We start from the raw sequence: 86,277 nt of genomic DNA on the forward strand, positions 1-86,277 counted from the left end.
ACCATTGATGAAGCGCTGGCGATGATCGACCGCGCCAATAAAGAGAAACGCCCCATCTCCGTCGGTCTGCTGGGCAACGCGGCGGAAATTCTGCCGGAGCTGGTGAAACGCGCCAAAGCAGGCGGCATGAAACCCGATATCGTCACCGACCAGACCTCCGCGCACGATCCGATCAACGGCTATCTGCCCCTTGACTGGTCGCTGGCGCGCTGGGAACAAGAGCGCGCGGCCAATCCGAAAGCGGTGGAAGCAGCCGCGCGCGCCTCCATGGCGGTGCATGTGCAGGCGATGCTCGACTTCTGCCATATGGGGATCCCTACCGTCGATTACGGCAACAATATCCGTCAGGTGGCGCTGGACGAAGGGGTGAAAAACGCCTTCGACTTCCCGGGTTTTGTCCCTGCCTATATCCGCCCGCTGTTCTGCGAAGGCAAAGGCCCGTTCCGTTGGGTGGCGCTGTCTGGCGACCCGGAAGATATTTATAAAACCGATGCCAAACTGAAACAGCTCTTCCCGGACAATAAAAACCTGCATCGCTGGTTGGATATGGCGCAGGAACGTATTGCCTTCCAGGGGCTGCCGGCGCGCATCTGCTGGCTCGGCCTTGGCGAACGACATCTGGCCGGCCTGGCGTTTAACGAAATGGTGCGCAACGGCGAGTTGAAAGCACCGATAGTCATCGGCCGCGATCACCTCGACTGCGGTTCCGTCGCCTCGCCAAACCGCGAAACCGAAGCGATGCGGGATGGCTCCGACGCGGTTTCCGACTGGCCGCTGTTGAACGCGCTGCTGAATACCGCGGGCGGCGCCACCTGGGTCAGCCTGCATCACGGCGGCGGCGTCGGCATGGGATTCTCTCAGCATGCCGGCGTGGTGATTGTCGCCGACGGTACGCCGGAAGCCGACCGGCGTCTGGGCCGCGTATTATGGAACGACCCGGCCACCGGCGTCATGCGCCATGCGGATGCCGGTTACGAGCTGGCGCGGCAGTGCGCGGCAAACCACCAACTCAACCTGCCGATGGTCAAATAATACGGACGATCAAAGGGCCGGCCACGGCTGGCCCCGGATAAGCCGCGACTATGCGCGGCCGAGCAGCACAACCCCGCTGACCAGCACCAGGCAGCCGACCAGTCGCCAAATGCCAACCGGCTCACGCAGGATGAACATACCGAATAGCGCGCCGACCATCATCGACATCTCGCGGGCGGGCGCGACCACGCTAAGCGGCGCGCCAAGCCGCAACGCCAGCAGCACCAGGATATATGAAAGGGGCGAAAGAACGCCTACCGCGATCGCCAACGTCCATTTGCCTCTCATAAGACCGCTTATCTCATGGCGGTGGGTAGCCAGCCAGGGCAACAGCATCACCAGACGGATGGCTTGCGAACACCAGTCCAGCACCACGGGGTGGATCCCCAAAACCTTGACGCCATAGGCGTCAACGACGGTATAGCCGGCGATCATCGATCCTGTCGCGGCGCCCCAGCGTACGCCTTTCTGTGCGGCGGGTTGGCGAAACCTGGCGAAGCTTCCCTGACTGGAAATCAACACGATCCCCATCACGATCGCGCCGAGACCCGCAACGCCCGCCAACGTTAGCGGTTCTGAAAATAGCAGAAATGCCGCGATGCTGGACAGCATGGGCGCTGAGCCGCGAGCGACGGGATAAATAACGGAAAGATCGGCGACCTGATATCCACGTTGCAAAAACAGGCTGTACGCCAAATGCACCGCGCCGCTCATCACCACGCAGAGAATGACCGGCAGATCCCATCTCAGCGTACCGGTCGCCAACAACCAGACCACCCACGGCAGGTAAAAGAGACAGGCAATGCTACTGTAGGCAAAGACGAAAGCGACGCCAGCCGAAGCCGCGCGTTTGGCAAGCAAGTTCCAGCTAGCATGGATAAACGCGGCCAGAACGACCAGCGAAAAGGTAAGAAAAGACATAAGCGCTCCGGTTCAAAAAGTCATGGGGAAGACTCGACGTCTCCTCCTCTGGGCTTTTCTCCCTCGGGTGCAGCTGCGGCAAAAAACCGCAGTCTCTACAACGCTCGGACCAGACAACAGCGTTTGAACGCTGTCCGGAACCCTAGTTGCCACTCAGTCGATGCGGTAAATTTAGCCGAAGCCGCGGCGTCATGCAAACGGGTCGCGTCGCTGATTAGCATTCCTGCCCAAGATGCCGGGAAACAGAGCTTATCGCCCCTGCCATTACCACCGCATGGCGGGGAAAAACATCGTCATCGTTTAACGGAGTGCTTAACAATATACTTCTCGGTATTTTGGTAAGTATCTGACACATCAACTATTTTATTTTCCTGCGAAAAACTGATCGATTGCACCCGTAGCAACAGTGAATCAGGCTCTACATTCAATAAAACAGCGTGTTCTTTGGTTGCAAAAACCGGGGTGTAACTTCTATGGCTTTCAATCACCGTTACATTGCATTCGTTTTTAAAATAGTTGAATTTTGATTTTTCTAAATGCCCAATGCTCAGATAAGGAAACGCTTTGACCGGGATATAACTATTTTCTAATAAAATAGGCGTGTTTTTGATTAACCGAATGCGTTTTACAAAGTAAATTTTCTCATTCGCCTCTATTTTTAATTGATGTGCAATACTGAGCGGCGCATTAATTATATGGAAATCAACCACCTGGTTGGTGTAATCAGTCACGCCCACAATTTCCATTTGATGGTTAAACCCGTCCAGTTCCCCACCGTGATAGCTTATTTTTCTGGCGACATACGAGCCGCTACCATGTTTTTTTATAATGAGATTTTCTTCTTCCAGCGGCGCCAGCGCCTTGCGAATAGTCATTGGCGATACATTGAACTCATATGCCAACGCTTTTTCACTGGGCAACGCATCGCCAATCTCATAATTTTCGCTGTTGATTCTCATTCTTATTTCTGCGGAAATTTTTTTATATATCACTTTTATATCTCTTCTCTCAAATTAGCTCACCACAGAAGTACATACAACCAACTGATAAATATCATTATTTATTGAAAAATAAAAAATAAAACTTCGACAGCTATATAAAATCGAGAAAAAGTATATTTTGCATGCCAATAAAAATGTATGACTTTCATCACAATTACCAGACATTCAACACCAGCATCTAAAAATACCCCTTATCCTTCACTCCACACGAAGACCGCTTTTCAATATCAAAAATAAAACGTTTTCGATCGATCGCTTATTTTTAACGCTATACCCTAAATGATTCGAATCGCAGAAAGGCGGCAAGCGAAGGACAAATCGGTCTGGAACCAATTTGGACAGCGTTCGCGCTGACCCAAAAGATGAGTCTTGGGGATGAGGCTCATTAATTCTTAATCACTTACTTGGATAAGTGATTAGAGTGACTAAGCGCAGCCAACACACATACGGCTTGAAGTATGACGGGTATAGGCAACATATCTACCGGGTGGAGCTATAAATGAATATACTAAAAAAATTACAAGCATTTTCAAAAGCCATGATAGGCCCTGTACTATTTTTGCCTATTGTGGGGTTGTTAATAGCGATCGCCAGCATCATAACCAATAAGGCGTTCATCACCGAAGGCAGTTATCTTTATATCTTTGGTAAATATATATCCAGCATATTATGGGCCATTATGAATAACCTAAGCTTATTTTTTTGTTTAGGGTTAGCATTAGGGATGGCTAAAAAAAGAAAAGCAGACGCCGCCTTTGTTGCCACGATGTCCTATTTTATGTATCTGGCCGGTAATAATTCATGGCTAACGCTGACCAACAAATTAATGGAAGGTGCATCTAACGCTGAACTCTACGGCACCGGACAAATATTTACCTTCGGTTTCAAAGTTATCGATATGGGGGTTTTCTTAGGGATAATCCTCGGGGTTATTGTTGCCTATATTCATAATAAATTTATTGATAAGGAATTCAAAGGCGCCTTTTCTATCTACGGTAATAGTAAATTTGTGCTGATTGTTATGATCCCGATCATCGCAACATTCGCCATTCTGGTTGTTTACATCTGGCCGGTTATCGCCCATGGCATCTCTGCCTTAACGGAATTTATGAAAACCTTTGGAGCCGGCGGCGTTTTTTTATACGGCTTTTTAAATCGATTTTTAATCCCTACCGGGCTACACCATCTTATTTGGTCACCTTTTGTCTATACCTCTATTGGCGGACAGATGTTAATCGATGGACAAACACTGATTGGCGCCAAACCTATTTTTCTGGCTGAAATAGCTAACTCAAGCATAACAACGCTGGATGATTCCGCCCGTTTCCTCACTTATGGCATGGTGAAGATTTTCGGCATCGCCGGCCTGGCGCTGGCGTTCTATAAAACGGCCAAACCAGAAAACAAAGCAAAATTAAAAATTACGCTATTACCGTTGGTCGTGACCTCCGTGTTGGTAGGCATTACCGAACCATTCGAGTTTCTGTTTATTTTCACCGCGCCCTTATTATGGTTGGTCTATTCGCTATTGGACGGTTTTTTCCAAATGCTGGCCTATATTTTTGACATCCGAGTCTGTGTGACCAATGGGATTATTGACTTCTTTGTCTATAACATTCCCGCAGGTGTCGAAAGAACAAACTGGCCGATGTTTATTATATTAGGTCTTCTCGAAACGTTTACCATGTTCATGGTCGGAAAATTCCTGATTATAAAATTAAAAATGCTTACTCCGGGCAGAGGAGCGCTCGAAGAGAGTAAAAGTGAAACTATCGGTGAAACACAAGAACGCGGTAATCAAACCAGCCTCGGTAAAGATATCGTCGCAGGGCTGGGAGGCGCTAATAATATCCGCACGGTTGACAATTGCTTTACCCGGTTAAGAGTAGACGTTGTTGATGAAAATCTGGTTAGCGAAGCGCTGCTAAAAAATACGGGCGCATCAAGTATGGTAAGAAAAGGTAATCACGTACAGATTATTTATGGATTAAAAGTGAATAAAGTCAGAAACATTGTTGATAGTGAATTAGGTATTCAGGAATAAAGAGGATATAGCATATGAAAGAGAAATACTCAATAACTATTGCTGGCGGTGGAAGTACTTATACCCCAGGCATTATTCTTATGTTGATGGAGAACGTTGATAAATTCCCAATTAGGGAAATAAAGCTATATGATAATAATGCCGAACGTCAGTATATATTGGGCGAGGCCTGTAAAATAATGATGAAGGAGCGCCATCCGGATATACATTTTTCATATACCACCGATCCTGAAGCAGCCTTTTCCAATATTGATTTCGTGATGGCCCACATTCGTGTCGGTTTGTACGCCATGCGTGAACAGGATGAAAAAATACCTTTAAAATATGGCGTGCCGGGACAAGAAACATGCGGCCCTGGCGGCATCGCCTATGGCATGCGCTCTATCGGCGGGGTACTTGAGATCCTGGACTATATGGAGAAATACTCGCCCGACGCCTGGATGTTGAACTACTCCAACCCCGCCGCCATTGTCGCGGAAGCGACACGCCGTTTACGGCCCACATCCCGAATAATCAATATCTGCGATATGCCGGTGGCCATTGAAGGGATCTTTGCCGATATTCTGGGGTTATCATCCAGAAAAGAAATGAATGTCCGTTATTATGGGTTAAATCATTTCGGTTGGTGGACTAGCATTACCGATAAAGCCGGAAATGATCTTATGCCCCAACTTAAAGCACACGTAAGTCAATTTGGCTATTGCAGCCAGACGGAAGATTTTCAACATAAGGCGCCCAGTTGGAAAGAGACCTTTGAACAAGCGAAAAAGTTGTTCTCGTTAGATCCGGAAACCCTACCGAATACTTATCTGAAATATTACTACTACCCTGACGATGTGGTGCAACATTCCAATCCTGATTTCACTCGGGCAAACGAAGTCATGGCTGGGCGTGAAAAAGATGTTTTCGATATGGCGAAATCGATTATTGAAAAAAATACCGCTCAGAATGCGAATTTTCATGCCGGCGCTCATGCAACGTTTATTGTCGATCTGGCCTGTGCTATTGCCTTCAATACGCAAGAAAGAATGCTGTTAATCGTGGAAAATAACGGCGCCATTGCCAATTTCAGTGACGAATCGATGGTGGAGGTTCCCTGTTTAGTCGGCAAAAATGGCCCGGAACCCCTGGCGATGGGGAAAATTCCTCTTTTCCAGAAAGGATTGATGGAACAACAGGTGGCGGTTGAAAAGCTGACCGTAGATGCCTGGATTGAAGGCAGCTATCAGAAGCTGTGGCAGGCGATTACGCTCTCTAAAACCGTGCCCAGCGCGGGTGTGGCGAAAAAAATCCTCGACGATTTAATCGTTGCCAACAAAGATTTTTGGCCGCCGCTGAATTAATCGACACCTCACGGCAGTGGTCAACCCGGCGTTGGCCGCTACCGGATATCGGCACTCACGTTCGTCTGGCTGACGGCGTTATGACTGATGCGAAAGGTCACACGTTGCGGATGATTGACCGACACCAGATATTCCACCGGTTGACTCAGACGATCGTAAATAACGCCGCGATAAACCAGCGCCGGGCTGTCTGGCGGCGCCTCCAGCAGCGCTTGTTCTTCTTCGCTCATTACGCTGACGCGAATCGTCCCTTCATCGGCTATCCCCTGAATGTGATAACGCTCGGCCAACAGGCGATACAGCGAGCCGTTGGCTTCGAGCATCGGCGCGCTTAAATCCGGTACGCGCTGACGCGGCAGGTAGCTGGTTTCAAGGCAGAAGGGCCGCCCGTCCGCCAGCCGCAGGCGTTTGATCATCAGCAAGGGCGCCCCGGTTTCTATTTGCAATAAGCGGGCGATGCGTTCGCTGGCCAGCGCATCCTGAAAGTAAACCAGGCGGCTGCTGGGCACCGCGCCGTTATGCTCGATGATTTTGCTGATCCCCTGTTCAATCGCCTGGGTTAGCGGACGTTCAATGGCGGCAGCCGTCAGCCAGGTGCCCTGATTACCACGCCGTTCCAGCAGCCCCTGAGCAATCAGTTCGTCAATAATTTTTCTCAGCGTCATACGGCTGATGTGCAGACGCGCCGCCAGCTCGCGCTCGGCGGGAATTTGATCGCCCTGGTTGTATTCCGGCGTCGCCAGCAGAGCCAGCAAAGATTGCCGGGCTTGTAAATAGGCTTTGCGCGGGCGCCGTTTTGTTTCGCTAATCTCAGTCATGGTCTATTTTAACTAGCTCAACGCCGTAAAATTTTGCATTAATTATACCGCTGAATATCTGATTAGCCAGAAAAAAACCACCGCCACGATAATGGAAAGCCGATATCAATATCAGACCACCATGAATAAGCAATTATTATACAAATAAAAATATCAACAATTTCTTGTATTGCGCCAAACCGGCGAGTATATCTTTTATTGGTATATTTTATGGTATGGTTACACTAACGGAGAGAACGATGAAAAAAACACTGCCTCTTTTGTTGCTTAGCCTGGCGTTGCCCTGGCTGTCTTTTAGCGTTCATGCCGAGCAGCAAATCCGCTTCGGAACAGACCCTACTTTCCCGCCGTTTGAATCAAAAGCGGCGGATGGTTCCTTACAGGGTTTTGATATTGATATCGGTAACGCGCTATGCGCCAAACTCAATGCAAAATGCGTATGGGTGGAGAGCAGTTTTGACGGGTTGATCCCGGCGCTGCATGCGCGCAAGTTTGATGCCATTCTCTCCTCCCTGTCGATTACCGACGAGCGCAAAAAAGCCATCGACTTTACCGATAAATTATTCAACACCCCCGCTTTTCTGGTCGCCCCGCTTTCCAGCGGTTTAAAACCGACCGTCGCGTCACTGCGCGGAAAGCGTCTGGGCGTGCAGCAAGGCTCAGTATTTGAGTCTTACGCCAAAAAACACTGGCAAAGCCAGGGCGTGGAAGTGATCCCCTACCCCAGCGCCGACGACGTCTATGCCGATATGGTGGTGGGAAGACTGGATGCCACGCTGGATGATGCGACCGTAGTGACCGAGTCCCTGCTCAGCAAGCCCCATGGCAAAGGTTTTGCGCTGATTGAACCGCAAGTGAAGGATGAGGTGATTTTCGGGCCGGGCACGGGCATTGGCCTCAACAAGCAGAACGACAAACTACGCGAACAGCTCAACGGCGCAATTGCCGAAATCCGCCGCGACGGCACCTATGACCGTTTGGCGAAAAAATACTTTAATTTCAATGTGTATGGCGATTAATTTATGAATACCGCTGCAATCATCACTTCGTTAATAGAACGCCGCTTTCATCCAGAAGGCGGCCTGCGTCAGATCTTTCTTGTTGCCTGCGGCGGCTCGCTGGTGGATATGTATCCAGCGCATTATTTTCTTAACCGCGAATCCACCACGCTACACAGCTTTATGATGACGGCAAATGAATTCGTCCACGCGGCGCCGAAAACGCTGGGTAAAAATTCCCTGACCATTGTTTGCTCCCACGGTGGAAATACGCCGGAATCGGTCGCGGCGGCGAAACTGGCGCAGCAGCATGGCAGTACCACCATCACCCTGACGCACAATGCCGAGGCCGGGCTGATTGCCTGGTCTGACAGCAATATTCTGTATGCCTGGGGTAATGACAGCCAGGTGGTGGACAACCCGATGGCGCTGATCCTGAATCTGTGTGTCGACGCGTTGGCGCAGAGCGAAGGATTTGACGGCTATGCGGATTTCCACAGCGGCATGGCGCAGATTGATGGCATCATTGCCCGCGCACGCCGGCAAGTGCAACAACGTTGCGCGGCATTTGCCGACCGATATCGTGACGAATCGCTGTTCTACGTGCTTTCCAGCGGCGCTTCTTACGGCCATGCTTATGGCTTTGCCATTTGTTCGTTAATGGAAATGCAGTGGCTCAATGCCGCGTCGATTCACAGCGGTGAATTTTTCCACGGCCCGTTTGAAGTCACCAATAAAAACATCCCCTGGATTGTGATGGTGAATGAAGGCCGCACACGCCCGCTGGACGAACGCGCCGTCCACTTCCTGGCGCAATATGGCGATAAAATGGAAATCGTTGACGCCAAAGAACTGGGCCTGGGCGTTATTCCGGCGTCGGTGGCGGACTATTTCAACCCGGTGCTGTTCTATAGCGTGATGTGCGAATACCGCGCCGCACTGGCCCTGGTACGGCAACACCCGCTGGAAACACGCCGTTATATGGGAAAAGTGGCGTATTAAGGACATGATGATGAAAGTGCTCGGTATCGGCGATAACGTCGTTGATCGTTATACGCACACGCATATCCGTTATCCGGGCGGCAACGCGCTTAATTTCAGCGTCTACGCGGAAATGCTCGGCGCACAGGCCGCCTATCTCGGCGTCTTTGGCGATGACGACAATGGTTCACATGTGCAACGCGCGCTGGCCGCCCGCAACATTGATACCTCACGCTGCCGCGTGGCATCAGGTGAAAACGGTTATGCCGACCTGACCATCAACCAGGGGGAGCGGATCTTCCTTGGCTCCAACGCGGGCGGCATTCGGCAACATACCTCAATGGATTTCGCCGTAGCCGATATCGCCTGGTTGAGTCAGTTCGCTTTGCTGCACACCAGCGCTTACAGCTATCTGGATAAGCAGTTGCCTGCGCTAAGCAGGTTGCCGGGCCGCCTGTCGTATGACTTTTCCGATGATTTCAACACCGCATCGGCCCTCGCTTTATGCCCGCATCTGGATTACGCGTTTTTTTCCTGTGCCGAGCGCAGCCTGGAGGAAACACGGCAAATTCTGGCTGACGCCCATCGTCAGGGCGGGTGTTGCGCCATCGCCACTCGTGGCGCTAAAGGCGCCGTACTGTTTGACGGCCAACGCTGGCTGGATCAGCCGCCGCAACCTGTTGCGGCGCTGGACACGCTCGGCGCCGGCGATGCGTTTATCACCGCGTTTTTACTGACGCATCAGGCGGGGAAATCGTTATCGGCCAGCCTGCACGCAGGCGCCGCCTTCGCCGCGCAAATCTGTCTGCTGGACGGCGCGTTTGGCGAGGGCGAGAAATATTAATGCTATCGCCCATGACGGTTGGCGGCGGCAAATCATCACCGCCGCCAACGCCGTGTCAAATCGCCCCTTTCACCACCGTTGCCAGCGGCGTGGTGGCCCGACCGATCAGACGGCTCAATTGATGACCATCATCAAATAAACCGCCCTTCGCGGCTCCCACATCCGAATCAGCAATGATATCCGCAAACACCTCGGGTATCCCCGCCGCCGCCAACGCCGCGCTGAATTCCGCTGGCGGCAGGTTCCGGTAACCTATCGTTTTACCTGACTGGCGGCTGACTTCAGCCGCCAACTCCGCCAGCGTATAGGCTTCATCACCCGCCAGCTCATAAACCTTACCGGCCTGATTGTCCTGCGTCAGCACGGCCACCGCGGCGGCGGCATAGTCGGCGCGCGTGGCAGAGGCAATTTTCCCCTCGCCCGCGCTGCCGATAAACACGCCGTGCTGCAATGCGACCGGGATGCTGGCCGCATAGTTTTCGGTATACCAGCCGTTACGCAACAACACATAAGGCAAGCCCGATGCTTTTAGCTGCGCTTCCGTTTCCTGGTGTTCGGTCGCAAGCCGCAGCGGCGAGGTATCGGCATGCAGGATACTGGTATACGCCAGCAGCTTAACCCCGGCCCGTACCGCCGCCTCAATCACGTTGCGGTGCTGTAACGCACGCTTGCCCACCTCGCTGGAGGAGATCAGCAACACCTTATCCACCCCTTGCAATGCGGCGGCCAGAGCCGCTGGCTGGTTATAATCCGCCGCCTTTACCTGAACGCCGCGCGCGGCTAAATCAGCGACTTTGCCGGTATCGCGCACCAGCGCCACAACCTCATTCGCCGGAACCTTATCCAACAGTTGTGCAATAACCAAACGGCCCAGTTGACCGGATGCACCTGTAACAGCAATCATCATAAGCCCCTTTCGTTGACTGACATTGGCTGGCATAATACCCGCTTAACTAACTTTAAGTAAGTACGCACATAAAGGTAAGTATAGTGCCGAAAAAAGCAATACAGACCGCCGCTTCGTCCGTTGTCGCGTTGCAGGGGGATCTTTTTGCCGAAAAATGCCCTTCCCGCCAGATACTTAACCATGTGACCAGCCGCTGGGGAGTGCTGATTCTGGTCGCCTTGCTGGACGGCACGCTTCGTTTCAGTCAGCTGCGGCGCAGAATTGACGGCGTCAGCGAACGTATGCTGGCGCAAACGCTACAGTGGCTGGAAAATGATGGTTTCGTCCTGCGAACGGCTTATCCGGTGGTGCCGCCGCATGTGGAATACAGCCTGACGCCGATGGGTAAAGAGGTCAGTGAACGGGTCAAAATTCTGGCCGACTGGATAGAAGAAAATATAGGAATGATATTGGCGGCACAGCAGGAAAAAGATTCAGCTTTTTCTTAAAAACACATAGCTTATTGTATCTATGGAGTTTTTAACCATTAATGGCTTTTTATCTGTTATTTCATCCGGCATTTACCCTCCATCATGGTCTACGCTTGATCATATTGCCGTAAACCACAGGAGAAAATATGTCTATCGAAAAAGTTCTCTATGTTGCTCATGCTAAAGCCACCGGCGGGCGCGACGGCCGCGCGGTGTCCTCAGACAAACATCTTGATGTTAAGCTGGATGTGCCAAAAGAACTGGGTGGCAACGGCGGTGAAGGGACGAACCCTGAACAGCTGTTTGCCGCGGGTTACTCCGCCTGTTTTCTTGGCGCGCTGAAAAGCGTCGCCTCAAGTGAGAAAGTCTCGCTTCCGTCGGACACCTCAATTGAAGGCAGCGTCGGTATTGGTAAACTTCCGACCGGATTCGGTATTGAAGTCGAACTGAAGATCGCCATCCCGGGGTTTGACAAGGCAAAAGCGGAAGAATTGGTGAAGAAAGCGCACGTTGTTTGTCCTTACTCGAACGCCACCCGCAACAATATTGATGTCACGCTGACCGTTGTTGTCTGACCTTGCGTTCCGCTCACCGGTAATACCGCGCACTAAAGCCTGATTTCAGGCGCATCGATATGATAACGCCGCTCATCGACACAGAGCGGCGTTTACCGTTCCTCTCTAATGCTTAATAGGTTTCTTTACCATATTGTAATGAGCGTGGGCCATAGAGCATACCGCGCGGATGACCGGCAGCCAGCAGGCGCGCGCTGGTAATACCGGCGATATCATGAGCTTGATCGGTCATTGTACTGGCGATTTGTTCAATCGCCGCCTGCACCAGAATGCCAATAATGCCGCCGGAGTTTGATTGCTGCTCGTCGCTCGACGCGGTGGCGCTTCCGCTCCACAGTAACTTGCCGGTTCTTAAATCAACCAAACGCGCGTCAGCGGTCACCCGGGTTTCGCTATTGATAACGATGTATTTGGTGCCATACTCTCTTACCTCCAGATACAGAGCGGCATCAGCGCCAAAGATTTGTTGCAGCTTAGCCGCATTTACCGTCTGAATATCCTGTGCCACCGTCAGGCCATTTTGCTTGAAGGTTTCTTCAACAACCGCGACAGGAAATACATAGTATCCAGATTCAGCAAGCGGATAAGTCACCTGAGAGAGCAGGCTGTAACTTGCTTTAACATCCGGCGAGTGGTTTATCGGCGGCAGCACTAGAATTGATCTGGGCTTACTTTGTTTAAATGCCGTGTAGTCATAAGGAACGGGCCTGGCGCACCCGACTAATAACAAAGCGAACAGAATGCCGCATAATCCAAAGAGGCGATTCATTTGATATTTCCTTTATTTTTGCTCAACAGAAAGTCCATGAAAGGTGCTGACTCTGGAAATTTCACTTTTTCAGTTTCAAACTGCTGGCGCGCCTCGCCATCACGACCGGTATTCACGTAGAGCAATCCCAACTGAGCGTGGAGTCCGGGAGGAACGGGCTTATTTTTCGCTTTCGCTTTTTCGATTGATTCTGTAAGAGAGGCGATTTGCTCTTCCGGGCTAACTTTATCTTGTTGATAGTATTGATAAAGTGTTGGCTGATACTTATCCCAGCTATAGATGGTTTTAGGCTCGGAGACACAGCCCGCCATGACTGTCGCTGCCAGCAGCAGGACAATTTTTTTATGAGATAACATAGAGGTATCTTCCTATTCCATTAGTTTGTCGGACGCCATGCGCCACTTTCTATCCCGGCCACCAGATTATTTACCGCCTCGCGGATCGCCAAATCCAGCACTTTGCCGTTCAGCGTAGAGTCATAGCTGGCTGTACCGCCAAAACCGATGATCTCACGGTTTGACAGCGTATATTCACCCGCGCCCTGTACGGAATAAACCACTTCCGAGGTTTGTACGTTCACCACATTCAACGTGGTTTTTGCATAAGCGACCTGTGTTTTACCCCGTCCGAGGATCCCCCACAGTTGGTGATCCCCCACTTCTTTACGACCAAATTCCGTCACATCACCGGTAATGACGTAATTTGCCCCTTTCAGCGTCTGCGTTTGGCCTTTCATCCCCGCTTCTGCCTTCAGCTCATCCATATTGGTACGATCCAATACGTTAAAGCGGCCGCTTTGCTGTAAATGGCTGACCAAAATAGTTTTAGACTGGTTACCTAAACGGTCTACGCCATCAGAAAAAATACCATTCATATAATTGGAACGATTTTCAAATTTTCCGATGGAAATCGGGCTGCGAACACCTTGATAAGGCGTGCCGTAGGACGTGACTTTTTGTGCTTCAACAGTACGAGAGGATTCCGTTGCGCAACCGCTTAACAGGGCGGCGGACATTAAGATGGAACAAAAAAAAATCTTTTTATTCATAATTTCTATCCCTTAGTGAAACTCCATTAATGCAGAGCGATATTATTGACAGTAAATTGCCATTACGCTTTCAGGATGAAAGCTGTCAGCGGAATAACGCGGATATTATGGACAACGTAATGAAAAGTAACTAGTTATTTCACAAGTAAATATTCCAGAATAATGATTATGAATTCGACCCGACGGGATAAAAATCATCAAACCAGGGTAGACAATACGATCCCCATTATCGTTTGTTGCCCATATGTAAAATTATAATCAACTGAATCGATTCAATAATGTTGATCGGAAAATTTTATATTTAACCAGCTTTTTACATGCTCCACATCAAAGTAACAGCCGATAAAATCATTAGGATGATAAGCAATAACTGGGGGGATAGTTGTATTTTCTCCTGACGAGATCCTTGCCAACCCCTTCCAAACCATTTTCTGGGTGACCAGACAAAAAATCGAACGCCAAATATCAGAGGCTAGCGATCTGGACGTAAGTAAACACCTTACATCCAATGGATACGTGCGCAGCAAAAACAGGCCAGTCTGGCTGTTTTGAGCTGAGCCGCCTCTGGGTTCTTTTTTATAGGTAAATGAAGTCGGGGAAAAGGGTATGAATCGGTTTGTTATTGCAAATGCTCAGGACTGTATTGGTTGCCGCGCTTGTGAAATCGCCTGCGTGATTTCACACAACAACGATCGCTATCCAACCAGCGCCGAGATGTTCCAGCCCAGAATAAAAGCATTCAATACACAGGATTTGCGCTCCGCAGTGACCTGCCGTCATTGTGAAGACGCGCCCTGCGCCAGCGTTTGCCCAACGCAGGCCCTGGTGCATAAAGACAATAGTATTCAGATCGTGAAAGAAAAATGCATCGGTTGCAAAACCTGCGTACTGGCCTGTCCGTTCGGCGCGATGTCCATTGTGACGGACACAGCGAGCGCCGCGGCAATCGCCCACAAGTGCGATCTGTGCGCAGGCAGGCCGCAGGGGCAAGCCTGCGTGGAAGCCTGTCCGACCCAGGCGCTGCGCTTAATCAGCGAACACACGCTGGAAAACCGCCGCCATGAAAAACAGCAAAGTACGGCGCGTCGCTCGGCCGCGCATTGGCAACACGCCACGCCGGTGCTTAACACCATCATCACCAACCCGCTGAATAAACGAAAAAACTGGCCGCGCCTTGATGCGGAGAAAAAACCGCTGGCGCAACGGAAATCCACATTCGACGAAATTTACCACGGATTCACCCCGCAGCAGACGCAGGATCAGGCCGACCGCTGTCTGGCCTGCGGCAAACATTCGATCTGCGAATGGACCTGCCCGCTGCACAACAACATTCCGCAACTGCTCAGTCTGGCGAAGCAGGGACGTATTCTCGACGCGGTAGAACTGTCGCACCGGACCAGCAGCCTGCCGGAAATTTGCGGCCGGGTGTGTCCGCAAGATCGCCTATGCGAAGGCGCCTGTACGCTGGGCAAGGAGTACGGCGCGGTCACCGTCGGCAATATTGAACGCTACATTACCGACGCCGCGATGAAAATGGGATGGACGCCCGACATGACCCAGGTCGCGCCCACCGGCAAACGGGCCGCCGTTATTGGCGCCGGCCCGGCCGGACTGGCCTGCGCCGATGTACTGGCGCGCAATGGCGTTCAGGCCGTGGTATTCGATCGCCATCCTGAAATTGGCGGACTGCTAACCTTTGGCATCCCGCCTTTTAAGCTGGATAAACAGGTTTTAGCGCATCGCCGCCAGATCTTTCGTGAGATGGGCATTGAATTTCGGCTCAACGTCGAAGTAGGCAAGGATATCTCGCTGGCCCGGATCCTCGAAGAATTCGACACCGTCTTTCTGGGGGTCGGGACTTACCGCTCGATGAAAGCCGGCCTTGAACATGAGGATGCGCCGGGCGTATTCGATGCGCTGCCCTTCTTAATCGCCAATACCAAACACGTTATGGGATTACCTGAACGTGAAGACGAACCTTATATTTCCATGGCGGGCAAAAAAGTCGTGGTTCTGGGCGGCGGCGACACCGCGATGGACTGCCTGCGTACGTCAATCCGCCAGGGGGCCGAGTCCGTCACCTGCGCTTACCGCCGCGATGAAGCCAACATGCCGGGTTCGAAAAAAGAGGTAAAAAACTCCCGCGAAGAAGGCGTTGATTTTATGTTCAACGTACAACCGCAGAGAATTTGCCTGAACGAGCAGGGCGAAGTGTGCGGCGTCTGTCTGGTGCGCACCGAACTGGGCGCGCCCGATGCCAGCGGGCGTCGTCGTCCCCGCCCTATCCCCGGCTCGGAGTTTGTGCAACCCGCGGATGCCGTCATTACCGCGTTCGGCTTTCAGGCACACAGCATGCCGTGGCTCGAAGAAGCAGACGTCAGTCTGGATAACTGGGGACATATCACCGCGCCGGCCAGCGGCCGCTTTCCCTGTCAGACCAATCACCCGCAGATTTTTGCCGGTGGGGACGCCGTCCGGGGAGCCGATCTGGTGGTGACCGCGATTGCCGACGGCCGTAAAGCCGCCATGGGGATGATTGACATGATGGAGCTAAAAGCCTGTACCGCCGCGATACCGGCAACGTCGCTGGCCTGCGATTTCAACTCATCCCGGGAGGAAAATCTATGATGAATCAATTTGTTATCGCTGAGGCGGAAAAATGCATCGGCTGCCGGACCTGTGAAATCGCCTGCGCGGTCGCCCATGCGGGCGGCAACAGCGCAAAACTGCGGCCCACTCACTTTTTCCCCCGCTTAAAGGTGATAAAAAGTGCCAGCGTCAGCGTACCCGTGCTCTGTCATCAGTGTGAAAACGCGCCCTGTGCCAGCGTCTGCCCGCAGGATGCGCTGGTTCGCGATCGCGGCAGCGTTCAGGTTATCCAGTCGCGCTGCATTGGCTGCAAAAGTTGTGTTATCGCCTGCCCTTTTGGCGCGATTAATGTCGTCCTAAGGGAAAGCAATCAGGATGACGAACCGCCGTATACCGCGCCGAGTAGCGAAGTTCACAAATGTGATCTATGCGTCGACGTGGCGGATAGCCCTTCCTGTGTACGCGTGTGCCCGACGTCGGCGCTCAGGCTGGTCACATCAGCGGAATTACAACAACGGATCCTTGAGAAACAGCGGCGTTCAGCGCGAGGCCATGGAGACGTTCGTTTACTTTAACGCTGGTGCGGAAAGACACCGCGGTAATGTCAGGTGAGAGAGGAGATTTTGGAACATCATTGCGATTAATAAATAAAAATCGCCGATTTATCCGCTTATTTTTCTTTAGTTCATATTTTTGTCTGATAATATGCATCTGTTATACTATAAATAACGACTCGAATGAGATACGCCATTTTAATCGTCATCACGGAGTGAATAATGACCTGCCATTTCGTCAGGTGGACCAGCACGGAAGCACTTCCTGACCTACACAGACTACCCGATGAACTCATTTCATCGGCGCAGGGCTTTCCCGCTAAACGCAGCGAGCGTTATCTGAAAAGCCGGGCGTTGCTGGCCGAGATGATGTTCTATTTTTTCGGCTATCCGCGATTGCCCAAGCTGCTTGTTTCGCCGGATGGACGGCCCTATTTCGCCGATCCCAACCTGCCTAACTTCAGCCTGGGTTATGCCGGAAATACCATTGCCATTCTGCTGAGCGAAGAAGGCTGCGTCGGCATGGATATTGAGATTGTGCACGTCAGAACCCATACCCCACCCCCCGCACGTATGCAAACACAGACCCTTGCCGAAAAAGCATGGATTGAAGCGCAGCACGACCCATTGGAGGCCGCGACCCAGCTATGCACTATTCGCCAGTCGCTGATGAAAATTCCAAGATCCCATGAATGCCGGGCGGAAAATCTGAAACTTCATCCGGCATCAGGCCGGCTGCGCTCCAACTGCCATCCCACGGTGGAAGTCATGAGTGATATTGATGATTATCTGGCTTGGGCATGTGCGCATGTTCCGGCGCTGAACCGGCTGATTATGTGGACATACGACACGGGATCGGGCATGAAGAAAACCGGAGAAATCGTGCAACAGCAGCGCCAATCCCTGCGCTATATGAAACTGACCAGCCACACCGCGGAAAAAGCGGCACAGAATCACGCGTCGTCGACCCTCTCAAACTAGCGCAGCTCCGGAGCGAGCCCCGGAGCATAATGTTATTAATGCGCGTCGATAAAAATAATTTTTAACAGAAACAACAGCGCAACCACCACCACGCAGGGGCTGATTTCGCGCCAGCGGCCGGTCGCCAGCTTCATCACGCAATAAGAGATAAAGCCCAGCGCAATCCCTTCGGTGATCGAGAAGCTGAACGGCATCATCACCGCCGTAATAAAGGCCGGTACGGCTTCGGTCAGATCGTCCCATTTAACCCGCGCCAGGCTTGATGTCATCAACACGCCCACATAAATCAGCGCGCCTGCGGCGGCATAGGCCGGCACCATACTCGCCAGCGGCGACAGAAAAATCACAAACAGAAAGAGTAAACCCACCACAACCGCGGTCAGCCCGGTGCGGCCGCCGACGGACACGCCGGAAGAGCTTTCGATATACGCCGTCACCGATGAGGTGCCGATAAAAGCCCCGCCCACCGAGCTAATGCTATCCACATACAGCGCCTGTTTCATACGGGGAAACTTACCGCGTGCATCCACCAGACCGGCTTTATCCGTTACCCCAATCAGCGTACCGGAGGAGTCGAACAGGTTGACCAGCATAAAGGAAAAGATAACCCCGGACAGCCCCAGATTCAGCGCTCCCGCCAAATCAACCTGTCCAACCACCGATGTGACGCTCGGCGGCATGGAGAAAACGCCGGCAAATTTCACATCGCCGAGCAGCAGGCCAATGGAGGTCGTCACCACAATGGAAACCAATACCGCGGCGTGGATATTGCGTGAAGCCAGCGCGGCAATAATGAAAAAGCCAAGCGCGCCCAGCAATACGCCGTGTGACGTCAGATTACCGACGGCAACCAATGTTTCAGGGTTGGACACGATAATACCGGCGTTCTTCAGCCCCATCATGGCGATGAACAGACCGATACCGCTGGCGATCCCCAAGCGCAAACTGAGGGGGATATTGGCAATCATCCAGTAACGGATCTGGAAAATGGTCAGCAACAGGAAACCGATTGCGCCCCAGAAAATAGCGCCCATGGCGACCTGCCATGAAAGCCCCATCGCCCCGACGACGACAAACGCGAAGAAAGCGTTCAGTCCCATGGCCGGCGCCAGCGCAACCGGCAGGTTGGCCAGCAATCCCATCAGGATGCTGCCAAACGCGGCGATCAAACAGGTGGTGACAAAGACGGCTTTGGTATCCATACCGGCCGCGCCTAAAATCTGCGGGTTAACAAAAACGATGTAGACCATGGTCAAAAAGGTGGTGAAGCCGGCGATCGTTTCCGTCCGCGCGGTGGTGCCGTGCTGTTGCAATTTAAACAGCCGCTCCAGCAGGCCTTGCTTCGCCGCAAGGCCGGATTGCGATTTACTCATTGTCAGTGTTCCAAAGAAAGGGATAGTGGTTTTCGGGTATCCTATAACAAATTCGCGCGTATTAACCTGGATTCGCTATTTTTTTCTTCAGCAAATTAGCCTCTGCAACGGTTCACGATCTCAGCCCACAGACTGGGGCGGGAAAAGCGGCGCATCATCGAGTTCATTACCAGCCCAATCCAGCGGGCGACACAGGAAAGTTTACGGGAAAGATAAACGACGCTCCCTGTCAACCGTTTGTTTTTCATTGAAAATGAAAGCAGGGTAGTGGTTTCATCGTACATATTATACTCTGTTCGATGACAAAGGTCGGCGGACGCGCGTGCGTTCATCCGCTGGTCAACGACCCAGGCCGATTTGCTCATTGATAAGGATCCTTCATGCCCCGTATTGAATGCGTTTTCTTCGACTGTGACGGCACGCTGGTAGATAGCGAAGTCTTATGCTGCCAGGCTTACGTGAATATTTTTATCCCTTATGGCGTCGAGCTATCTCTGGAAGAGGTGATAAAAACCTACAAGGGCGTGAAGCTGTACGAGATTATTGCCCGCATCAGCCGGCAATATGGGCTACAGGTATCGATGGAAAAAGCCGAGCGTCATTTTCGACAGGAAATCAAGCGCCTGTTTGATGAATCCCTGCAACCTATCGCCGGCGCCCGCGAGCTGGTGCAATCAATTAAGGTGCCGATGGCCGTGGTGTCGAATGGCCCGGTCAGTAAGATGCACCACTCTTTAGGGCTGACGGATATGCTCGAACTCTTCGGCGACCACCTTTACAGCGGTTACGATCTGCAAAAATGGAAGCCCGACCCCGCCCTGTTATTCCATGCGGCGGAGCAAATGCAGGTTCCCATTCAAAACTGTATTCTGGTCGACGACTCCGCCTCCGGCGTTCAGGCGGGTATCGCCGCCGGCATTCCGGTGTTCTACTACTGCGCCGATGCGCACAACACGCCGATTCACCACCCGCTGGTCACCCGGTTTGACGACATGAAAGCATTGCCGCAGATATGGCGTGAAAAAGGCTGGGATATAGTGGCGTAAAAATCAGGCGGGCTTGTTGCGCCACCCAAACCATGTGCGTTTTGGCCGTTTTTCCTGCCGGCTAAAACGCTTGTTGATCCCGTTCGCCAGCAGTTCCAGCGACAGACAAAACACAAAATAGACCAGCGCGACAAACAGGAAAACCTCCATCGGATAAACCATGCTGCGGTTGTTCACCTGCGTGGCCAGGAATGTCAGTTCGCCCACCCCCACGATGTACGCCAACGAGGTATCTTTAATCAGCGAAATCCATTGGTTGATGAAAGACGGCGCCATCATCCGCAGCGCCTGGGGCAAAACGATATGCCACAGCACCGCCCAGCGATTAAACCCCAGGGATAACCCGGCCTGCCATTGACCACGACCGATAGCCACGATCCCCGCTTTCACGCCGTGCGCCAGATAGGCCGATGCAATCAGCGCCAGCGCGCACACCACGGTGGTAATTTCAGGGATCTCCACGCCGAACAGAATAGGCAGCAGGAAATAAGTCCAGAAAATCAGCATGATGACCGGAATGGCCCGAAAGAAGCCGAGGATCATCGCCAGCAGCGCCGCCCACCTTCCGCGGGACATCGCCAGCGCAACGCCCAGCAGGGTTCCCAGCACCGCGGAAGCGATACCCGCCAGCAGGCTAATCGCCAGCGTCAGCGCCGCCCCGCCCAGCGGGCCATCGGGAAAGGCGCCCCACATCAGATAGCTGAAGTTATCGTAAATAATAGTGAAATCCATTTTCAGCGCTCCCCGACCGGATGACGTTGCTGACGCCACATTCCCCAGCCTTCCATTAACGCAATGATGGCGATGTACAAAACCGTCGCCACCCCAAACGCCTGAAAGGTGCGCAACGTTTCGGTTTCCACCTGACGGGAGGCATAAGAAAGTTCGGCAACGCCAATCGCCATTGCCAATGAGGAGTTTTTAATCACATTCATGTACTGCCCCAGCAAGGGCGGCAGGGCGATGTTCAATGCCTGCGGCAACACCACGTAACGCATGGATTGCCACCCTGTTAACCCCAGCGCCAGCGCGGCGTACTTTTGCCCACGCGCCACACCGCCGATACCGGCGCGGATCTCTTCCGCAATAAACGCGCTGGAATAGAGCGTCAGCCCTAACAGCCCGGCCAGAAACTCAAACGAGGGCCACCCCACGCTCACCCCCAGCAGGGTGAAGTCATGCGGCGTGTTAAGCCATTGCATCATGGCCGAGGGGAACAACTGACCGGCGCCGAAGTACCAGAAAAAAAGCTGTATCAGCAAAGGCGTATTGCGGAATAACGAACTGTAAGCCATGACCGGCCAGCGCAACACGCGCAGTTGGCTATCCCTCGCCGCCGCCAGCAGGAACCCCAGCGACGTGGCTAAAATTACCGTACAAAGGGAGATCCACAGCGTGACCAGAAAACCCTGCCAGAGCCAGCCGAGGTATTGGGGAGCCAACAGCCACTCATCAATATAGTGCAGCGCGGTATCCGTCAGTTTCATAATTAGCCGTTTTTATATTTTATCGGGTGTTACAAACAAGAATGCCCTCTGCTTGCAGAGGGCCGAAAATGCCATGGTTAATCACCCGGTTAGCGTATCAGGCTTTTGGCTGCCGATCTAACGGTGCGAAAGTAAAGTCGCCGCGCGGCTGAGCAGATTTTGTCTCTGGCCCGAACCAGCGGTCATAAATCGTTTTTGCTTCGCCCTGTTTTTCCAGATTCGATAAGGTTTCGTTTACTTTCTCCGTCAGACGTTCTTCACCTTTGGGAATGCCCACGCCCTGATACTCTTTGGTTATGCTGAACGGCGAGATTTCAAAATCGGCTTTCTGGGCATCCGGTACGTTCGCCAGCAAACCGACCAGTTTGGCGTCATCCTGGGTGATGGCCTGAACATTCCCGTTGCGCAGCGCGGCAAACGCCAGCGGCGTATCGTCATAGGAGATCACTTTGGCGGTGGGATAGTGCTCACGCAGGGTAATTTCCTGTACCGTGCCTTTATCCGCGCCAATACGCAGCGCTTTAATATCTTCCGGGGTTTTCAGCACGCCTTTGCGGGCAATGAATTTTTGTCCGGTGGCGAAATAAGGAATGCTGAAGTTGACCTGCTTGGCGCGTTCATCGGTGATGGTGAAGTTGGCGGCGATCAGATCCACTTTTTTAGCGCTTAGTAATGGAATACGGTTGGCCGGATTGGTTGCGCGCAGTTCTACTTTCACTCCCAGCGCTTTACCAATCGCTTCGGCGATATCCACATCGTAACCCACCAGCTTTTTGCTCTGCGGATCGACAAAACCAAACGGCGGATTGCTGTCGAATACCGCGATTTTGACTACGCCCGCTTTTTGAATATCATCCAGCTTATCAGCCTGTGCAGCCCCGGAAACGGCGGCCAAACCGGCCAACAACGTCAATGCCACAATACGATTCTTCATTCTTTGCCCCTGAATGGTTTAATTATTGAATTCAGGCTATCAGCGGGATGAAAAAGCGGGAAATAACATAAATAGCTATAATATAACCTTATGTTACATGGGGTATTTAGCAGATTATACTGATAAATAAATTCGCCGAGATCGATAAGATATCGCGCGTAATGAGGAAAAATAAATGAAAGCCAAATCCCCTCTGGTGACGCCTCCCCCTGAGGAAAAGAAATCTTATGAACTGGATCGCTTCGATACGGCCATTCTGCGACTTTTGCAGGCGGATGCCTCTTTGTCCAACGTGGCGCTGGCGGAAAAAGTCAATCTCAGCCCGCCGGCCTGCCTGAGGCGCGTCGAACGCCTCAAACAGATTGGCCTGATTAAAAACGTCGTCGCGCTGCTTAACCCTGAAGCGCTTAACGCCGGGCTGGTGGTATTAATCGGGGTGGTGTTGGATCGCTCGACGCCAGGCTCGTTTGAAGATTTTGAAGCCGCGGTACAGAAAATCAGCGGCTGTATGGAATGCCATGTGGTTACCGGTGAGTTTGATTATATTTTGATGATCCGCACCCGCGACAATCAGAGTTTTAACCGGCTGCATGCCGAACAATTGCTTTTTCTACCCGGCGTGCGCCAGATCCGCTCCTTTATCGGCCTGCGGGAAGTGCTTTCCACCACGCAGTTGACGTTTTAAGGTAGAAATACGCGCACAACGGACCAAACCGCCATTCCCGCGCAGGCGGGAATCTTTTTAATCAATGAGTTATCTATAAAAAAATCCCCGCTTTCGCGAGGATGACGACCGAAAGGCTACTTGACTGTCTAGAACCCACTCGTGGGCACAATACTGTCCGTCAACCGTTACGGAAAATATAGCTATAGGCGCTCAGCGCCGGCGCGCCGCCCAGATGGGCATACAGCACTTTCGAGCCTTTTGGGAACTCCCGGTTGCGGATCATATCGATCATACCCTGCATGGATTTCCCCTCATACACCGGATCGGTCATCACGCCTTCCATTCGGGCGCACAGACGAATGGCTTCCAGCGTGCCCTCGCTCGGCAGACCGTATTCCGGGCCGCCATAGCGGGTATCCAGCACCACATCTTCCTCGGTGATTTCCCGGCCCAGCTCAACCAGATTCGCCGTGTTCTGCGCAATACGCAGGATCTGCGCCCTGGTTTTTTCCGGTTTAGCCGACGCATCAATACCGATGACATTCCGGGCGCGGCCATCGGCGGCAAAGCCGACCACCATACCAGCCTGGGTGCTGCCGGTAACGGAGCACACGACAATATAGTCAAACTTGAAGCCCAACTCTTTTTCCTGCTGGCGAACTTCTTGTGCAAAACCGACAAATCCCAGGCCGCCATAAGGGTGTTCGGAACAACCGGCAGGAATAGGGAACGGTTTACCGCCATTCTGCGACGCTTCTTCCATGGCGTTTTTCCAGCTTTCGCGGATGCCGATATCAAAACCGGCGGCATCCAGGCGCACATCCGCGCCCATAATGCGGGATAACTCAATATTCCCTACCCGGTCGTACACCGCATCGGCATAATTCACCCAATTTTCCTGCACCAGGATACACTTCATGCCCAGATGAGCGGCCACCGCGGCCACCTGACGCGTCTGATTCGACTGAATGCCGCCGATGGAAACCAGCGTATCGCACCCCTGTTCCAGCGCTTCAGGAATAAGATATTCCAGCTTACGCGTTTTATTGCCGCCAAACGCCAGACCACTATTACAATCTTCACGTTTGGCATATATTTCTACCTCGCCGCCTAAATATTCACTGAGCCTTTTCATTGGCGTAATAGGGGAAGGTCCAAAAGTTAATGGATAACGTGGAAATTTCTCCAGATTCATAATAATGCTCCGGTAAATAATAAGGAGTGGTAGCCGCAGGTTGCCAATATTCCATTGAGAAATACCGTCATCCCATAACCATAATATTACCTATAAACAGATGAATTTAAATTGCTAAATTCTTCAAAATTAATCATTTAAATTTCACAAAAAACAGTTAAAACAGCCTTTACACTAAAAAAATAACCACATCACGAAATAAAATTAATCTACTATGGCAGCACAATGCCTTCCGGCGGCAAAGGCAGGGTGGTCTTATAGCGCACCTGCTTGAGCGCAAAGCTGGATCGAATGTTGGCCACCCCGGGAATGCGCGTCAGGTGGTGGAGGATAAAATGCTCTATCTCATTGATATTTTTTACCAATACCCGCAGAAGATAGTCCGCGTCCCCGGTCATCAGATAGCACTCCATGACTTCCGGGCGCTCAGCGATGGCCTGTTCAAAACGTTGCAGAACCTCTTCCACCTGTCGGTCAAGACTGACGTGGATAAACACATTCACGTGCAGCCCAAGCCGTTCCGGCGAAAGTAACGTGACCTGCTGACGGATAAGCCCGAGCTCCTCCAGCGCTTTCACCCGGTTAAAACAAGGCGTGGTGGAAAGATTGACCGCTTTCGCCAACTCCACATGCGTGACTTTCGCATTTTCCTGCAACTTATTGAGGATACGGATATCGGTTTTATCCAGTTTACGCATAAAAGAAAACCTTGCCTGTTAATAACAAATCGGTTGGAAAAATTACCCTGCAAAAACCAACTATCCGGATTAATAAGGGAAAAAATTTCCGTTGGAAAAATAATAAACTGGATTTATCCAGCAACCGGCGAAAAGAAAATATAAAATGATTTCTCCCTCGTTAATAAATAAGAAAATAATCTGGCTGAAAGAAAAATCAGCCGGCGCATTATCGTTGCGTCAGATTGGGGGAGTGGTACTGCTTTTGCTGGCGATCGTGATTTGGGGCGCCAACTGGCCGGTCATGAAACTCGGACTGGAACATATTACGCCGCTCTGGTTCTCTGCGCTGCGTTTCGCGCTGGGCGGGCTGTGCCTGTTCTTTATCCAGATTGTCACCGGCACGCTGAAACTGCCTCAACGTCGCGATATCCCCCTGCTGTTCAGCGTCGGCCTGTTGCAGATGCTGACCTTTACCGCGCTGGGCGCCATCGCCATGATGGCGATCCCCGCCGGCCGCTCCGCCATTCTGGCCTATACCACGCCCCTGTGGGTTCTGCCGGGCGCCATTCTGCTCTTCAGACAACGCGTGACCCGTCGGGAACTGCTCGGCACGCTGATGGGCATTGCCGGCGTCGCTATTCTGTTTAACCCGCTGACGCTGGACTGGACGGACAGCGACGCGCTGCGCGCCAATGCCCTGCTGCTGATCGCATCATTCTGCTGGGCCATCTGCATCCTGCATTTGCGCCATCATCGCGGCGCGTCCAGCGCCTATCATCTGGCGCCCTGGCAAATGCTGATTGCCGCCGTGCCGCTGATTGTTATCGCCTGGTATAAAGAAGGGCCTTATACCGGGGATAACTCACCGCACCTGTGGGAAATCGCCCTGTTTGTCGGGCCGCTCGCCACCGCCTTCTGTTTCTGCGCCGTGAATACGGCCAGCCAGTGGATTTCAAGCACCAGCATGGCATCCTCCATGCTGGGCGTTCCGGTTGTCGGGTTGATTATCTCGATTCTGTTTCTGAATGAGTCTTTAACCCTCGGGCTGATTATTGGCGTCACCGCCATTATTGCCGGCATGCTGGTCGTCACCCTGAACAGACCCTGTCCTTCGCAACGCCGACGCAGGTCATGACTTCCGCACCGCATGAGCGGAGCGATGTCGCCATCAGCCTAAAACGCCGTATTCCTGGCGAAACCGCGCATCCTGTATCGCCAGCTCATCACGTAAAAACTCAACAAAACCTTTCAGCGCCGGCGTCGTCGGCTTACTGACTTCGGTCTGGATCTGTAGGGTTCGCTGGCTCAATGGCTCCATATTGACCGACTTCACCTGTAAACCATCGCGTCGGGCGCTGTACAACACGGAAAAATGGCTGCATATGGCGATAGCATCCGGCGTATTGAGCAAAAAAGCATACAGGGTGGAGAAATGATTACAGGTAAAGACCGGATCGATGAAAACGCCGTTCATGCGGCATGAAAGATCAAACAATTGACGGATGGTCGCCGCCTGATCGGGAAGCGCGACCGGAAAAGCATTCAGATCGGCCATCTGGAAATCCGTTGTCGCCAACGGGTGATCCTCTTTCATCACCGCCATAAACGGCGCGGAAAAAGAGGCGAAAACCTGAACGCCGTGTTCCGGCGCCAGGCTGTACTTTAGCGCCACATCGCATTCGCCGTTGCGAACCAGATCGGGCACCTGCCTGGCGCTGCCCACCGTCAGCACAAAGTTGACCGCCGCATGCTGCTGACGATATTTCGCCAGCAGCGTCGGCAGAAGGTTAAAGCCGAGGCCGTCGGTGCAGACCACCCGGAGGGTGGTCTGACGGGTGGATTTCAGTCCTTCGATTTCGGCAATCGCCAGTTCCATGTCGGTGATGCTGCGCCGTACATGATTTTCCAGAATATGTCCGGCATCATTCAGTATCATCCCCCGGGCATGCCGCTCGAACAAAGGGACGCCCAGACGAGCTTCCAACTGCTGGATCTGTCTGCTGATGGCTGAAACGGCGACAAACAACTGCTTGCTGGCGGCGCTCAGCGAACCGGTATTCGCCACCGCCATAAAATAACGCATTTCGTTGCTATGCATCCGACCTCCCACACTGGGTGTTGAAGCTTATAGCGCTGCCGCCGATTGAGGTTTCGTTATCTGTGAACGCATCCGTAAAATGTCCGCCCCTTGCTCAGCCAGATCCCAGAACAGACCGGTCATGATTTTAAGGGCTTCCAGCGTCATATCCGCCAGAATATGCTCATTCGGCGCGTGTTGCGAACAGGCAGGATAGGAATGCGGCACCCACAGCGTCGGCAACCCCAGCGTTTCCGAGAAGCAGGCATTGGGCAGTCCGCCGCCGAAATTGGGCAATACCGCCGCTTTGGCGCCGGCAGAGCGGGTTATCGACGCCGCCCCCCATTGCACCCACAAATCGTTGGGATCAAGCCGGGTAGCGGCATAATGGCTAACCGCATTAACCACCTCCACGTCTTCAAATCCGTTGGCATCCAGATGATGGCGGACATGCCGGCTAAAGTTCGCCACGTCGCTGCCCAACACATAACGCATATGACAATGTGCTTTGGCATGCGGCGGAATAGCGTGGGCGGGCTTATCCGGATTGCCGGTCACAAATGCCAGCACATCCAGCGTATTCCAGCCGTAAAGTTTTTCCGCCGCCGTCAGGCCCGGTTCTCCCCAGCCGGGATCGATAGCCGGGTCCGTCGCCCCGCCGCCCAGTTCAATGTCGGCGAGAATACGGCGCAGGGTCTCGGATATCGCCGGCGGCCGCAGCCCCGGCACCAGAATCTGGCCGTGGGCGTCCACCATGCTGGAGAGGGCATGCGCCAGGCGAATGCCCGGGTTGCTCAACAGTCCCCCCCAGTTGCCCGAATGGTGCGCGCCTTCGCGCAAATTCAGCCGTAGTTCAAAATTGAACACCCCGCGGGACCCGAGAAACAGGGTCGGACGGGCGGCGGAAATCCTCGGGCCGTCCGAGGCAATAAACAGATCGGCGGCCAGCCAGTCGCGGTATTGTCCGCAGATCGCGTCCAGCCCCGGCGAACCATCCTCTTCCCCCATCTCCAGAATGATTTTCACGTTGTAGCCAAGATGACCGTTGCGCGCGGTCAGCACCTGCTCCAGCGCCGACAGGTTGATGGTGTGCTGCCCTTTGTTATCGGCGGTTCCGCGTCCGTACCAGAGGTTGCCGTCCTTCACCAGCTCCCACGGCGATAATCCCTCACGCCATTGGTCGTCATAGCCCCGCACCACATCGCCATGACCATAGGTCAATAGCGTCAACGCGGCGTCAGGCTCTATGCGCCGGGCCAGCAAAAAAGGCGCTTTGCCGCCGATGGGGTTTTCCACGATCAGACATTCGAAACCCAATGCCCGCAGCGCGGGCAGCATCTCATCCGTCAGGTAGGACATCAGAACCGGCCCGCTGCCGGCATCCTGGCTTTCCGTCCGGTACGCCACCCTGCGCGCCAGGGTGGCCGTGAATTTGCCTGCATCAAAATAATCGACGGTAGCCCGGATAGTCTCTTCACGCGTCATCGTCAGTCTGTCCTCTTTTTATCCGATATTGATGAGTAAACAGCATGGCTCCCGCGGAGCCGTTGCGTGTTTGTCCGTGCGGTCTGCGCTTGGTTCGGGTTAATGCGGTTCGATATCCGGAATGCCCAGTCCCGGCTCCGGCGTCAGCACCGAAGCCAACAGCGATTTGGTATAAGGGTGCTGCGGCGAGTGGAAAATCTGCTCGCGCGTACCCTGTTCGACAATCGAACCTTTCTGCATCACCGCCACGTGATCGACCAGATGCTCCACCACCGACAGGTTGTGGCTGATCAGCAGATAGGTCAGGCCAAATTCCTGCTTGAGCGCCAGCAGCAGATTAAGGATTTGCGCCTGCACCGACACATCCAGCGCGGAGGTCGGCTCATCACAGATTAGAATGTCAGGGCGCATAATCAGCGCCCGGGCGATCGCCACCCGCTGACGCTGGCCGCCGGAAAGCTGACCGGGATACTGACTGTGCGTCCGGGCGGGCATCCCCACCACATCCAGCATTTCGGTGACCCGTTGTTTACGCTCCGCCGGCGTGCCGATTCCGTGCAGGCGCAGGGCGACCTCCACGATATCCGCCACCGTGCGGCGCGGATTGAGCGATGAGTAAGGATCCTGAAAAATAGGCTGAATGTGGGCCGACATTTCCTTGCGGTTGCCGGCATCAATTTCACGCCCTTCGATCAGCACGTTGCCGGACGTCGGCGGCAACAGGCCCAGCAGCATTTTCGCCAGCGTGCTTTTTCCGCAGCCGGACTCGCCCACCAGCCCCAGCGTTTCTCCCCGCCGGATGCGTAGCGAGACATCGTTCACCGCCCGGATTTCGCCCGCGCGGGTAAACAGGCCGCGATTGAGGCGGAAAACCCGCGATAGCGAACACAGCTCCAGCGCAATATCATCATTGCCCGGAATATGCGTCGGCAACGCCGAAGACGCGACATGAGGGTTCAGGCTATCACTCATGCGACCTCCGCGTTCCGTATCGGTAAGGCCCGAATGCAGCGCACCGCATGCTGGTCCGTTACCTTGACATAAGGCGTGTCCTGATCACAGGCCGCCGCACAGTGGCAACAACGATTGCTGAACGCACAGCCCCGCTGGGCGCCAATCAGACTGGGCACCACGCCGGGAATGGCGTTCAGCGGCTGACCGGGAATGGTTTTCCCCTGAATCGGAATACACTCGAGCAAGGCCCGGGTATACGGGTGACATGGATGGTTAAACAACGTCATCACCGGCGCGGTTTCCACGATCTGTCCGGCATACATCACCGCCACCCGATCGGCGATACGCGCCACCACCCCCAAATCATGGGTGATGAAAATCACCGCCATGCCAAACTCCTGCTGCAACTCGCGCAGCATGCGCAGGATCTGCGCCTGAATGGTGACATCCAGCGCGGTTGTCGGTTCGTCGGCGATAATCAGTTCCGGTTCGCACATCAGCGCCATGGCGATCATGATGCGCTGCCGCAGACCGCCGGAAAGCTGATGGGGATACTGATTCAGGCGATCGGCGGCCATGGGAATCCCTACCCGCTCCATCAGATAAACCGCCCGATCCCGGGCCTGTGACTGCGAAACCTTGCGGTGCGCCTGAAGCGTTTCGCACAGTTGATTACCCAGCGTGAACGAGGGATTGAGCGAGGTCATCGGTTCCTGAAAGATCATCGACATTTGATCGCCGCGCAGCGCGGTGATCTCGCGTTTTTTCAGCGATTGCAATTCGATGCCCTTAAAACGAATATGATCCGCCGTGCGCACCGCTTTACGCGGCAGCAAATCCATCAGCGCCAGCGACGTCATGGACTTGCCGCAGCCGGACTCGCCGACCAGACACAGCATTTCCCCGCGTCGTACCGAAAAATCCAGCCCGCGAACCGCATGCAGCGTACCCCGGGACGTGGGCAGGTCGACGCGCAGGTTTTTTACATCCAGCAAAATGTCGTTATTCATGGCGTGTTCCTCAGTTACGTCCGTCCAGCGCGGTAATATCACGCAGGCCGTCTCCCACCAGATTGATCCCCAGCACGAGGATAGCCAGCACAATACCGGGGATCAGGATGACCCACGGTTGAAAGAACATGTACGCCTTGCCTTCCGCCACCATTAGCCCCCATGACGGCATCGGCGGCTGTACGCCCAGCCCGAGGAAAGAGAGCGTGGCCTCCAGCAAAATGGCATGGGCGATTTCCAGCGTGGCGACCACCGTCAGCGGGCCAAGCAGGTTAGGCAGGATCTCCCGCAGCATGATGAACAGCGAAGACGCGCCCAGCGTCTTGGCGGCGGCGATAAACTCCGCCTCACGCAACTGCCGGGTAACCGAACGGGAAACAATCAGGAAGCGATCCCACAGCAGTAATCCCAACAGCAGGATCACCACTTTTACCGAGCCGCCCACCAGCGAAGCCGTCGCCAGCGCCACCAGAATGATCGGCATGGACAACCGCACCGTCAGGATATAGCTGACCAGCGCATCCACCCGGCCGCCGAAATAGCCGGCCAGCACCCCCAGCGTAATGCCGATAAATCCGGCCACCAGCACAGAAACCACACCGATGGTTAACGACACCCTGGCCCCGAACAGCAGGCGGCTCAGATAGTCACGCCCCAGCTTGTCGGTGCCGAGAATATGTTCCCAACTGCCTTTTTCATGCCATACCGGCGGAATCAGACGCCGGCTTACATCCTGCGCGTAGGGATCGTGCGGGCTGATTAACGGCGCCAGGACGGCCGCCAGGACAATAACCGCCAGAATCGTCAGACCGATCATCATGCTGTGATGCCCGAGGATGCTGCCAAGCCATTTCCGCCAGGGCGCCGGTTCCGGAATCAGCCCCGGTTCAGGCATCGACGCCTTGGCGACCAGCGTGGAAGAGAGTGATGAAGACGTTTTCATGGAGGCTCCCTATGAAGTACGCAGACGCGGATCGAGCGCCGCATTAAGCACATCGGCCAGAAACGTCAGCCCGATATAAAACACGGAGATAATCAGTACGATGGCCTGCACAACCGGAAAATCGTTGCGGGAAATGGAGTCCCATGCCAATTGCCCCAATCCCTGTAGGGCGAACACCGACTCAATGACCACCGAACCGCCCAACATAAAGCCCAGTTCGACCGTCGCCAGCGCCACCACGGGAATGATGGCGTTACGCAGCCCGTGCTTGACGATGACCCGGAAAGAACTCAACCCCTTTGCCCGTGCGGTACGGATATAGTCCGACCCCAGCACGTCCAACATGCCGGAGCGCGTCAGACGCATCAGCGACGGCATGGCGTAATAGCCCAGGGCGATGGCCGGCAACACAAAGTTCTGCCAACTGCCGTTCCCGGCCACCGGCAACCATTTCAGGCCCACGGCGAAGATGACAATCAGCAGCAGGGCAAACCAGAAATTCGGCATCGCCTGACCGATAACGGAAATGAAAATGGAACATCTGTCGATCCAGGTATCGCGAAACACGGCGGCCAGCACGCCGAGGGGGATCGCCACCACCAGCGCCAGCAGCAGGGAAACCGCTCCCAGCTTCAGGGTAATGGGCATCCTCTGGCCGACCAGCTCCATCACGGTGTTCTCAAAATAAAACGAGCGCCCGAAATCAAGATGCAAAGCCGACCACATCCAGTGAGCAAACTGCGTAATCAACGGCTGATCCAGGCCATATTGCACCCGGATACGCTCAACCACCTCGGCCGTGGCTTCCGGGCCGGCAATCGCCGCCGCCAGATCGCCGGAAAGATGCAGGAGAGAGAAACTGACGACCGCCACGGTAAACAGCACCGCCAGCGCGACGAGCAGCCGATGTAAAATATAGATAATCATGAGCTGTTCCCCATTCTCACCGGATATTGTCGGGAATCGATACCGCTACCGATCCCCGACAGCCGGTTACTTCCAACTCGCCAGCGCGAAGCGCGGCAGTTCATCCGGCCAACTGTCAAAGTTCAGATCGGAGGTAAAGGCATAATTGGTTGAATAGGAAAACAGCGGCGCCAGATACGCCTGGGAAGAAATACGCCCCAGCACATCCGCATACATGGCGCTGCGCTGCTTGGTATCGATGGTTTCATCCGCCTGGTTCAACATGCTGGTGACTTCCGCGTCTTTCCAGATATCGTCTCCCTTGCCGCCGAAATAAGGCGTGACGAAAGCGGACGCATCGTTGATGGAATAAGAGCCCCAGGTGCGTACCGCCATCGGCGCTTTACCGGAGATCAGATCGGCCGCCAGAACCGAATGCTGCACATAATGCAGCCGGGCATTGATGCCGACTTTACGCAGATCGCCAATAATGGCTTCAGCGTAGTCCCGTTCGCGATAGGCCCAGATATCGGTATCAAAACCGTTGGGGTAACCGGCCTCCGCCAGTAGCTGTTTGGCTTTTTCCGGGTTGTACTCGTACTTGATCACTTTGCTGGTGTTACAGGCGGCCTGGGCGGAGAAACAGGCGGAATAGACCGGCTGACTGCCGCCGCGCACCAGATTATCGACCATTCCCTGACGGTTAATGGCGTGGTTTACCGCCTGACGGACGCGCAGGTCTTTGAACGGTTCGCCGCCCGGCCCGCTGGCATGGGTGTTCAGCGCCAGGAAACCGATACGCATGGTTTCGCCGCTTTTCACTGAAAGATTCGGCATGGTTTCCAGCGAGGTCATCTGATCGGCCGGCACCCGCCAGATCCAGTCAACCTGACCGGTCATCAACTGCGCCAGCCGGGTTTCCGGATCGCGGATCACCACAAATTGCAGTTTGCCGATTTTAGGTTGTCCGACCGGGCTTTCCTTGAAGTAATCGGGATTTTTCTCCATCGTGACCCCCTGCGCCGGCGTCACGCCGGTGACCTTATAAGGGCCGGTGCCAATCGGGGCTTTACTGAAGCCGGCCAGCTTAACCTGCTGGTAGTATTTGGCGGGATAGATCGGCGTCGGGCCGGACAAATATTCCAGCGCCGCCGGGAAAGGTTTTTCCAGGTGCAGTTTTACCGTGTAGTCATCGACTTTTTCGGTTTCCTTAATCCAGTTAACGCTCTGCGGCATAACTGAATCGGTATTATCGCCGGCGATATTATTGAAGGTGTAAACCACATCATCAGCGGTAAAATCATCGCCGTTATGAAATTTAATGCCTTTGCGCAAATGCAGAACCAATATTTCCGGCGAATCCCATTCCCACGCGGCGGCCAACTGCGGTTCATATTCACCGGTTTTTGGATCGCGATAGACCAGTCTGTCCCACACCAGATTGGAGATAATCACGCCTTCGCGCAGGGTATTATGATAAGGGCTGATATTCTCTACCTCGTTATCCGAGGCATACACCAAAGTATCGTTCTGCTTTCCCGCATAACTATATGAGGCGCATCCAATCAATAATGCGGATAAAGCATAGTGTTGTATCCGTCTTGCCAGGGAACGAGTCATGCCATTTCTCCATGCCGTTAATGAATAAACCATGAATACTCACGGTGTAATCATTGCAAGACTGAAGCCAATAGCAGATTTATAACCTTACAGATTTTAGGTAAGAGGTTTCTAAAAATACGAAACCGTAGGCGTGGCGTGCACTATTTTTGAATACTGCGGCGGAGAAACGACACGCTATTTTTAGCATAAGCGTTTCATCTGGATGATTAGCGCGCTAATAGTGCGGAGATGTTCTTTTTTTGCACTATTTAAAAGCACGACGCCCTGCAAGCAGGGCGTCAGACCATTGACAAAACCCGTTATTAGGGAGAGCGTGGCGAGGGGCCGTAGCGGCGTAAGCCGCCGGAGCGCCCCTCGGTACGGTAGGCCCGGGTATCTCGGGCTTACCGAAGACTTTATCGGCAAGCGGAGATAAGGACTGATAGGTTTGTCAGCGGTCTGAACCGGAAAGAAAGGCTATTCCTCTTTCTTGCTCTCTTTCTCGACCAGCAGTTTTTCCAACGCATCGCCGCCAATATGGCGAAAATCCTGCCCCTTGACGAAATAGAAGATAAATTCGCAGATATTCTGGCAACGGTCGCCAATACGCTCAATTGAACGGGCGCAGAACAACGCCGTCAGCACGCTGGGGATGGTGCGGGAGTCCTCCATCATGTGCGTCATCAGCTGACGGACGATACCTTCATACTCTTTATCCACCTTTTTATCTTCACGATAGATACGCACCGCCTCATCCAGATCCATGCGGGCAAACGCATCCAGCACGTCATGCAGCATCTGCACCGTGTGTCGTCCTAACGATTCCAGGCTGACCAGCAGCGGTTGATGCTGATGGGAGAATTTTTCCAGCGCGGTGCGGCAGATCTTATCCGCCACGTCGCCAATGCGTTCCAATTCGGAAATGGTTTTGATGATCGCCATCACCAACCGCAGGTCGCTGGCGGTTGGCTGACGTTTAGCGATAATGCGCACACAGGCTTCATCGATGGTCACTTCCATCATATTGACCTTGGCGTCTCCCTCAACCACTCTCTGCGCCAGTTCGGCATCCTGATTGTGCATCGCGGTGATGGCGTCGGTCAGTTGTTGCTCAACCAGCCCGCCCATGGTCAACACCTGGGTACGAATATGTTCCAGTTCGGCGTTGAACTGCCCGGAAATGTGTTTGTTCAGATTCAAATTGTCCATGATGCTTCCCGTAATCAACCGTAGCGGCCGGTGATGTAATCTTCGGTCTGTTTCTGCCGTGGCGCAGTAAACAGGGTATCGGTATCGCTGAATTCGATGAGCTCTCCCAGATACATAAACGCCGTATGGTCTGAACAACGTGCAGCCTGCTGCATATTGTGGGTGACGATCACCACGGTGTAGTCTTTCTTCAACTCGGAAATCAGCTCTTCGATTCTGCCGGTGGAAATCGGGTCAAGGGCGGAACAAGGCTCATCCAGCAACAGCACTTCCGGACGGATCGCGATGCCCCGCGCGATGCACAGGCGCTGCTGCTGACCGCCGGACAGGCTGTATCCGCTCTGATGCAGCTTATCTTTGGTTTCATGCCACAGCGCCGCTTTGGTCAGCGCCCACTCCACCCGTTCATCCATATCCACCCGCGATAGCTTCTCAAACAGCCGCACGCCGAAGGCGATGTTGTCGTAAATGGACATCGGAAACGGCGTCGGCTTCTGGAAAACCATCCCCACCTTGGCCCTCAGCAGTGAGATATCCTGCTTATCGGTCAGGATATTATCGCCATCCAGCAAAATATCGCCCTCGGCATGCTGCTCGGGATAGAGCTGATACATTTTATTCAGGGTGCGCAGTAACGTGGATTTGCCACAGCCCGACGGGCCGATAAAAGCCGTAACCTGATTGGCGGCAATGTCCAGCGTGATATCTTTTAACGCATGGAATTTGCCGTAATAGAAATTCAGATTACGTACCTGGATTTTACTGGTGGATGTCTTTGTCGCCATACTCATCAAGACTCTCTTTTATACCGGCGCTGCCAGGCAACGCCTTAAATTTATTAATATTTCTTGCCGGAAAAAATAACGCGCGCCAGAATATTCAGCAGCAGAACACACAGGGTAATCAGCAATACCCCCGCCCAGGCCAGCTGCTGCCACTCCACAAACGGACTCATGGCAAACTTGAAGATGGTGACCGGCAGGTTGGCGATCGGATGCATCAGATCCGTACTCCAGAACTGATTGGACAGCGAGGTAAACAGCAGCGGCGCGGTTTCCCCGGCAATGCGCGCGATCGCCAGTAAAATCCCGGTCATAATGCCGGATACCGACGCTTTCAGCGTGATGGCGGAAATCATCTTCCACTTCGGCGTACCCAGCGCATACGCCGCTTCACGCAGGCTATCCGGCACCAGCTTGAGCATATTTTCTGTAGTGCGGATAACGATAGGCACCTGCAACAGCGCCAGCGCAATCACCCCGGCCCAACCAGAGAAGTGCTGCATTTTCGCCACCACCAGCGTATAGACAAACAGCCCGACCACAATCGAGGGCGCCGACAACAGGATGTCGTTAATGAAGCGGATAACTTCGGCGATCCATGACTTGCGGCCATATTCCGCCAGATAGATACCGGCCATGATGCCGAGCGGCGTACCTAAGATGGTCGCCCACAGGATCAATAAACCGCTGCCGGCGATGGCGTTCGCCAATCCCCCGCCCTCGGTGTTCGGCGGCGGCGTCATTTCGGTAAACAGCGCCAGCGACATGCCGTCAACCCCTTTGGTGATGGTCGAAAACAGGATCCACACCAGCCAGAAAAGGCCAAAAGCCATGGTGACCATCGACAAACACAGCGCAATACGGTTTTTCTGACGTCGCCAGATCTGCATATTACGTCGGGAACGCGCCAGCGCCGCGTCCTGATCTCTGCCTAACGCCGCCATCAGCGCGCCCCCTCATTCTTGGTCAGTCGCATAATCATTAATTTCGAACACGCCAGCACAATAAAGGTAATCATAAACAGGATCAGACCCAGTTCCATCAGCGCGGCGGTATGCAAACCGGATTCCGCTTCGGCAAACTCATTCGCCAGCGCCGAAGTAATACTGTTACCGGGCATATACAGCGATATGCTGTCCAATTGATAGGTATTGCCGATAATAAAGGTCACCGCCATGGTTTCGCCCAGCGCGCGCCCCAGCCCCAGCATAATGCCGCCAATCACCCCGTTCTTGGTATAAGGCAGAACGATATGCCAGATCACTTCCCAGGTGGTGCAGCCGATGCCGTAGGCCGACTCTTTCATCATCACCGGCGTTTGTTCAAACACATCGCGCATCACCGCCGCAATATAAGGAATGATCATGATGGCCAGAATCACCCCGGCGGCAAGAATCCCGATGCCAAAGGCCGGGCCGGAGAACAGCGAACCGACGATCGGAATACCGGACAGCACATTGCCTAGCGGCTCCTGAAAATATTTGGCAAACAGCGGGGCGAAAACAAACAGCCCCCACATGCCATAGACAATACTGGGGATCGCGGCCAGCAGTTCAATCGCCACGCCCAAAGGACGCCGAAGCCAGCCCGGCGCCAGTTCGGTCAAAAACAGCGCGATGCCGAAACTGATCGGTATCGCAATAACCAGCGCAATCAGCGAGGTGACGATGGTGCCGTAGATCGGCACCAGCGCGCCAAATTGTTCGGCCGGCGCATCCCAGTCCTTGGTCCACAGAAAAGCAAAACCAAACTTTTCGATGCTGGGCCAGGAGGCCACAATCAGGGAAACAATGATGCCGCCCAACAACAACAGCGTCACCAGCGCGGCCAGTTTCACCAGCGCGCCAAAAATAATATCGCCATGTTTCCCAGGGGCTTTGATAGTTGGCTTGTACTCCGCCATGCGTCTCTCTTCTTAATTTAACCGCGTTTGATAACGAAAATAACGCGGAGCGAAAGGTGTTCATCACCTCTCGCCCCATTGTACCTTGCGGCAACTCAGCTTACGGCCTTACTGCCAAACACAAGGGAAGCAGTACAATTTTAGTACAATCAGGCTTAATGCCATTATTTTTAACACTAATCATTTTTAATACTAATTATTTTTAATACAACGCATTACCGCTGCCGTCTTTTATATCGGTCTTCCAGGCGGCGCGTACCTGCTCCACCACTTCATTGGGCAGAATGGCGTAATCCAGCGCCGTTGCCTGCTCGCCGCCTTTGGTATAAGCCCAGTCAAAGAACTTCAGCACTTCCGTACCCTGTGCGGCGTTCGGCTGTACTTTTTGGATCAGGATGAAGGTCGTCGAGGTAATCGGCCAGGCATCCTCACCTTTCTGGTTGGTCAGATCCTGCGCGAAAGATTGGCTCCAGTCTGCGCCTTTGGCCGCATTACTGAAGCTTTCCTCTGTCGGGCTGACCACTTTTCCGTCAGCGGAAACCAATTTGGTGTAGGCCAGGTTATTCTGCTTGGCGTAAGCGTATTCAACATAGCCGATGGAACCCGGCAGACGCTGAACGAACGCGGCAATGCCATCGTTACCTTTTCCGCCCAGCCCGGTCGGCCAGTTAACCGTGGAGCCCGCGCCGATTTTTTCCTTCCACTCCGGGTTCACTTTCGCCAGATAGCTGGTGAACACGAAAGAAGTACCCGCTCCGTCCGCACGACGCACCACCGCAATATTCTGATCCGGCAGTTTGGCGTTCGGGTTCAGCGTGACGATGGCGGGATCGTTCCATTTTTTGATTTTTCCCAGATAGATATCACCCAGCGTCTTACCGTCCAGCGTCAGATCGCCGGATTTGATGCCCGGAATGTTAACCGCCAGCACCACGCCGCCGATCACCGTCGGGAACTGGATCAGACCGTCCTGCGCCAGCTTATCATCGGACAGCGGCGCATCCGTCGCCCCGAAATCCACGGTCTTGGCGATAATCTGCTTTACCCCGCCAGACGATCCAATACCTTGATAGTTAACTTTATTACCGGTTTCTTTATGATAGGAGTCAGCCCATTTGGCGTAGACCGGCGCGGGAAATGTCGCGCCCGCGCCGGTGAGGTTGGCGGCGGCCAAAGCGGAAAGCGATGTCAGTGAAAACGTGACCGCAGCGATATGGGTAATCGTGGTACGCATAAGTTTCATAATCCCTCCTGTGGGAGACTAAAAGTAGTGCCGACCCGGAGCCGTGATTAATCAGAGTGTAGTGTGCAGGAGGAAAAATAGAGCAGTTGAGTGACAGTAAAATGTACGAAATATGACAGTTTTATGACATACGGCAAAAATGCCGTTTCCGCTTCTTCCCGCATCGTGCCCCTGTGCCGGTGGTTCCTGCCGGCGCAGGAACGACGGGGATGATCCCATCCCCGGTTATCTCAGTCCTGCTTCCAGCGGCGGAAAATCAGCGAGGTATTGATGCCGCCAAAGGCAAAATTATTCGACTGCACATAGTCGGTATCGATATGCCGCGGTTCGCCCATAATGTAGTCCAGTTCGCCGCAATCTTCCGCCGGTTGCCGCAAATTGAGGGTCGGAGCGAACCAGCCTTCACGCATCATTTCAATGCTCATCCAGGCTTCCAGCGCGCCGCAGGCGCCCAGCGTATGGCCGAAATAGCTTTTCAGGGAAGAGATGGGCGTAGCGCGGCCAAAAACCGCGGCGGTCGCCTGACTTTCCGCCACGTCCCCGCGGTCGGTCGCCGTGCCGTGTGCATTGATATAGCCGATATCGCCGGCCTGTAAACCGGCGCAGCGCAGCGAACCTTCAATGCAAATCTGCATGGTTTCGCGCTGCGGTTGCGTAATGTGCGCCGCATCGCAATTGGTATAAAAACCCACCAGCTCGGCATAAATCGTCGCGCCACGCGCCTGCGCATGTTCCAGCTCTTCCAGAATCAGCGTGCCCGCGCCTTCGCCAATCACCAGTCCATCGCGTCCGGCGTCAAAGGGGGACGGCGTGGTCTCCGGCGCGTCGTTGCGCTGGCTGGTGGCAAACAGCGTATCAAACACCGCCGCTTCCGACGGGCAAAGTTCTTCCGCGCCGCCGGCCACCATAACCGTCTGATAACCATGACGGATCGCTTCCCAGGCATAGCCTATCGCCTGACTGCCGGAGGTACAGGCGCTGGAGGTGGGAATAACCCGGCCGCGCAAACCAAAGAACAGCCCGGCGTTGACGGCCGTGGTGTGCGGCATCATCTGTACGTAGGTGGTGCCGGTAATATTGTTGGTATGTTTTTCGGTCAGCATGGTGGCGAACTCGCTGACCGGGCCGGTGCTGCCCGTTGACGAGCCGTAGGCAATCCCGGTTTCCCCGTTGGTCAACACCGGGTGCTCCAGCAGCCCGGCTTGCTCCAGCGCCAGCTCCGTGGCGCGCGTCGCCAACAGCGAGACTCGCCCCATCGAGCGAATGCGTTTGCGCGTGTAGTGCGCGGGCAGACTGAAATGATCAATGGGCGACCCCAGTTGAGTATGCAGGCCGGCATAAATCCGCCACTCCGGCATCTTGCGTATCGCATTACGACCGGCGCGCAAACCGCTTGAAACGCTTTCCCAGCACTCGCCAAACGCGGTCACGCCGCCCATTCCCGTTACCACCACACGACGCATCACAGCATACCTCCGTTAATAGAAATAACCTGACGCGTCACGTAACCCGCGATATCGGACATCAGATAGCTCGCCAGCCCCGCCACTTCATCCGCCTGCCCCATGCGTTTCAGGGGGATCATTTTCATCGCTTCCTCAACGGCCGCCGGCTCCATCTGGATCATGCCGGTATCAATCAGCCCGGGGGCAATACAGTTGACGGTGATTTTCCGCTTCGCCAGTTCGATAGCCAGCGCTTTGGACGCGCCGATAATGCCCGCTTTCGCCGCGCTGTAGTTGACCTGCCCGCGGTTTCCCATCAGGCCGGAAACCGAGGACAACGTAATGATCCTTCCCCCTTTACGCAGGCCGATCATCGGCATCACGCAGGGGTGGATAACGTTGTAGAAACTATCAAGATTGGTGTGGATCACGCTGTCCCAAGCGTCGTTATCCAGGGCGGGAAACGCGCCGTCGCGGGTAATTCCCGCATTGTTGACCACGCCATAATAGGCGCCGTGGGCTGCAATATCCTGTTCGATAACCGCGCGGCACATTTCCCGATTAGCGATATCGAATCCGACGATGCGCCCCGAGCCATGATTCTCGATAATCTGGCTTAAGGTCTTTTCGGCCCCTTTTTCGTCGCGGTGATAATGCACCGCCACCGTAAAACCATCTGCCGCCAGACGCAGCGCGATGGCCCGACCGATCCCCTTGCTGGCGCCGGTTACTAACACGCAACGCGTCATCACTGTTTTCCCTGTTCTAAAAGCTGTTTTAATTCGTTGTCGTCAGGCTGATAGGTATTCAGCCTGCCGGTGGCGTAGGTTTCACCATCAATCACAATTTCACCGTCAAAGCTGCCGATTTTTTCATCACGCATCAGTAACGTCACATAGACGTCAAGCCGCGAGGCCGCAGGGAAAAACGCCTGCTTACAGCGGTAGCCCCGCCCGCCCAGCAACATGCCGGGACGCGGTTTTTTATGGCGGGCATCCAGCCCGCCCCCCTCCGGGCCGTCGCAAGCGACGTTTAAAATCGCTCCTGACGATTTTTTATGGCGGGCGTCCTGCCCGCCCCCCTTCGGGCCGTCGCAAGCGACGTTTAAAATCGCTCCTGACGATTTTTTATGGCGGGCGTCCCGGCTCCCATGCCACCCTGACCAGACGCCTATCGCCTGGGCGATGATTTCAATACCGAACCAGGCGGGCAGATGCCCATCGGCATTCAGGAACGGCGCCAATATACCTGCGCGGCTGACCGACACCCGGCAATGAGCATGTTCATCATCGACGTGGATAACCTCGTCCACCAATACCATCGGCGACTGGTGAGGCAGATAGTGCGCCGCCGGAAAATAGTCAGCCATCCGCTTTCCCCAAAATCAGGCAGGCATTATTGCCGCCAAAAGCAAATGAATTAGACAAAATAACCGGCCGCCGGAGCTGGCCGGGCGCAGTGAGCAAACCGCAAGGCGGCAATGTCTCGTCCCGGGCGCCGAGCGAAAAATCCTGCGGCGGCAGCGGCAGTCCGCGTGTCAACAACAGCCAGCAAATCGCGGCTTCACAGATGCCCGCCGCGCCAAGCGTATGCCCGGTAAGGTATTTGGTCGAGCTACAGGGCGTTCCGTCGCCAAATATAGCATGAATGACTTTCGCTTCGATTTGGTCGTTCAGGCGGGTTGCCGTGCCGTGCAGATTGATGTAGCCGATATCCTCAGGCCGGAGGCCGGCCTGCCGCAGGGCCATCTCAATCGCCCGGGCCGCGCCCTCGCCCTCTGGATGAGGCGCCGACATATGGTGCGCATCGGAAGATTCGCCAGCGCCCAGCAGCGCCACGCCGTCAGGCTCGCGCCCGATCAGCATCAGCGCCGCGCCTTCGCCAATGGTAATACCGTCACGCCGCTGACTGAAAGGCGCGCAGCGTTGCGATGAGAGAGACTCCAGGCTGTCAAAACCATTCAGCGGCATCCGGCTCAGCGTGTCCGCGCCGCCGACGATCGCCGCATCCGCCAGTCCGGCGTCAATCAGGCGCTGTCCGCTGATTAACGCCCGGGCGCTGGAAGAACAGGCGGTCGATAGCGTGTAGGCCGGCCCGTCCGCCCCGAGAAAAGCGGCCAGGAAACGGGAAGGGTCGCCAAGCTCCTGCTGTAGATAAAAGTAGCCGGGCAGATCGTGGCTGACGTAGCGATCGGCTTCGTCCAGACCGGAGGTGCTGGTTCCCATGATCACCGCAACGCGATCGGAACCAAACCGGGCGATCGCCTCATCCACCTGCGGCCGGATTTGCGCCAGCGCGGCCAGCAACAGTTGGTTATTACGGCTGTTATGCTCGGCCAGCGCATCAGGTATTGCCGGCAAATCCGCATCGACATTTCCGGTCCAGCACGCTTTTCCCTGCACCAGCCAGCCGTTGTCCGGCCGCATACCCGGCGCGGTGAGTCTGGCAAGGTTATCCGCCATCTGCTCCAGGTCGTTACCCAACGCATTGAGCGCCCCCACGGCGTTAATGTAGATCATGCTAGCCATCCAAATGTTGAATCACGATGTGATAACCAAACGCGAACTGTTGAACACCGATCGGCACCCGCTGGTTGTTACGGGTCATATAACGAATTTCGGTAATCAGATTGCCGCGATTATCACGCAGTTGCCTGCTGTCGCCATTATCCCGCAGCGTCCAGCCGGCGGGAAGCTGCGGCCGCCAGGCGGCTATCGGCCAGTGGCTCAGCATAACATCGGCCAGCACCTGGCTGGCGGGCGGCATCTGCGGCAGTACGATGGACTGCTCGGTATGAATGCCCTGTGCGTCATAGGTGACCAGAAACAGACGGATGCCGATGGAAGACAGCCCGACCAGCGAGAGCTGCCGGTCATCCGCGTTCAGCATGACCAGCAGCGACTGCTGCTTGCCTTTAAACGTCCCGGTCAATAACTGTTGCTCATTGACCGCCGGGGCGATGCCCGGCGCGGGCAGCGTGACCTGCACCCCCGGCTTGAGCCATGCCCGCGGACGGTTATCGTCCTGATGCGTGCTGACACAGCCCATTAGTAACAGCGCACAGGCGAGCAGCATCCCGCGTCGTGGTAATTTCATTTTCGTTTTCCTTTCGAATCGGGCAACGCCAGCGGCGCCAGCAGGAAGGCGGTAAAAATACCGCTGCACAGTACAATACCAAAGCTGCTGATCGCCTGAGTGCCGCTGAACACCAGCATCCCCAGCGTCAACAGCGCGGTGCACATCGCCAGCGTGACCGCCAGCAGCGAGGTCATCGGCGTGCCGCGCGGATTACTGAAAAACAACGTGTAGTTAATGCCGATGCCTAATACCAGAACCAGGGCCAGCAATGAGAACAGATTCAGCGAATGACCGCTCAGCGCCAGCGCCGCCAGACCGCCGCCCAGCGACAGCGCCGAAGGCACCACGCTCAGCAGTCCGCGATGCAGCCCCATGCGAACCACGTAGCTCAGGGCAATCACCGCCAGCGCGGCGACCAACAGCCAGCTCAGCATCACGCGATAGAAACCGAACAGATCGTCAAAAGTGCTTTTCCGGTCGATCCACTCAACGCCGGGCAGTTGAGTGGCCAGTTGCGCCAATTCCGCGCTGTGCGTAACGCCGCTTACCGGCACCAGCGCCCCGCTTTCCCCTGCGGGCAGGGTCAGCCACAGCAGCCGCCAACCCTCGCTTATCGGGCTGTTCAGCCAGGTTTCCGGCGTCACCGGCATGGGCTGCGCGTTCGGACCGGCGACGTCCACCCCCGCCTCGCTAAGCCGCCCGACGACGGTTGGCGCCGCCGACGCGATAAGTTGCAGATCGCGTCGCTGCTGCGCCAAAGAAGAGAGCGGCAACAAACGGTAGGTTGTCAGCCATTTCCGTTGCTGCGCATCGCGCAGTTTCGGCGCCAGGTGTTCCAGCCGTTGCAACACCTGCTCGGCGCTGTCGCCGTGAACCACAAACCAGGTTTGATCGGCGCTCTGTCCGGTCAGCGCCGTTATCTGACGCTCCTGCCGCATTAACGTTTCCGGCAACGCCTGAAGCTGCGAAATGTCATCATTCACCTCCAACCGCAGCAGCCCAACCACCGAGACAACCAGCAGCGCCAGCGGCAATCCCCAGCGCACGGCGCGATTACGCCGCCAGGCGGCCAGCCAGCGCCCCATCAGCACCATGGCGGGAACAGGCCGCACCGGCAGGCCATTAACCAGAAAAGGATACCAGCACACCACCGTCAGACAGGATGCCGTCAGCCCGGTCGCCGCAAATACCGCCAGCTGTTGTAAGCCGGGGAACGGCGCCAGCACCATCATCAGATAGGCGATCGCCGCGGTTCCCAGCGCCAGCAGCAGCGCGGGAAGCACTTTTCTCAGGCTCTCAAGCGCGGAGACATTGCCGCCGTGCACCATACGCTCGGTCAGATAGTAGAGCGTATAGTCCGCCGAAATCCCGACAATGCTGATGCTCATCACCAGCGTCATCAGATGCAGCTCGCCAAACAGCAACAGCGTAAACACCGTACCAGCCAGCGCACCAATACCGACCGACAGCGCGCACAGCAACAATGGCCGGGGGGAGCGAAAGACGGAAAAGATCAGCAGCAATACGCCCGCCACCGTCGCCACCCCCAGGGTCGACACATCCTGCTTCGCCTGCTGGCTGGCGTAGTTGCTGAACAGCACCGTACCGCGCGTTAACACCTGCGCCTCAGGGAACGAGGCTTTCAGCGTGGCCTCCAGCGCATTAAGTTTTTCGACCAGTTGCCGATTATGCGTCATATCAAACGACGCGCCGCTCAACTCGCCGTGCAGGAAATACCAGCTTCGGCCCTGCGCATCTTTGGTCGTCAACCAGCCCTGAGACAATCCCAACTGACTGGCGTTTTGTTGCAGCGCCAGCTGCGAACCGCGCACCAGCATCAGCGGATCGTGATTCAATTCCTGGCCGCTGACCCCGGCAAAGGCGGAATAAAGCTGCGCCAATACCCACTCCGCCTGTACATTTCCGCCGTTTTCCAGCCGTGCGCGCGTCGCGGAATCGACCAGCCCGTTGCGATGTTCAAACACAAACTTTCCCCACCGCTGTTGCTGTTCGGCGTCAATCGGGCCTTTCACATTTTGCAGATCGGGAAGCGATTGCAACTGTTTCAGCCACGCGTCGGCAACGGCGGGATCCGCCCGCTCGCCGGACGTTACCAGCCACACCATCTGCCGATCGAGGCGTTGCATAAAACCTTGCTGCAACGCCGGCGGGATCGCCCCCATCGATTGTTTCGGCAGCAGCGCCAGCACGCTGCTGTTGATCTGCGCCTTCGGCAGCAGCAACGCCAGCCCCGCAATCAGCATCACACAGCAGACTACCCACAACCGGGCCGCGCGGCGCACCCGCTTAGAAAACGAAACGCTGCTGCTCGTCATCACTTAACGTCCTGGGAGTGAGCCGCTGATTGCTCAGGGTAATTTGGGTCATATCGCCCTGTCGGTCATCCAGTTCAATACCCGCCAGAAATTCACCGCCGTTCAGCGTAATGGTGTTAAACAGCTTATCCAGCGGCGAGGTTTTCGGCGTCAACACCAGCCGCCATTGCCGTTCGCCAAGATCGGTAAAATCGATGGCGAAATTTTGCTCCAACACGCGGCGATCGGCCTGAAACAAGGCGCGCAGCAAATGATTGAACTGAAACATCTGCGGATTGTTTTCCGCGGTGACAATCTGCGGCGGCTGCCCGTTCATCACCTGAACCATGCGCTTATCGTCCAGCACCATCGTCAGCGGAAATGGCGCCGCCTGATGCCACCACAGCCCTTTGTCATGCGCGATTAACAGTTGCCCGCTGGATTTAAGCGGTTTCGCCATTCCCTTGATTTCCCGCAGTTGAGTAAAATCAGCCCGTACCACCGGCTGGCTGCTGAAACGCTGTTGTAAATCGTCCAGCGTCACCGCCTGCGCGATACCGCTAAATAGCATCAGTACGGCAAACCATATTTTCATCATGGCGTCACTCCAAGGCGCTCAAACAAAATGGGGGGAGAAACAAAACTCAGCTCGCGGCTATTTTCCTGTACCGCCACCTGAATCGTATAACCGGTGGTCATACGCTGGCCGCTTTCCACATCGAAAATCTGGTAGGCGATGCGCAAACGGTTTTCGACTTCGTCGATGGTGGCGCGCACCCGGATACGCTGCTCATAGGTCAGTGCGGCGCGATACTTAACGCGCGTATCCACCACCGGCCACACATAGCCAGACGCCTTCATCTCGCGGTAGCCATAGTTGAATTTACTGAGCAACGCCTCGCGGGCGACCTCGAAAAAGCGGAAATAGTTGCCATGCCAGACAACGCCCATGGGATCGCAGTCATGAAAGGAGACCGTCAGTTCCACCTCATGGCTTAAACGGGGATCGTTTAACACTGTTACTCCTTTTTCCCGGCGGCCTGATCCTCATGCGGCAGACGCCAGAAATCAAAAAAATTAAACCAGTCGAGGGGCGATTTCAGCGCATAGTGCGCCAGGCGTTCGGCATAGCGATCGACCACCTGCTGTAATGCCTGCTGACGGGTAGCGCGCGGCAACACTATCGGGTCGGCGAACGACTCGCAATAGACGCGCAGCATCTTGCGTTCGCGGATCACAAACATCAACAGCACCGGACAACGCAGCGCCGCCGCCAGAATGAATGGCCCCTGGGGAAAGGGGGCGTCACGCCCGAGAAACCGGCTCCAGACAACGCGACGAACGCCGCCGCGCTGGCGGTTTACCGCCGTGCGGTCGCCAACGATCGCCACCCACTCGCCGGCTTCCAGCTTTTGTTGCAGCATCATCGCCGTATCCGGGCCGATATCGCTGACCGGGATGAGATTCACCCCGGCCTGCGGGGCGATCTCTTCCAGCACTTGCTTAAAACGCTGCGCGTTATCGGTAAAGACCAGCGCATTGATCACCAGTCCGCTCACCTGCTGCGCCAGCGCCCGGCAGACTTCAATATCACCAAGATGAGACGCCAGGATCAACTGCCCGCGCGGCCGCCCTTGTTCGATCACCTCCCGGGCGCCGGGAGCGAAATCAATATCGGTTCCCCAGTGTAATTCGCCCCGCCAGCTGGCGACTTTATCCAGCATCGACTGACCAAAACGCAGAAAATGACGATAACTGTTCAGCGGCAGCGGCAGCGAAATCCGATGCCGCCGCGCGTAATCGATTATCTGGCGCAGCCACGCCTGAGAGGCTTTACGCTGCGAGCCGCCGGTAAGCCAGTAAAAGGCGATAACCGGCCACAGCAACAGCGTAAACACCCCGCGCCCCAGCCGTTGATAAACCGCCAGCATAAAGCGCATGCCGAGCAAGCCCTTGCGCTCTTCCACGCCTGACCAGTGCGCCTCACGGCGCTGCTTCAGCAACCAGGGAATGCGCGGCAACATGCCGAAAAACAGCCGGGTATGCATCCAGGAAATACGCAGGTTATCGCGCAGGGCATCGAAATGAGAAAGCCCGTTGTGCGGATAGACCACCTCGGTATCGATAAAACGGCTGGGCGTGCCGGCCCAGTAAAGCCGCACCATGATTTCCGTATCGAAATCCATGCGGCGGCCAACCGTATGCTGTGCGGTCAACGCCAGGGTGGCTTCAAGGGGATAAACCCGAAAGCCGCACATGCTGTCCTTCAGGGAAAACGACAGCGTTTCAATCCAGACCCAGACATGGGTGACATAGCGCCCATACAGGCGCGATTTCGGCACCGAGGCATCGTAAACCGGCCGGCCGGAAATCAGGCAATCAGGAAAGCGTTTGGCCTCCGCCAACAGGCGAGGCGCATCCTCAATCCGGTGCTGGCCGTCGGCATCCACCTGCAACCCATGGCTATACCCGGCTTGCGCCGCGGCCTCAAGGCCACAAATCACCGACGCGCCTTTGCCGCTGTTTTGCGCCAGACGCACCAGCGTGACGCGTTGGTTTTCCCGCGCCAATTGCGCCAGTACCGTTTGCGTCGGCGCATCGCTTCCGTCATCGACAATAAAAATCGGCAGGCAAAGCGCAGCCAGACGCGCCATGACATCGCGCATCATGGCGCCGTGGTTATAGCAGGGGATCACCACACAGGGTGAAAACTCACCCTTTATCGACGCGTGTTTTATCGACATAGCTTAATTTTCCCGCTGCTGGCGATTCGCTCCGCCTCATCGTCCAGAATATGGTAGCTAAAGGTCAGCCATTGCTTGTCGGCATGCCAAACCAACACCAGACGCAGGATTTTACCGGGCAGAATCGGCTGCTGGAATTTAATGTTTTCGACCGACGAAAACCGCCAGCCCGGCGCCAACAGTTCCGCCGCGTAGCGCAGCGCCCAGTCCAACTGCGCCACCCCGGGCAACAGCGGCTGTCCGGGAAAGTGGCCTTTGAACCAGAACAGATCCTCCGTCGCCCGCAGGGTAAGCTCGGCCCGCTGTTCCGCGCACTGACGTGAAAGCTCAACGGGTAGCATGAAACAACGCCTGTATTTGCGGCCAGGCGCGCTTGCTCTGGCTATTGTGGGGAATAACATCGACGACGCGCCAGAAACGCGGCATCGCCAGCGGCTCCAGCCAGTTGTGCAGTTCATGCCGCCACTGACGCTTTAAACGCGGCAGATCGGCGGCCAAATCCGCTGACGTCAGTACCAGCACCACGCCGATACCGCTGCGCTCGGTACGCGTAATTTGTAAAGCAACCGCATCGGCAATTTCCGGCAGTTCAAGTAAACGCCGTTCGATCTCGCTGAGGGAAATACGTTTATCCTCTATTTTAACCACCCGATCGTGCCGGCCGCACAGTTGGAAGTTTCCCGCGTCGTCAAACGCCAGCTTGTCATCCAGCTTCTGCCCGGCCGGATGCGGGATCAGCGCCGAACGCGCCCACCAGTTATCCTGCTCGTCGGGCAACAACGATACGCCGGCGAAAAGCCGCCACGGCGTGTTTTCAGCCTTACGGGTTCGCCAGGCAAGCACGCCGGTTTCGGTGCTACCGTAAATTTCATCAACCGGCGTGGAAAACCAACTGATTGCCGCCTCGGCGTTTACCCAGGGCAAGGCGCCGCCGGCGGAAACAATCAACCGGCAGGTCGGCGCCTTAAGCGAACGGTCGATACGACGTAAAAAAGCCGGGCTGCTGATAAAAACATAACGCCGCTGCGGATCCCGAGCGGCGAGCTGTTCGGTATAAAGCACCGCCCGGCTGTCAAAACACAAACCCAGCGCCATCGGCAACCAGATACGAAACGTCAGGCCATACAAATGCTGATGGGTAACGGACGCGATAACGCAGCATTCTTGCAGCCGATCTCCCCAGCGTTGAGCCAGCCAGCGCGATTCTTCGTCCAGACAGCGCACCGGTTTCACCACTTGTCGCGGCTTGCCGGTAGAGCCGGAGGTAAACAGCACGATACAGGCATCGTCCGCTATTTCAGGCAGCGCGGCACCTCCACATTGTTCGCTTGCGGTTACCGTAAGCACCGGACAGTTCAGATTGAGCGCCGCATCGGTCAGCAAGCCGTCAAACTCATCGGCCTGCTCTTGCAGAACAGACTGTCGGCAATGCCCGGGAACCACCGGAACTTTTCCCGCATGCAGCGCCGCCAATAGCCCGACGGTAAAAAAGTAACTGTCCTCAAAGCACAGCGCCCAGCGCAACTCGTTACGGCCAAGCAACTGCTGGCAAAGCGCGGCGACCTGCCGTTTTAACCTACCCAACGTGAACGCCTGCACGCCATTGTCGGCGACAATTCGCTGCGGGTCATCATCGTCGTTCAGCCAGTTGCCGATAGCCCGGGGGGTCATGCAACTCATGCCAGTCTTCTCAGACGCTGGCGTACTATCCATTCGCCCCCCATCAACAGCCCCATCAGCAGATAACCGATCATGCCATTCCATAACGTCCACCAATGAACATTGCCTGCCAGGCAGGTCAGTACGGCAACACCGCCGTTAAAAACGAAAAACAGACACCAGATTTGCGTGACGCGGCGCGTATAGGCGACCGCCCGCGGCGGGAGTTCCGGCTCCCGCAAACGAGCAAGGCGTTCCACCAGCGGCATTCCGCGATAAAGGGAACTGCCGAACAGCAGCAACATCACGGCATTTACCGCAACGGGATACCACAATAACCATTGCCCGTCGCTCAGCGACAAACTGGCGAGGCACAGCGCCGCACCCGCTGTCGCCAGCAGCAACCCGGTTCCCTTAAAAAGATTTTTATCGCCTCGCACGGTGGCGAAGCGCAAAAAAAACATCAGCGCCAGCGCTGCCGGCAGCCAGCGATGCTCCGGGTGAACAACGCTGAACCAGACCAGAAAAGGCCACGCCAGCGTCATCAGCCAGTTCAGGCTGTTTATCAGCGCGCGCATCCGTTGGTTCGCTCGTCAGCCTTCATTGATCAGGCTTTCCACCGCATCGGCAACGTCCTGCACAGTACGCACCGATTTAAAGGTTTCCGGCGAAATTTTGCGGCCAATGCGCTTTTGCAGATGAACAACCATATCCACCGCGTCAATACTGTCCAACTCAAGATCTTCATAAAGTCGGGACTCAGGCTTGATATCCTCCGCATCCAGCTCGAACAGCTTGACCAACAGATCGGTAATTTCCTGATAAATTTCGTTTTTATCCATTATTGACTCGTTATTTTATTATCAGGCACTCACTGCGCGCTGAGTGTTAATGAAAGCGGCCAGGGTGGCCACGGAAAAAAAGTGCTGACGCATCTCTTCGCTTTCAGAGGAAAGCACTACGCCATAGCGATTTTTTATCGCCAACCCCAGTTCAAGGGCGTCGATGGAATCCAGGCCGAGACCATCGCCAAACAGCGGCGCATCGGTCTCGATCTCATCGACGCTAACGTCTTCAAGATTCAGAGATTCAATAATCATCTCTTTAATTTCAATGAATGTATTTTCCATGCCTTTTCCCGAATAATTATAAATTTTCTGGTGTTAAAGATTGGTGTAAAAGGCGATTCAGACGGCGCGCGGCCAAAGGCAGCGCGTCTTTTTCTTCTGTCGCCATAAAAGTTTTATTACCGATCCGTTCGCGAACGCTGACGGTGAAAAAAGGTTTCTCCGGCGGGATTTGATACCAACGACTTTGTTTATCCAACATCTTCTGATTACAGCGAATGTGCACAATCCGCAAATCACAGCCACAACGCACGGCGATATTGGCGGCGCCACGCTGCAACACCATCGGCTCGCCATAACGCGTACGCGTGCCTTCGGGGAAAATAATGATCACATCCCCGGCGTCCAGTCTCTGCTGACAATCGGGAAGCAGCGTCGCGGACTGACTGTTGAGCAGGTAATTTGCCGAGCGAATGACGCCCCGAATAAAGAAATTATGCTGCAACTCGGCCTTAACCAGACAATCCACATCCGGCATCACCGAGGCCAGCAACACGTAGTCGATTAACGATGGGTGGTTGGCGACCACCAGGCAGCCTCTATCGGCTTGCAAGCTTTCAACGCCTTCAATGCGATAATCCAAGACCCCCAGCGTCCGCAAAAGCCATAAAAAGAAACGGAAACTGACCGATATGCTGCGACGAGCCAGTCGACGGCGGCGAGCGGCGTCGCGTTGAATCAGCAGCAGATTGAACCACACCAGCGACAGCAGTAAACCACCAAGCCCAAACAGCGCAAAACAGCAGCCGGTCATCGCCAGTCGCCATAAACGATTTAAACCTGATGATGCGCGTAATATTAATGAAGATTCAGACATCGCACCTATCCCATTGCCAGTTGAGCCGTTCGCCGCGAATATGAAACGCCGGTTGCCGGGCCAGAAACGCATGCAAAAAGCGCAGACTTTGCGGTAATTCCGGCTCTTCACGTTCCGCCACCGGCGTCGATCGACAGCTTATCTCTTCACCGCACCCCAACAGCACGGCAACGGCATAAGGATAACGAGGCATCCGGGCGGGAATGTGGCGATGATAAAACTCAGGGATCGCGCCGTCGAAATCCACCAGCAGCACGTTTTTGTAGCCTGCGGCCTGCAATGCGCTTACCTCGACCAACCCCTGCTGGAAAGAATCGATGCCGGCCGCCAGCGATGTCGATACCAGCGGCGCCGCGGCGGCAATGGTCAGGCTTCCTACCGCCGCATTGTGAACCGACATGGCAAAATCGGTAGGGGAAATATTTTCATTGCGTGATAACGCCTGCAAAATGCGCAGGTTGCGCTCCAGCTCACCGTGACGAGAGGTAAAAACAATCGCATCGGCCGCCTGACGACGCAGCAGCGCCAATCCACAATCCACGGCCAAACGGCTGCCGCTGTTTAAACGACGGGCCATCATCATCGGCAGTTGGCGACACTTCTCCAGCGGCCGATCGGCGTGTATTGCCGCCGGCCGCGTCGCCCAACGCAACCAGTCATCAATATTGCCAAGCCCCGGTGCGCTGGCCTGCCAGTCAAGGATTGAAAAAGCGAGTTTCATACTATTGTTCTTCTTTCAATGTTCCATAAACCAACCGGAAGCACATATGCCATACCGCCGCGGCTTTATTGTTTTTTACAGATCAGCAGCGTGTGACCAATACCAAGACCGTCAATTTGTTGCTCCACGCTAAACCCGGCTTCGCCCAACAGCGGCAAAAAGCGTCTGGCCGCATAAAAACGGCTGGTGCCGTTAGCCAGGCAGGTAAAGTAGAGCGAAGAAGCGTTAAGACTGAAAGCCCCGGCTTCCCACTGCTGACGATCCCAGAAAATCTCCAGAATACAGACGCGTGCATCCGCTTTCATCGATCGGGCGATTTTGCCTAAAATAGCCACGATCTGTTCCTCGCTAAAACAATCGAGGAACTGGCTCATCCACCAAATATCCGCATCGCCCGGCAACGGGCTGTCTGAGAGCATATCCACAGCCACACCGCAAATACGATCGGATTTACCCGTATCTGCGATATTTGCTTGCGCCAGATCGATCTGTTCAGGCAGATCGAGAATAGTGACGTGAACATCACTATCGTAGTCGCAACAGCGTATTGCCCATTTCCCGGTATTTCCCCCCACATCATACAAATGCTTCGGTTTTTGCTGAAAAATATGCGGCAATGCGGCATCAAACGCGGCGTCGGAATAGAAATGATCGAAAGCGAACCAACTTTCTTTTACCTGCGGCGGCAACTGACTCAAAGCCGGGTAAATAGTCGGCCATTCACCAAAAACCTTTAATCCCGCAGGCTTACTTTTCGACAATGCTTCATCAAGATAAAACATCCCCTGATAACAAACGTCCTGGGTGAAATCCATATTGACGCGGGTCATGCGATCGTGAAGCAGATAGTGACCGATTTTAGACAGAAAATAATCATCGCCACGCTGTATGACAATATGACCGCTCAGCCCAACATCCAGCAGCAGCTCAACCGCGTAGCGGCTTAATGAAACGTTGTTGACGATATCGTCAAGGCCGGCGCCGTTATGGCCGCATTTATCCAGAAAAGCCAGAATGCCGTAATTGCGCAGGTTGATAGCCGCCTGAAATAGCATCGGTGCAAAAGCAATACGCTGAGCTTCAGTAATCGCGTCCAGCGCGCTGACGCTATCTTTGTCATATCCGTAAGACACGATGATTTCCCTTGCGGTGGCAAATATTACCGAGTAAAAAAGCCGAATAAGCCTATATTTATTCGGCTGTTATATTTTATTTAATCTGCTGTTCTGCAAGTTTTAATTGAATATCGCGATCCAGATTATTTATCCAGCTATTATAGTTACGATGGATTTTCCCCTCGCCCGCCAACAGGTTCTGGCTGCTAACGTAATTGATTGAATAACTGGTTGTTGAATAATTAATACGAATATTGGCGACATGACTACGCTGTATTAAACGCCCTTCAATCACGCCGGAATAAATCGGCGTCATTATCCATTTACGTTGCTGGCCGGCCGCAAGAATGGCTGTTTTTATTTGATCGTTGGTGTGTTGCCCGGCGATGGGTGTCGTCACATTCGCCACCGGGACGGTACGCGTCGCACAACCGGCCAATGCAGCAATACAAATCAAGCCCGCTAAAATAAGTTGTTTTTTCATCATATCCCTGTCAATAAATCAATAAGTTAGCCGCTACCAAGCAAAACTTCCACATGGAAATAATGCACCATTCAAACTATTTTACACAAAATAAATATACGTTGACAAAAAAGCATCAAAAATACGCCGTTTACCCCGCCCGACTGAAGCCGGCGCAGCAAAGGTTTAGACAGGTTGAGCCTATGACACTTACAAAAAAATCCGCCTTGTGGATACCATCACCACAAGGCGGATTTGATCTTGACGAGCAGACGCGGTTTATTCCACCGTAACAGACTTGGCCAGATTGCGCGGCTGATCGACATCAGTGCCTTTGATCAGCGCGACATGGTAAGCCAGCAATTGCAGCGGCACCGTATAGAAAATCGGCGCGATGATTTCTTCAATGTGCGGCAACGGAATAATTTTCATATTTTCGCTACTGACGAATCCGGCATCTTGGTCGGCAAAGACATACAGCTCACCGCCGCGCGCGCGAACCTCTTCAATATTGGATTTCAGTTTTTCCAGCAGTTCATTGTTGGGCGCCACCACCACGACCGGCATATCCGCATCAATTAACGCCAGCGGGCCATGTTTCAATTCACCGGCGGCATAGGCTTCCGCATGAATATAGGAGATTTCTTTCAGCTTCAGCGCCCCTTCCATCGCGATCGGATACTGATCGCCACGGCCGAGGAACAACGCATGATGCTTGTCAGAGAACCCTTCCGCCAGCGACTCGATAAGCTTATCCTGCGACAGCATTTGTTCAATACGCGCCGGCAGCGCTTGCAGACCATGGACGATGTCATGCTCAACCTGCGCATCCATACCGCGCAGGCGGCCAATACGCGCCACCAGCATCAACAGCACGGTCAACTGGGTGGTAAACGCTTTGGTTGATGCAACGCCGATTTCAACGCCGGCTTTGGTCATCAGCGACAGATCGGACTCGCGCACCAGCGACGAACCCGCCACGTTGCATATCGCCAGCGACCCCAGATAGCCCAGCTCTTTGGACAAACGCAGCGCCGCCAGCGTATCCGCCGTTTCACCGGACTGAGACAAGGTAATCATCAGGCTATTCTGCCGCACCGCCGGTTTGCGATAACGGAACTCGGAGGCGATTTCCACATCACACGGGATCCCCGCCAACGCTTCAAACCAGTAGCGGGAAACCATACCCGAGTTGTAAGAGGTGCCGCAGGCGATGATCTGAACATGCTGCACTTGCGCCAGCAGTTCGTCCGCTTTCGGGCCTAATTCAGAGAGATTGACCTCACCGTGGCTGAAACGCCCTTCCAGCGTATTCTTGATGGCCATCGGTTGTTCATAGATCTCTTTCTGCATGTAATGACGGTAAGCGCCTTTATCACCGGCATCATAATTAACTTTTGATTCAATCTCTTCGCGTACGGCAAGGTTGCCCGTTTTATCAAAAATGCGAACGCTGCGGCGCTGAACTTCAGCTATATCGCCTTCTTCCAAAAACATGAACCGACGGGTAACCGGCAGCAACGCCAACTGGTCGGAAGCAATGAAGTTTTCCCCCACGCCGAGACCGATAACCAGCGGACTGCCCGAACGCGCGGCAACCAATACGCTTGGATCGCGACTATCCAGCACCACCATGCCATAGGCGCCGCGCAGTTGCGGAATAACCCGCTTGACCACCTCAAGCAGCGAACCGCCCTGTTTCTGTTCAAAATGAACCAGATGCGCCACCACTTCGGTGTCGGTTTCCGACACAAAGCGATAGCCGCGTTCGATCATCAGTTCGCGCAAAGGTTCGTGGTTTTCGATAATCCCGTTATGTACGATGATGATATTTTCAGAAATATGCGGATGCGCATTGGCCTCTGACGGTTCACCGTGAGTGGCCCAACGGGTATGGGCAATCCCGGTACCGCCATGCAGTTGGTGCTCTTCAGCGGCCTGAGCCAGAATCTGCACTTTACCCAGACGCCGCAGACGGGCGACCTGCCCTTCATTGTCCACCACCGCCAGACCGGCTGAGTCATAGCCGCGATACTCAAGACGGCGTAAACCTTCCAACAAAATTTCCGAAATATCACGTTGCGCAACAGCGCCTACAATTCCACACATCGATTGTATTCCTATAAAAGTGACATATTGTGTCACCTGGGATGTCTTAGACCTGATTGTTCCGGATTTTCCGGGTTCCCCGAGCCTTGTAGAGAGTTGGGGATTATTATGTTTTGCCCTGTGCTTTTTATGGCCGAACCATCAATGAAAACACAGCGCAAAACAGCCTCCGAGGTGACGAAGGCTGATAAATCCATTATTTCTTCTTCACCGGCCGCCGCCAGTCATCAATGTGCTGCTGCTTGACGCGGCTGATCACCAGTTGGTTTTCCGCCACATCGCGCGTGACGGTGGTGCCCGCGCCGATGGTCGCGCCGCTGGCAACCTTGACCGGCGCGATCAGCTGGGTATCCGACCCGACAAACACATCATCGCCAATCACCGTTTTATGCTTGTTGGCGCCGTCATAATTACAGGTGATGGTTCCCGCCCCAATATTAACACCGGCGCCGATATCGGCATCGCCTAAATAACTCAGATGACCGGCTTTTGAACCTTTACCCAGGCGGGCTTTTTTCAGTTCGACAAAGTTACCGACATGGGCGCCTTCCGCCAGCTCGGCGCCCGGACGCAAACGGGCGAACGGCCCGATGGTGCAGTGCGCTTCAAGCGTGGCGTTTTCCAGCACTGAGTATGGACTGATTTCACAATCATCACCAATCACGCTGTTTTTAATCACACAGCCCGCGCCGATTTTAACCCGATGGCCCAGCGTAACCTGACCTTCCACCACCACGTTGGCATCAATGGTAACATCGCGGCCGTGAAGCAATTCACCACGCAGATCAAAACGGGAGGGATCAAGCAACATTACGCCGGCCAGCAATAATCTTTCCGCCTGTTCATGCTGATAAACACGCTCCAGCGCCGACAGTTGCAGGCGATTATTCACTCCCTCCACTTCGCTCAGGCGATCGGGATGCACCGCGACGACGCGTCGGCCTTCTGCCGCCGCCATCGCAATAATATCGGTGATGTAATACTCGCCCTGCGCATTATCATTATTCAACTGGCTTAACCAGCGCTTCAAATCCTTACCGGCGGCCACCAGAATCCCGGTATTGATTTCATTAATCCGGCGCTGTTCGTCGCTGGCATCCTTGTGCTCAACGATCCCGACAATCGCCCCGTTTTCACGCACAATGCGCCCATAACCCGAGGGGTCGTCCAGCTTAACGGTCAGCAAGCCAATTCCGCCCAGAGGTTTAGCCTGCAACAGGTTGCGTAGCGTTGTCGGTGAAATTAACGGCACATCGCCGTACAGCATCAGAATATCTTCATCATCGGCAAAAAACGGCGCCGCCTGCTGCATGGCATGCCCGGTTCCCAATTGCTCCGCCTGTAATACCCAGTTCAACGCCGGATCGGACAGTTCGCGCTTCAGCAGGTCGCCCCCGTGCCCGTAAACCAGATGGACATGCTGCGCGCCGGTAGTCATCGCGGCGTCAATCACATGCTGAACCATCGGTTTACCCGCTAATGGGTGCAAAACTTTAGGAAGATCGGAATACATTCGGGTTCCTTTGCCTGCGGCAAGGATAACCACACTCATCGCGCTGTTCGTCATAAGCATCCTGACAAAAACTGATTGGCGGACAATCAAAAGGGGTGAAATAAGGTATAACCAGAGTGTACCGAAACTTATACTCAAATAAGATAGTTTTTCATGAGTTTTTTCTGAAAACAGAGCGAAGTTAAGCGCTTAATACATCCATAACATGGCGACATCGCTATTCAGGCTTCCGGGGTTAATAGAAGTAAAAACGAATAATTTCGTTTCAATCACAGTCTCCGCCACTTTTCCTCGTGATGATAAAGGTGATCGGGTTAATGATTACGTTATCAAAAATAAACCGGCGAATTTAGTCAACCGTCTGCGAAAGCAGGTATAAAACAGCCAAAGGATCGATATGGTAAATGTAGTAGGTATTGATCATCTTGCCATTCGCGTGAGTGATTTGGCGCGTTCAAAATACTTTTATGATCACATCCTCGGCTTCCTGGGATTCGCTATCGAGTGGGAGTTCGATCGCGTAATCGGCTGGAACAATGGCGAAACCATGTTCTGGATTACCGAGGCTGATGCAAAAGGGCGTAAACACCCGCACCGTACGGGGGATGTGGGATATCATCATTACGCATTTGAGGTAGAAAAACGTGAGGATGTCGATGCGCTTTATACCTTTATTCAACAAAAAAACGTGACTATCGTGGATGCGCCAGCCGATTATCCCGACTACGGCGAGGGCTATTACGCGGTTTATTTTCTTGATCCGGACGGATTAAAGCTGGAGGTTATGTTTTTCCTGGAAAAACAGAAACGACGCGCATTGAAGACTGCGGCACAAAATCCTGATACATGAAAAAAGCCAGTCAGTATCAACTGGCTGGCTTCTGTTTATAACACGCTAATCGGTTACATCGCTTTTCTGGTCAGTTCGATAACGCGCAGCTTGGCAATCGCTTTCGTCAGCTCCGCGGAAGCCTGGGCATAATCCACGTCGCCATGCGAATTGCGGATATGATCTTCGGCTTTGCGTTTCGCTTCCAACGCGCGTGCTTCATCCAGATCCTGCCCGCGGATGGCGGTATCGGACAGTACGGTAACCATGTTCGGCTGCACCTCAAGGATGCCGCCCGACAGGTAGATATACTCTTCTTCACCGTGCTGTTTCACAATACGAACCATACCAGGCTTAATGGCAGTGAGCAGAGGGGCATGTCCCGGATAAATACCCAGTTCGCCTTCGCTCCCGGTCACCTGGATTTTCTGCACCAGACCGGAGAACATCGCCTGTTCCGCACTAACGACATCCAAATGGTAAGTCATAGCAGCCATATCACCCTCCTACAAGGCGTTACAGTTTCTTGGCTTTTTCCATTGCTTCTTCAATGGAGCCAACCATGTAGAACGCCTGCTCCGGCAGGTGGTCGTATTCGCCGTCCATAATACCTTTAAAGCCGCGAATGGTATCTTTCAGGGATACGTACTTGCCCGGAGAACCGGTGAACACTTCCGCCACGAAGAACGGCTGTGACAGGAAACGTTGGATCTTACGAGCGCGGGATACCACCAGCTTGTCTTCTTCCGACAGCTCGTCCATACCCAGGATCGCAATGATGTCTTTCAGTTCCTGATAACGTTGCAGAATGGACTGCACGCCACGCGCCACATCGTAGTGTTCCTGACCGACAACCAGCGGATCCAACTGACGGCTGGTGGAATCCAGCGGGTCAACGGCCGGGTAAATCCCCAGAGACGCGATCTGACGGCTCAGTACCACGGTGGCATCCAGATGCGCAAAGGTGGTGGCGGGCGACGGGTCGGTCAAGTCATCCGCTGGCACGTAAACGGCCTGAACGGAGGTGATGGAGCCGGTTTTGGTGGACGTAATACGTTCCTGCAATACGCCCATTTCTTCCGCCAGCGTCGGCTGGTAGCCTACCGCAGAAGGCATACGGCCCAACAGTGCGGAGACTTCCGTACCGGCCAGGGTGTAACGATAAATGTTATCGACGAACAGCAGCACGTCGCGGCCTTCATCACGGAATTTTTCCGCCATGGTCAGACCGGTCAATGCCACGCGCAGACGGTTGCCCGGCGGCTCGTTCATCTGACCATAGACCAGCGATACTTTATCGATAACGTTGGATTCGGTCATTTCATGGTAGAAGTCGTTACCTTCGCGGGTACGTTCGCCTACACCGGCAAACACCGAGTAACCGGAGTGCTCGATGGCGATGTTACGGATCAACTCCATCATGTTTACCGTTTTACCTACGCCGGCGCCGCCGAACAGGCCGACTTTACCGCCCTTGGCAAACGGACACATCAGGTCGATAACCTTGATGCCGGTTTCCAGCAGTTCCTGCGAGTTGGACAGTTCTTCGTAGCTTGGCGCCGCGCGGTGAATCGCCCAACGCTCTTCTTCGCCGATGTCGCCTTTCATGTCGACCGGTTCGCCCAGTACGTTCATGATACGACCCAGCGTCGCTTTACCAACCGGTACTTCGATCGCATGTCCCAGGTTATTTACCTTCAACCCGCGACGCAGGCCGTCGGAAGACCCCATTGCGATACAGCGAACCACGCCGCCGCCTAACTGCTGCTGCACTTCCAGCACCAGTTTTTCAGCACCGTTCTCCACCTCAAGCGCATCGTACACTTTCGGTACGGCATCTTGCGGGAACTCGACGTCCACCACGGCGCCGATTACCTGGATAATCTTTCCAGTAGCCATCTTGAATCCTCTACGTAATTCGACAATACGTAATTCGTAAACCTGCTTTAAACCGCGGAGGCTCCCCCGACGATTTCGGTGAGTTCCTGAGTAATGCTGGCCTGACGAGCTTTGTTGTATACCAACTGCAACTCTTTGATCAGGCTGCCGCCGTTATCGGTCGCGGCTTTCATCGCCACCATTCGCGCGGCCTGCTCACTGGCCAGATTCTCTACGACGCCCTGATAAACCTGGGATTCCACGTAACGACGCAGCAGAGTATCCAGCAGCGACTTGGGATCGGGTTCATACAGGTAATCCCAGGATTTTTTCTTCAACTCACCGTCATCCGAAGGCGGCAACGGCAACAGCTGAACAACCAGCGGTTCCTGAGACATGGTATTGATGAACTTGTTGCTCACGATATACAGCTTGTCCAGGCGACCTTCGTCGTAGGCTTGCAGCATAACCTTCACCGGACCGATCAATTCCGACACGGAAGGGTTATCCCCCATGCCGGTGACCTGAGCAACAATGTTTCCGCCCACCGAACCGAAAAAAGAGACTGCTTTGGAGCCAATCAGCGCTAAATCGGTTTCAACGCCTTTGTCGCTCCAGGATTTCATCTCCGCCAGCAGCTTTTTGAACAGGTTGATGTTCAAGCCACCGCACAGGCCACGATCGGTAGACACCACCAAATACCCGACACGCTTAACGTCACGCTCTTCCAGGTACGGGTGTTTATATTCCAGATTTCCCAACGCAAGGTGACCAATCACATTGCGTATGGTTTTCGCATAAGGACGGCTGGCCGCCATACGATCCTGCGATTTACGCATTTTGGAAGCGGCGACCATTTCCATCGCTTTGGTGATCTTTTGCGTGTTTTGGACGCTTGCGATCTTACTACGTATCTCTTTTGCGCCGGCCATCTTTAGCTTCTCCTCAATGCCTTGCGGCCTGCTTTACAGCAGGCCACCGGCGTTACCAGGACTGGGTTGCCTTAAAGGTATCGAGGATGCCTTTGAACTTGCCCTCGATCTCATCGTTATAAGCGCCAGTCTGGTCGATTTGTTGCAGAAGTTCGCCATGCTCACGATCGGCATACGCCAGCAGCGACGCCTCAAAGCTGCCGACTTTCGCCAGTTCAACGTCTTCCAGATAACCGCGTTCCGCCGCATACAGAACCAGAGACTGTTGCGCAACCGACATCGGCGCATACTGTTTCTGCTTCAGCAGCTCGGTCACTTTCTGACCGTGGCTCAACTGCTTACGGGTTGCATCGTCAAGATCGGATGCAAACTGGGAAAACGCCGCCAGTTCACGGTACTGCGCCAGCGCGGTACGGATACCGCCGGACAGTTTTTTCATGATCTTGGTCTGAGCGGCGCCACCCACGCGGGATACGGAAATCCCCGGGTTAACCGCGGGACGGATGCCGGCGTTGAACAGGTTGGACTCCAGGAAGATCTGACCGTCGGTAATAGAAATTACGTTGGTCGGAACGAACGCGGAAACGTCGCCCGCCTGGGTTTCAATGATCGGCAGCGCGGTCAGGGAACCGGTTTTTCCTTTTACTTCACCCTTGGTGTAAGCCTCGACATAGTCGGCGTTGACACGCGCGGCACGTTCCAGCAGACGGGAGTGGAGATAGAAAACATCGCCCGGATAAGCTTCACGACCTGGCGGACGACGAAGCAACAGAGAGATCTGACGATAAGCGACGGCCTGTTTGGACAGGTCATCATAAATAATCAGCGCATCTTCGCCGCGGTCGCGGAAATATTCGCCCATGGCGCATCCGGCGTACGGCGCCAGATATTGCAACGCGGCGGATTCAGACGCGGTAGCCACCACCACAATGGTGTTTTCCAGCGCGCCATGTTCTTCCAGCTTACGCACCACGTTGGAAATGGTGGACGCTTTCTGCCCGATAGCGACATACACGCACTTGATGCCGGAATCACGCTGGTTGATGATGGCGTCGATAGCCAGCGCCGTTTTACCGGTCTGACGGTCGCCGATAATCAGCTCACGCTGGCCGCGGCCGATAGGGATCATGGCATCGACGGATTTATAGCCCGTCTGAACCGGCTGATCGACGGATTGACGCTCGATAACGCCGGGGGCGATCGCTTCAACCGCAGAGAAACCGTCGTGATCCAGCGGGCCTTTACCGTCAATCGGCGCACCCAGCGTGTTAACCACGCGCCCCAGCAGGCCGCGGCCAACCGGTACTTCAAGAATACGGCCGGTGCATTTGACTTTCATGCCCTCGGCCAGGTCCGCATACGGCCCCATCACCACCGCACCAACGGAGTCGCGCTCCAGGTTCAGTGCAATCGCATAACGGTTGCCCGGCAGGGAAATCATCTCCCCCTGCATCACGTCGGCCAGACCGTGAACGCGGATGATCCCGTCGCTGACGGAAACAATAGTACCTTCATTGTGAGCTTCGCTCACCACATTGAACTGAGCAATGCGCTGCTTGATCAGTTCGCTGATTTCGGTGGAATTCAGTTGCATGCTCCAGTCCCCTTAAGACTGCAAGACGTCTGCCAGACGTTCCAGACGACCGCGAATGCTGCCATCTATCACCATATCGCCTGCGCGTATCACCACGCCGGCCATGACAGACTTATCAATTTTGCAATTCAGCTTCACTTTGCGTGACAGACGTTGTTCCATCGCAGCGGCTATCTTCGATAATTGCTGCTCACTCAACGCACTGGCAGAAACAACCTCGACGTCAACCGTCGATTCCTGCGCTGCCCGCAGTTGAATAAATTGTTCCAGCACTTCGGGAAGCACCGGTAAACGTCCGTTCTCGGCCATCACCTTAATCAGGTTCTGACCGGCTTCATCAAGTTGATCGCCACAAACGGCAATAAACGTTTTAGCCAGTTCAATCGGCGCCATCGCACCGGAAAGCAACTCGCCAATCTGTTCGTTGCGCGTGACTTCAGACGTAAACGCCAACATGTTTTGCCAGCGTTCAACCGCCTGGTTCTCAACCGCAAAGTCAAAAGCTGCTTTGGCGTAGGGGCGAGCTACCGTGACAAATTCAGACATCAGCCCCTCCCTCCTTACAGTTCAGCGACCAGTTTATCAACGATGTCGCTGTTGGCAGCTTCATCCACGGAACGTTCAATAATTTTCTCGGCACCGGCGATAGCCAACATGGCGACTTGCTTACGCAACTCTTCACGCGCGCGTTTACGTTCGGCTTCAATTTCAGCCTGCGCCTGCGCCACAATTTTGTTACGTTCGGCTTCCGCTTCCACTTTCGCTTCATCCAGGATTTGAGCGCGGCGTTTGTTTGCCTGCTCAATGATGACCTGCGCGTCCGCTTTGGCTTTCTTCAGTTGATCTGTCGCATTGGCCTGCGCCAGGTTCAAATCTTTTTTGGCACGTTCGGCAGAAGCCAGACCGTCAGCAATTTCTTTCTGACGTTTCTCAATGGCAGCCATAATCGGCGGCCATACATACTTCATGCAGAACCAGACAAACAGGACGAACGCAATGGCCTGGCCGAGGATTGTTGCGTTAATATTCACAGCACAATGCCTCTTTCAAAGTTAAATAAGTTGATGTTTCAATCCCGGCGGAAAACATTTTCCGCTTAGGCCACCGCAAACATCACATACAGGCCCAGACCAACAGCAATCATCGGGATGGCGTCAACCAGGCCCATTACGATAAAGAACTGTGTACGCAGCAGAGGAATCAGGTCAGGCTGACGCGCAGCACCTTCCAAGAATTTACCACCCAGAATGCCGATACCGATCGCAGCACCGATTGCCGCCAAACCCATCATTAACGCGGCAGCCATGTACAGCAGATCCACACTCAGGTTTTCCATGACAGTCTCCAGTTTATTTCAGTTAAAACGTTATTGTGTTGAAAGAAAATCAATGCTCTTCAGATGCCATCGAGAGATAAACAACCGTCAGAACCATGAAAATAAAAGCCTGAAGCGTAATAATCAAAATGTGGAAAATGGCCCAGGGCACATTCAACAACCATTGCGACCACCACGGCAGCAAGCCGGCAATCAGGATGAAGATCAACTCACCCGCATACATGTTGCCAAACAGTCGCAAACCAAGAGAAACCGGCTTGGACAGCAGGCTGACACCTTCAAGAATCAGGTTGATAGGAATAAATACTGGATGATTGAACGGCTGCATGGTCAGTTCTTTAACGAAACCACCCACCCCTTTCATTTTGATGCTGTAGAACAGAACCAGGGCGAAGACCCCCAGCGCCATTGACAGCGTAATGTTGACATCGGCAGACGGCACCACGCGTAGAGCGGGCAGACCAAGAACATGTTCGCCGATGTAAGGCAGAAAATCGATTGGCAGCAGATCCATCAGGTTCATCAGGAACACCCAGACGAAAATGGTCAGCGCCAGCGGCGCGATCAGCTTGCTTTTGCCATGGAACATATCGCGCACGTTGCTATCAACGAAGCCGACAATCAGTTCGACCGCCGTTTGCAATTTACCCGGCACACCGCTGGTCGCATTTTTGGCAACCCGGCGGAAGATCACCAGAAAGAGGATCCCAAGAGCGACAGAGAAAAACATCGAATCGATGTTGATCGACCAGAATCCCGTTCCCACCTGCAAATGCGTCAGGTGATGACCGATATACTCTTGCGGAGTAGAGATTTCTCCAGCAGCCATGATGTCTCTTACCCTTTTGTTGTTAATTACGGTAACGATTAATAACGGCCGGTGCCGCTATCTGCATAACCAGCACCGATAAATAAGTCAGGCCAAGCGGAAAAAAAGCCGCGTTGAATACGCCCAACGCCACCACCAACAATGCAATGGTGATCAATACCTTGAGTGCCTCACCGATGGCAAATGACCAGGCAACGCGTCCATCCGCGGGTTTGTCCGACTGACGACGCAAGGCAAACAGCACAAACAGGACATTCGGCAACCAAACCGCCAGCCCCCCGCCTAACGCGGAAGCTCCGGCTTCAACACTGCGAACAGCGAAAATAACGCTCAACAGGGCAAAAGCAGCAAACTGCAGTAACAGCAGCTTCAAAGCCGTTTTTCCGCTGTAAAAGGATACAGGCATGGCGTTTGCTTTCTCCGTCCCTTCCAGAGGTATGCTGAATGACGTATAAAACTGCCTTTATACCGTTGAGTCAAGCAGCAAAAAACGAGCAAATTATACGGGTCATACCTGCGAATTCAATGGATAAGTAGCGAAAAGGTGAACAATTATTTAAATTTCTTTCCGGCGCTTCATTTTGGCTGGCAATCATAATCGCACCTATGCGGTGTAATTAATTTCTAAAGGCCTCTAATATGTGATACGCCTCACACAAACGATTCCTTAACATTTCATAATAGATCACGCTATTTTTTATCTTTGGCCAAGAAAGCTATTTATTCAATTTAAATTCAATAAGTTAAAAAGAAATAACCTAAAAACATCCGATAAACATAATTTCAACTATCTATTGACATTATTGATATTATTTTTTTACTTAACCAACACAAAAATCCGCGAATTTTTGGCGTCCTGGAGTTATTTTCGCCAGTGACTATTAATCGTGAAAGTATATCCCTCATCCGAAAAATACCGCATATGTGAAATTTTGGTGATCGTTAATCGCCAAACGACCAAACCGCATGTCCAGAATGTGAATAACCGCCGGCGAAATAATTAGTTATAATTTTTTTGATAAAACGCAAAATTAATTTGGTTTAAGTACAATCAGATGGCGCTCGCCTTCCAATTCCGGCACCGATAAGCGGATCGCCTGCTCTAACTCAACGCCTTCAGGAAGCGTCTTCAGTTCATCCTCAGGCAACATGCCTTTCAGCGCATAAAAGCGTCCTGACGGTCTGGCGGGAAGATGATGACACCACATAACCATATCCTGTAGCGAAGCAAATGCCCGGCTGATAATACCGTCAAAGGGCGGTTCGGCAGGAAAGTCCTCAACCCGGCTTTGCACCGGGAAAATGTTTTCAAGCTGTAATTCGTGCTGCACCTGACGCAAAAAGCGAACGCGTTTTCCCAGGCTATCAAGCAAAGTAAAGTGCGCTGACGGACGGACGATCGCCAGCGGGATCCCCGGCAATCCGGGGCCGGTTCCGACATCGATAAAGCGTTGCCCCTGCAAATAAGGCTCGACTACGATACTGTCCATAATATGGCGGATAAGCATCTGCCGGGGCTCGCGAACCGACGTCAGATTATAGGCTTTATTCCACTTATTCAGCATTTCAACATACTGTATTAATAAGTCTTTTTGCCTGTTGGAAATCACAATGCCGGCAGTTTCCAGCAAATTATCAAGAGTGTGGCGCACAATAAGATCCCGGGAGTTATTCACGTTGATTCAGGCGCTGCGGCGCAGCAGGCCCTGCTTTTTCAACCAGACCAGCAAAATGGAGATCGCCGCGGGCGTAATACCGGAAATACGCGAAGCCTGACCGATTGAACCCGGTTTATGATCGTTCAGTTTGGCGATCACCTCATTGGACAAACCGTTAACCTGGCGGTAATCCAGATCGGCTGGCAAAAGCGTATTCTCGTTGCGCAGCTGCTTCTCGATTTCGTCCTGCTGACGGGCGATATAACCTTCGTATTTAACCTGAATTTCAACCTGCTCCGCGGCTTGTTGGTTCGTCAACGCCGGCGCAAATAACGGCAGGGCGGTCAGCAGAGCGTAATCCACTTCAGGACGGCGCAGCAGTTCCTCGCCGTTCGATTCGCGGGAAAGCGGCGTTTTCAACAAGGCATTGACCTGTTCCAACTGCTCCGACTGCGGGTGAACCCGGATATCGCGTAAACGCTGACGCTCTTTTTCTATGCTTTCCAGCTTCTCGTTAAAACAAGCCCAGCGATAATCATCGACCATCCCCAGTTCACGGCCGATTTCCGTCAGGCGTAGATCGGCGTTGTCTTCCCGCAGCATCAGGCGATATTCCGCCCGTGAAGTGAACATCCGGTAGGGTTCTTTGGTGCCCAACGTACAGAGATCGTCAACCAATACGCCCAAATAGGCCTGATCGCGGCGCGGCGCCCAACCTTCCTGATCGAAGGCCAGACGGGCCGCGTTTAAGCCGGCGAGCATCCCCTGCGCGGCGGCTTCTTCATAACCGGTGGTGCCGTTAATCTGGCCGGCAAAGAACAGACCGTGGATGAATTTGTTTTCCAGCGTGGTTTTCAGATCCCGCGGATCGAAGAAATCGTACTCGATGGCATAGCCCGGTCGAACAATACGGGCGTTTTCCATCCCGGTCATCGAACGGACGATCTGCCACTGCACGTCAAACGGCAGGCTGGTTGAAATGCCGTTGGGGTAGATTTCGTTGCTGGTTAACCCTTCCGGCTCCAGAAAGATCTGGTGCGAATTGCGATCGGCAAAGCGCATCACTTTATCTTCAATGGAAGGGCAATAACGCGGTCCGATCCCTTCGATGATCCCGGCATACATCGGGCTGCGATCCAGATTATTGCGGATCACCTCATGGGTTTTTTCGTTGGTATGAGTGATGTAGCACGGCATTTGCGCCGGATGCTGGCTGGCTTGTCCCAGGAATGAAAATACCGGCATGGGATTATCGCCATGCTGCTGAGCCAATACGCTGAAATCAATGGTTCTGGCATCGATACGCGGCGGCGTACCGGTTTTAAGGCGATTAACGCGCAGCGGCAACTCACGCAGACGCCGCGCCAGAGGAATCGAAGGGGGATCGCCAGCACGTCCGCCGCTATAATTATCCAGGCCGATGTGAATTTTTCCGTCAAGGAAAGTACCAACGGTCAACACCACCGCTTTAGCGCGGAATTTTAGCCCCATCTGGGTAACGGCGCCGACCACGCGATCGTTTTCAACGATAAGATCGTCGACCGCCTGTTGGAAGATCGTCAGGTTGGGTTGGTTTTCCAGCGCGGTGCGCACCGCCTGCCGATAAAGCACGCGATCCGCCTGTGCCCGGGTTGCCCGCACCGCAGGACCTTTACTGATGTTTAGTATCCTAAACTGAATGCCTGCCTGATCGACGGCGCGAGCCATCAGTCCCCCCATGGCATCGATCTCTTTAACCAGATGGCCTTTTCCAATACCGCCGATCGCCGGGTTACAGGACATTTGTCCCAACGTATCGATATTGTGCGTCAGCAAAAGGGTTTGTCGTCCCATCCGCGCTGAAGCCATCGCGGCTTCCGTGCCGGCATGACCGCCGCCGATCACGATGACGTCAAAAGGATCTGGATAAAACATGGTACTGCTCCTCGCATGGTTGCGAATGAATAATTGCCAACGATCGTTACTTGCCCTGGGGTGGAGGATTCTACTCAACTTTACGCAAACGACCAAGCGCGTTGGATCGTCGTTAATTAAAGAAAGATCTTTTTATTTAAAGATCTCTTTATTAGATCTCTTATTAGGATCGTCAGTTTGTGTGGATAAGTGATTATTCATATTAAGGATCAAGATATTAGTGAAGATCATTAGCTGTGAATGATCGGTGATCCCGCATCGTATAAGCTGGGATCTTAATGCCTGGTTATGCACAGGACAAAAAACAATCAGCGGTTGTTATTGGGATAACTACCGCTTTTACACCGTAATAAAGCCTACTTATCCACATTCAACTGCTGAATATTTCGTCTTATTTGAGTAAATAAGTCCAGGATCCTAACCATTCCTCTGCGGGATCTTCCGGAATTTCGTGCTCGGTGATATCGATCTGTAGAATGTCGCCGATCCTTTTGGCGCCCAGTTGGCTCAATACACGATCCGCGGTGAGGATCGCACCGCAAAAGGTGTCGTACTCTTTACTGCCAATGCCGATCGCGCCAAAACGCACCTGGGAAAGATCGGGTTTACGTTCTTCAAGCTGTTCGAACAACGGTTGCAGGTTTTCCGGCAGTTCGCCGGCGCCGTGGGTTGATGTGACCACCAGCCATAAACCGCTGTTCGGTAACTCATCCAGTTCGGGGCCGTGCAACATCTCGGTGGAGAAGTTTTCCTTTTCCAGCAGTTCGGCTAAATGTTCCGCAACGTATTCCGCGCTGCCCAAGGTACTGCCGCTGATTAGCGTAATGTCTGCCATACACGATCCCACCTGATATAAGACGGAACATTGTACGCTGTGATCAGGCTGGGATCTACCTGTGGATAATAGGGGTATAAGGAAAAGGCGCTAGGGGGCGATCGTCCGCATGATGGGGTTTTGCAGCGAGATCAACGTTTCCGTGGACTGAATTTCATCAATCGTTTGGATCTTGTTGATAAGTACATGTTGCAGGGCGTCGATCGAGCGGCACATGACCTTAATGAAGATGCTGTAATGGCCGGTGGTGTAATACGCTTCCACCACCTCTTCCAGGTTGTTCAGTTTTTCCAATGCGGACGGATAGTCTTTGGCGCTTTTCAAAATGATGCCGATAAAGCAGCAAACGTCATACCCCAGCTGTTTCGGACTCACGTCCAGACGGGTGCCGATGATGATCCCCGCCTGTTTCATTTTTTCCACCCGGACATGGATGGTTCCCGGGCTGACGGCAAATTGCTTCGCCAGTTCGGCGTAGGGGGTGCGGGCATTTCCCATCAACGCGGTAAGGATGCCGCGATCGAGATTATCAATCTGATAAATTTCTGTCACTTTTAGCCCCTTAAATTACCGAATTTTCATTTTATACCGCTATAAAATGATGGATTAAAGTCATAAAGGCAATTTATCCATAAGATTATTGAATACCCGTACCTTTCGTTGCTTAATTAGCAACTAAAGCGATTGATGAGAAAGCGGCAATGAAAAAACAATACATCCAAAAACAACAACAGATCAGTTTCGTTAAATCTTTTTTCTCTGATCAACTGGAACAACTGCTGGGGTTGATTGAAGTTCAGGCGCCGATCCTCAGTCGCATTGGCGATGGTACGCAGGACAACCTCTCCGGTACGGAAAAAGCGGTGCAGGTTAAGGTTAAAGCGTTGCCGGACGCTTGCTTTGAAGTGGTGCATTCGCTGGCGAAATGGAAGCGTAAAACGTTGGGCGCCTACGATTTCAGTAGCGGTGAAGGGATATATACCCATATGAAGGCGCTGCGCCCTGACGAAGATCGCCTTAGCCCGATTCACTCCGTCTATGTGGATCAGTGGGACTGGGAACGCGTAATGGGAGAGGGGGAACGCCATGTCGGCTACCTGAAATCAACGGTGACGCGTATCTATCAGGGGATTAAAGCGACCGAAGCCGCCGTTCATCAGGCTTTTGGCATCAAACCTTTCCTGCCGGAACAGATTCAGTTTGTGCATACTGAAACCTTGTTGGAGCGCTATCCCGATCTGGATGCCAAAGGGCGCGAACGTGCTATCGCCAAAGAGCTGGGCGCGGTGTTTTTGATCGGTATCGGCGGTAAATTATCCAGCGGGCAATCTCATGATGTTCGCGCTCCGGATTATGATGACTGGACGACGCCGGGAGAGCAGGGGTTGGCCGGATTGAATGGCGATATTGTCGTGTGGAACCCGATACTGAATGATGCTTTCGAAATCTCCTCAATGGGAATACGTGTGGATGCGGTTGCGCTGAAACGCCAGCTTTCGCTGACTCAGGATGAAGAGCGGCTGAAACTGGACTGGCACCAGTCGCTGCTAAGTGGCGAAATGCCGCAAACCATCGGCGGCGGTATTGGTCAGTCGCGGTTGGTGATGCTGTTGTTGCAATTGCCGCACATCGGTCAGGTTCAGTGCGGTGTTTGGCCAATGGCGGTTCGTGAATCCGTACCCGGTCTGCTTTAAGCGTCAGCCCTGCTGCCAGCGCCGCATCAGGCGGCTTTTTAACCCGGTGTCGAAGCGCCAGATATGGTCGAAAATACGCATGATGCCCGGTTTGCCATGATCGGACATCGCTACGGCATGAAACCGGTGCTGTAGCTGTTTCTGACGCTGTTTGACTTTACCGATCAGGTCGTCCGGCAGGCGTTGGGCAATAAAATCTGAAATGACCACGGCATCGGCATCATGCCAAAGTTGGTCGTCCATTTTATCCAGCAACGCGGATAAACAGGCGCTCAGATCGGTTCCACCGCGAAAGGCCTGGCTGAGAAAGCGTACGGCCTGTTCGAGTCCGTCAGCGGTGGTCAGTTCATATCTCACGATGCCGGTTGAAAAAAGCATGATGTAACAACGGCGGTTGTCCGCCAGGGCGATACGTAATAGCGCCAGACAGAAAGCCTTGGCGCAGCGTTCGTTGAATCCGCCCATTGATCCGGAAGTATCCACGCAGACGATAAATGGCCCGCGCGGCTGCTGCTCATTCTGTTGGTGGATCACCGGCCGCTCGGCGGTTTTTTCACGCCAGTTTTCCCCTTGCAAGCGATAAGTCAGCAGACGATGTTCCAACAGCCGGCGATAGAACTCATATTCCAGCTCGCTTAGGCTCATCGCCGCCAGCTCAGCCGGTAATAACCGCAGGATATCGTCGCTCTGGTGAATCCCGCTGACTTGTTCAGGAACGGTTGCGGGTTCGCGAACCATCACGCGGAACGTTTCTTTCGGCGCATCCTGACTGAGGATGGATTTTGTTTCGCGGCTGCGTCCTAACCGTTCGGCCAGGCGTTGCAGTGCTGGTTGTCGTTGCAGGAAAGCGCCGAAGTCCAGCAGGATTTTTGGGTCGGTGTGAATCCGCTGCCCCGCGCTGAGATCCCACAAGCGCCCCGCCGCATGTTCGTTTTCAGCCAGAATCGGCTCCAGTTTGCCGCTCAGCGTCAGACGCTGCTGTAATTCATCCAGCAGGATCTCGCGCTCCTGTTCCATTACCTGATGGTGCAGGGAAACGGTTTGCAGCGTCAGGCTCAACCGCCAGCGTTGTAGAAACAGGGCGTGTAATCCGCTGCTGATTTTTTGCCCTAACGTGTATTCCGGCTGGTGTATCAGCCGATCGGCCTGCGTCAGAAAGGGCGATTCAACTGTGCTTAGCATGTTCATGATTCGTGGCAGGCGAGTCTGAAACGCCTGATTGTCCACCGCCTGAGCGCGTTGATAGCAGGAGAATTCCGTTTCCAGCTCCGGCGGCGCCGGTGTATTGCGCAGACGCTGTTTTAAGGTGGCCTTCCAGTCGGAAAGGTCGTTGAGCAGCGCTGATTTGAGGTTGGGATATTTTTCAAAGAAAGTCGCCAACTGTGGTGTCGCCAGCAGCGTTACCACCAGATCGTCCAGTAGTTCGTTTTCGTCTATCGACAGCAGTATTTCCAGCGATTCCAAGGTGAGCATCGGCGCTTAATCCTGCTCTGATAGCTGAATCTGTTCGGCAACCCGTTGCAGACTGGCTTCAATTTTTGCCAGCCATTCTGTGGGAACGAACAGACAAGGCTGATGTTGACTGAATAATCGCCGTTGTTCATTTAACTGAATTTTCAGCTTTTCATATTCATCCAGAAGTTCGGCCGGTAGTGCGCCGTCGCGTTTTTCAGGCAGAGAAAGAATGGAAGATTGCAGGCTGATGTCCCGGATGGTCAGGTGATGGCGATCGTCCACCAGCAGATCCAGACGCTGGGTAAAACCGATGCCGTTCAGTTTTCCCCGAATTTCGCCGCCTTTCTGTAGCCAGTTTTGCAGCGCGTTTTTATCGATAGTCAGATGCGTGACTTCAATATCGTTAAGGATTAACGGACGTTGCAATACCAGGTTGAGCGAATCCGCCGTTAGCGATTCAGGCAAGGAATAATGGAATTTTCGGCCTAAAAAAGTTGTCTGTTTTTCCACGCAAAGCGCCTGCGACTCGCTCTGTCGTATCTGATATTGTTGGCGCTTCAGGTTGACCTGTTGTAGACGGAACAGCAAATTCTGCTGCTGGTAGGCCTGCTCCGTAACCAGCTGTTCAAGCTGCTGTTCTATCAGTGTTAATGTGTCTCTGTCGTACCAGAGACAGTCTTTCAGCAGAATGATATCCACCGGGGTGATGCTGTCCCGTCCGCTGAAAAAAGCACAGGCCTGAAGTAAACGCAGGGCTTTTTTCCAGCGCCGGTCGGACACATAAGGAGATTGCTCCAGGGTGTCCAGGCGCTGGCGAAGTTGATAGATCAATTCAAAACCGTTTTCCGGCAACGCGACGTGGTCAATATCCTTTTGCCACTGTTGATATTCTTCATCACTGACGCTGACTGAAGGGCTGACCGGGTTGTCGCGTTCGCTGCCGTTATTCGCCAGCAAGGCGCGGAAATTCTGTTTTTCCTGTACCCGATCCAGCCACAGACGAATGAGCATCCGGTCATACAGCGCTTCCAGACTGCCGTCGGCTTCAGGCAACTCATTGGACGCGGTGACCAGAAGACGCATGGGGATAGCGTCCTCGCTATTGCCGTTGCGGAAACGACGTTCGTTAATCGCCGTCAGTAACGTGTTTAAAATGGCGGGGCCGGCTTTCCAGATTTCATCCAGAAAGACAATCTCGGCTTCCGGCAGATAACCCTCGGTTAATCGCTGATAACGACCTTCATCCTTTAATGCCTGAATAGACAAAGGGCCGAAGACTTCTTCGGGGGTGGAAAAGCGCGTCATCAGGTATTCAAAAGCCTTCGCCTGACGAAAAGCGAATTTAAGACGCCGGGCAATCATGCTTTTGGCAATGCCCGGCGGACCCAGCAGAAAAACGCTCTCTCCACTTAATGCCGCCAGCAAACACAAGCGGATGGCATGTTGTCGTTCATACAGTCCGTGTTCAAGCGCATTACTGAGGCGCGAAATTCTGTCAGCCAACGCGGCGGATTGAAGCATAATTAATCAATCATTCCCATGGTTTCATTTGCAGCAGAAGCGGTATCTTCAAAAGGACGCTTTTCAGCAGAATAATTAGTGTAAAAATAAACGGCAGATCACATATTTTTATTAGTTGATTATTGGCATTTCTGATGCGGTTAATCAATAAACCACCTTTTACAGGATGTTTCATATCCGATATAAAAATGGGCTTTTTCCCTGATTTGTCATACTGTGCGCTTTTGGGCGAATCGCCGGGGAAAACGGCGATTCGCTAACGGATTGATAATAGAAGATAAGTTCTATGAGTTCAGAGCATAAACGTTCGCTTTCGGCCGTTACGCTGGCAGCGATAGGGGTGGTTTACGGGGATATAGGAACCAGCCCGCTGTATACGCTAAGAGAGTGTTTGTCCGGGCAGTTTGGTTTTGGTGTTACGCCTGACTCGGTATTTGGCTTCCTCTCGTTGATCTTTTGGTTATTAATTATTGTGGTCTCGTTTAAATACCTGACCTATGTCATGCGAGCCGACAACGCCGGAGAAGGCGGCATACTTACGCTTATGTCGCTGGCCGGGCGCAATACCTCTGACCGGATGACCTCGGTGTTGGTCATATTGGGGCTGATTGGCGGCAGTTTCTTTTACGGCGAAGTCGTCATTACGCCAGCCATATCGGTGATGTCGGCGATGGAAGGGATGGAGATCGCCACGCCGTCGATGGATAGCTACATTGTTCCCCTGTCCATCGTTGTTCTGACGTTGCTGTTTATGATCCAAAAACGCGGTACCGGCAGCGTGGGGAAATTATTTGCGCCGGTCATGTTGATCTGGTTTCTTACGCTTGGCGCTCTGGGCGCGCGTAGCATTATTGAAAACCCCCAGGTGTTGCAGGCGCTGAACCCGATGTGGGCGGTGCATTTCTTCGTCGAATACAAAATGGTGTCTTTCTTCGCGCTGGGGGCGGTGGTTCTGGCTATCACCGGTGTGGAAGCGCTGTATGCGGATATGGGACATTTCGGCAAATTTCCTATTCGTCTTGCCTGGTTTACCGTCGTGCTTCCGTCGCTGGCGCTGAATTACTTTGGTCAGGGCGCGTTGCTGCTGAAAAACCCGGAAGCGATTAAAAATCCCTTCTTTCTGCTGGCGCCCCAGTGGGCGCTGATTCCGCTATTGCTATTGGCGACGCTGGCGACGATCATCGCTTCACAGGCGGTGATTTCAGGCGTGTTTTCCCTGACGCGGCAGGCCGTTCGTCTGGGGTATCTGCCGCCGATGCGCATTGTGCATACCTCTGATATGGAGTCCGGGCAGATCTATATCCCGGCGATTAACTGGCTGTTATATATCGCCGTGGTGATAGTCATCGTCAGTTTCGAGCACTCCAGCAACCTGGCCGCGGCATACGGCATCGCGGTGACCGGCACAATGGTATTGACCAGTATTCTGTTTTGCACGGTGGCGATAAAGAACTGGCACTGGCATCGCTATCTGGTGTGGATATTACTCACCGGCCTGCTGTTGATTGATGTTCCGATGTTCCTGGCCAACGTGGTGAAAATCTTGTCCGGCGGCTGGCTGCCGCTAGCATTGGGCGTGGTGATGTTTATTATTATGACCACCTGGAAAAGCGAGCGTTTCCGGCTGTTACGCCGTTTGCATGAACATGGTAATTCACTGGATGCGATGATTGCGTCGCTGGAGAAATCCCCGCCGCTAAGGGTGCCGGGCACGGCGGTTTACCTGTCGCGCGCGACGCATGTTATCCCGTTTGCTTTATTGCACAACCTGAAACATAACAAGATATTGCATGAACGGGTGGTGCTGTTGACCATGCGAACTGAAGATGCGCCTTACGTACTCAATGCCCGCCGGGTGACGGTTGAACAACTCTCGCCGACGTTCTGGCGGGTGATCGCCAACTATGGCTGGCGTGAAACGCCCAATGTGGAAGAGGTGTTTCACCGCTGCTGGCAGGATGGATTAACCTGTCAGATGCTGGAAACCTCGTTTTTTATGTCCAATGAATCGCTGACGATGGGGAAACGCCCCTGGTATCTGCGTATCCGCGGCAAGCTGTTTATGGTGCTCAGCCGTAATGCCCTACGGGCCGCTGATCAGTTTGAAATTCCGCCCAACCGGCTGATTGAACTCGGTATTCAGGTGGAGATTTAATACGCGCAAGGGTCGGTTAGACCGGCTCTTACCAACTGACGGATGCTATTAATCCTCCCGCGGGCCGGTTGGCGAGATTGACCTGCATACCGTGCAATCGGGCGATATTGTTCACAATGGACAGCCCTAAACCGCTGCCGGATTTTTCCTGTCCCGGGGGACGGAAAAAGCGCTCGCCGACCCGCGGCAATACGTCGTCGCTTATGCCCGGCCCGTCGTCGGCGATCTGGATGTTTCGCTCGGTGAGCGTCAGTGTTACCGTTCCGCCTTCACGGCTGTAGCGAATGGCGTTATCAAGCAGATTGCGGATCAGCAGCGTCAGCAGCAGCGGGTGTCCCTGCCGGACAACGGGATCGTTTGGTACATTCAGCATCAGTTCAATACCTGCCGCCTGCGCTTTATGATAATGGTCGATAACCATTTGTCGCAGCAGCGTCTGCAACTCAACGGGTTGTTGACCGTCGACGAATGATTCTGAATCCAGTCGGGACAGCGTTAACAACTGATCCACCAGCCGGGCGGCGCGATCGATTCCCTCATCCAGATTATTCAGGGCATGGCGGCGCACTGGCTCGTCGTCATGCGCCAACTGCGCCAATTCAGTCTGTACCTTCAGCGCCGCCAGCGGACTGCGCAACTCATGCGCCGCATCCGCGGTAAATCGACGTTCGCGCACCAGCATGTCGCTGATGCGGGCAAACAGATCGTTCAGTTCACTCACCAAAGGGCGAACTTCCTGGGGAATATTGTGGATATCCAATGGCGTATCATCTTCCGGCGGGCGTTGGCGCAACTGCGTGGTAATACGTTTGAGCGGCGACAATTCACGAGAAATCATCCAGAACATTAAAATCAGCATCGCCGGCAGGGCGAACAGCCAGGGCATGAGGTTGGTCTGTACAATATCCAGCACCATATCCTGGCGGTATTCCCATTCCTGACCGACCACGACGACATAGCGATTATCCGCCGTCGCCAGCCATACCATGCGCCACCGGTCGTTGTCGTCGCGCAGTCTGCCGTCGGTAAAACCGTTTTGCGAATAGTTGAAGATAAAATCTTTACCGTTCTCACCGTCATTCAGCACCATCTGTCCGCTACGGGTGAAAATGGCAAACGCCAGCGCGTCTTCTTCCTGATTGCCCCGGCGGTCGCGAACCCAACTTTTGGTTTGCGGCAATGATGCGGACGCCGGGTTTATCTCCTCCGGGTTCATGGTGGCGAGCCGCTTGGCGAATAACATCTGCTGGGTATCAAATAATTCATTAATATTATGACGGGTTTGATACCACGACAGGAAACCGGCGCTTCCCCAGCAAATCAGCGTCAGCAGAATAAAGCCGGCAATCAGGCGCAAGCGCAGGCTGAGATGCGTCATTGCGCTTCTCCCAATATATAGCCGACGCCATGTACGGTGTGGATAAAGTTGCTGCCCAGTTTTTTACGCAGGTGGTGAATGTGGACTTCCACGGCGTTGCTCGAAACATCATCGTCCCAGCTATAGAGCTTTTCTTCCAACTGAGAACGCGTCAGCACGCGGGCGGGATTCATCAAAAACAGCTCCAGCAGCGCCAGCTCACGGGATTTAAGCATCAGTGGCTCATTGTTGAACGTAACGGTACGGGAACCCGGTTCCAGCGATACGGCGCCGTGGGTGAGCGTCGGCTGTAATTGACCATGCCGGCGGCGGATTAACGCTTGCAGGCGGGCGGCGACCTCCGCCAGCGCAAAAGGTTTGCACAGATAGTCATCCGCGCCGAGCTGCAAGCCTTCAACCCGTTGTTCCAGCGCATCCCGCGCGGTAAGGATCAATACGGGTTCGTCATGTCCCGCTTGACGCCAGTGACGCAGGATTTCCAGCCCGTCCATTTCCGGCAGACCGAGATCGAGAACCACGGCGTCGTAGGGGGCGGCATCCAACGCGGCTAACCCTTCTTTGCCCTGCGTAAACCAGTCAACATTAAAACCGAGCTTAATCAGCCCGGCTTTCAGGCCATCGCCGATCAAGCGGTCATCTTCTATTAGCAATATTCTCATACCGTCCACCAGGTTGCTTATCGCGATGTTATACGGTTTAACGCACGGCGCTGGCAACCAGAAAACCGTCAAACGCGGAGCGCTTCGCAGTATTTATTAAAGATAAGGAAATCTGACCTATCCTTAAGATCCTGTTAAGAACATTTTGTTTTACTTTGCGCGTAAAACAAATCACGCGCAGTTTTGCTGCGCGGCAAATCGAAAGAAACTAAGGAAACCAAGCTATGAAAAAAACAGCTGCTGTATTCGCTATCGCCGCACTGTGTGCCGCACCGGTTTTCGCCGCACAAACCGGCGGGTTTGTCGATCCTAAAGCGCCTGCCGCTCATAGCCAGAATGCCGCTGGCGGATTTATCGGCCCTCAGGGGAGCGTAACGACGGTTGCGAAAGCCAAAGAGATGAAAGACGACAGTTGGGTTATCCTGCAAGGCACCATCGAACAGCGCATCGGGGGCGAAGACTATCTGTTCCGCGACGAGTCCGGCACCATCACGGTTGAAATCGATGATAAATACTGGAACGGGCAGACCATTACCCCTCAGGATAAGGTTGAACTGCAAGGGGAACTGGATAAAGGGTTCAGTTCGGCCGAGTTGGATGTCAAACAGGTGAGAAAAATCCAGTAGTAACATCATACTATTAGCCGATGGGCGGATAATTCGCCGCCCTTTTGTTCAGTATTGATTAATCCAGCTAATGGGTGGATACAAGACGAATACGTTTTTTCAAATCCACTTTTTGTCTTCGCGCCATCTTTTCAGCGTTCATCAACAGCTCTCTTCCCAAAGCGCCCGTTTTTTCCCGCGCGCGAGCGAAACGTTTCGATAACGATCACATTTTCGTTACGTCCTCTTTGCCTTTCTAACTTATCTTTTTCTAATATGACCATCAGCGAAACGTTTCGCTGATGGGATAAAAAGATGAAAAAAGCGGTATTACTGAACTCTGAGGTTTCTGCTGTTATTTCACGTTTGGGGCATACCGACCAGGTAGTGATTTGTGATGCAGGGTTGCCTATTCCTGACACCACGACCCGAATCGATCTGGCATTAACGCATAACGTTCCAGGATTTTTGCAGGTTGTGGATGCGGTAATCAGTGAGATGCAGGTAGAGGCCGCCATTCTGGCGGAAGAGATCGTCGAAAAAAATCCAACACTCCATGACGCATTACTTGATCAATTAAAACAACTTGAGCGACACCAGGGAAACTCAATTGAATTGCATTATGTCAGCCATGAAGTTTTTAAAACCCAAAGCGGGAAAAGCCGGGCCATCATTCGCAGTGGAGAATGTTCCCCGTATGCCAATGTCATCCTTTGTGCTGGCGTAACGTTCTGAGGCATCAATGCAACCTTTACTGCAACTGCAAGGAATTAATAAGGCTTTCCCCGGCGTTAAGGCGCTTTCCGGCGCTGCATTAAATGTTTACCCGGGAAGAGTGATGGCGCTGGTGGGCGAGAATGGCGCCGGTAAATCCACCATGATGAAAGTGCTGACCGGTATCTACGACAAAGATTCCGGCAGCGTGCATTTCCTGGGAAAAGAAGTGGAGTTTAACGGCCCTAAAGCCTCACAGGAGGCGGGGATTGGCATTATTCATCAGGAACTTAACCTTATCCCCCAACTCACCATCGCCGAGAATATTTTCCTGGGACGGGAATTCACCAATCGCTTTGGCCGCATTGACTGGAAGAAGATGTACACGGAGGCCGACAAACTGCTGAAGCGCCTGAATCTGCGCTATGACAGTCGCCGCATGGTGGGCGAATTGTCGATTGGCGATCAGCAGATGGTGGAGATTGCCAAAGTTCTGAGCTTTGAATCGAAAGTCATCATTATGGATGAACCCACCGATGCGTTGACGGACACGGAAACCGCGTCGCTATTCAGCGTGATCAAAGAACTGCGGGCCCAGGGGCGCGGCATTGTTTACATTTCTCACCGTCTGAAAGAAATTTTTGAAATATGCGACGACGTCACCGTGTTCCGTGACGGCCAGTTCATCGGCGAACGCTCGGTCAGCGAGTTGCAGGAAGATCGGCTTATTGAAATGATGGTGGGCCGTAAGCTTGAAGAGCAGTATCCGCGACTGAATCAAACGCCGGGAGACGTCCGTCTGCTGGTGAAAAATCTTTCCGGGCCGGGGGTCGACGACGTTAGCTTTATCGTTCGCAAAGGGGAAATTCTTGGTGTGGCGGGGTTAATGGGGGCCGGCCGTACCGAGTTGATGAAGATCCTTTACGGCGCCCTGCCGCGCACCAATGGCTATGTGGCGCTGGATGGCCGTGAAGTGGTGACCCGCAGACCGCAGGATGGTTTGGCGAACGGCATTGTCTATATCTCTGAAGATCGAAAACGTGATGGGCTGGTGCTCGGCATGTCGGTCAAAGAGAACATGTCATTAACCGCGCTGCGTTACTTCAGCCGTCGCGGCGGGCAACTCAGGCACCCTGAAGAGCAGTTGGCCGTCGGCGATTTTATCCGCCTGTTTAATATCAAGACGCCGTCAATGGAACAGCCTGTCGGGTTATTATCTGGCGGAAACCAGCAAAAAGTGGCGATCGCCCGTGGGTTAATGACTCGCCCGAATGTACTGATCCTTGATGAGCCTACCCGCGGCGTCGACGTGGGGGCGAAGAAAGAAATTTACCAGTTAATCAATCAGTTCAAACAAGAAGGGCTGAGCATCATCCTGGTGTCGTCCGAAATGCCCGAAGTTTTAGGAATGAGCGATCGCATTATTGTGATGCATGAAGGCCGTTTGAGCGGTGAGTTTCCGATTGAACAAGCCACCCAGGAAGCGCTGATGGCAGCGGCCGTTGGTAAGCAATACGGCGTAAAGCAGGAGTAAGTCAGACATGAGTTCCCAATCTATCACGGCAAAACGCTGGTTCAGCAAAGAATGGCTATTGGAGCAGAAATCGCTGATCGCCCTGCTGATCCTCATTGCGGTTGTTTCCGCCATGAGTCCGAATTTTTTCACCCTCAACAACCTGTTCAATATTCTCCAGCAAACGTCGGTGAATGCCATTATGGCGGTGGGAATGACGCTGGTCATTCTCACTTCCGGCATCGATCTTTCCGTGGGTTCTTTGCTGGCGCTGACCGGCGCGGTTGCCGCCTCGATTGTCGGTCTTGAGGTTAATGCGCTGCTGGCGGTTTTCGGGGCATTGGCATTAGGCGCGATTATTGGCGCGGGGACGGGTGTTATTGTTTCCAAAGGCAGGGTTCAGGCGTTTATCGCCACGTTGGTGATGATGCTATTGTTGCGCGGCGTGACCATGGTTTATACCAATGGCAGTCCAATCAACACCGGTTTTTCCGATGTAGCGGACACCTTTGGCTGGTTCGGCATCGGCCGTCCCTTGGGTATTCCCACGCCGATCTGGATTATGGCCATCGTATTTGCGGCGGCCTGGTACATGCTTCATCACACCCGGTTAGGCCGTTATATCTATGCGCTGGGCGGGAATGAAGCCGCCACCCGACTGTCCGGCATCAGCGTTGATAAAATTAAAATCATCGTCTATTCCCTGTGCGGCTTGTTATCCGCACTGGCGGGAATCATCGAAGTAGCGCGTTTATCGTCGGCTCAGCCTACCGCTGGAACAGGCTATGAGCTTGATGCCATCGCGGCCGTGGTGCTGGGGGGCACGAGTCTGGCCGGCGGCAAAGGGCGTATTGTCGGCACATTGATAGGCGCGCTGATCCTTGGGTTCCTTAACAATGGATTGAATTTGTTAGGTGTTTCTTCTTACTACCAGATGATCGTCAAAGCAGTCGTCATTTTGCTGGCGGTTTTGGTAGATAACAAAAGCAGTAAATAACCTTTATTCACACAGGAATTGAGCTATGAATATGAAAAAACTGGCTACTCTGGTTTCTGCTGTTGCGTTGAGCGCGACTGTCAGCGCCAATGCATTAGCAAAAGATACGATTGCTCTGGTGGTATCAACATTGAATAACCCGTTCTTTGTGTCGATGAAAGAAGGGGCGCAGAAGGAAGCTGACAAACTGGGCTATAACCTGGTGGTGCTGGATTCTCAGAATAACCCGGCTAAAGAGCTGGCTAACGTTCAGGACCTGACGGTTCGCGGCACGAAAGTGTTGCTAATTAACCCGACCGACTCCGATGCGGTCGGTAACGCTATCAAGCTGGCTAATCAGGCGAAAATTCCGGTGATCACGCTCGATCGCGTAGCCAGCAGCGGTGAGGTTATCAGCCATGTGGCTTCTGACAACGCCTTTGGCGGTAAAGTCGCCGGCGATTTTATTGCCAAACAAGCGGGTGAAGGCGCCAAAATCATTCAGTTGGAAGGCATCGCCGGAACGTCAGCGGCGCGTGAGCGCGGCGCGGGATTTATGAAATCGGCTGAAAAGAACAAATTCGCGATCCTGGCTAGTCAACCCGCCGACTTCGATCGAACCAAAGGGTTGAACGTTATGCAGAACCTGTTGACCGCGCATCCCGATGTGCAGGCCGTATTTGCTCAGAATGACGAAATGGCGCTCGGCGCGTTGCGTGCGCTGCAAACCGCAGGTAAAAACGATGTGCTGGTGGTGGGATTTGACGGTACGGAGGATGGCGTGAAGGCGGTTGAGTCAGGCAAACTGGCGGCAACGGTCGCGCAACGTCCCGATCAGATCGGCGTCATCGGCGTTGAAACTGCGGATAAGGCGCTGAAAGGCGAGAAAATACAGGCCATTATTCCAGTTGATCTGAAACTGGTGACTAAACAATAAAAAGATAAAGAAAAGCAGGGCGAGCGCCACCGTATCAACGGTGGCGCATAATAAACATGTCGGAATTCAGCATAATGAAAACGGGTAAGCTGGTGGTGCTGGGCAGTATTAATGCTGACCATATTCTCAATCTGGAGCAGTTTCCCCGCCCGGGTGAAACGGTGATCGGTAAGCAATATCGAATCGCTTTCGGCGGCAAAGGCGCCAATCAGGCGGTAGCGGCCGGCCGAAGTGGAGCGGATATCTCGTTTATTGCTTGTGTCGGCGATGATGATATCGGGGCGCGGATTCGCCAGCAGTTGTCCGATGACAGAATTGACGTTTCGGCGGTTGAGGCTGTCGCTAACGAAACAACCGGCGTGGCCTTAATCTTTGTAAACGGCGAGGCGGAGAATATCATCGCGATTAATGCCGGCGCCAATGCTGCGGTTACGCCTGACTATCTGAACCGTCACCAGCAGCAGATAATTGATGCCGACGCCTTGCTTATGCAGTTGGAATCGCCGCTGGAAACCGTTCTTGCTTCAGCCAGGCTGGCGCATGAGAATCACACCCGCGTTATCCTTAACCCCGCGCCAGCCTGTGAACTGCCCGATGAATTGTTGTCGTTGATCGATATCATCACGCCGAATGAAACGGAAGCCCAGCGCCTGACGGGGATCGCCGTCAACACAGAAGACGACGCTGCCGGCGCCGCTCGGGTATTGCACCAAAAGGGCATCGCGACCGTGTTGATCACGTTAGGCAGCCGGGGCGTCTGGTTGAGTGAAAATGGTCAGGGGCAACGTATCCCCGGCTATCGGGTTCAGGCTGTGGACACCATTGCCGCCGGGGACACGTTCAACGGCGCACTGGTAACGGCGCTGTTGGAGAATCAGTCGATGTTGTCTGCCGTAAAGTTCGCTCATGCCGCCGCCGCGATTGCCGTCACCCGCCCGGGCGCTCAGCCTTCCGTACCGTGGCGTGAAGAGATAGATGCTTTCTTGCAATCCCAGAGGTGAACTTTGACGACCATGAAAGACGTCGCCCGTTTGGCGGGCGTTTCCACCTCTACGGTTTCTCACGTTATCAACAATAACCGCTTTGTCAGCGAGATTATCCGCGCCAGAGTGATGGCTGCCGTTGAACAACTGAATTACGCGCCTTCAGCGCTGGCCAGAAGTCTTAAAATAAATCAGACACAAACCATAGGCATGCTACTGACCGTCAGCAATAACCCTTTTTATGCCGAAGTGGTGCGTGGCGTTGAACGGTGTTGCTATGAGCGGGGCTACAGCCTGATTTTGTGCAACACCGAAGGCGATCCCGACCGAATGAGCCGCAGTCTGGAAACATTGCTGCAAAAACGCGTCGACGGCGTACTGCTGCTGTGTACGCAGAACCACCGTCCTTTGCCTGATATGGTCAGTCGCTATCCTTCTATACCGATGGTGATGATGGATTGGGCGCCGTTTGATGGGCATGTTGACGTTATTAAGGATAATTCTCTGCTGGGCGGCGAGATGGCGACCAATTACCTTATTTCCCGCGGTTACCGGAAAATCGCCTGTATTGCCGGTCCAAAAGATAAGGCGACCGCCTATAACCGGCTGGAAGGATATCGTCAGGCGATGCAACGCGCAGGATTGGCGATTCCGGCTGACTATGAGATTTTTGGCGATTTTGAATTTGAAACAGGTTATCGGGCGATGCAGCAGCTGTTATCGCTGAACGATAGGCCGGATGCCGTTTTTGCGGGTAATGACGCCATGGCCGTTGGTGTTTACCATGCGCTGTATCAGGCTGGATTGGTGATCCCCCGGGATATGGCGGTGATTGGCTATGATGATATTGAGCTGGCCCGCTATATGTCTCCCCCGCTGACGACAATTCATCAGCCGAAAGACGAACTTGGCGAATTAGCCGTCGATACGTTACTTCATCGTCTGGAACACCCCGATACAGAACCGAATATTCTGGTGCTGACGCCAGAGTTAATGGTGCGAAAGTCTGTTGGATAACGTGTTTTGCCGAAGAACGCGAGAAAATGGCGCTGAAAAAAAGCGCATAGTGTCGCCTTTTCCCGCGCATTGCCGAAAAAAAACGCACTCGGTCGCTTTTTTGCATTTAGCGCTTGTAAGCCGCGGGGAAGTGCCTATAATGCGCCTCCACTGACACGGCAACGGCGATTACGCGGTTGGGGTGACGGTAAGAGGTCAGGCAATAATCACTTGACTTCACAGCGGAATTGCATAACATATGCGGCCCGCGCCACGGTTGCCGTGGCACTGCTCTTTAACAATTTAATCAGACAATCTGTGTGGGCACTCACAAGACAATATCGGCAAACGATATAAAAAAGTCTTGAAGAGTGACTGACAGTAAATTCATTACGAATAAACAGTTATT

At 53.7% G+C, this 86,277-nt stretch carries 87 protein-coding genes (1 of these 87 cut by a window edge); 24 read left to right on the forward strand and 63 right to left on the reverse strand.

Translation table 11 applies throughout. The annotated features are described in order from the left end of the window. On the forward strand, nucleotides 1-1,032 hold the 3' portion of the coding sequence (gene hutU / locus HOY33_RS12675) for a urocanate hydratase (RefSeq protein WP_172290573.1). 654 nt of this gene lie to the left of the window's left edge; 1,032 of the gene's 1,686 nt are visible here — the last part of the coding sequence; its start codon lies off the left edge, out of view; the stop codon is at nucleotides 1,030-1,032. Between the two features lie 48 nt (nucleotides 1,033-1,080). On the opposite strand, the gene HOY33_RS12680 is transcribed toward hutU, so the two are convergent. Together HOY33_RS12680 and HOY33_RS12685 are read right to left on the reverse strand one after the other, a co-directional pair. Continuing rightward, on the reverse strand, nucleotides 1,081-1,953 hold the full coding sequence (locus HOY33_RS12680; protein ID WP_172290574.1) for a DMT family transporter: 873 nt from the start codon (nucleotides 1,951-1,953) through the stop codon (nucleotides 1,081-1,083). A 293-nt stretch (nucleotides 1,954-2,246) separates the two neighbouring features. Continuing rightward, nucleotides 2,247-2,945, reverse strand: a complete 699-nt coding sequence (locus tag HOY33_RS12685; protein WP_172290575.1) for a GntR family transcriptional regulator — start codon at nucleotides 2,943-2,945, stop codon at nucleotides 2,247-2,249. Nucleotides 2,946-3,453: 508 nt separating this feature from the next. Here HOY33_RS12685 and HOY33_RS12690 point away from each other — a divergent pair. Together HOY33_RS12690 and HOY33_RS12695 are read left to right on the forward strand one after the other, a co-directional pair. Further along, nucleotides 3,454-4,998 carry a PTS transporter subunit EIIC gene (locus HOY33_RS12690; RefSeq protein ID WP_172290576.1) on the forward strand — a complete coding sequence of 515 codons (1,545 nt, stop codon included), beginning with the start codon at nucleotides 3,454-3,456 and terminating at the stop codon, nucleotides 4,996-4,998. A gap of 14 nt (nucleotides 4,999-5,012) precedes the next feature. Next, nucleotides 5,013-6,341 carry a 6-phospho-alpha-glucosidase gene (locus HOY33_RS12695; protein WP_172290577.1) on the forward strand — a complete coding sequence of 443 codons (1,329 nt, stop codon included), beginning with the start codon at nucleotides 5,013-5,015 and terminating at the stop codon, nucleotides 6,339-6,341. Between the two features lie 38 nt (nucleotides 6,342-6,379). Here the strand turns inward: HOY33_RS12695 and HOY33_RS12700 are convergent, their stop codons facing one another. Continuing rightward, nucleotides 6,380-7,159, reverse strand: a complete 780-nt coding sequence (locus tag HOY33_RS12700) for a GntR family transcriptional regulator (protein ID WP_172290578.1) — start codon at nucleotides 7,157-7,159, stop codon at nucleotides 6,380-6,382. A 239-nt stretch (nucleotides 7,160-7,398) separates the two neighbouring features. Here HOY33_RS12700 and HOY33_RS12705 point away from each other — a divergent pair, with 239 nt between their 5' ends. The 3 genes from HOY33_RS12705 to HOY33_RS12715 are packed head-to-tail and all read left to right on the forward strand — an operon-like array spanning nucleotide 7,399 to nucleotide 9,982. Further along, nucleotides 7,399-8,178 carry an ABC transporter substrate-binding protein gene (locus tag HOY33_RS12705; RefSeq protein WP_172290579.1) on the forward strand — a complete coding sequence of 260 codons (780 nt, stop codon included), beginning with the start codon at nucleotides 7,399-7,401 and terminating at the stop codon, nucleotides 8,176-8,178. A gap of 3 nt (nucleotides 8,179-8,181) precedes the next feature. Next, nucleotides 8,182-9,159 carry an SIS domain-containing protein gene (locus tag HOY33_RS12710; protein ID WP_172290580.1) on the forward strand — a complete coding sequence of 326 codons (978 nt, stop codon included), beginning with the start codon at nucleotides 8,182-8,184 and terminating at the stop codon, nucleotides 9,157-9,159. Between the two features lie 10 nt (nucleotides 9,160-9,169). Next, complete coding sequence (locus HOY33_RS12715) at nucleotides 9,170-9,982, forward strand: PfkB family carbohydrate kinase (RefSeq protein WP_172290664.1); 813 nt, start codon at nucleotides 9,170-9,172, stop codon at nucleotides 9,980-9,982. A gap of 55 nt (nucleotides 9,983-10,037) precedes the next feature. Here HOY33_RS12715 and HOY33_RS12720 read toward each other — a convergent pair whose 3' ends face one another. Next, a complete protein-coding gene (locus HOY33_RS12720) occupies nucleotides 10,038-10,886 on the reverse strand; it encodes an SDR family oxidoreductase (protein ID WP_172290581.1) in 849 nt (282 codons plus the stop codon). Nucleotides 10,887-10,972: 86 nt separating this feature from the next. On the opposite strand from HOY33_RS12720, the gene HOY33_RS12725 reads away from it, so the two are divergent. Together HOY33_RS12725 and HOY33_RS12730 are read left to right on the forward strand one after the other, a co-directional pair. Continuing rightward, nucleotides 10,973-11,377, forward strand: a complete 405-nt coding sequence (locus tag HOY33_RS12725) for a helix-turn-helix domain-containing protein (RefSeq protein WP_172290582.1) — start codon at nucleotides 10,973-10,975, stop codon at nucleotides 11,375-11,377. A 128-nt stretch (nucleotides 11,378-11,505) separates the two neighbouring features. Continuing rightward, on the forward strand, nucleotides 11,506-11,934 hold the full coding sequence (locus HOY33_RS12730) for an organic hydroperoxide resistance protein (protein WP_172290583.1): 429 nt from the start codon (nucleotides 11,506-11,508) through the stop codon (nucleotides 11,932-11,934). Between the two features lie 112 nt (nucleotides 11,935-12,046). On the opposite strand, the gene HOY33_RS12735 is transcribed toward HOY33_RS12730, so the two are convergent. Genes HOY33_RS12735 through HOY33_RS12745 form a run of 3 tightly spaced genes read right to left on the reverse strand, consistent with a single transcriptional unit; the run spans nucleotide 12,047 to nucleotide 13,751 of the window. Further along, on the reverse strand, nucleotides 12,047-12,703 hold the full coding sequence (locus tag HOY33_RS12735; RefSeq protein WP_172290584.1) for a DUF799 domain-containing protein: 657 nt from the start codon (nucleotides 12,701-12,703) through the stop codon (nucleotides 12,047-12,049). Then, nucleotides 12,700-13,059, reverse strand: coding sequence for a DUF4810 domain-containing protein (locus HOY33_RS12740; protein WP_172290585.1), 360 nt, complete (start codon nucleotides 13,057-13,059; stop codon nucleotides 12,700-12,702). The genes HOY33_RS12735 and HOY33_RS12740 overlap by 4 nt, the downstream gene beginning before the upstream one ends. A 20-nt stretch (nucleotides 13,060-13,079) precedes the next feature. Next, nucleotides 13,080-13,751 carry a CsgG/HfaB family protein gene (locus HOY33_RS12745; RefSeq protein ID WP_172290586.1) on the reverse strand — a complete coding sequence of 224 codons (672 nt, stop codon included), beginning with the start codon at nucleotides 13,749-13,751 and terminating at the stop codon, nucleotides 13,080-13,082. 606 nt (nucleotides 13,752-14,357) lie between these two features. Between HOY33_RS12745 and aegA the strand changes: the two genes are divergently transcribed. The 3 genes from aegA (at nucleotide 14,358) to HOY33_RS12760 (ending at nucleotide 17,875) form a co-directional block, all read left to right on the forward strand. Beyond that, nucleotides 14,358-16,379 carry a formate-dependent uric acid utilization protein AegA gene (aegA, locus tag HOY33_RS12750; protein ID WP_172290587.1) on the forward strand — a complete coding sequence of 674 codons (2,022 nt, stop codon included), beginning with the start codon at nucleotides 14,358-14,360 and terminating at the stop codon, nucleotides 16,377-16,379. Further along, nucleotides 16,379-16,915 (forward strand): 4Fe-4S dicluster domain-containing protein, encoded by a 537-nt coding sequence (locus tag HOY33_RS12755; RefSeq protein ID WP_172290665.1) that lies wholly within the window; start codon nucleotides 16,379-16,381, stop codon nucleotides 16,913-16,915. Before aegA ends, HOY33_RS12755 begins: the two co-directional genes overlap by 1 nt. A 201-nt stretch (nucleotides 16,916-17,116) precedes the next feature. Then, complete coding sequence (locus HOY33_RS12760) at nucleotides 17,117-17,875, forward strand: 4'-phosphopantetheinyl transferase superfamily protein (RefSeq protein ID WP_172290588.1); 759 nt, start codon at nucleotides 17,117-17,119, stop codon at nucleotides 17,873-17,875. Between the two features lie 35 nt (nucleotides 17,876-17,910). On the opposite strand, the gene HOY33_RS12765 is transcribed toward HOY33_RS12760, so the two are convergent. Next, nucleotides 17,911-19,248, reverse strand: coding sequence for an NCS2 family permease (locus HOY33_RS12765; protein ID WP_172290589.1), 1,338 nt, complete (start codon nucleotides 19,246-19,248; stop codon nucleotides 17,911-17,913). 95 nt (nucleotides 19,249-19,343) lie between these two features. Then, nucleotides 19,344-19,613 carry a hypothetical protein gene (locus HOY33_RS12770; protein ID WP_172290590.1) on the reverse strand — a complete coding sequence of 90 codons (270 nt, stop codon included), beginning with the start codon at nucleotides 19,611-19,613 and terminating at the stop codon, nucleotides 19,344-19,346. A gap of 15 nt (nucleotides 19,614-19,628) precedes the next feature. Here HOY33_RS12770 and yieH point away from each other — a divergent pair, with 15 nt between their 5' ends. Then, a complete protein-coding gene (yieH, locus tag HOY33_RS12775) occupies nucleotides 19,629-20,294 on the forward strand; it encodes a 6-phosphogluconate phosphatase (RefSeq protein WP_172290591.1) in 666 nt (221 codons plus the stop codon). Between the two features lie 3 nt (nucleotides 20,295-20,297). Here yieH and HOY33_RS12780 read toward each other — a convergent pair whose 3' ends face one another. The 3 genes from HOY33_RS12780 to HOY33_RS12790 all read right to left on the reverse strand — a co-directional run bounded on the left by HOY33_RS12780 (nucleotide 20,298) and on the right by HOY33_RS12790 (nucleotide 22,715). Beyond that, nucleotides 20,298-21,026, reverse strand: coding sequence for an amino acid ABC transporter permease (locus tag HOY33_RS12780; protein WP_172290592.1), 729 nt, complete (start codon nucleotides 21,024-21,026; stop codon nucleotides 20,298-20,300). A gap of 2 nt (nucleotides 21,027-21,028) precedes the next feature. After that, complete coding sequence (locus HOY33_RS12785) at nucleotides 21,029-21,781, reverse strand: amino acid ABC transporter permease (RefSeq protein ID WP_172290593.1); 753 nt, start codon at nucleotides 21,779-21,781, stop codon at nucleotides 21,029-21,031. 97 nt (nucleotides 21,782-21,878) lie between these two features. Beyond that, nucleotides 21,879-22,715, reverse strand: a complete 837-nt coding sequence (locus HOY33_RS12790) for an ABC transporter substrate-binding protein (protein WP_172290594.1) — start codon at nucleotides 22,713-22,715, stop codon at nucleotides 21,879-21,881. A gap of 175 nt (nucleotides 22,716-22,890) precedes the next feature. Between HOY33_RS12790 and HOY33_RS12795 the strand changes: the two genes are divergently transcribed. Next, the gene (locus HOY33_RS12795) at nucleotides 22,891-23,400 is read left to right on the forward strand and encodes an Lrp/AsnC family transcriptional regulator (RefSeq protein ID WP_172290595.1); all 510 of its coding nucleotides are present in this window, start codon (nucleotides 22,891-22,893) and stop codon (nucleotides 23,398-23,400) included. A 160-nt stretch (nucleotides 23,401-23,560) separates the two neighbouring features. On the opposite strand, the gene HOY33_RS12800 is transcribed toward HOY33_RS12795, so the two are convergent. Together HOY33_RS12800 and HOY33_RS12805 are read right to left on the reverse strand one after the other, a co-directional pair. After that, on the reverse strand, nucleotides 23,561-24,577 hold the full coding sequence (locus HOY33_RS12800) for a 1-aminocyclopropane-1-carboxylate deaminase (protein WP_172290596.1): 1,017 nt from the start codon (nucleotides 24,575-24,577) through the stop codon (nucleotides 23,561-23,563). A gap of 212 nt (nucleotides 24,578-24,789) precedes the next feature. Next, on the reverse strand, nucleotides 24,790-25,275 hold the full coding sequence (locus HOY33_RS12805) for an Lrp/AsnC family transcriptional regulator (protein WP_172290597.1): 486 nt from the start codon (nucleotides 25,273-25,275) through the stop codon (nucleotides 24,790-24,792). A gap of 145 nt (nucleotides 25,276-25,420) precedes the next feature. On the opposite strand from HOY33_RS12805, the gene HOY33_RS12810 reads away from it, so the two are divergent. Next, the gene (locus tag HOY33_RS12810) at nucleotides 25,421-26,392 is read left to right on the forward strand and encodes a DMT family transporter (protein WP_172290598.1); all 972 of its coding nucleotides are present in this window, start codon (nucleotides 25,421-25,423) and stop codon (nucleotides 26,390-26,392) included. Between the two features lie 33 nt (nucleotides 26,393-26,425). Here HOY33_RS12810 and HOY33_RS12815 read toward each other — a convergent pair whose 3' ends face one another. From HOY33_RS12815 to glmU, 32 genes are all read right to left on the reverse strand, one after another. Continuing rightward, a complete protein-coding gene (locus HOY33_RS12815; protein WP_172290599.1) occupies nucleotides 26,426-27,355 on the reverse strand; it encodes a LysR family transcriptional regulator in 930 nt (309 codons plus the stop codon). A 27-nt stretch (nucleotides 27,356-27,382) separates the two neighbouring features. Continuing rightward, nucleotides 27,383-28,819, reverse strand: coding sequence for a M20 family metallopeptidase (locus HOY33_RS12820; protein ID WP_172290600.1), 1,437 nt, complete (start codon nucleotides 28,817-28,819; stop codon nucleotides 27,383-27,385). Nucleotides 28,820-28,918: 99 nt separating this feature from the next. Beyond that, nucleotides 28,919-29,791, reverse strand: coding sequence for an ATP-binding cassette domain-containing protein (locus HOY33_RS12825; RefSeq protein WP_172290601.1), 873 nt, complete (start codon nucleotides 29,789-29,791; stop codon nucleotides 28,919-28,921). After that, nucleotides 29,788-30,783 carry an ABC transporter ATP-binding protein gene (locus tag HOY33_RS12830; RefSeq protein WP_172290602.1) on the reverse strand — a complete coding sequence of 332 codons (996 nt, stop codon included), beginning with the start codon at nucleotides 30,781-30,783 and terminating at the stop codon, nucleotides 29,788-29,790. Before HOY33_RS12830 ends, HOY33_RS12825 begins: the two co-directional genes overlap by 4 nt. 10 nt (nucleotides 30,784-30,793) lie before the next feature. Continuing rightward, nucleotides 30,794-31,726: an ABC transporter permease gene (locus HOY33_RS12835; RefSeq protein WP_172290603.1), complete on the reverse strand. Its 933-nt coding sequence runs from the start codon at nucleotides 31,724-31,726 to the stop codon at nucleotides 30,794-30,796. 9 nt (nucleotides 31,727-31,735) lie between these two features. Continuing rightward, nucleotides 31,736-32,653, reverse strand: a complete 918-nt coding sequence (locus tag HOY33_RS12840) for an ABC transporter permease (RefSeq protein ID WP_172290604.1) — start codon at nucleotides 32,651-32,653, stop codon at nucleotides 31,736-31,738. Between the two features lie 66 nt (nucleotides 32,654-32,719). Continuing rightward, nucleotides 32,720-34,252, reverse strand: coding sequence for an ABC transporter substrate-binding protein (locus tag HOY33_RS12845; RefSeq protein WP_172290605.1), 1,533 nt, complete (start codon nucleotides 34,250-34,252; stop codon nucleotides 32,720-32,722). 459 nt (nucleotides 34,253-34,711) lie between these two features. Next, complete coding sequence (phoU, locus tag HOY33_RS12850) at nucleotides 34,712-35,443, reverse strand: phosphate signaling complex protein PhoU (protein WP_172290606.1); 732 nt, start codon at nucleotides 35,441-35,443, stop codon at nucleotides 34,712-34,714. A gap of 14 nt (nucleotides 35,444-35,457) precedes the next feature. Then, a complete protein-coding gene (gene pstB, locus HOY33_RS12855; RefSeq protein WP_172290607.1) occupies nucleotides 35,458-36,234 on the reverse strand; it encodes a phosphate ABC transporter ATP-binding protein PstB in 777 nt (258 codons plus the stop codon). A gap of 47 nt (nucleotides 36,235-36,281) precedes the next feature. Further along, nucleotides 36,282-37,169, reverse strand: a complete 888-nt coding sequence (gene pstA / locus HOY33_RS12860; protein ID WP_172290608.1) for a phosphate ABC transporter permease PstA — start codon at nucleotides 37,167-37,169, stop codon at nucleotides 36,282-36,284. Beyond that, nucleotides 37,169-38,128, reverse strand: coding sequence for a phosphate ABC transporter permease PstC (pstC, locus tag HOY33_RS12865; RefSeq protein ID WP_172290609.1), 960 nt, complete (start codon nucleotides 38,126-38,128; stop codon nucleotides 37,169-37,171). Before pstC ends, pstA begins: the two co-directional genes overlap by 1 nt. A 202-nt stretch (nucleotides 38,129-38,330) precedes the next feature. Continuing rightward, nucleotides 38,331-39,371: a phosphate ABC transporter substrate-binding protein PstS gene (gene pstS / locus HOY33_RS12870; protein ID WP_172290610.1), complete on the reverse strand. Its 1,041-nt coding sequence runs from the start codon at nucleotides 39,369-39,371 to the stop codon at nucleotides 38,331-38,333. A gap of 230 nt (nucleotides 39,372-39,601) precedes the next feature. After that, nucleotides 39,602-40,834, reverse strand: a complete 1,233-nt coding sequence (locus HOY33_RS12875) for a beta-ketoacyl-ACP synthase (RefSeq protein ID WP_172290666.1) — start codon at nucleotides 40,832-40,834, stop codon at nucleotides 39,602-39,604. Then, nucleotides 40,834-41,565, reverse strand: a complete 732-nt coding sequence (locus HOY33_RS12880) for a 3-ketoacyl-ACP reductase FabG2 (RefSeq protein ID WP_172290611.1) — start codon at nucleotides 41,563-41,565, stop codon at nucleotides 40,834-40,836. Before HOY33_RS12880 ends, HOY33_RS12875 begins: the two co-directional genes overlap by 1 nt. After that, complete coding sequence (locus tag HOY33_RS20625) at nucleotides 41,565-42,185, reverse strand: hotdog family protein (RefSeq protein WP_253906969.1); 621 nt, start codon at nucleotides 42,183-42,185, stop codon at nucleotides 41,565-41,567. The genes HOY33_RS12880 and HOY33_RS20625 overlap by 1 nt, the downstream gene beginning before the upstream one ends. Beyond that, nucleotides 42,178-43,335 carry a beta-ketoacyl-[acyl-carrier-protein] synthase family protein gene (locus HOY33_RS12895; protein WP_172290612.1) on the reverse strand — a complete coding sequence of 386 codons (1,158 nt, stop codon included), beginning with the start codon at nucleotides 43,333-43,335 and terminating at the stop codon, nucleotides 42,178-42,180. Before HOY33_RS12895 ends, HOY33_RS20625 begins: the two co-directional genes overlap by 8 nt. Nucleotide 43,336: 1 nt before the next feature. Continuing rightward, entirely contained in the window at nucleotides 43,337-43,912 is a 576-nt protein-coding gene (locus tag HOY33_RS12900; protein WP_172290613.1) for a DUF3261 domain-containing protein, read from the reverse strand. Further along, a complete protein-coding gene (locus HOY33_RS12905; protein ID WP_172290614.1) occupies nucleotides 43,909-46,230 on the reverse strand; it encodes an MMPL family transporter in 2,322 nt (773 codons plus the stop codon). Before HOY33_RS12905 ends, HOY33_RS12900 begins: the two co-directional genes overlap by 4 nt. Next, nucleotides 46,202-46,804, reverse strand: coding sequence for an outer membrane lipoprotein carrier protein LolA (locus HOY33_RS12910; protein ID WP_370541640.1), 603 nt, complete (start codon nucleotides 46,802-46,804; stop codon nucleotides 46,202-46,204). The genes HOY33_RS12905 and HOY33_RS12910 overlap by 29 nt, the downstream gene beginning before the upstream one ends. Further along, nucleotides 46,804-47,226, reverse strand: coding sequence for a thioesterase family protein (locus tag HOY33_RS12915; protein ID WP_172290616.1), 423 nt, complete (start codon nucleotides 47,224-47,226; stop codon nucleotides 46,804-46,806). The genes HOY33_RS12910 and HOY33_RS12915 overlap by 1 nt, the downstream gene beginning before the upstream one ends. Nucleotides 47,227-47,228: 2 nt before the next feature. Beyond that, a complete protein-coding gene (locus HOY33_RS12920; RefSeq protein ID WP_172290617.1) occupies nucleotides 47,229-48,953 on the reverse strand; it encodes a glycosyltransferase in 1,725 nt (574 codons plus the stop codon). Beyond that, nucleotides 48,944-49,294, reverse strand: coding sequence for a 3-hydroxyacyl-ACP dehydratase FabZ family protein (locus HOY33_RS12925; RefSeq protein ID WP_172290618.1), 351 nt, complete (start codon nucleotides 49,292-49,294; stop codon nucleotides 48,944-48,946). The genes HOY33_RS12920 and HOY33_RS12925 overlap by 10 nt, the downstream gene beginning before the upstream one ends. Then, complete coding sequence (locus tag HOY33_RS12930) at nucleotides 49,281-50,633, reverse strand: AMP-binding protein (RefSeq protein ID WP_172290619.1); 1,353 nt, start codon at nucleotides 50,631-50,633, stop codon at nucleotides 49,281-49,283. Before HOY33_RS12930 ends, HOY33_RS12925 begins: the two co-directional genes overlap by 14 nt. Then, entirely contained in the window at nucleotides 50,630-51,190 is a 561-nt protein-coding gene (locus tag HOY33_RS12935; RefSeq protein WP_172290620.1) for a hypothetical protein, read from the reverse strand. The genes HOY33_RS12930 and HOY33_RS12935 overlap by 4 nt, the downstream gene beginning before the upstream one ends. A gap of 15 nt (nucleotides 51,191-51,205) precedes the next feature. Then, nucleotides 51,206-51,454 carry an acyl carrier protein gene (locus HOY33_RS12940; protein WP_172290621.1) on the reverse strand — a complete coding sequence of 83 codons (249 nt, stop codon included), beginning with the start codon at nucleotides 51,452-51,454 and terminating at the stop codon, nucleotides 51,206-51,208. A 21-nt stretch (nucleotides 51,455-51,475) separates the two neighbouring features. After that, nucleotides 51,476-51,742, reverse strand: a complete 267-nt coding sequence (locus tag HOY33_RS12945) for a phosphopantetheine-binding protein (protein ID WP_172290622.1) — start codon at nucleotides 51,740-51,742, stop codon at nucleotides 51,476-51,478. A 16-nt stretch (nucleotides 51,743-51,758) separates the two neighbouring features. Then, nucleotides 51,759-52,556 (reverse strand): 1-acyl-sn-glycerol-3-phosphate acyltransferase, encoded by a 798-nt coding sequence (locus HOY33_RS12950; protein ID WP_172290623.1) that lies wholly within the window; start codon nucleotides 52,554-52,556, stop codon nucleotides 51,759-51,761. Next, the gene (locus tag HOY33_RS12955) at nucleotides 52,549-53,277 is read right to left on the reverse strand and encodes a beta-ketoacyl synthase chain length factor (RefSeq protein ID WP_172290624.1); all 729 of its coding nucleotides are present in this window, start codon (nucleotides 53,275-53,277) and stop codon (nucleotides 52,549-52,551) included. The genes HOY33_RS12950 and HOY33_RS12955 overlap by 8 nt, the downstream gene beginning before the upstream one ends. 65 nt (nucleotides 53,278-53,342) lie before the next feature. Then, nucleotides 53,343-54,410, reverse strand: a complete 1,068-nt coding sequence (locus HOY33_RS12960) for a methyltransferase (RefSeq protein WP_172290625.1) — start codon at nucleotides 54,408-54,410, stop codon at nucleotides 53,343-53,345. Nucleotides 54,411-54,486: 76 nt separating this feature from the next. After that, entirely contained in the window at nucleotides 54,487-54,876 is a 390-nt protein-coding gene (locus HOY33_RS12965) for a hypothetical protein (protein WP_172290626.1), read from the reverse strand. Nucleotides 54,877-55,134: 258 nt separating this feature from the next. After that, nucleotides 55,135-56,964, reverse strand: coding sequence for a glutamine--fructose-6-phosphate transaminase (isomerizing) (gene glmS, locus HOY33_RS12970; protein WP_172290627.1), 1,830 nt, complete (start codon nucleotides 56,962-56,964; stop codon nucleotides 55,135-55,137). A gap of 196 nt (nucleotides 56,965-57,160) precedes the next feature. Continuing rightward, a complete protein-coding gene (glmU, locus tag HOY33_RS12975) occupies nucleotides 57,161-58,531 on the reverse strand; it encodes a bifunctional UDP-N-acetylglucosamine diphosphorylase/glucosamine-1-phosphate N-acetyltransferase GlmU (RefSeq protein WP_172290628.1) in 1,371 nt (456 codons plus the stop codon). A gap of 343 nt (nucleotides 58,532-58,874) precedes the next feature. Here glmU and HOY33_RS12980 point away from each other — a divergent pair, with 343 nt between their 5' ends. Further along, nucleotides 58,875-59,327 (forward strand): VOC family protein, encoded by a 453-nt coding sequence (locus HOY33_RS12980; protein ID WP_172290629.1) that lies wholly within the window; start codon nucleotides 58,875-58,877, stop codon nucleotides 59,325-59,327. Between the two features lie 53 nt (nucleotides 59,328-59,380). On the opposite strand, the gene HOY33_RS12985 is transcribed toward HOY33_RS12980, so the two are convergent. The 13 genes from HOY33_RS12985 to asnC all read right to left on the reverse strand — a co-directional run bounded on the left by HOY33_RS12985 (nucleotide 59,381) and on the right by asnC (nucleotide 70,834). Beyond that, nucleotides 59,381-59,794, reverse strand: a complete 414-nt coding sequence (locus tag HOY33_RS12985) for a F0F1 ATP synthase subunit epsilon (protein WP_172290667.1) — start codon at nucleotides 59,792-59,794, stop codon at nucleotides 59,381-59,383. Between the two features lie 28 nt (nucleotides 59,795-59,822). Then, a complete protein-coding gene (gene atpD, locus HOY33_RS12990) occupies nucleotides 59,823-61,205 on the reverse strand; it encodes a F0F1 ATP synthase subunit beta (protein ID WP_172290630.1) in 1,383 nt (460 codons plus the stop codon). 47 nt (nucleotides 61,206-61,252) lie between these two features. Beyond that, entirely contained in the window at nucleotides 61,253-62,116 is an 864-nt protein-coding gene (atpG, locus tag HOY33_RS12995; RefSeq protein ID WP_172290631.1) for a F0F1 ATP synthase subunit gamma, read from the reverse strand. 52 nt (nucleotides 62,117-62,168) lie between these two features. After that, entirely contained in the window at nucleotides 62,169-63,710 is a 1,542-nt protein-coding gene (gene atpA / locus HOY33_RS13000; RefSeq protein WP_172290632.1) for a F0F1 ATP synthase subunit alpha, read from the reverse strand. A gap of 12 nt (nucleotides 63,711-63,722) precedes the next feature. Further along, nucleotides 63,723-64,256 (reverse strand): F0F1 ATP synthase subunit delta, encoded by a 534-nt coding sequence (gene atpH / locus HOY33_RS13005; RefSeq protein WP_172290633.1) that lies wholly within the window; start codon nucleotides 64,254-64,256, stop codon nucleotides 63,723-63,725. Between the two features lie 14 nt (nucleotides 64,257-64,270). After that, complete coding sequence (atpF, locus tag HOY33_RS13010; RefSeq protein WP_109491494.1) at nucleotides 64,271-64,741, reverse strand: F0F1 ATP synthase subunit B; 471 nt, start codon at nucleotides 64,739-64,741, stop codon at nucleotides 64,271-64,273. 65 nt (nucleotides 64,742-64,806) lie between these two features. Further along, nucleotides 64,807-65,046, reverse strand: a complete 240-nt coding sequence (gene atpE, locus HOY33_RS13015) for a F0F1 ATP synthase subunit C (RefSeq protein WP_005976545.1) — start codon at nucleotides 65,044-65,046, stop codon at nucleotides 64,807-64,809. A gap of 49 nt (nucleotides 65,047-65,095) precedes the next feature. Continuing rightward, complete coding sequence (atpB, locus tag HOY33_RS13020) at nucleotides 65,096-65,875, reverse strand: F0F1 ATP synthase subunit A (RefSeq protein ID WP_172290634.1); 780 nt, start codon at nucleotides 65,873-65,875, stop codon at nucleotides 65,096-65,098. Nucleotides 65,876-65,897: 22 nt separating this feature from the next. Then, the gene (atpI, locus tag HOY33_RS13025) at nucleotides 65,898-66,281 is read right to left on the reverse strand and encodes a F0F1 ATP synthase subunit I (RefSeq protein ID WP_172290635.1); all 384 of its coding nucleotides are present in this window, start codon (nucleotides 66,279-66,281) and stop codon (nucleotides 65,898-65,900) included. A 625-nt stretch (nucleotides 66,282-66,906) separates the two neighbouring features. Further along, complete coding sequence (gene rsmG, locus HOY33_RS13030; protein WP_172290636.1) at nucleotides 66,907-67,527, reverse strand: 16S rRNA (guanine(527)-N(7))-methyltransferase RsmG; 621 nt, start codon at nucleotides 67,525-67,527, stop codon at nucleotides 66,907-66,909. Between the two features lie 30 nt (nucleotides 67,528-67,557). Then, entirely contained in the window at nucleotides 67,558-69,447 is a 1,890-nt protein-coding gene (gene mnmG / locus HOY33_RS13035) for a tRNA uridine-5-carboxymethylaminomethyl(34) synthesis enzyme MnmG (protein ID WP_172290637.1), read from the reverse strand. A 391-nt stretch (nucleotides 69,448-69,838) separates the two neighbouring features. Further along, nucleotides 69,839-70,282 (reverse strand): FMN-binding protein MioC, encoded by a 444-nt coding sequence (mioC, locus tag HOY33_RS13040; protein WP_172290638.1) that lies wholly within the window; start codon nucleotides 70,280-70,282, stop codon nucleotides 69,839-69,841. A 90-nt stretch (nucleotides 70,283-70,372) separates the two neighbouring features. Beyond that, nucleotides 70,373-70,834, reverse strand: coding sequence for a transcriptional regulator AsnC (gene asnC / locus HOY33_RS13045; protein ID WP_172290639.1), 462 nt, complete (start codon nucleotides 70,832-70,834; stop codon nucleotides 70,373-70,375). A 149-nt stretch (nucleotides 70,835-70,983) separates the two neighbouring features. On the opposite strand from asnC, the gene asnA reads away from it, so the two are divergent. Next, nucleotides 70,984-71,976 carry an aspartate--ammonia ligase gene (gene asnA / locus HOY33_RS13050; RefSeq protein WP_172290640.1) on the forward strand — a complete coding sequence of 331 codons (993 nt, stop codon included), beginning with the start codon at nucleotides 70,984-70,986 and terminating at the stop codon, nucleotides 71,974-71,976. Nucleotides 71,977-71,979: 3 nt separating this feature from the next. Here the strand turns inward: asnA and viaA are convergent, their stop codons facing one another. Then, nucleotides 71,980-73,449, reverse strand: coding sequence for an ATPase RavA stimulator ViaA (gene viaA, locus HOY33_RS13055; protein WP_172290641.1), 1,470 nt, complete (start codon nucleotides 73,447-73,449; stop codon nucleotides 71,980-71,982). Between the two features lie 6 nt (nucleotides 73,450-73,455). After that, nucleotides 73,456-74,952 (reverse strand): ATPase RavA, encoded by a 1,497-nt coding sequence (gene ravA, locus HOY33_RS13060; protein ID WP_172290642.1) that lies wholly within the window; start codon nucleotides 74,950-74,952, stop codon nucleotides 73,456-73,458. A gap of 286 nt (nucleotides 74,953-75,238) precedes the next feature. Between ravA and kup the strand changes: the two genes are divergently transcribed. Next, nucleotides 75,239-77,107, forward strand: coding sequence for a low affinity potassium transporter Kup (kup, locus tag HOY33_RS13065; protein WP_172290643.1), 1,869 nt, complete (start codon nucleotides 75,239-75,241; stop codon nucleotides 77,105-77,107). 28 nt (nucleotides 77,108-77,135) lie between these two features. Here kup and qseC read toward each other — a convergent pair whose 3' ends face one another. Then, nucleotides 77,136-78,485 carry a quorum sensing histidine kinase QseC gene (qseC, locus tag HOY33_RS13070; protein ID WP_172290644.1) on the reverse strand — a complete coding sequence of 450 codons (1,350 nt, stop codon included), beginning with the start codon at nucleotides 78,483-78,485 and terminating at the stop codon, nucleotides 77,136-77,138. Next, nucleotides 78,482-79,144, reverse strand: coding sequence for a quorum sensing response regulator transcription factor QseB (qseB, locus tag HOY33_RS13075; RefSeq protein ID WP_172290645.1), 663 nt, complete (start codon nucleotides 79,142-79,144; stop codon nucleotides 78,482-78,484). Before qseB ends, qseC begins: the two co-directional genes overlap by 4 nt. A gap of 224 nt (nucleotides 79,145-79,368) precedes the next feature. Here qseB and HOY33_RS13080 point away from each other — a divergent pair, with 224 nt between their 5' ends. The 7 genes from HOY33_RS13080 (at nucleotide 79,369) to rbsR (ending at nucleotide 85,889) form a co-directional block, all read left to right on the forward strand. After that, a complete protein-coding gene (locus HOY33_RS13080; protein WP_172290646.1) occupies nucleotides 79,369-79,770 on the forward strand; it encodes a YgiW/YdeI family stress tolerance OB fold protein in 402 nt (133 codons plus the stop codon). Between the two features lie 294 nt (nucleotides 79,771-80,064). Further along, complete coding sequence (gene rbsD, locus HOY33_RS13085; protein WP_172290647.1) at nucleotides 80,065-80,484, forward strand: D-ribose pyranase; 420 nt, start codon at nucleotides 80,065-80,067, stop codon at nucleotides 80,482-80,484. A 7-nt stretch (nucleotides 80,485-80,491) separates the two neighbouring features. Then, on the forward strand, nucleotides 80,492-81,997 hold the full coding sequence (gene rbsA / locus HOY33_RS13090) for a ribose ABC transporter ATP-binding protein RbsA (protein WP_172290648.1): 1,506 nt from the start codon (nucleotides 80,492-80,494) through the stop codon (nucleotides 81,995-81,997). Nucleotides 81,998-82,004: 7 nt separating this feature from the next. Beyond that, complete coding sequence (gene rbsC, locus HOY33_RS13095) at nucleotides 82,005-82,973, forward strand: ribose ABC transporter permease (protein WP_172290649.1); 969 nt, start codon at nucleotides 82,005-82,007, stop codon at nucleotides 82,971-82,973. A 25-nt stretch (nucleotides 82,974-82,998) separates the two neighbouring features. Beyond that, entirely contained in the window at nucleotides 82,999-83,889 is an 891-nt protein-coding gene (gene rbsB, locus HOY33_RS13100) for a ribose ABC transporter substrate-binding protein RbsB (protein WP_172290650.1), read from the forward strand. 74 nt (nucleotides 83,890-83,963) lie between these two features. Continuing rightward, nucleotides 83,964-84,890, forward strand: a complete 927-nt coding sequence (rbsK, locus tag HOY33_RS13105; RefSeq protein WP_172290651.1) for a ribokinase — start codon at nucleotides 83,964-83,966, stop codon at nucleotides 84,888-84,890. Nucleotides 84,891-84,893: 3 nt separating this feature from the next. Beyond that, nucleotides 84,894-85,889 (forward strand): ribose operon transcriptional repressor RbsR, encoded by a 996-nt coding sequence (rbsR, locus tag HOY33_RS13110; RefSeq protein ID WP_172290652.1) that lies wholly within the window; start codon nucleotides 84,894-84,896, stop codon nucleotides 85,887-85,889. Nucleotides 85,890-86,277 lie beyond the last annotated feature (388 nt).

Source organism: Brenneria sp. hezel4-2-4 (assembly GCF_013155275.1).
Taxonomy (GTDB): domain Bacteria; phylum Pseudomonadota; class Gammaproteobacteria; order Enterobacterales; family Enterobacteriaceae; genus Brenneria.

Coding starts and splice junctions, on each gene's coding strand:
- HOY33_RS12815 (WP_172290599.1), bottom strand. CDS start 27,355: ATGCATAGCAACGAAATGCGTTATTTTATGGCGGTGGCGAATACCGGT.
- HOY33_RS12700 (WP_172290578.1), bottom strand. CDS start 7,159: ATGACTGAGATTAGCGAAACAAAACGGCGCCCGCGCAAAGCCTATTTA.
- HOY33_RS12935 (WP_172290620.1), bottom strand. CDS start 51,190: ATGCGCGCGCTGATAAACAGCCTGAACTGGCTGATGACGCTGGCGTGG.
- ravA (WP_172290642.1), bottom strand. CDS start 74,952: ATGCTTCAATCCGCCGCGTTGGCTGACAGAATTTCGCGCCTCAGTAAT.
- HOY33_RS12765 (WP_172290589.1), bottom strand. CDS start 19,248: ATGAGTAAATCGCAATCCGGCCTTGCGGCGAAGCAAGGCCTGCTGGAG.
- HOY33_RS12880 (WP_172290611.1), bottom strand. CDS start 41,565: ATGACGCGTTGCGTGTTAGTAACCGGCGCCAGCAAGGGGATCGGTCGG.
- HOY33_RS12985 (WP_172290667.1), bottom strand. CDS start 59,794: ATGACTTACCATTTGGATGTCGTTAGTGCGGAACAGGCGATGTTCTCC.
- HOY33_RS12780 (WP_172290592.1), bottom strand. CDS start 21,026: ATGGATTTCACTATTATTTACGATAACTTCAGCTATCTGATGTGGGGC.
- atpA (WP_172290632.1), bottom strand. CDS start 63,710: ATGCAACTGAATTCCACCGAAATCAGCGAACTGATCAAGCAGCGCATT.
- HOY33_RS12735 (WP_172290584.1), bottom strand. CDS start 12,703: ATGAATCGCCTCTTTGGATTATGCGGCATTCTGTTCGCTTTGTTATTA.
- mioC (WP_172290638.1), bottom strand. CDS start 70,282: ATGGCAGACATTACGCTAATCAGCGGCAGTACCTTGGGCAGCGCGGAA.
- HOY33_RS12875 (WP_172290666.1), bottom strand. CDS start 40,834: ATGCGTCGTGTGGTGGTAACGGGAATGGGCGGCGTGACCGCGTTTGGC.
- HOY33_RS12805 (WP_172290597.1), bottom strand. CDS start 25,275: ATGCGTAAACTGGATAAAACCGATATCCGTATCCTCAATAAGTTGCAG.
- HOY33_RS12760 (WP_172290588.1), top strand. CDS start 17,117: ATGACCTGCCATTTCGTCAGGTGGACCAGCACGGAAGCACTTCCTGAC.
- HOY33_RS12945 (WP_172290622.1), bottom strand. CDS start 51,742: ATGGAAAATACATTCATTGAAATTAAAGAGATGATTATTGAATCTCTG.
- HOY33_RS12925 (WP_172290618.1), bottom strand. CDS start 49,294: ATGCTACCCGTTGAGCTTTCACGTCAGTGCGCGGAACAGCGGGCCGAG.
- HOY33_RS12965 (WP_172290626.1), bottom strand. CDS start 54,876: ATGAAAAAACAACTTATTTTAGCGGGCTTGATTTGTATTGCTGCATTG.
- HOY33_RS12810 (WP_172290598.1), top strand. CDS start 25,421: ATGATTTCTCCCTCGTTAATAAATAAGAAAATAATCTGGCTGAAAGAA.
- HOY33_RS12825 (WP_172290601.1), bottom strand. CDS start 29,791: ATGAGTGATAGCCTGAACCCTCATGTCGCGTCTTCGGCGTTGCCGACG.
- HOY33_RS12740 (WP_172290585.1), bottom strand. CDS start 13,059: ATGTTATCTCATAAAAAAATTGTCCTGCTGCTGGCAGCGACAGTCATG.
- HOY33_RS12680 (WP_172290574.1), bottom strand. CDS start 1,953: ATGTCTTTTCTTACCTTTTCGCTGGTCGTTCTGGCCGCGTTTATCCAT.
- HOY33_RS12930 (WP_172290619.1), bottom strand. CDS start 50,633: ATGAGTTGCATGACCCCCCGGGCTATCGGCAACTGGCTGAACGACGAT.
- HOY33_RS12795 (WP_172290595.1), top strand. CDS start 22,891: ATGAAAGCCAAATCCCCTCTGGTGACGCCTCCCCCTGAGGAAAAGAAA.
- HOY33_RS12770 (WP_172290590.1), bottom strand. CDS start 19,613: ATGAGCAAATCGGCCTGGGTCGTTGACCAGCGGATGAACGCACGCGCG.
- HOY33_RS12830 (WP_172290602.1), bottom strand. CDS start 30,783: ATGAATAACGACATTTTGCTGGATGTAAAAAACCTGCGCGTCGACCTG.
- glmU (WP_172290628.1), bottom strand. CDS start 58,531: ATGACGAACAGCGCGATGAGTGTGGTTATCCTTGCCGCAGGCAAAGGA.
- rbsC (WP_172290649.1), top strand. CDS start 82,005: ATGAGTTCCCAATCTATCACGGCAAAACGCTGGTTCAGCAAAGAATGG.
- phoU (WP_172290606.1), bottom strand. CDS start 35,443: ATGGACAATTTGAATCTGAACAAACACATTTCCGGGCAGTTCAACGCC.
- HOY33_RS12715 (WP_172290664.1), top strand. CDS start 9,170: ATGAAAGTGCTCGGTATCGGCGATAACGTCGTTGATCGTTATACGCAC.
- HOY33_RS12800 (WP_172290596.1), bottom strand. CDS start 24,577: ATGAATCTGGAGAAATTTCCACGTTATCCATTAACTTTTGGACCTTCC.
- atpD (WP_172290630.1), bottom strand. CDS start 61,205: ATGGCTACTGGAAAGATTATCCAGGTAATCGGCGCCGTGGTGGACGTC.
- HOY33_RS12745 (WP_172290586.1), bottom strand. CDS start 13,751: ATGAATAAAAAGATTTTTTTTTGTTCCATCTTAATGTCCGCCGCCCTG.
- HOY33_RS12910 (WP_370541640.1), bottom strand. CDS start 46,804: ATGAAAATATGGTTTGCCGTACTGATGCTATTTAGCGGTATCGCGCAG.
- HOY33_RS12790 (WP_172290594.1), bottom strand. CDS start 22,715: ATGAAGAATCGTATTGTGGCATTGACGTTGTTGGCCGGTTTGGCCGCC.
- HOY33_RS12920 (WP_172290617.1), bottom strand. CDS start 48,953: ATGTCGATAAAACACGCGTCGATAAAGGGTGAGTTTTCACCCTGTGTG.
- rbsD (WP_172290647.1), top strand. CDS start 80,065: ATGAAAAAAGCGGTATTACTGAACTCTGAGGTTTCTGCTGTTATTTCA.
- pstS (WP_172290610.1), bottom strand. CDS start 39,371: ATGAAACTTATGCGTACCACGATTACCCATATCGCTGCGGTCACGTTT.
- rbsK (WP_172290651.1), top strand. CDS start 83,964: ATGAAAACGGGTAAGCTGGTGGTGCTGGGCAGTATTAATGCTGACCAT.
- pstC (WP_172290609.1), bottom strand. CDS start 38,128: ATGGCGGAGTACAAGCCAACTATCAAAGCCCCTGGGAAACATGGCGAT.
- HOY33_RS20625 (WP_253906969.1), bottom strand. CDS start 42,185: ATGGCTGACTATTTTCCGGCGGCGCACTATCTGCCTCACCAGTCGCCG.
- HOY33_RS12755 (WP_172290665.1), top strand. CDS start 16,379: ATGAATCAATTTGTTATCGCTGAGGCGGAAAAATGCATCGGCTGCCGG.
- atpH (WP_172290633.1), bottom strand. CDS start 64,256: ATGTCTGAATTTGTCACGGTAGCTCGCCCCTACGCCAAAGCAGCTTTT.
- HOY33_RS12895 (WP_172290612.1), bottom strand. CDS start 43,335: ATGATCTACATTAACGCCGTGGGGGCGCTCAATGCGTTGGGTAACGAC.
- rbsA (WP_172290648.1), top strand. CDS start 80,492: ATGCAACCTTTACTGCAACTGCAAGGAATTAATAAGGCTTTCCCCGGC.
- HOY33_RS12845 (WP_172290605.1), bottom strand. CDS start 34,252: ATGACTCGTTCCCTGGCAAGACGGATACAACACTATGCTTTATCCGCA.
- yieH (WP_172290591.1), top strand. CDS start 19,629: ATGCCCCGTATTGAATGCGTTTTCTTCGACTGTGACGGCACGCTGGTA.
- qseB (WP_172290645.1), bottom strand. CDS start 79,144: ATGAGAATATTGCTAATAGAAGATGACCGCTTGATCGGCGATGGCCTG.
- mnmG (WP_172290637.1), bottom strand. CDS start 69,447: ATGTTTTATCCAGATCCTTTTGACGTCATCGTGATCGGCGGCGGTCAT.
- HOY33_RS13080 (WP_172290646.1), top strand. CDS start 79,369: ATGAAAAAAACAGCTGCTGTATTCGCTATCGCCGCACTGTGTGCCGCA.
- HOY33_RS12905 (WP_172290614.1), bottom strand. CDS start 46,230: ATGACGAGCAGCAGCGTTTCGTTTTCTAAGCGGGTGCGCCGCGCGGCC.
- aegA (WP_172290587.1), top strand. CDS start 14,358: ATGAATCGGTTTGTTATTGCAAATGCTCAGGACTGTATTGGTTGCCGC.
- rbsB (WP_172290650.1), top strand. CDS start 82,999: ATGAATATGAAAAAACTGGCTACTCTGGTTTCTGCTGTTGCGTTGAGC.
- HOY33_RS12950 (WP_172290623.1), bottom strand. CDS start 52,556: ATGTCTGAATCTTCATTAATATTACGCGCATCATCAGGTTTAAATCGT.
- HOY33_RS12820 (WP_172290600.1), bottom strand. CDS start 28,819: ATGACGCGTGAAGAGACTATCCGGGCTACCGTCGATTATTTTGATGCA.
- HOY33_RS12710 (WP_172290580.1), top strand. CDS start 8,182: ATGAATACCGCTGCAATCATCACTTCGTTAATAGAACGCCGCTTTCAT.
- HOY33_RS12900 (WP_172290613.1), bottom strand. CDS start 43,912: ATGAAATTACCACGACGCGGGATGCTGCTCGCCTGTGCGCTGTTACTA.
- HOY33_RS12690 (WP_172290576.1), top strand. CDS start 3,454: ATGAATATACTAAAAAAATTACAAGCATTTTCAAAAGCCATGATAGGC.
- HOY33_RS12835 (WP_172290603.1), bottom strand. CDS start 31,726: ATGAAAACGTCTTCATCACTCTCTTCCACGCTGGTCGCCAAGGCGTCG.
- atpE (WP_005976545.1), bottom strand. CDS start 65,046: ATGGAAAACCTGAGTGTGGATCTGCTGTACATGGCTGCCGCGTTAATG.
- HOY33_RS12980 (WP_172290629.1), top strand. CDS start 58,875: ATGGTAAATGTAGTAGGTATTGATCATCTTGCCATTCGCGTGAGTGAT.
- atpG (WP_172290631.1), bottom strand. CDS start 62,116: ATGGCCGGCGCAAAAGAGATACGTAGTAAGATCGCAAGCGTCCAAAAC.
- kup (WP_172290643.1), top strand. CDS start 75,239: ATGAGTTCAGAGCATAAACGTTCGCTTTCGGCCGTTACGCTGGCAGCG.
- HOY33_RS12695 (WP_172290577.1), top strand. CDS start 5,013: ATGAAAGAGAAATACTCAATAACTATTGCTGGCGGTGGAAGTACTTAT.
- asnA (WP_172290640.1), top strand. CDS start 70,984: ATGAAAAAACAATACATCCAAAAACAACAACAGATCAGTTTCGTTAAA.
- qseC (WP_172290644.1), bottom strand. CDS start 78,485: ATGACGCATCTCAGCCTGCGCTTGCGCCTGATTGCCGGCTTTATTCTG.
- HOY33_RS12955 (WP_172290624.1), bottom strand. CDS start 53,277: ATGAAACTCGCTTTTTCAATCCTTGACTGGCAGGCCAGCGCACCGGGG.
- glmS (WP_172290627.1), bottom strand. CDS start 56,964: ATGTGTGGAATTGTAGGCGCTGTTGCGCAACGTGATATTTCGGAAATT.
- viaA (WP_172290641.1), bottom strand. CDS start 73,449: ATGCTCACCTTGGAATCGCTGGAAATACTGCTGTCGATAGACGAAAAC.
- pstB (WP_172290607.1), bottom strand. CDS start 36,234: ATGAGTATGGCGACAAAGACATCCACCAGTAAAATCCAGGTACGTAAT.
- HOY33_RS12720 (WP_172290581.1), bottom strand. CDS start 10,886: ATGATTGCTGTTACAGGTGCATCCGGTCAACTGGGCCGTTTGGTTATT.
- HOY33_RS12705 (WP_172290579.1), top strand. CDS start 7,399: ATGAAAAAAACACTGCCTCTTTTGTTGCTTAGCCTGGCGTTGCCCTGG.
- pstA (WP_172290608.1), bottom strand. CDS start 37,169: ATGGCGGCGTTAGGCAGAGATCAGGACGCGGCGCTGGCGCGTTCCCGA.
- HOY33_RS12785 (WP_172290593.1), bottom strand. CDS start 21,781: ATGAAACTGACGGATACCGCGCTGCACTATATTGATGAGTGGCTGTTG.
- HOY33_RS12840 (WP_172290604.1), bottom strand. CDS start 32,653: ATGATTATCTATATTTTACATCGGCTGCTCGTCGCGCTGGCGGTGCTG.
- atpI (WP_172290635.1), bottom strand. CDS start 66,281: ATGCCTGTATCCTTTTACAGCGGAAAAACGGCTTTGAAGCTGCTGTTA.
- atpB (WP_172290634.1), bottom strand. CDS start 65,875: ATGGCTGCTGGAGAAATCTCTACTCCGCAAGAGTATATCGGTCATCAC.
- HOY33_RS12730 (WP_172290583.1), top strand. CDS start 11,506: ATGTCTATCGAAAAAGTTCTCTATGTTGCTCATGCTAAAGCCACCGGC.
- HOY33_RS12940 (WP_172290621.1), bottom strand. CDS start 51,454: ATGGATAAAAACGAAATTTATCAGGAAATTACCGATCTGTTGGTCAAG.